We start from the raw sequence: 115,343 nt of genomic DNA, 5'->3' as shown, positions 1-115,343 counted from the left end.
TGGGTATAAGTAGGCCAGTATCCCGGCCGTAACCAGAAAGAAAAGCACGGGGCTAAAATACCTTTTGCGCTGCCCGCCAAAGTATCCTTCGTAAACACTTACCGGGTGGGTGAAGAGATCTTTTATTAACCGCAGGATGCCTTTATCAGTATGGGTAAAAACATGCCACACCTCATGAGAAAGCTCGTGTAGTGTTAAACGGTGTACGCCTGCTTTTTGCCCACATTCGTGGCAGTGTTTACCGGCGAGCATCGAGCCGCAATTGGCGCAATGGGTACGTATCTCGGGGGCTTTGTGATGCATTATTTAGGGGATAATACTAAGCTTTGTTCTTTTTAATCATGTCAAGTAATAATATTACAATACTTATGATGCCCGCCAGCATAAACCCAAACGCAGCACCTTGAAAGTATTCCCTGGCCTTAGAATGATAGATTAACGGTATTGCCATTGAAGCTGAAAAAAGCATCACAGCTATTACTATCATATATACGGTGCGCTTTACCTGACTTTTCATAAGTGCAAATTAACAGAAATAAGTTGTCTTATTTCCCCATATCCTTATCCCTTATCGCCTTAAACTCCGATCCTGGTTTCCAGCCGGGGAAGGTGGTTTCGTTGCTCAGCTTGTAGCCGAGCTTAAACATCAGCTCGGTGGTTTGGGCCATGCCTAAAGTGTTCATGGTATCGCTATAGCTGTCTGACGGTTGGTGGTAATGTTTCTCGTTATATTCTTTTAGTTTGGCTTTGCCCCAGGCTTCGTCATGCCCTATAGCATTGGCGCCATTGTGCAGGTCGAGCGCCGGTACGCCTACCTTGGCAAAATTAAAATGATCTGATCGGTAGTAACTGCCCGAGCTTGGTTTGGTATCGCCCACAACCGTCCATCCGTTTGGTTTGGTTAGTTCAACTATATAGTCGTCCAAATCATTCTGACCCTTGCCGGTGATAGAAAAATCGCTGGTTTCGCCAAAGTCAGATAAAGCATCCATGTTTAAATCTGCTACAGTTTTATTAAGCGGATAAACCGGGTGGGTGCCATAATATTCAGATCCTAATAAACCCTGTTCTTCGGCGGTAACGCTTAAGAAAACAATGGAGCGTTTTGGTTTCTCTTTTTGCTGGGTAAACAGTTTTGCAATACTTAATATAGAAGCGACACCGCTGGCATTGTCAACCGCGCCGTTGTAAATACTATCACCGGCAACTGGCTTGTTAATACCAAAGTGGTCCCAGTGAGCGCTATAAAGTATGTATTCATTAGGAGTGGTACTGCCCTTTAATGTAGCTATCACATTATGTGATGTTGAATATTTCAGGCTGTTTTTAATAGAAACCGATACAGTACTATTCAACGGAACGGCCTTAAAATCTTTTTTGCGGGCATAGGCACGCATATCCTCAGTTACACCGGCATCGGCCAGTAATTTTTTAGCTGTTTCTTCATTTATCCAGCCTTCAAACTGGCAGCGGTTCATGTGCTTATCGGCCTGTTGTAAATATAATTTTGAACCTGTGAAACTGTTCTGTATCACCTGCCAGCCGTAGCTTGCCGGTTCGGTTTGGTGTACTATGATCACACCTGCGGCACCCTGGCGGGCAGCTTCTTCGTACTTGTAGGTCCACCGGCCATAGTAGGTCATGGTATCGCCCTTGAAGAATTTTTCGGGCGCCCGGAAACCCGGATCATTTACCAGTACAACAACCGTTTTGCCTTTAACATCAAGGTTGGCATAATCGTTCCATTTATATTCGGGTGCAACAATACCGTATCCCGCAAAAACAAGCGGTGAATTTTTTAACTCAACAGTAGGTACCTCGCGGCGGGTGGCTGCCACAAAATTAACCCCGGCTTCCATTTTCAGGCTGGTTTTACCGCTGATCTGCATGGTTGGCACATTGGCAAGCTTTATCTCTACCATCGGCACATCCTGATAATAGCTGCCATTGTTGCCCGGCTCTAATCCCATCTTTTTAAACTGCGCGGCTATGTAGGCAATGGTTTTCTCTTCGCCAACGCTAAACGGTTTGCGGCCCAACAGCGAATCATTTGCCAATACAGCAATATGTTGTTTAATATCTGCAGCCAAAGCTGTATCTGTAGCGGTTTCCTTTTTAGAGTTACCGGCACAACCGGATAAAAAAGCAGCTATACCTGCAAAAGCTAAAATGCCAGGGGCGTTTAATTTCATGGTGTGAGGGTTTTGTGTACCAAATATATAAAAGGTGGGGAATATTTGAGTGTAACTTATTTGTGCTGGTGCTTGTTGCCTTGCCTCAATTAAACTTAATTGAAATGTGGCATGCTTTAATCGTTGGGTGAGCTATTTTAATATATAATATAATTATTTCTACTTAGGCAACCTATCAGGAGATTCACAAGTAGTATTTATATAAACCGAATTTAAATACTTAGCCCTATGAAAACAAAAAGAATACCCTTTCTACTAACAGTAGTTATCATTGCGTTTACATTTTTAAATGTATCATGTAAAAAAAATAAAAATGATGCACCTATGCCTGATCCCGTTGTAACGGGTGTACAGCTTACCAACAATACCAAGTTTGGTACTATTATAACGGACAACTTAGGGCAATCGCTTTACTTTTTTGCAGATGATGTAGATGGTACTTCGGCATGCAACGGCCAATGCCTAACGTTTTGGCCTATATTTTACAAGGATAACCTTACCATTGGAGCCGGAGCCAATGCAGCGGATTTTGGTGTAATAACCAGGGCCGACGGTTTAAAGCAAAATACTTTTAGGGGATGGCCTTTATACTACTTTAAAAATGACGCGAGCGCAGGCGATACCAATGGCGATGGGGTGGATAGCACCTGGTTTATAGGTAAAACCGACTATACAGTTATGATGGGCCATAAACAATTAGTAGGAGAGGATGGGGCGCAATACAAAAGCAACGGTACAGCTGGTACAGAAATTTCCCGGTACATTACCGACCCGGGAGGCCGTACCTTGTACCTGTTTACCCGCGATACTTATAAAACAAATAAATTCTCAACAAACGATCCGGCTCATGACGGTAATTGGCCTATAGACAGTGTTAAGGCTATTGCCAGTATCCCCTCTATCCTTGATAAAACACAGTTTGAGCTGATAACGGTTTTTGGTACTACCCAGTTGGTTTACAAAGGGCGCCCTTTGTATCATTTTGGTAAAGATGCCAGGTTGCGTGGCAACACAAAAGGTGTAAGTTTCCCTACGCCGGGCCTTGCCATATGGAAAATAATTAATAGCACTACAGCACCGCTTACCCAATAGGGCTGCACATTAAGCGAATCTGTGCTGGTAAACCCTCTTCCCGTTAACGGGAAGAGGGTTTTGGCATTATATTAGGTGTCTTTGCAGTGATAAATTTAACCACAAAGAATACAAAGTATTTATAAAGAGTTTAATCACAAAGGGCACAAAGTGTTTCTAATTAGCATCAATATAAATCTCCGTGATCTTTGTGGTTTCTCCCTTTTTGTGTTCTCTGTGGTTTAAAAATTAACCACAAAGCGTTTCTAAATTACCATCAATATAAATCTCCGTGATCTTTGTGTTTTCTCTTTGTGCCCTTTGTGGTTAACTAACAATTAACCCACCGTCATATTCACATAACCACTGCATTTTTAATATAAAATTCCGTATTTTTGCAACCTCTAAAAATCGAGGCGAACATATTGATGTACAAGGAATATAAACAGTTAAATCTGTCGCAAACAGGCAAGGAAGTGCTGGATTTCTGGAAGCAGAACAGCATATTTGAAAAAAGTATCAGCAGCCGGCCGGCAACCAAACCGTATACATTTTACGAAGGTCCGCCGAGCGCTAATGGTATGCCGGGTATTCACCATGTTATGGGCCGGTCTATTAAAGATATTTTTTGCCGTTACAAAACACTAAAAGGTTTCCAGGTTAAACGTAAAGGCGGCTGGGATACCCATGGCCTGCCTATTGAGCTGGCTGTTGAAAAATCTTTAGGCATCACTAAAGACGATATTGGTAAAAAGATCTCTGTTAAAGAATATAACGACGCCTGCCGCAAGGAGGTAATGCGTTATACTGATGTTTGGAATGATCTTACCGAAAAAATGGGCTACTGGGTTGACCTTGAAAACCCGTACGTTACCTACGAAAACGAATATATTGAGAGCCTTTGGTGGATACTGAAGGAATTTTATAATAAAGACCTTTTGTACAAGGGTTATACCGTACAGCCTTATTCGCCAAAATCAGGTACAGGCCTAAGCTCGCATGAGCTGAACCAGCCGGGCACTTACAAAATGGTTAAGGATACTACCATAACCGCCCAGTTTAAAGTTAAACGGGATAATGATTCTGAATTTTTATTCGAAAACATTAACTCTCCGCTGTATATATTAGCATGGACAACCACCCCGTGGACCTTGCCGGCAAACTGCGCGTTAGCAGTGGGCGAAAAGATAAGCTATGCTAAAATCAGCAGCTTTAACCCTTATACCTATGAACCGGTTACTGTAATATTAGCACAGGACCTGGTTGGTAAATTCTTTAAAGCCGAGGGTGAGAACGCTTCTTTTGAAGATTACAAAGGTGGTGATAAGATCATCCCATGGGAACGTAAAGGAACATACAAAGGTACCGAGCTTTTAGGCTTGCACTACGAGCAGCTAATGCCTTACGTAACCAATGCCGATCTGGAAAAGAACGCTTTCCGTGTTATCCCGGCAGACTTTGTGACTACAGATGATGGTACAGGTATAGTACATACTGCATCTGTTTTTGGTGCGGATGACTTTAGAGCATGTAAGGAAAATAACGTGCCATCGGTAATGGTACTGGACGAGGCAGGCAAAGAAGTTCCGTTGGTGAACAAACAGGGCCGTTTTGTTGATGAGGTTACCGATTTTGCAGGCCGTTACGTTAAAGAAGAATATTATAGCGATGCCGAACGCGCGGAAGCAGGTTTTAAACCTACTGATGTGCTTATCTCTATTAAATTAAAAACAGAGAACAAGGCATTCGACGTTAAAAAATACGAGCACAGTTACCCGCACTCCTGGAGAAGCGATGAGCCGATACTATACTATCCGTTGGATAGCTGGTTTATCCGTACCACCGCGGTAAAGGATAAGCTGGTTGCGCTAAATAAAACCATCAACTGGAAACCGGAATCGACAGGTACCGGCCGTTTTGGGAACTGGCTGGAAAACCTGGTAGACTGGAACCTTTCGCGTTCACGCTACTGGGGTACGCCTTTGCCTATCTGGCGCGAGGAGGATGGTATTGAAGAGAAATGTATTGGCTCAATAGCTGAACTGAATGCCGAGATTGAAAAATCAATAGCCGCAGGTTTTATGCCCGAAGGCTTTAAGCTGGAAGATATGCACCGCCCTTATGTGGATGATGTAATATTAACATCTGCAGCAGGTAATAAAATGTTCCGCGAACCCGATCTGATAGACGTTTGGTTTGATAGCGGTGCTATGCCATATGCGCAATGGCATTTCCCTTTTGAAAATAAAGAAGAATTCCAGAATTCATACCCTGCAGATTTTATTGCCGAAGGTGTTGACCAAACCCGCGGCTGGTTCTTTACCCTGCATGCCATTGCGGTGATGCTGAGCGAAGCCAGCGACGAGGTAAAGGCGGTGAACCAATTGGTAGGTAACGAGGGCGTGGCGTTTAGGAACGTGGTATCAAACGGACTTGTGCTGGATAAGAACGGTAATAAAATGTCTAAACGTTTAGGCAATGGTATTGATCCGTTTGAAACCATTAACCAGTTTGGTGCTGATGCTGCCCGCTGGTACATGATAAGCAATGCAGCTCCCTGGGATAACCTTAAATTTAATATTGAAGGATTAGACGAGGTTCGTCGTAAGTTCTTTGGTACGCTGTACAATACGTACTCTTTCTTTGTGCTGTATGCCAATATTGATAAGTTTAAATACAAAGAAGCAGAGATAGCCCTTAATGAACGCCCTGAGCTTGACCGTTGGATAATATCGTTATTAAACACGCTGAGTAAAGAGGTAGATGCTTTTTATGCTGATTTTGAGCCTACCAAAGCTGCCCGTGCCATACAGGAGTTTGTTGACGCGCATTTTAGCAACTGGTATATCAGGTTAAGTCGCCGCCGTTTCTGGAGGTCTGATAACTCAGATGATAAACTATCGGCTTACCAAACGCTTTATACTTGTTTGATCACCATCAGCAAATTAATGTCGCCTATTGCGCCATTCTTTGCAGAGCGTTTATATACCGATTTAAACAGTGTTACCGGTAAAGAGGAATTTGAATCGGTACACCTGGCTTATTATCCGGAGTATCACAACGACCTGGTAGATACCGCTCTTGAAGAGCGTATGCAAATGGCGCAGGATATCTCATCGCTGGTACTATCATTGCGTAAAAAAGTAGCTATTAACGTTAGGCAGCCATTAAGCAAAATATTGTTGCCAATACTTGATAAGAAATTTAAGGCACAGGTAGAAAAAGTTAAAGAGCTGATCCTATCTGAAACAAACATTAAAGACATTGAATATATAACCGATACCGCCGGTTTTGTCAAAAAGAAAATAAAGCCAAACTTTAAAGCCCTGGGTGCAAAAGTAGGTAAGGATATGAAGGCGGTGGCCGAAGCTATAAACAATTTTACACAGGATGATATTGCCGAACTGGATGCAAATGGCAGTATATTATTACCCGCAATGGGGTATACAATTTTGACAGCCGATGTTGAAATTATTGCCGAAGATGTTCCGGGATGGCAAGTTGCAAATTTAGGAAAACTAACTGTGGCTTTAGATGTTACCCTAACCAACGAATTAAAACAGGAAGGACTATCCCGCGAATTGATAAACCGTATACAGAATTTGCGTAAAGCAAAAGAATTTGAAGTAACCGACAGGATAAATGTAAGTGTTACAAATGCGCCGTTTATCAGCGAAGCGGTGAAAAATAATTTATCCTATATTTGCGCCGAAATTTTGGCTGATAGCATAGTGCTTGATAATCAGTTAAATGAAGGCGAGAAAGCTGTTATTGATGAAAATGAAATTTTGATTGCTATAAGTAAAAGTTAAATGGAAAACGAAAAAACAAGGTATTCTGATTCAGAATTAAAAGAATTTAAAGACCTATTATTAGAAAAACTGCGCAGCTCAAAAGAAGAGCTGAACGCTTTGGCTACCTCATTAAGTTCACCAAATGCAAACGGAACTGATGATACTGCCGGTACTTACAAAACATTGGAAGATGGATCTGCGACGTTGGAGAAAGAACAAATAAACCAACTGGCTGCCCGTCAGAAAAAGTTTATTGAGCAACTGGAAGCTGCATTAGTGCGCATTGAGAACAAAACTTATGGTATTTGCCGCGAAACCGGTAAATTGATACCTAAAGAGCGTTTACGTGCCGTACCGCATACAACCTTAACAATGGAAGCTAAATTAAAGCAATAATAAATGAAGGCGGCTTATACAAAACCTTTTTTAACTGCTGCATTTATTATTCTACTTGACCAGGTTATTAAGATCTGGGTAAAAACACACATGCAACTGGGCGAAGAAATTCGCCTGCTGGGCAACCGGGGCATGTTACATTATACCGAAAACAACGGCATGGCCTTTGGCATGGAACTGGGTGGCGATTTAGGCAAGCTGGTTCTAACGCTTTTCCGTATTGTTGCTGTTTGCGGTATTGGGTATGGTTTGGTGCATTTAATAAAGCATAAGTATCATCGTGGTTTAACTATGATGGTTGCTTTAATACTTGCAGGTGCGGTAGGGAATATTATTGATTCGGCTTTTTACGGTGTTATATATAACTACGCGCCGCTGTTTCACGGCCGTGTGGTAGATATGTTTTACTTCCCGTTATTATCGGGTCATTTCCCGGCATGGATGCCTATATGGGGTGGCGAAGAATATATCTTTTTCCGCCCGGTGTTTAACCTGGCCGATTCCGCCATATCAGTAGGTGTAATTATGATATTGCTTAACCAAAAGCACTACTTTAAACATGAAGTAGTAGAGGAAAGCAACCCAAATAATGAAATGGTAGAGGAGTAAAACCTCATTTCTTAAGAATATATTAAAGCCCCGACCTGTTCGGGGCTTTTTTTGTGGTGTTACACCACGGAGTGTAACGTAAGTACAATGCTGATTCCCTCCCCCGGGAGGGCAGGGCGGGGTTGAACACTATCCCAGGGTAGTTTGCCAAACTTGCCACAGGTTAGGCAGGCTAAAAAGAAGCGACAGGTTGTGCGATTCCCCTCTTGAGAGGGGTGGAGGGGTGTGTCCTTTGCATGCGAATAACACACCCCTGCAGCCGCACTATCAACGCTCCCCCTCTCAAGAGGGGAATTTTGTTAGCAATACCATTTTACCGACACCTACCAAACCCCTCCCTGCCACCGCGCAATCCGCCGCACCCCTCCCAAGGGAGGGAATTAAAAACCACTTCGGATTGACTTTAGGCGGGCAATCCAATATTTATTAAAAAATATTAAACTGTTATAACATAGCTTTGGTACTTATTATCAACTTATTAAAACACCTATTGCGTTTAGGGGTTATAAATTTATCTGCTACAATTGTTTCAAATTAAACTATCGGCACGTAATTATATCTATACAGCATATATTAAATACTTATGAAAAAATTATTCGTTATAGCCGCGTTACTTGCATCAACCTTTGGCGCATTTGCACAAACCGCTGATCTGCGCCGCAAAATTGAAGTTACCGGCATAGCCGAGCAGGAAGTTACCCCCGATATTATAAATGTTACCATCTCATTAAAAGAATATTTAAATGGTAAGAATAAGGTTACTATCAGCCAGTTAGAAAAGCAGCTGGAAAAAGCGGTTGCCGAAGCAGGTATAGCTAAAGAAGATTTTACAGTGAACAATTTGTCGTCATGGAACTACGTTACCGAAAAAAAGAAAAACCCTGATTTTTTGGCGAGCAAACAGTATGGTATAAAGTTTCGCGATCTGAACAAGTTTGATCAGATCTTGAGTAAGGTTGATGCTAAAGGCATCCAGTCTACCAATATTGATAGTTATGATTATTCGAAGCTTAACTCGTTGAAGAATGAGCTTAAATTAAAAGCTTTACTAGCAGCAAGGGAAAAAGCCACATTTTTAGTGAATGGTTTAGGTGATAAGCTGGGTGGTGTAATAAACATTGTTGAGAATGATAACAGTAGTTTCCCATCACCAAGAAACGTAATGTACATGGCTAAGGCTGCGAATGCCGATATAGCGCCGGAATCTGACATCGATTTTAAAAAGATAAAACTGAGCTTTCAGATCCAGGCCATCTTTGAGATAAAGTAATTTAAACAGAAAAATAAATTGAACGGCAAGCTTAATAAGCTTGCCGTTTTTGTTTTATACAAACATTTAAATTACCGCCCTGTTAATATTAAACTACAAAAATCATACAGCTATGAAGGGTTTGAAATATTTTGCAGTAATAGCATTAATAAGCGGGTCGTTTGCAGCCTGCGATAGCAACAGAAGCAATGCAACGCTTGGCGGCACCGCAGATACCAGCGCAAAGGCGGGGACAGGGAAGGATGCTGAAACTATGAAAAGCGACTCCGCAAAAAAGGATACAACTTATAAAGGTAATGCCGACCCGACCGGCCGTGGTGCCAGCGATAGCGTTAAGGCCAAACCTATTCATTAACAGGTAAATAAATGTGATTTTGCTTGAAAAAGGGCTTGATATAATAAAATATACTTTTTATTTTTACGTTCCCCAATTCGTTTAAGCATGATACGTAGCAGATCCAAGAAGGTGCTTTTGATAGCACCAAAATTTTTCCCCGACCTGATATTGGCCGGATATGACAATGTAAAACATGTATCTGCTACAACAACTATCTTTCCTAATATTCATGCACTAAAACCCGATGTGATTTTTTTTGATCATGCACACATGGGTGATGACCTGGAGAAAACTTTGCGCCGGCTGCAAACCAACGCTTTTTACAGGAATATTAAAATATGTCTTTACAAAAAGGTTGAAAGTATTACTGCAGATAGCCTGCTGAAAGTTTTAGGGGTTGACCATATTATATATAGTCACGATTTGCAAAAAACCTCTAAAAGCAGCACAACATTAAATGCTATAAACAATATGCTTGATGCTTCAATAATTAGATTGGTAGCGGGAATTGCCAATTAACTTCGGTATACATTATTACGCCGCGCTTTTGTTGGTTCATTAGTTAAATATCTTTCAGCTCTTTAGCGTTTATCAGTCTAACATACTTCAACAATCATTTTACATAGTGGTAACACTTTTACAATAAATTGCTGTTAAACTTGCATGCTTTTACAGGTGTTCAATTAATTAACACCGGTAATGGTTTAAAAGCGTATCAAATTAAAATGAAAATAGGAATAGTTTGTTATCCCACCTTTGGCGGAAGCGGGGTTGTTGCCACAGAATTAGGTAAAGCTCTTGCAGATCGTGGCCACCAGGTTCATTTTGTTACTTATAATCAGCCTGCCCGGCTCGATTTTTTTTCTGAGAACCTTTTTTATCATGAGGTAGCTGTTTCAAACTATCCATTATTTGATTACCCGCCCTATGAGCTTGCGCTGGCAAGCAGGCTGGTTGATGTTGTACGTTTCGAAAAACTGGATGTACTGCACGTGCATTACGCTATCCCGCATGCTTCGGCAGCATTTATGGCCAAGCAGATATTATTGACCTATGGTATCAGCATCCCGGTAATAACTACTTTGCATGGTACTGATATTACCCTGGTAGGGCAGGACAGGACCTACAAACCGGTAGTAACGTTCTCCATCAATAAATCTGACGGTGTAACCGCAGTATCTGAACATTTAAAACAAGACACCTATAAATATTTTAAGATAGAAAAGGATATTAAAGTAATCCCCAACTTTATTGACTTAACCCGCTTTAATTTAAAGGCAAAAGATCACTTTAAAAAAGCGATTGCCCCTAACGGCGAAAAAGTACTGGTACATACCTCCAACTTCAGAAAGGTTAAACGTACCGAAGACGTGATAAAGATATTTGCCCAGGTGCTGGAAAAAATTCCTTCTAAACTATTAATGGTAGGTGATGGCCCCGAGCGCTCTGGCTGCGAAAAATTGAGCCGTGACCTGGGTATTGCCGAGCATGTGCGTTTTTTGGGCAAGCAGGATGCAATAGAAGAGATACTATCTGTTTCTGATTTGTTTTTGATGCCGTCACAATCAGAAAGCTTTGGTTTGGCAGCTTTAGAGGCTATGGCTTGCAAAGTTCCTGTAATTAGTACAAATGCAGGCGGTTTGCCCGAATTGAATATAGAAGGCGTAACCGGTTTCTTAAAAGATGTTGAGGATGTAGACGGTATGGCCGAAAGATCCATCTATATCTTAGAGGACGAAGCCCGGCTGAACCAGTTTAAGGAGAACGCCCTTGCCCGCGCCAAACAGTTTGAGCTTTCGAGCATACTGCCACAGTATGAGAACTATTATAAAGAAGTGATAAAAAAAAGCAAACAGGAGCAGATATAAATATTATTTTATAACACTTTGGCTTGATTTGTGTTATTATAGCTAAATAATATATAACCCAATCATGAAAAAAATAGTTCAAACAATTTTTGCTGTTTTAGCCCTTACCTTTGTTTTTTCGGCTTGCTCGTCAACAAAAAATACAGTTTCATCAACATCAACTGTATCACGCGGTAAATTTGTAGGTACCTGGAATTTAACCAATGTTAGTTATGATGGCCTTGTACCCAACGCTGTACAAAATGTATTTGACCAGGCGCCGCCAAACGCGTTTGTAGGTAGCGTGTGGAAGCTTACCAATAGTGGTAATGGTGTTTATACACTATCAGGTGGTGCATCACAAACCATATTTTGGTCGGTATATAACGAGGGTGGTAGTACACAGTTCCAGTTCAAGAAACTGTATGAAGGCGATAAAGCCAAAAATGTACAGGAAGGTTACCGTTTAGTTATTGCCAGCATTAATGATGCCAGCATGACGTTGCAATCGCCTGTTGCTGTAGGCAACGGTACAGGTTATATTATTTATAACTTTACTAAAGGACAGTAATAAGTTTAAAGCAGAAAGTTAAAAGTAAAAAGCCGAATGTCAGTTAATGACATTCGGCTTTCTTATTTGTAAATAAACGGTTATATCTGAACTTTCAACCTTTAACTTTACACTTTTAACGCTCTCTGCTCTACCGTGCCGATGCAAATTTTAAGCAAACAGGGTTGCCAATTTCAATTTTATAATAAGTATCAGTTAACTTGCCGGTGTTCTTATCAATCCGTAAGGTTATTATACTATCAGTGTTTTGGTTAGCTACCAGTAGGAAGCTTCCTGTTGGGTCAATAACAAAATTACGCGGGCCTTTTCCGTTTGATGATTTACGGTCAACAAAGGTTAGCATGCCTGTTTCCTGGTTTATTGAAAATATTGAAATATCATTAGCGTCGCCACGGTTTGATGCATATAAGAACCTGCCATCAGGCGATACATGAATATCTGCCGCCCCTGTTATTCCCGTAAAACCATCAGGCAATAAAGTAACGGTTTGTTTTTGCTTTAACTTGCCATTGTTGTAATCAAACGCGATAACGCTGCTACCCATCTCGGTGATAAGATATAAGGTTTTTTTATCTGATGAAAAATCTATATGACGTGGGCCGGCGCCCGGTGCAACGCTTACAAAAGGAGGGTTAGCCGGGGTTATAGGGTTTGATTTACTTGCTTTGTACCGGGTGATATTTAATTTGTCAGTTCCCAGATCGGTATATAATACATACTTCTCATCCGGCGATAAAACGGCGGTATGTACATGTGCTTTTTCCTGCCTGTCTTTATTAGGGCCATGGCCGGCGTCACGGATAGTTTGTACAGCAGGTGCTATAGAGCCATCAGCATTTAAAGGCAATACTGCAATGTTACCACCCGAGTAATTAGCAACAAACAGGCTTTTCTGTGCTTTATCAACCGATACATAACATGGATCAGCACCCAGGGTTGATACCTTATTAATAAAAGTTAAAGCGCCTGTTTTGGGTTCAAAAGCAAATGAGCTCACTTCGCCCTGTGTGCCCTCATTAACCGCGTAAACAAACTTGTTATTACTTGATACACATAAATACGATGGGTTACTAACGCCGGTTATCTGGTTCAAATAAGCCAGTTTACCGGTTTCGGCATAAAAACGATATACAGATATGCCCTTGCTGTTACCGCTGGTATAAGTTCCCACAACAAGATCAAAGGTTTTTGGTGTCATGTCTTTTTTCTGTGCAAAAATTAGCCCGGGAATAAACATCACAGCAGCTAACAGTAAGTTTTTCATAATATAATTATTGGTTTACAGCGCAAGTTAACAAATATGTACGAACCCCGAATTCGCAGAATTTAATAATTTACGGCATATCAGGCTTAATTTCCTTTATCCTTCTCTCCTTGATCTTTCGTATAAAGAATACAACCCATCAGCATTTCAAATTACAACCCAAAAGCTTTTATGGTCAAAACACTGTAAGCATTTCAACCCTTACAACATTTATAACATTTTTAACTAATTTTGTATCTATGATCGATTTGCCTGTAGTGCCAGCGAGTCAGCCGCAACGTAAGCCAGATTGGCTTAGAGTTAGGCTACCTGTAGGGAAAGAATACGCCCACGTGCGTGGTTTGGTTGATGAGCATAAGCTGCATACCATTTGTGAAAGCGGTAATTGCCCAAATATGGGTGAGTGCTGGGGAGCCGGTACAGCAACTTTTATGATATTGGGGAACATTTGTACCCGCTCATGCTCTTTTTGCGCCGTTGCAACAGGCCGCCCTTTGGCTGTTGATACAGACGAGCCTAACCGTGTAGCTAACTCAGTTAGGCTAATGCAGGTAAAACATTGCGTTATTACCTCGGTAGACCGTGATGACCTGAAAGATGGCGGTTCAACTATATGGGCCGAAACTATTAATGCCATACGGAGAGAAAGCCCTGATACCACACTGGAAACTTTATTGCCCGATTTTAGGGGGATATGGGATAATCTTGACCGCGTGCTTGAAACCCGCCCTGAAGTAGTATCACATAATTTAGAGACCGTACGCCGCCTAACCCGCGAAGTACGTATACAAGCTAAATACGACCGCAGTTTAGAAGCTTTGAAAAGAACATCGGCAACCGGTTTGCGCACAAAATCAGGCATTATGCTTGGTCTTGGCGAACGGGAAGAAGATGTTTTAGAAGCAATGGATGACCTGCTGGAAGCCGGTGTACATATATTAACACTGGGCCAGTACCTGCAGCCAACCCGTAACCACCATCCGGTAATTGACTGGATCCATCCAGATCAGTTTGCCAGCTATAAAGAATGGGGATTGAAAAAAGGATTCAGATATGTTGAAAGCGGGCCGCTGGTACGGTCATCATACCATGCCGAGAAGCATTTATTTGAAATGTAACTAATCCTCTTTATCTTCACCAACGTTGGCCAGAAAACGCAAAATATTATTATCTGAGGAAGAGTTGGTGCTTTCGCTGCGCAATCATGAAAAGGTAGCGATTGAAGCATTATACGATATGTACTCGGCTTCGTTATTTGGTGTTATTTCCGGAATTATACCTGACACAGCCATTGCTGAAGATGTTTTACAGGAAACTTTTGTAAAAATATGGCATTCTTTTTCACAGTATAGCAGCGAAAAAGGCCGCCTGTTTACCTGGATGCTTAATATTGCCCGTAATCTGGCTATTGATAAAGTACGATCTAAAGATTTTAAGAATCAAAACAAAAACCAGGAGCTTGAAAATAACGTAACTTTTATAGACGAGCAAAGGAGTACAGTTTATAAACCCGAGCTATTGGGAATCAAGGAATTAGTAGCTACTCTAAAACCTGAGCAAAAAACTATTCTGGATCTGATTTATTTTAAAGGTTATACCCACGTGGAAGCCGCTGAAGAACTTGGCATACCACTTGGAACTATTAAAACGCGATTAAGAATGGCCATACTACAACTCAGAAAACATTTCAATTAAAAGTGGAAAACATTAAGGCATATATCGAATCAGGAATATTGGAACTTTACGTTTTGGGGGATTTGTCTCCGGAAGAAAAGTTACAGGTTGAAGAGATGGCTGCTAAGCACACTGCTGTGAAGGCAGAAATTGACCAGATCGAGCAGTCGTTAGAGTTTTATGCCGAAGAATATGCTATTGAACCTACTGAAGCAGTTCGGGGTAAAGTTTTAAACGGGTTACTTGTTAATTTAGGTGACGACAGAACTTTTACCAAACCCCGAAAACATTCTGATGAAGAAGTTTTTGAGAACGAAACAGATAATGTTTTGCCTTTGCAAGTAAGGCAAAACAAATTTTATAAGTATGCTTTTGCTGCCTGCCTTACTTTATTACTGATGACCGTTTATGGTATGGTTAATTTATACAGTAAACTGCAGGAATCAACCACCCAACTTACCGTTATGCAGTTGGATAAGGAAAAAATTGCAAACCAGGTAAATGTAATGGATACGCAGCTGGATATGTACCGCGATACATCTTACAGGATCTTAAGGTTAAAAGGTATGGCTAAAGCGCCGCATTCTGCCATGACACTGGCCTGGAGCCCTGCTACTAAAAAGGTGGTTGTAGATATGCATAGCATGAAATTGCCTGTACATGATAAGCAACATCAGTACCAGTTATGGGCACTTGTAGGTGGTAAGCCTGTTAGTATGGGCGTATTTGATATGAATGCTGATACTGCAAAAAGTGTAAAAGAAATGAAACTAACGGCCGCTGCCGATGCCTTTGCGGTAACACTGGAGCCAATGGGTGGTAGCATTAACCCAACGCTTGAGCAAATGGTTGTTATGGGAGTTGCTAAGTAATAATCAGAATAAAAGCACGTTAAATACCTGATATACATTCATTTTATTAACTAATAATTTTTTTTGTTAGTTAAAACCAAAATAAAAAAACATTGTTATTGTAACTATTATGTGTGCAGAACGTCATACATATACTTAGTTTGAAGTATTTTGTTCTTTATAAGATCAGTTAATAGTTAATTAAAACGGATGTATGATACTTGCATCCGTTTTTTTATGCCTTTAATTTTGCCATGGTTAATGGCAATTGGGCTATGATCTTAGTTGGTAGCACAACATGCATGCGGTTTGGCAAGGCCAATTCGTCGCCTGCTTTACCATGAATATATATGCCCAATATACAGGCATCCTGCGGAGAATACTTTTGAGCCAATAAAGAGGTAATAATACCCGTTAGCACATCGCCCATGCCACCGGTAGCCATGGCCGCATTGCTGGTAGAGTTAAAGTAGAGCCTCCCATTTGGTGTAGCGGTAATGGTATAATCGTTTTTAAGCACAATATTGATGTTGTATTCGGCGGCCTTTTCCCTGGCTGTATGCAGGCGCTGGCCCCAGTTAGCATGGCTGCCAAACAAGCGGTCAAATTCTTTCATATGCGGCGTTAAAATGCTGCCTTCCGGGATATTTTTAAGCAAAGTTTTATTTTCTGCCAATATATTTAAAGCATCGGCATCAATAACAACCGGTTTTTTATAATTATTAAATATTGCTTTCAGTAGTTCCAGAGCATCTGGCCCCTTTCCTAAACCCGGGCCAATGCCTATAGTGTTAAACTTATCCCAATCAATATCCGCAGCTTTATTTTCATCACGAACAATGGCCATCACTTCGGGCATGGAACTGTTTAGGGCAACCAGCCCGCTTCGCGGGATACATGCGGTAGTTAGTCCGGCTCCTGTATGCGCGCATGCGGAAGAAGATAATAATGCCGCTCCCATGGTTTCATCCTTGCCGGCTATGATTAAAGCATGCCCGTATGTGCCCTTATTACTAAATTTATGGCGGGTTTTTATCAGTTTGCGCGCGTCCTTTTCTTCTATAAAGAAGTATGGTGTATCAACTGAATTAATAAAATCTTCACTCAATCCAATTTTTACGGCTTCCCAGCAGGCAATGTATGGCGCAGAATCCGGCAGTAAAAAATTCAGTTTAGGCTGCTGAAAGGTAATTACCAGGTCGGCTTTAAGAATGGTAGCATCATTGGTTATTTCGCCATCGGTATAAAAGCCGGTAGGTACATCAACAGCAACTACAATTTTCTGCAGGCTGTTCAGGTATTCAACCCATATTTTATAATCGCCTGCAAGGGGTTTATTTAAGCCGCTGCCCAACATGGCATCAATAATTAACTCTGCCTTTTCTTCTGATGGTTTGCTGTTGGGTTTGATCTCGCTTATAACAATTTTGGTTTCTTTTAATATTTGCAAATTGACGTTAAAGTCATCACTTGCCTTGTCAGAAAAGCGGGTGATCTTAACAGCTATATTACAATACCCATGCCCGCATAAAATACGCGCGATAGCCAGCCCATCGCCGCCGTTATTACCCGTGCCGCAGTAAACCGCAATGGTTTGTTTTTTATCAGGAAAGTGATTGATAAACCAACCCACAAAGGCTTTTGATGCCCGCTCCATCAAATTAACAGATGAGATAGGCTCATTAGCTATGGTGTAAGCATCCGCTTCGCGAATTTGTGAGGCTATGAGTAAAGGCAGCATATAATCCTAAAGATAGGATTTATGTATTTTGTTTTGGAAGAAAGATTAATAGTGATATCTGCACTGTAATATTATCACAGCTTCGTTATCTATTTTATATACTAAGCGGTGGTCTAAAGTTATTCTTCTGGACCACCAATCCGCAATAGTATGCTTCAATGGTTCGGGTTTACCGCTACCTTCAAATGGCATTCTTTCAATTTCTTTTACTAAAGAGTTAATCTTTTTTAAAGTGGCTTTATCTGTGCTTTGCCAATATAAATAATCTTCCCATGCCTGGTCAAGGAAAATTATTTTCATTCTTCGATCAGGCTTCTTTCTTTACCTAAACCCTTCTCGTAATCTTCAATACCTTGCAATAACCTTAAAGCATTTTTTGGGCTTTTTACCAGATAGAAGGTTTCTTCCATACTTTCATAATCCGACTTAGAAAGTACCACAACATCCTCTCCATTTGCACTTGTAACAAAAAGTGGGGTATGGTTATTCCTTACCTTGTCCAGGTATGATTTTAATTGCTGCCTGAAATTTGTATATGTGGTAACCTGCATGATGAATAATTTTAATAAAGATAATAACTATAAAGCACATGTACAAGTTTCTGTACATGTGCTTTATTTTATCCGCATCTCTTTCTTTAAAAACTGACCGGTAAAGCTTTCTTTAACTTTGCATAAGCCCTCGGGTGTGCCACTAAAGAGTATTTTACCGCCACCCGAGCCACCTTCGGGGCCGAGGTCAATTACATGGTCAACAACCTTAATAACATCCAGGTTATGCTCAATTACTAACACGGTATTGCCTTTATCAACCAGTTGATATAGTACACCAAGCAATACGTTAATATCCTCGAAGTGTAAACCGGTGGTTGGTTCATCTAATATATAGAAAGTGTTACCGGTATCTTTTTTGGATAATTCTGTTGCCAACTTAACACGCTGTGCTTCACCACCTGATAGGGTGGTTGACGATTGCCCCAATGTGATATAGCCCAAACCAACATCAAAAAGTGTTTTTATTTTACGGTAGATGGCCGGGATGTGCTCAAAAAATGGTGTAGCATCTTCAATGCTCATATCAAGCACGTCACTGATGGATTTACCACGATAGCGTACTTCCAGCGTTTCGCGGTTGTACCTGCGGCCACCACACTCCTCGCATGGTACCTGCACATCAGGCAAAAAGTTCATTTCTATTACTTTCTGACCAGCGCCCTGGCAGGTTTCGCAACGGCCGCCTTTTACGTTGAACGAGAAACGGCCCGGTTTATAACCCCGGATGCGTGACTCCGGCAAGGCCACAAACAGGTTACGGATATCAGAGAACACCCCGGTATAAGTAGCCGGATTTGAGCGTGGTGTACGCCCAATTGGTGTTTGGTCTATCTCAATTACCTTATCAATATGCTCCAGCCCTTCAATTTTTTCATAAGGCAGTGGGTGTTTCTTCGCCCTAAAGAAGTGATGGTTAAGGATAGGATATAAGGTCTCGGTGATCAAACTTGATTTACCACTGCCCGATACCCCGGTTACCCCAATCAGTTTACCCAAAGGGAAATCAACAGATACCTTTTTCAGGTTATGGCCGGTCGCTTTTTTAAGGGTTAATATTTTACCATTGCCTTCCCGGCGTAGTTTTGGGATAGCAATTTCACGCTCGCCGTTTATGTATGATGTGGTGAGTGTATGGCAGGCCATTAGCTCGGCCGGTGTGCCTTGTGCCACAACCTCGCCGCCATGTACTCCTGCTGCGGGGCCCATGTCTATTACGTGGTCGGCTTCCAGTATCATGTCTTTATCGTGCTCAACAACTAAAACGGTGTTGCCAAGGTCGCGCAGGTTTTTTAGGGCGTTTATTAAACGTTCGTTATCACGCTGGTGAAGGCCTATACTTGGCTCATCCAAAATGTACATTACATTCATCAATTGCGAACCTATTTGTGTTGCCAGCCTGATACGTTGTGCCTCACCGCCTGATAATGTTTTGGCTGTTCGATCTAAAGTTAAGTAGCTCAGGCCTACATCCAGCAAAAAGCCAATGCGCGCACGGATCTCCTTCAATATTTCTTTGGCAATAACATTTTGGCGCTCGTTCAGTCTGTCTTCCAAATTGGTAAACCAGTCGCTCAGCGTGGTGATATCCATACAGGCCAGCTCGAAAATGTTTTTCGCATCCACCTTAAAGTGAAGCGATTCTTTTTTCAGGCGGGCACCATCACAAACCGGACAAGTACGCAGTACGCGATAGTTTTCCATATCGTCCATCCCCTCGTCATTGCGGCGTTCCTGCTGCTCTTCCAGCATCCGGATGATACCATCAAACGAGATCTGGTAACTTTGAACGTTCCACTTATTATACTCAACCGCAACGGTGATCATATCCGGCGAACCATTCAGGATAATATCTAACTGATCGCGCGTTAATTTTTCTATTGGGGTTGATAATGAAAACTCGTATTTTTTGGCCAGTGCTTTTAATACCTGGAAGATCCAGGTTTCGCGGTACTCACCAATTGGGGCAAGGCCGCCATTCAGGATGCTTAATTTGGGATTTGGCACAACAGATGCTTCGTCCACTTCAAATATATAGCCCAGTCCGTTACACTTTTCGCAGGCGCCATAAGGCGAGTTGAACGAAAAGGTATTTGGCTGTGGCTCGTCATAAGAGATACCCGATTCCGGGTCCATCAAAAACTTGCTGAAATAAGCTACGTTATTGTCCTTATCGGCAATACGGATAATGCCCTTTGATATTTTAAGCGCCGACTGTAATGAGGTGTATAAGCGCTTACTATCTGCTTCGCTTACCACCAGGCGATCAACCACAATATCAATATCGTGGATCTTATAACGGTCTACCTGCATTTTAGGTTCTACATCGGCAATGGCGCCATCAATATAAACCTTCAGGTAACCCTGCTTACGAATCTGCTCAAACAGCTCGCGGTAATGGCCTTTGCGGGCTTTTACCACGGGAGCTAATATGTTAACTGGTTGCCCGTCGAATTTTTCAAAAATGGTACGCAGGATCTGTTCTTCGCTCATGCGCTCCATTTTTTCACCTGTGGTGTAGGAGTAGGCATCGCCCGCGCGGGCAAAAAGCAAACGCATAAAATCGTAGATCTCGGTAATAGTACCAACGGTACTCCGCGGGTTTTTGCTGGTGGTTTTTTGCTCAATGGCTATAACCGGACTCAGCCCCGATACTTTGTCAACATCCGGGCGTTCCATGCCGCCCATAAACTGGCGGGAGTAAGCCGAAAATGTTTCCATATAACGGCGTTGTCCCTCGGCATAAATGGTATCAAATGCCAGTGACGATTTACCGCTGCCGCTTAACCCGGTTATAACAACCAGCTTATTACGCGGAAAAGAAACATCAATATTTTTTAAATTATGTACCCGGGCCCCATAAACTTCAACTTCACTTTGCTCGCCCAGGTCTAACGGTTTTTCATTCATATATGCTCCAGAAAACAAGGCAGATACAGCTTGGTTTGCTGTGGCCGCGTTAATACTAAAAAAGTTCGCAAATATACGTAAAAGGGGCGGTGTTTCATAGGGTTAGCACCGATGTGACTATACTGTTTGTGTAAAATTTTAAAGGGTATGTATGGGGTTGTGCAGCGATGTGGTAACTCGTAGCGTAAGGTTTACATTTTAAGATAGTAATCCTGTCATGCCGAACTTATTTCGGTATCTCTCCTGCAATTAGCTGACTTAATCCAAGAGTTAAGCATCATCACAATGCTATACCTTCAATTAAAATTATTTTTTCTACCGATTTATTTTTCATTTCCATGGAATCCAAGCGCCTCGGGTCGACTTTATAACCCTCAAAATCTGCCTTGCTTTCAAAGGTTACCAAATGGATCTCAGAAGGTAATTCCCGGCTGCTTTCAATAAACGCGCTTTCGGCAGGCCTGATACGATAAACAAGTTCACCGTTATGCTCCTTTAAAAGCGGCAACACCTCATCTTCAAAAGCATGAAACTCCTGCTCATGCCCCGGCTTTATAAAAATAAGCTGTGTGTAATAGATCATGAGTACAATTTAGGGAAATTCTCGTACTGGTTGAAGTTTCCAAATCGACTTAAAACAGAGCAAGAATTCTTCTTGCGTGGTTAGGCTTAAAACTTTAAGAATTGTAGGTCGAAGTTATGCTGGCGGGGGTAAGCAAACTAAATCAAATGTATGCAAGAATATTATTATCGAATTTTACTGATACATTTAACCACCTATTTATCACAACCATGCTCACCGAGAATAATGTAACAGACTTGCTAGCAAGTTATTTGGAGAATCAAGATTATAAAATTATTAATAAGATTACCTCTAAAGATAAAGGTATCGATCTTGTAGTGGAAACCCCAAAAGGGATTAGGCAGTATATTGAAGTGAAAGGTGAGACAAGTGGAAATGAAACCTCTAAACGGTTTAATTTACCATTTACAGGGAATCAAATTTGGACTCATGTTAGTGTTGCTATAATGAAAACTTTAATGCTAATGAATAAGCCTGAAAATAATGTTGTTGAGTTTGGAATGGCTTTTCCTTTTAATCATGAAATCTTACTGAAAAGCATAAAACCATCAATTGAGAAATTAGGTATTGTAGTGTACCTTATATCTAGAGAGGAAGTTAAAATCCTATAATTCAATAGTTCCCCTGATCCTTCGCTCTCGCTCAGGATGACAAGGGTGGTGAAAACCCTACCCCACAAAAAAAGCCAACCCAATGGGGTCGGCTTTTTTAAAGTGCTCCGTAATATATAATTACTTTAATTGCTCATTGCCAGTAAAGGCAGTGGCTCTGGTTTTTGTAAATAGCTATAAAAGGTTTTATAGCCGTATTTTGCGGGGTTATTAATAATTTCTTTCATGGCAACTATTTTGTACAGGTATGAACCGGTTTCGCGGTTCAGGCTCATGCGGAAATAATTGTCCTCGTTTTGCTTATTAATAGCACGCTCCAGCTTTATTGAACCGTTGTTATAAGCAGCGGCTGCTAATGTCCAGCTGTTAAATTCGCCGTACAGTTCCTTGATGTACTTGCAGGCTGCAATGGTTGATTTACGCACGTTCATGCGGTCGTCTTTTCCATGTCCTACCTTTAAACCATAGCTGCGCGCGGTGCCCGGCATAAATTGCCAGATGCCTTTAGCGCCCTTTGGCGATGTACCTTCGCATAACCCTGACTCTACCAATGGGATAAATTTAAAATCTTCAGGAATACCGTAGAATTTTAAGATAGGCTCAATGATAGGGAACAGCTTATTAGCTTTAGCATGTAAAACGTTCGATTGAATGTTTTTAAACCTATGGGTTGCTAAAGATTTTTTTAATTTAAAATTAACCCTTTTGTCATTTACAGGTAGGGCTTCGTTGGCAAAGCTATACTCAGTTTCTGTAGCCTCAGCGGGCTTCGTGAAAAGAAAACTTGAGCTGTTAATGGCTGCCTTTTTTTCAGCAATAACGGGTATTGTACTGAAAATGTTAAGACTGGAAATGATTGCCAGCACCAATATTACGGAGCACGTAATTAAGTGTTTTTTAGTCATTTCTTTTTTAATCATTAATTAAACATTTGGTATGATGTGCCGCAAAGATAAGCATATAAATCAGAATACCAAATACTTACGTTATGCTTAGTGTGCAATGCTGTTACACTAACCCTGAAAAACAGGCGTTTAAAGTTGTTTAAACACTGTTTTTGAACCCGATTAAAAACTTGCTTTTTTGGTTAAATTGTACTACTTTTGTGGCTCACGCTGCGAAAGCGCAAAACAAAAATTTATGGTATTTAAGAGACCAGCGGGTAGTCGCGACGACAGGCCAAAACAATCATCAGACCGCTCAAAAAGCGGGGGTGACAGATCAAAAAGATCAGCTTCCTCATCAGCAGGAAAATCATTTGGCCCGGGCGGCCGTACAGATAATAAAAAAACTTTCTCGGTAGATAAAAGATCATCATCAGCCGGTTATTCAAAACCAGAGGGCGGCAAACCTGCATCTGATGGCGACAGACCAAAGAAAAGCTATGGTGGTGCACCATCATCATTTAGTGGTGGCGAAAAGAAAGCTTTTGTACCTAAAGGCAGGCCATACACCGGCAGGCCGGCAGATAATGACAGGCCTAAACGCAGCATTGGCGATTCGCCATCAGGCGAGCGTAAAAGCTTTACCCCTAAAGACAGGCCATACAGCGGCAGAGCGGCATCGTCAGAAGGCGAAACCTACAGAAAGCCAAGCTTAGGCCCTGCATCATATGGCCCGCGTAAAAACCCGGTTGCAGGCGATAAGCCTTTTAACCGCAGGCCGGCCGGTACTGATGGGCCAAAGAAAAGCTTTGGCAGTGAAGGCGGCGAAAAAAGGCCATATGTATCACGTGATAAGAAATTTGGTGGTCGCAGCGGCGAAAAAACTTTCCCGAGCACATCTACAGGTTTCAGAAAACGCGAAGGTGACGAAAAGACAAGTGATGGGCCAAAAACCACTATGCGTGGGCGTAAAAACCCGGTAGCTAAGCCTAAAGATGATGGCCTGATAAGGCTTAACCGTTACATTGCCAATGCCGGTATATGCAGCAGGCGTAAAGCCGACGAGTTGATTGCTGCAGGTGTGGTATCTGTTAACGGCGAAGTAGTAAATGAATTAGGTTTTAAGGTTGACCCGATAAAAGACCTGGTTCGTTACAACGGCGAGGCTTTAAAGCGCGAGAAAATGGTTTACGTTTTATTAAACAAACCAAAAGACTATATAACTACTACTGATGACCCGCAGGAGCGCCGTACCGTTATGCACCTGGTTGAGAAAGCCAGCCGCGAACGGATATACCCTGTAGGCCGTTTAGACCGCAACACAACCGGTTTAATACTAATGACCAATGATGGTGACCTGGCCGATAAATTATCGCACCCACGCAACAGCATTGTTAAACTATACCTTGTTGAACTGAACAAAGCCCTTACACAAGGCGATTTGAATAAAATTGGTTTTGGTTTAGAACTGGAAGATGGCTTAATTAAGCCGGACAGTATATCATACGTTACGGGCGGTACTAAAAAGGAAATTGGGATCCAGATCCATAGCGGAAAGAACCGTATTGTACGCCGTATATTTGAATCGCTTGGGTATGATGTGGTAAAGCTTGACCGTTCGGTTTATGCTAACCTAACCAAGAAAGACCTGCCACGCGGCAGGTGGAGATACCTTGACGAAAAAGAAGTGATCCAGTTAAAACATTTAATTCACTAATAACCATCCTGAATCAGAATTTTCAGGATTAGAGAATTTTCAGAATAACTTATACAGAAAAGGCCCGATTATCGGGCCTTTTTGGTTGATATATTTATCGTTTTACTGCGTATATTTAGTTACTTATATTTAATATGAATGCAAAGCAAGAGTTTTTAAATGGAGTACTTGAAAATTTTGCCGGTTTAAGTAAAACAGATATTACTGTAAGCTTAAGTTTTTGGCAAACCAAACACATAAAAAAAGGCGACTTCTTTAACATGCAAAACTTTGTATGCACTGATCTTGCCTTGATTGTAAAGGGGGTTTTTAGAGTTTACTTCATTCACCCAAAAACCGAAGATGAAAGGAATATGTACTTTTTCTCAGAAAGCCAGTTCCTTGTATCATTCCGCAGTTTTATTACGCAATACCCCTGCTATTATTATATACAGGCTATGGAAGATGCCGAAATATTCTCTATAAGTTATACGAACCTGCAATATTTGTACAGTACACCTACGGGATGGGAAAAATTTGGAAGGTTAATAGCAGAGCTGTTTTTTAATTATTCCCAATCGCGTACAGAAGAATTTTTATTTAACACTCCCGAAGAGCGTTATCTGAAGATGATTAAAGAACATCCCAATATTATTGACCGGGTGCCGGCTTATCATATATCCTCCTATCTGGGTGTCAAAAACCCATCGTTAACACGCATTAAAAAACGGGTATTGCAGCAACAAACGCTGTTATAGCCGGGAGTGATTGTTAATAGTAGGCTTTAATGACAAAACGGGGCTTGGTTTTCACTTAAGTGAAAAATTATGTATTTGCGTATGAACACCTTTGTATCATTAAACAAATAAATTCAAAACCATGTCATCTAATCAAATTCAAAATCAAGCAATTAATAGTGCCCGCTCATTGCGTACGCTCTATTTTATCCGTGTTATATTTTCTGTAATATGGGTTACATTAGTGGCTTTGTTTGCAAAGTCATCTCCAACTATAGCCGGTATATTAGTAGTTATATATCCCGCCTGGGATGTGGTGGGTACAATCTTTGATATTCGCGCTAATCGTAATAACGGGCCATTAACACCGCAATACATTAACCTGGGTATAAGTGTTATCACTACAATTGCTGTTGCTGCTTCATTAAGTAAAGGTATCCCGCTTGTACTTATTGTATTTGGTATTTGGGCAGGGCTAACCGGTGCTATCCAATTAATATTAGGCCTGCGTCGTCGTCATGAATTAGGGGGCCAATGGCCAATGATCCTGAGCGGAGGTCAATCAATACTTGCCGGGGTTTCTTTTATAGTGATGTCAGGTTCGCCAACAATGGGTATTGTTAACCTTGCAGGCTATTCTGCCTTTGGCGCTTTTTATTACTTGCTTTCTGCTATTCGCCTTTCAAAAACCATCAATGCAGGTGATGGTACGCTGGCAAAAAATAATGTTAAGTAATGGCCATTATAATAATAAAGAAAAGGCCCGATAACCGGGCCTTTTCTTTATTATTATAATCTTTGCGGACTATTGTCCTTCGTCTTTTATCTTTTAATCCTTTGTCTCAAAGTATCTTTTGGCTTAAAAGATTAAGCAAGAACGCTTATCGCTTCATCAACTGAAATAGCTCCGTGCGATTGATCAAGCACACATTCACCATCTTTTATCAGTAATAACTGCGGCGACTCATGATGTACCTGAAAGTCATTTGCAACTTTAGCAGATAGTTCGCGGTATTTGATCAGATCAAGAAAGTAAAGGGGCATATCATCGGGTAGGTCTTCCCAATCAAGCTCAAAGCGCCTTTTAGCCATCATACTGATAGAGCAGCGTGTGCTGTGTTTAAAAATTAAAGTATAACCTTGTTGCTGTTTAATATTATCTATCTGATTAGCTGATTCCAGCGATATCCATTCCATAAAACAAAAGTAAGTGTATAAGCCTGTTTAAAAGTAAATACAATGTAAAACTCTTTTAAGTTTGGCTAAATTGTAAAAACTGAATTAATGGATTAGCGGCTCCTTGGGTAAGAACCGTAGGCAGGGCATAGTTTATTTGAGCATGCTGATATGCTGCCTAATGCTAAGGCTATAACTATTATGTATAATATCTTTTTCATTACTTGATCAACTTAATGTTTATACGTTATTTACTGCTTAAAGTTTCTGCCAATTTAGCCATTTTAATTGCAGTTACAGCAGCTTCATCGCCTTTATTACCATGTTTGCCGCCAGCCCTGTCAATTGCCTGTTGCTGATTATCAGTTGTTAATACACCAAATATAACAGGTTTTGAATATTTTAGGGCAACATTTGTTACACCATTTGCAACTGCATCACAAATAAAATCAAAATGGCGGGTTTCGCCCTGTATTACACAGCCCAGGCAAATAACGGCATCAAACTTTCCGGTCTTTAATAAAAGTTCGGCCCCGGTGGTTAATTCAAAGCTGCCCGGTACAGGGTACGAGTGGATATTTTTAGGCTTAGCGCCGTATTTGATAAGACTATTATAAGCACCCTGGTATAAGGCATTAGTGATCTCGGCATTCCACTCGGCTACTACAATGCCAAAGCTGTAACCCTTTGCAGAAGGTATTTCACCCGCGGTTGAAAAATCAGATAAGTTTTTTAATTGAGTAGCCATGGATTAGTTGTAGAAGTTGTAAACGTTAACAAAGGTTATAAAAGTTATAGAAAAAAGAAAGGGTTGAAAACATTGAGGCTCTTAAACCTTTACAACACTTTCAACCCCTTACAACTCTTTTAGCTATTTATTATTTTGCTTCGCTGCGGGCAATATATTCGTCGATATTTTGTGCTTCGGCGCTTTCAGGGTAATCTGTTTTTATTTTTTTGTAAGTATCCGCTGCAGATTTGTTATCGTTTTTAGCTTCGTATACTAAACCCAGTTTCTTTAAATATAAAGGCGTAAGGAATTTATTTTTTGCCTTGTCTGCAGCTTTCTTAAAGTAGGTTTCGGCTTTATCAAAGTCTTTCAATTCAACGTAAGCATCGCCAACGCTGCCTAAAGCTTCTGCCGCAATCATGGCATCATCGCCGCGGTAGCTGTTTAAGTTATCAATCGCTTTGCGGTATTCACCTTTGTTTAAATAGGCGGTACCTAAGTAAAAATAAGCAAGGTTTGCAACCTTGGTATTGCTGTAATCGCTTATTATTTTTTCTAACCCAGGGTAGCCGGCATCGCCTTTTATAGCTTTATCCCAGTCTTTTTTTGCCCAAAAATCTTGTGCTACATAAAACTGATTTGCAGCGCTAACTTCTCTTGGTGCAAGGTAAAGTTTTAAGTACGCAATGTATCCTATTACCATTACAACAATGGCTGCTGCTATAAATAACAAGCTTTTTTGGTTCTCTTGTACAAAACTACCGCCCTTTACAATTTCTTTTTTCTCTGTTGTAGTTTTTGTATTCACCTGGGTTGCTGACATCTGTATTTAAAAATTAAGTTTGCAAAAATACGGTTTTCAAAACTTTTAACAAATTAAATATTTGAGGTTTATTAAGTTGATTGTGATGGTAGTTGGCCGGTTTATTTGCCGGCGAATTAGAAAGTGTTTTTTACAGCCCGGAACGGATGTTTTTAATGGTTTAAAAATGGCCCATAAATGCGCCATAAAAGCATGTTTTTTTGTATGAAAATGTATAATTTCCGTATCTATTCGTATCTTTTTTCTTGTTTTTTGCAGATCGGGAAAATCATTTAACTAAATAAACTTAATCCAACTCAATCAACTTATTCTAACTAAATTTGCCATCCCAATATGTATCTGCAGCAATTATCTTTTATCAATTTTAAAAACTACTCCGAAGCCGAGCTAAGCCTTAGCGAGGGGGTAAATGCTTTTGTGGGCAATAACGGAGCAGGCAAAACCAATTTGCTTGATGCGGTGCATTACCTGTCATTATGTAAAAGTTATTTTAACCCTATTGATAGCCAGCAGATAAAACAAGGGGCCGATTTTTTTATGATCAACGGCGTTTTTGAAAAAAATGGCAATAAAGAGATTGTGGCCTGTGGGGTTAAGCGGAATCAAAAAAAGCAGTTTAAGCGAAATAAAAAAGATTACCAGCGCCTGGCAGATCATATTGGCTTACTGCCGTTGGTAATGATATCGCCGTATGATATCAGCATTATTATAGAAGGCAGTGAGGAACGCCGTAAATTTATTGACAACGTAATATCACAAACCGACCATAACTATCTTGACGAGCTGATTGCCTATAACAAGGTATTAGCCAACCGTAACGCATTATTAAAGCAAATTGCCGATACCGGCCGGTACGACCCAGACCTGTTATCTATTTTTGATGAACAGCTAACCACAAGCGGTACCCGCATTTTTGAAAAGCGCCGTGCTTTTATGGAAGTGTTTACAGAGATATTTAATAAGCACTACCAGTTTATTAGCGAGAATGCTGAACAGGTTGAACTGATATATGAATCGCAACTGTTACAGGATAGCCTTGCCGATCTGTTAAAGAAGAATCTTGAACGCGACCGCATCCTGGAACGCACCACGGCGGGGATCCATAAAGACGATCTGCAGTTTAATATACATGCCATGCCCATGAAAAAGTTTGGGTCGCAGGGGCAGCAAAAATCTTTCCTGATAGCACTTAAGTTGGCGCAGTATACCTTTCTTACGCAAAAAAAAGGTTTTAAGCCTTTACTGCTGCTTGACGATATTTTTGATAAACTGGATGATGGCCGTGTTACCAAGCTAATGCAAATGGTATCGAACAATGATTTTGGTCAGGTTTTTATAACCGATACCAGCATGGGCCGTGTTAAAAGTATTTTTAATGATATAAACGTTGATTTGAAACTATTTAAAGTTGCGGAGGGCAGTATAGATGCGTAAAACAAATGATAAATCGCTTAAGGAAGCCATTGAGCAAATGCTGAATGTTTATAAAATAAAGCGCCGGTATGATGAAACCGCCATTGTATCGCTATGGCCCGATCTGGTAGGTAAATCAGTAGCTAACCGCACTAAAGAATTGTTTATACGCGATAAGAAACTGTTCTTGCGTATAGAGTCATCGGTAATTAAAAATGAGTTGGTATTAATGCGGAACCAGATTATTCAAAAAATAAACGAGGATGCGAAAACTGAGCTGGTTGTAGAAATTGTGTTTCTGTAAACTACCTCTGTTTTGACAGATGCATACGTTTGGAAACATTACGAAAGGTATCATCCATAATTTCAGAGAAAGCTACTAAAAAGATACCGGGGAATATAAAAGCGAACTGTGCCTCGGGGTGATCCCTGAAAATATTCAATGAAACAAGTAATATCGTAACCATAATTACAGAGTAGATAAGGTACTTAATAAGTAGTTTCATTTGGTGGTAATTTATTGGAGGTGAACAATTAACGTAAACTTAAGTAGTTAAGATCGGGAATGCAAATAAAAAGGGAATCAAAAAAGCGAATGTGACAAATTCGTTACACCCGCTTTTTTATATCACACCCGTTATTAGAATCTTTCGAAAGCCGAGAAAAAGAAGTTTCCTTCAATATCAGCATTTTCATCTGAATCAGAACCGTGTATAGCATTCGCTTCAATTGAGTTTGCAAACAGGTTACGGATGGTGCCTGCATCAGCTTTAGCCGGGTCAGTAGCACCAATTAATGTACGGAAATCCGCAATAGCGTTGTCTTTTTCCAAAATAGCAGCAACAATAGGTCCTGATGACATAAATTCAACCAGGTCTTTATAAAAAGGGCGTGCGCTGTGTACAGCATAGAATTCGCCTGCTTTTTCGGCAGATAATTTAGTGTATTTGAATGCTACAAATTTAAAGCCCGCTTTACTTATCTGGTCTAAAATTGCACCAATGTGCCCGTTAGCAACCGCATCAGGCTTTATCATTGTAAATGTTCTGTTTGTTTTCATGATTGATTTATTGCAGTTTATTAATGGCGGGTATCCGTTTTTAATAATCCTGTTATATATTAAAATTTTGGCGCAAAAATAGCGTTTTACATCTGATATTTAAAGCATTTGCCATAAATATGCTATATGTATTTAATTAAATTACTTAGCTTTGCGGCTCTTTTAAAATTTGATGTTGGATTTAGCCTCGCTTACTGAACTTTTAGATCAGCCCCGAAAAATAGTTATAACTACCCATCATAAACCTGATGGTGATGCTATGGGTTCGTCATTAGGTTTGTACCATTACCTGATACAGCTTGGCCATCACGCAAAAGTGATTGCCCCTACAGATTATCCTGAATTTTTAAGCTGGATGCCCGGTAACGAAGATGTGATCATCTATACCGAAGCAACACAGCGATCTGCCGAGCTTATAGCCGAAGCAAACCTGATATTTTGCCTTGACTTTAACAATCTTAGCCGCATTAATGAAATGGGCGAGCTGGTAAGACAAAGCAGTGCCTATAAAGTGATGATTGATCATCACCTGGAGCCTGAAGATTTTGATGATTATCGCCATTGGAACATAAACGCGTGCGCAACCGCACAATTGGTTTATGATTTTATTGCCAATGTGCTGCATAAAAAGGAATTAGTAAATAAAGATGTAGCCACCTGTTTATATACAGGGATACTTACAGATTCGGCTTCGTTCCGTTTGCCTAACACTACATCAACCGTGCACCGCATAGTAGCGGAGCTGATTGATGCAGGTGCTGTTAACTGGAGAATACATGAGCTGATATACAATAGTTCGTCAGAAAACCGTTTACGTTTCTTAGGCCATTGTTTGGCCAACAGGTTAGAGATATTACCCGAATTTAACACGGCTATTATATCTGTAACCAAAGAGGACCTGGCTATATATGACGTAAATACCGGCGATACAGAAGGTATAGTTAACTACGCCCTGTCAATTGCCACCGTACGTTTGGCGGCATTTATTGTTGACAGGAAAGACAGGGTAAAACTATCATTACGATCAAAAGGAGAATTTCCGGCTAATGATATCTGCAAAAGATATTTTGAAGGCGGAGGCCATCGTAATGCAGCTGGCGGGCAGTCGGCAGATACACTTGAAGGAACAATCAATAAATTTAAATCAATATTACCCGAGTACAAAAAACTTTTAATACAGTAAAAAAACAAAATGAGAAAAAACTTGATGTTTATTGCACTTGCAACCATTGGACTGGCAAGCTGCAAAGGTGGGTTTAAAAAAGCCGACGGAGGATTACTATATAATATACATGTAGATAAACCGGGTGCTAATTTACAGCCCGGCGATTTTATCAGCCTTAACTTAACGTTGAAGAACGAAGCTGATTCAGTACTTGGAAGCACTTATGATATGGGCCATCCCGTAAACAATATCATGCAAAAAGCACAGCAAAAAGGCGATATATCTGCCGGATTGCTAATGTTAAGTGAAGGTGATAGCGCTACCATTAAATTAAGCATTGATACAATGTTTAAAAAAGGTGCCCCAAAACCTCCGGGCTTTAAAGGTAAATACCTTATTTATGAAGTTAAGGTAGAAAAAGTAATACCAAAAGGAACCCAGACAGAAGCGGTTTTCCAGGCTAAAGTTGCCGATTACTTTAAAGTACAGGCCGAAGCAGTTAAAAAAGCTGAGCCTGCTTTGATCCAGAAATTCCTGAAGGACAAAAATTTAGCTCCAACTAAAACAGCATCTGGTTTAATGTATGTAATGACCAAACCCGGCAATGGCCCAATGCCTGTTGTTGGCGATACAGCTGTAGTTAACTACACCGGTAAATTATTAAACGGTAAATTTTTTGATAGCAGCTTAAAAGAAGAAGCTATTAAAGCAAAACAACAAATGGACCCAAGGCGCCAGTTTGCTCCAATACGCATAGCTGTTGGCGAAGGCAAAGTAATTAAAGGCTGGGACGAAGGTTTGTTGTTGTTAAACAAAGGCGCTAAAGCAACTTTTGTTATACCATCAAACTTAGGATGGGGCGAGCAAGGTTTTCCACCTGCAATTGGCCCATACACACCGGTTACATTTGAAGTAGAATTGGTTGACATTGTTCATCCAAACCCTAATGCTCCAAAAACGACAGCACCGGCAATAAGATAATTTAAAAATCTATATCAGCCTTCCGGATAATACCCGGAAGGCTTTTTTTTGTAATATGAAAAATACTTTTTTAACAATATTATCTCTTGGTTTATTTACACTTGCAGCAAGTGCCCAGGGAACTTTACAGCGCACTGCCAATGGTTTGCAATACCAGATATTTACCCCAAATACCGGCGAAAAAATAAAGCAGAATGATGTAATAACCTTTCACGCTGTTCAAAAAACAGATAAGGATTCTGTTCTGTTTAGTACCTATTTGCAAGGCCAGCCGGTTAAGGCACAAGTACACCCATCAACCAATATTGGCGATCTGATGGATATATTTCCATTGCTGGCACTCAATGACAGCGCAATGATCAAAGTGCCAATTGATTCCATTTTTAAGGGTCACGAAGAGTCACGCCCGCCCTTCCTGGTTAAAGGGGGGAACCTTACGTTTCTCATAAAAATTCTAAGGATCCAATCACTGGATGAAGCAATTGCCGAAAGGAACGCCGGATTGGAAAAGATAAAGACCGCTGAAAAGGCAGGCGCTGATGCCTACATCAAAGAACATAAACTGGCCACCCAAACTACACCATCTGGTTTAAGATATGTAATTACAAAACCGGGTACCAAGCCAAAACCACTTGCCGGCGATACCCTGCTGGTAAATTACGCAGGCTACACACTTGATGGTAAAGTTTTTGACAGCTGTATAGAGTCTGTTGCCAAAGCAGCGGGTTTACAACAGCCCGGCCGTACCTACGGGCCTATTAAGTTCCCTGTTGGCAAACAGAAAGTTATTGCGGGTTGGGATGAGGCTTTACTGTTAATGAACGAAGGTTCAAAGGCTACTTTAGTTGTTCCGTCGCAATTAGCTTATGGCGACCAAGGCAGCGGCGAAACTATACCGCCATTTAGTACTTTGGTATTTGATGTTGAAATGGTTAAGGTAAACCGTGCAAAACATGCTCCTGTAAAAGCGGGCGTTAAGGCACCGGTAAAGGCGCCGCTTAAAAAGAAGGTTGCAACCAAAAAGAAAGTTTAATTTTCTTAGCTACTGCTAAAATTAAATAGCCTTTATAGTTAAATTAAAATATAAGACTGATTAACCATCAGTCTTTTTTATTTTTGCGCCATGGTGTTAACCGATACACATACCCATTTGTATTATCAAACTGATAATACCCTGCGGGCAGATCTGATGCAGCGTTGCCTGGATAATAAAATAGACCGCCTGTTTTTACCAAATGTAGATGCTGCCTCTATCCCGCTGATGTTTGATCTGCTGGATGCTTACCCTGACAATTGCTACCCTATGCTGGGGCTGCACCCTTGCTCGGTTAAGGCTGATTGGGAGCATGAACTGATGCTGATGCAGCCTGCCTTACATAAACATGCTATCTACGCCATTGGCGAAATTGGTATTGACCTTTATTGGGACAAAACTTTTTTAACCGAGCAGATCCAGGCTTTTAAACTGCAGATAAAATGGGCTAAGCAAATGAATTTGCCTATAGTGATACATTGCCGCGATGCTTTTGATGAAGTTTACAAGGTTTTACAGGATGAAAAGGACGAAAAATTGCGTGGCATTTTCCATTGTTTTACCGGAACGCGTGAACAGGCCGAAAAAATTATTGATCTGGGCTTTTATTTGGGAATAGGCGGAGTTGTTACCTACAAAAACGCCGGACTTGATAAAATTTTACCGCAAATTGATCTTAAGCATATCGTATTAGAAACGGATTCTCCGTACCTTTCGCCCGTTCCGTACCGGGGTAAACCAAATGAAAGCTCTTATTTGACATATATTGCCCAAAAGGTAGCGGAACTGTATCAAACCTCTATAGAAAATGTGGCCAACATCACCACCGAAAATTCAATAAAGGTATTTGGTGTATAAATTAAACCGAATGTTTATAGTAAAAATAATTTCATGAGCCAGATACTGATCATCTATACCGGTGGGACAATAGGTATGATGAGCGATCCTGTTACCAAAGTATTAGTACCTATCAATTTTGAGCAGATTATGGATAATGTGCCCGAATTGGAGAAACTAAATTGTAAAATTAAGGTACACTCGTTCGATCAGATCATTGATTCATCAAACATGAACCCTGCCGTTTGGAGCGAACTGGCTGCCTTAATTGAAGCTAACTACGATACTGTTGATGGCTTTGTAATACTGCACGGCTCTGATACCATGGCCTTTACAGCATCGGCATTAAGCTTTATGCTGCAAAATTTGAATAAGCCCGTAATTTTCACAGGCTCGCAATTGCCCATAAGCGCGGTACGCACCGATGCTAAAGAAAACCTGATGACGGCCATTGAAATTGCCAAGGCCAAAAAGAACGATAAATCGCGCGTGCCGGAGGTTTGTATCTATTTTGATTATAAGCTTTTCCGTGGTAACCGTTCGTTTAAATACAATTCATCCAAATTCGAAGCTTTCCGTTCGCCAAATTATCCAATACTGGCAGAGTCTGGGGTGCACTTGCGCTTCAGCATAAATGATATCCGCGAACCGGGAGAAGGCCCGCTGAAAATACACAATAACCTGGTGAGTGATGTAGCGGTGCTAAAACTGTATCCGGGTATTAGTCCTAAGGTAGTCGAAACCATTTTAGGCGCCGATGTGCGTGGTATTGTAATGGAAACTTTTGGCGCTGGTAATACCACAACAGATCAGTGGTTTATTGATTTGCTGAAGAACGCTATTGACAGTGGTAAGGTGATACTTGATATTTCGCAATGTAAAGTAGGCACAGTTGAATTGGGCCGTTATGAAACCAGCAAGCAGCTAAAAGATATTGGCGTTGCCACCGGTTTTGATATGACCTATGAGGCGGCTGTTACCAAAATGATGTACCTGCTTGGCGAAATAGATGACCCTAAAGAAGTAAAACGCTGTTTGGAAAAAGACCTGCGCGGCGAATTAACGGAGTCGTAGAACGATTGTCATGCCGAATTTATTTCGGCATCTCACATGCAAGATAGCTGGTGGGTTTATTACTTGTCCCGAGGGATCCTGAAATAAATTCAGGATGACATAAGTTTAAAATATCCGCTGCTTTATCACATTCATAAAACCTTCCCTGAATTTTTCACTTACGGGAATCTGTTTGCTGCCAATGTAAATATGGTTATCCTGAATTTTGTTAAGCAGCTTGGTATTTACTATGTACGAGTTATGTACGCGTATAAAAGGCGACGGTAACTGCTCTTCAATGTCTTTTAAACGGCGATAGATCAGTAATTCTTCGTTGCCGGTAACCAGCCGCACATATTCCTTTTCGCCCTCAAAATACAATACTTCGTCCAGTAATACCTTGCGTAGTGTCTTCCCCGATTTTACAAAAAAGTAGTCGTCATCGGCTTTGCTTTCGGCTTTTTCGGTAATTATTGACTTGTCAAAACTGGCCTCAATTTTTTGGGTAGCGGCCAAAAAACGTTTAAGTGTTATAGGCTTTAATAAATAATCAATAGTTTGAAACGCGTAGCTATCTGCCGCATGTTCACTATAGGCAGTTGTAAAAACAATTTTGGTTTCCTTTGGCAATAAGCCGGCAAGTTCCATACCGGTGAGGTGGGGCATATTAATATCAAGGAAAATAAAATCTACCGGATGCTTCTTTAAAAAATCTATCGCTTCCAATGCGTTATAGCATTTGCCCAAAAGCTGCCATTGGGTAGTTTGGCCTATTAATACTTCAAGCAGGTTTACCGCGTTGGGCTCATCGTCAATTATAATGCACTTTAAATTCATGCCAGTGGTATATTTAATGAAGCCATGTATACATCGACCTTGTTTTGAACCTGCAAATCAAAATCAGTTTTATACAGTAATACCAAACGTTGGCGCAAATTGGCAATTCCAAACCCGGTTGATGGCGTATTTAACGGTTTATCAGGAACGGTATTTTCAGTCGTAAATATCAGTCGCCCATCTTTCTGCACCAGTGAGATATTAATTTTATTGCTGCTGCTGGTTTTATCAATACCATGCTTAAAAATATTCTCTACGAAGGTCATGAGCAGCATAGGAGGGATACTTAACGCCGTTTCGCACTCTTTTGTAAAGGTGATATCAATATCATACCTGATCCGGATCTTTTCAAGCGCGATGTAGTTCTCTAAGAATTGAATTTCGGTAGCTAATGATACCACCTGCCTGGGGCTTTCATCAACAAAATACCGCATAATGTCACTTAGGCGCTCTATTAAACCCGCGGTGCGCGGCGCTTCAAGGTAGGCTTCATAATAAATATTGTTAAGTGTATTGAACAGAAAATGCGGCTGCACCTGCGATTTGAGCAGGTTTAATTCGGCTTGTGTTTTTTGCACCAAAATTTCTTCGGTTTGTTGCTTTAAGGTAAAATAAGCCAGCGCAATTCTGAAAATAAAGCTGAGCATAAATATCAATACTCCTGCAATTACAAAACTAACAATTGCCTGTGATTTCATTGGAGCAGGATGGCCCATAGCAAAAAACCTATTGTATATATACATGGATATATAAGCCTTTAATCCACCTGTAACAAGTAACAGCCCAATTACTGCTGTTACATAAGTGGCAATGCGTCCCTTTTGATATAGCTGAGGGAAAAGCCACAGGATGTTTCCGTAAATAATTGCGGCATAAAATAATGTGTTAACAAACGCAAATACCGTCGATTGCCCCAACCCATCCATTGGCAGCAGAGAAAACAGCACAATAAAGAATACAAACACCCACACCATCCATTGTAACTGGGCGGTGGTAGGTTTGCGGTTGAACAATTGCATGCTTAAAAGTACAAAGCTTTTTTATAGTAAGCTATGAGTTTAAACAATGGCCGCTATTAATTCAATAAATGATCGTAATTATTCAATGACGTGGCTAAATAGCTGGTTTTTATATGCTGTTGAATTGTGGCGGCAGATGGTTAAATATAGTAAGCATATGGTTGAAACAATTTCTTGTGGCCTTAAATAACCAACAAATTTGCTTTCAATAAATAAGGCTTAAACCATTAAAATATATCACAAATGAAAACATTTTCTCCCGCAAGCTGGCTGCTGTATACAGGCATGGCTATATTGCTTTTACTATCACAATCAAATAGTGTATCGGCACAGGCAGATACCATAAGGCTTAAAGATAAGCGCCTTAACACGGCTACCCTTAAACCGGGCATGCGCCAATACCTGGTGTATTTTCAGATGCCGAAAAGCCCGAAAACTTTAAGGTTTTGGTTATGGCTGCGCGATACAAAGATTGAAACCCGCAACGGCGAAAAGGTTTTTGCTACCAGCCAGCACTGGTATGGCAGCGATAGTATGAGCTACCGCAGGGCATATTCGGTGAATAGGGTAAACGATTTTTCGCCCGTATACCATTCAGAAACGGTTGCCGGTAAAAACAAAGCGTTCAACTGGAATGCCGGCAAAATTGTAAGCGCCGACACTGCTGCGGCAAATACGCTAAAAAATTTCTCACTTGATTTTACTACTCCCAACTTTAACTGGAACCTGGATATTGAAACTTTTGAGATGCTGCCACTGGCTGCCGGTAAAACCTTTGCTATTAATTTTTATGATGCAGGCTTGGGCAAACCTGATTATATTATTTATAAAGTTATTGGTAGTGAAGTGATCACCACGCTGGATAACCAAAAGGTAGATTGCTGGAAACTGTTTAATGAAAGTGAGTATAAAGGTCAGAAGGCTACAGAAACATTCTGGATCAGTAAAAAAGGGCACGAATTTTTAAAGGAAGAAGATACTTTCCCCGGTGGTTTCCGCTACAAGGTGAAGATGCCCGGTGCAGCGGCAGATCTGATGCCGAGGTTTGTACAGAAATAATACATGCAAAACATAATAGTATAGATATGAATATTGTTAAAATTTGGTTGTTTACAACATGTGCCATTGTCGGTTTGAGTAATTACGTATATAGTTCACATCGCTGTAAAGCTTCAATACTTATAAAAAGCGATACCATTATCTTATATCCCGGTTCAAAGTCAATCAATTACAAAAAGATAAAGCCTTTTAAAACAGAGTATGATTTTAACAGAGTACAAAAGGGTGTTGAAAAGAGCTATGGTACCTACACAGATTCGGTTCAGTATAAAACCCTAAACGGGAAACGGCTGCTATTGCGCATTTCTACATTCCCGGCAAAGCAACTTATAGATAGTGCATACTATGACGCCAATACATTAAATGCCCTGAGTAACAAAGAATCGTCATCTGCAGAAAAGTGGTCTCTAAATTTTTCAAAAAGTAATGTTACCGGTATCCACACAATAAAAGATTCAACCGTTAATATCAATGAGGAAATAAATAGCATTTTTTTTGATGGATACCTCAACGACTTTATTTTAAAGTATGTTGATCTGAACCAAAATGCAACCTATAAAGTGCCAATATATGCCTACGGAATTCATGGGTTAACCTGGATAATTTATTCGGTTAACGGTACCCGTCAATTTATAAAGAAGAATGGCGAAAGGGTTGATGCAGCAATAGTTAAAGTGTCATTGGCCAATATGAAATTTAACAATACCTTTTATATTAATAAAGAGAATAAGGAAACCATAGAAATGGCATTTTATAACCCGGCAAATGAAATTTATTTTTTAAAAAAGAATAAGGCATATACATTTTAATAATAACTATTTAACAATGGCTTTGGTAATGTACTGCATTATCAAAGCCATTTGACTTAATTAATTGCAACAGGAAATATAAATCATTTAAACGTATAGGGGTAACCCTAACCTTCATTGTATTAGGTGTATAAAAGCAATACACAATACAATGATAACAGCTTTACTCATATGGTTATTTAAAAAATATGCCATGCCGGCGTTAAACCGCCATAGAAATACCGGGATCCTTAAGTTTATAATTCCCACCAAAAATGCAGCGGCTTTAATTTTAATGCTGGTAATTACCAAACCTCTATTTGCCCAGCCTGCGCAGGAACAAATTACCAAATACAATGTACTGCACAGCGGGAAGGTTGTAGGCCATATGGATCTCTACCAGAAGCGCACAGGCGATGACGTTTATCTTAAAATGATCTCCGCGGTAAAAATGCGGTTCATTTTTAGCATCCGGGTAGATTGTAATGAAGAGTCGTTTTTTCAGAATGGCAAGCTGGTAAGTTCGCACGTGCAGCGTAAAGTAAATGGCAAAGAGAAAGCCAACCGGATTACCAAATGTGCCGGTGATGGTTACCAGACAATAGCCGAAGGCAAAAGCGGAAAGGTTGATCAAAAAGAGATCAGCAATAATCTGATGCTGTTGTATTGCCACGAGCCTGCCGATAATATGGAGGTATATTCTGATAATTTTCAGAGATTTTTAAAAGTAAAGCAAACCGGTGATCATATATACCGTATTGATTTGCCCGATGGTAACTACAATTACTACTCATACACCAACGGTATTTGCAGTAAGGTTGATATTCACCACTCGTTATATACCATTCAAATACAACTGGCCTAAATTTGTTGTAAACAAGGGTATAACATTGACTGCAAAAGCACCTATATTTATCGCATATTTTCACCCTTTAAAAGTGGAATACAGCGATACTACGATCATAACTTTATTGAAGCAGGGCAGTGAGAAGGTATTTGAAACGGTATTTAAAGATCATTTTAAAAACCTGCATGCCTATGCCTATACTTTTTTAAAGGATGATGAACTGGCCGAAGAAGTGGTGCAAAATGTATTCTGCCGTATTTGGGAAAAGCGCGATCAGTTAAAGCCTGAAGGCTCGGTCAAAGCTTATTTATACAGGTCTGTACATAACGAAAGCTTGAATTATCTGAAACATCAAAAGGTAAAAGCATCGTTCCGGGTGTATTATGCCGATGAAATGGAAAATGCGTCAAATCTATCGTCAGAAAAAGTAATGGTGAATGAATTGGAAAAGCATATCCACCAGGCCATAAATGAGCTGCCTCAACAATGCCGCATTATATTTCAGTTGAGCAGGTTTGAGCACTTGAAATATCAGCAAATTGCCGACCAAATGGGGCTATCCATAAAAACCATAGAGAACCAAATGGGCAAGGCATTAAAGTTGATGCGTGTTAAACTGGCTGAATTTTTAACCATAATGTTATTTTTATTAATTAGCAGATGAGTAATAACAATACCCATATAAACGATGATCTGCTGGTAAAATACCTGGTTAGCGAAGCTACGCCTGCCGAATGCACACAGATAGAAGAATGGATAAATGTCACAGAAGAGAACCGGGTGCATTACGAGCAGCTAAAAAAGATATGGGAAAGCAGTTTGCTGGTTGCCGGTACCCGCGATGTTAATGCCGATGCTGCATTTGACAGGCTACAGAACCGCATAAAAAGTACAGGAGATATAAAGGAAGCAGAGATAAAACCTATAAAGACTAAGACCAATTGGCTGGCTGTAGCAGCATCGTTTATTGTGATATGTGCTATAAGCTACTTTGGCGTTAGTTATTTGGGTAAACCTACTATTGTAAACCTGCAAAGTAACAATAGGGTGCTAACAGATACCTTGCCCGATGGGTCGATAATAACACTGAACACTTTATCGAAATTATCTTACCTCAAAAACTTTAAGGGCAATACCCGGGCAGTTAACCTGGATGGAGAGGCCTTTTTTAAAGTGACCCCCGATAAAACAAAACCATTTATAATTAAGGTGAACGATGTAACGGTTAGGGTGGTTGGCACGTCATTCAATATAAAAAGCAGGAATGGCAAAACACAGGTAATTGTTGAGACCGGAATTGTGAATGTTAGCAAAGCAAGGAACAGCCTTAACCTAAATCCCGGAGAGAAAACGGATGTGCTAAATAATAGCGACCGCTTTACTAAATCAAGGGTAAATAACAAGCTATACAGTTACTACATTAATAAAATGCTGATATGCGATCAAACGCCTTTAAGTGAACTGGTAGATGCTTTGAACGAGATATATGGCGTGCACATTGTGATTGCCAGGCCATCGTTAAACAAAATGCCTATTACCACTGTGTTTAAAGCCAAGTCGCTTGAGCAGGTGCTGGATGTAATTGGCATGACACTTAATATTACAGTTGAGCAGAGAGGGAGCCAGATCATTCTGAGATAATACACCTATTTATGCAATCTACCTATCCACGGCTGTTGATTTTTTTAATATTCATGCTTTTAGTGGTAGGGAATAGTAATTCATTTGCCCAGGTCACGCTTGCCCGCAATATTTCTATCCATGTAAAAAACCAGCGCTTAGGTACAGTGCTTAAAACAATGGAAGATAGGGGGAAGTTCTTTTTCTCTTACAACAGCAATATTCTTAAAGTTGATAGCCTGGTTAGCTTAGACGCCGAGAACTGGACGATCAAAGAAGTGCTTGACCATATGTTGATGAGGCGTTTTGAATATAAGGATGCACATGATTTTATCATTCTGAGATATGCGCCGCTGCAATTAAATTTAATTACCGAAAAGGCTGTTACCGAGGATAAGGAATACGTGATCAGTGGATTTATTGCAGATGAAAATACGGGCAAAAGACTTTTAAATGCAAGCGTTTATGAAAAGGGCCTGCTGCAATCTACGCTCACCGATCAGAACGGCCATTTTGAACTGCGCCTTAAAAATGAAGGTGCACAAGTACAATTAACCATTAGCAAAGAGTTGTACAAAGATACTACTATCACCTTTTTAAACGATGTTCATGTTAGTCCGGACCGCAACATATTCTCCTATATTGCCAATGATGATTATGAAGGGTTGGAGAATACCTCTTTAGGGCGTTTGCTCCTTTCAACCAGGCAGCAAATACAGGCCGCTAACCTGCGCGGATTAATAGCACAGGCACCTTTCCAGGCATCGGTTATACCTAACGTGGGCACCCACGGGCAGTTTAACGGGCAGATAGTAAATACAGTATCCTTAAACGCGATTGGCGGCTACAATGCCGGCGTAGATGGCTTTGAATTAGGGCTTATTTTTAATTTGGATAAGGGGGATGTACGGAGCGTACAAATTGCCGGTATATTCAATATTGTAGGTGGTACGGTTAGTGGGGTGCAATTTGGCAGCTTATATAATAATGTGCTGGGCAATGTGAGGGGCGTACAACTGGCTCTGTTACATAATACTATAAAAAAGAACTTAAACGGAGTGCAATTGAGCCTTTACAATCATACCCGTGGCGAAGTTTCCGGTATGCAGATAGGACCGGTAGGAAACATTGCGAATAAAAATGTAAGCGGCCTGCAAATAGCCGGGCTGGCAAATATTGCCCATCAAAAATTCAGCGGGATACAAATTGGGATGTTCAATTATGCTAAAAATCTCCGCGGGGTGCAGTTAGGACTGGTAAATATTGCCGATAGTTCATCTGGACTTAGTTTGGGGCTCATCAACTATGTACATAACGGATACAACAAAGTAACACTATCAGCAAACGAAACGCTGAATGCTAACCTTTCTTTAAAATCGGGCAGCTCGAATTTTTATACTATTTATACCGGCGGCATGCGGCTAAATCCTGATAGCAAAATATATGGTTTCGGGATGGGTTTAGGATCTGTTTTGGATATTAGCAAGGGATTAGCTTTTAATACCGAACTTAGTACCCGTTATCTCTATGAAGGCACCTGGCGCTACGCCAACCTGCTTAACCGGCTTGATGCCAACTTCAATATTAAGCTTGGTAAAAAGGTATCTATCATAGCTGGCCCATCATTAAACCTGTACTATACCGAACAGGGCAATGCTATTAAAGGTTATGCCTTGGCCCAAAACCTGCAGCACAATTTTAGTGCAAGCCGCAATACTTATTGGTGGGTAGGGTGGAATGTTGGTTTGAATTTCTTTTAATGTCTCTTTCTATTCTAACCCATCCAGATCCCCTAAACGGATAATATTGTGGTTCAACAATATCCTTACCAAATTATCTGTAGAAAAATCCCCCGTCAGGTCAAAACAGGTACGCTGATGATTGATCTTTATACTGCAGCAATCGTCTTGAAACTCAAATATCATCCCGCCAAAAATGCCCGAATCTACGGCAACCGTATCTGTATTTATCAGCTTGAAAGTATTGCTGGTTTTATTAAAAAAACTGCAGAGCGCTTTAATATGCCTATATGCAAAAAGTGAGCGTACCATTAGCTTTTCAGTATGGTTTTTAATTGGCCTTTAACAATCATATCCTTAACAAACCCGGGTAAGATACTGTTTAACAATACCATCAATTTATTTAGCGCACCGGGTACTATTTCTTTTTTGCCTTTCAGCAAACCATCAATAGCAATGCGGGCAACGTCTTCAGCTTCTAAAATGGTAGCCTTAGATATGCCCTTGAGTGTATTGTTCAGCACCAGTAGTTCTGGTTTGGTATTTATCCCTCCCGGACTAAGCAGACTAATCCGAACGTTTGACCCTGACAGTTCCATTTGCAGGCATTTAGTAAAATACCTAATGAACGATTTGGTAGCACCATAAACCTGTTTCTTTGGTACAACAAACAGGCCGCCCAAACTGCCCACATTTAGTATGTAGGAAGTAACCGCGCTATCGGCTTGCTCTAAAAATAGGCGGGTAAGCAGCACTGGTGTTATTACATTCAACTCAATTTGTGTTTTGTAAAAACCAATACCCTTATCCTCAAACCACGACCAATTTCCCAATCCCGCGTTGTTTATAAGCAAATGCGCCGTCATGTTTCGTTTCTTCATATAACCGAATATCATCGGGTAACTTTCTGTGCAGGTCAGGTCCATTTCTAAATGATCTGCCCTTACGTTAAAATTCTTACGGATATAACTGGTTAAGTCGGCCAAGCCTGAACCAGGCAGCGCAATCAGTAATAAATTAATATTCCGTTTAGCCAGTTCAATGGCGAATGATTTGCCCAGCCCTTCACTGGCACCGGTTATTATGGCTGTTAGTTGCTGCATGTTAGTTGGCGCTTAAATAGTTTACTGTTCTTTGCATGCCATCGGCAAAAGGTGTTATCTGGTAACCTAATTGCAGGGCAGCTTTTTGGCTGCTGTATTTTTGGTCGAACTTTAAACGGTCTGCAAACTCAGGTAAAAAGAATGGCGGCAACCCGGTTAATTTTGTTTTCAGCCATTCAAACCGACTGTAAAACTTAATAGCTTTTTGAGGTACACGCAGCATGCTCCAATACTTGCCCGATACCTGGTGCAGCGTGATAAAGAACTCGTTAAAGCTGATATCTTCCCCACCCAGGATATAGCGATTGCCAGTAATGCCCTTATCCATTGCGGCAATATGGCCGTTTACTACATCATCTAAAAAAGCATAGTTAGCTACCTGTGAACCATCGCCGGGAATAATACGCCACTTGCCCCTCAAATAACCATAAACCATTTTACCTACGGTATTGCTGTCGGTCACCGGGCCTTCCCCAAACACACGGGATGGGTTTACAGTAACTACATTTAGCCCTTTTTTTACAAACTGGTTAACCTCCAGTTCGGCCAGGTACTTGGTGCGTTCATAAGCTATCGGGAAGCCAACAATGCGCGGCTCATTCTCGGTTAAAGGAAATTTTAAAGTTGGTCCCCAAACGCCACAGGTAGATGTATATACTGTTTTTTGTACGCCCAAATTTGCGGCTGCTTCCAACACATTACGGGTACCGGTAACATTAGTTTGCTGGAAATCGTTTTCGTCCCTGCACCACATTTTGGCCAGCGCGGCGGTATGGTATACCTGGGTGCAGCCCTGCATAGCGTTGTGCAGGCTGGAAGTATCCAGTATGTCGCCTTTTACAGGTTCAATATTTTTATGTTTGGGTAAGTAAGGGTGGTTGGTATCGCGGCACAATGCTTTTACATCATAGCCGTTATTAGCAAGGGTTAAAGTAAGCTGCCGGCCAATAAACCCGGTGGAGCCTGTAACTAATATTTTCATAACCTTAGTACAATAAAGTTTAACTTTACCCCTACATGGTATAACACATTTTTATAATTCGCGCATTAATATAGAATGGATAATATTTGCCTGGTTGAAGATGAAGACAAAGTTTCATCGTTTATAAAAAAAGGCCTTAACGAGCATAATTACGAAGTAGATATTGCCGACAACGGCGAGGCCGCCCTTGACATGATATTGCAGAAGGACTATAACCTGGTGATACTGGATGTAATGCTGCCCGGCATGAGTGGTATTGAACTTTGTCGCCAACTGCGCAAGCATCAGCCACAGTTGCCCGTTTTAATGCTGAGCGCGTTAGGTACTATTGATGATAAAGTGAACGGCCTGCACTCCGGCTCTGATGATTATTTGGTAAAGCCCTTCCATTTTAACGAGCTGCTTGCCCGGATAGAGGCACTGCTCCGCCGGAAGAAATTGGCAGATGGCGATAGTCATATTTTAAGTTTTGGCGGCCTTAAACTTAACACCTGGGACAAGACCGCGGAGCGCGAAGGCAAGCAAATTTTGCTTACAGCCAAAGAGTATAGCCTGCTGGAACTGTTTATTAAAAACCCAGCCAAGCTGCTATCACGCGAGTATATAATGGAACGCGTTTGGGGGATAAACTTTGATACAGGCACCAACATGGTTGATGTTTATGTAAACTATCTGCGCAACAAAATTCAAAAAGGGTTTGAAAAAAAGCTGATCCACACGGTTATTGGCATGGGCTATATTTTAAAGGACTAAGCAATCCATGAAGATCAAAACCCGCCTTTCCCTTTATTTTACGCTGATAAGCTCAGGGGCGCTGCTGTTGGTTTTGGTGGCTGTTTATGTAGCCGTCTTTTCTTTTTTTACTGCTGATTTTTATAATCGTTTAACAGATCGTACTAACCTGGCATCACAGCTATATTTAAAGGCTGATGAACTGGCTGCCGATTCCATGCTGCAGATACAGCAAAAGTACCTGGAGAAATTACCTGATGAGGTGATCCGGATCTATGACGATAATAATTTGTCGGCTTTTGATATGAAGCACAATGTCTATTGGACCCAAGATGTCATAAATCAGGTTCGTAAAGATGGGTACTTGCAATATGAAGAAGGTAACCGAAAAGTAGTAGGCAGGTCATATAAGGATAATCAGGGTAACTATGTGATATTGGCTTCGGCAGTAGATGTTAATACCTCCCGCAGGTTGGTTATGCTGGGCAAGCTCACGGGGATCTTATTCATTATTTTTGGTACCGGTCTATTCTTCGCCGGGCGAATGTTTGCCCAAAAAGCGCTTTCGCCGGTGGATAAGATCATTGCCGAGATAAGAAATATACGGTCGAGCAACCTGCATTTGCGGGTAGGGCAGGTAAAAAGTAAAGATGAGATCTATGAGCTGATAGATAACTTTAACCGCCTGCTGGCACATTTACAAAACGCCTTTGAATTACAGCAAACCTTTGTGGCCAACGCATCGCATGAGCTGCGCACACCACTAACCAGCATTATGGGCGAGGTAGAAGTGGCCCTTGATAAAGACCGCGACCAACAGGAATATAAACGGGTTTTACGCTCAATAGCTAATGACGGTGGCCGGCTCCAGGAAACCATCACCAGCTTGATGGAGTTGGCACAGGTAGATCTGAACTATACCCAGGCTATACTTACCCCGGTAAGGGTTGATGAATTGATATGGGAGTTGGAAGAGCACTGGGCAAATAAAAAAGGGCCGGGTATGCTAAAAATACAATTGGCTAACCTGCCCGAAGATGAAGAGATGCTAGCCATTCCTGCTCACAAATCAATGCTATACATAGCCCTGAATAATATTATTGATAATGCCTTTAAATATTCGGCGCCGTACCCGGTAGTTCTGAATTTTGAAGCGACTACCAACCATATAAAAATAACCGTTACAGATGAAGGCCCGGGCATCAGCAAAGAAGATCTGGAAAAGATCTTTCGGCCATTTTACCGTGCAAACCGGGATAGGTCAATAGCAGGCAGTGGTATTGGTTTGTACATTACCAGTAAGATCATTGAACTGTTTAAAGGTACCATTCGGGTAAATTCGGCAAGCGGACAAGGTAGTACATTCATAGTAGAATTTTTAAAAGACAATCCGATAGCCTCACCTAAATCCTCTCCAAAGGAGAGGACTTAACAACTATGCAACCCACATCTCATTACCCTCTCCTTTGGAGAGGGCAGGGTGAGGCTCTAAATTCTAATGCTATTCTAATTTCGTTTTAATGCGCCTCTAATACGGGTACAATAGTTTTGGTCTATCAAATTACTATTGCACTCATGTTAATCAGATATATCCGTTTTTTAGCCTTTTTCGCCCTGATATTTATGGGGGCACAAGGCGCATATGCGCAAACAGATACGCTTAAGATCACTTTTAAGGAAGCCGAAAAAGCTTTTTTAGATAAGAACCTTGATCTGCTTGCCTCAAAGTATAATGTAGATGCTTCAAAGGCTTTGGTGCAGCAAGCCAAACTTTGGGACAATCCTATTTTAAGCACCGACCAAAACATTACTGATGCCAACAAAAAATTCTTTGACCACAGCAATGGTAGCGGACAAGTATTTGTACAGATAAGTCAGCTTATAAAAACTGCCGGTAAGCGCGGCAAACAAATACAGATAGCTAATGATGGCGTGCAAATTCAACAGGCGCAGTTTAATGATCTGCTGCGAAACCTGCACTATAACCTATTGCTTGATTTTTCGCAGGTGGCTAATTTGTTAGATCAGCGTAAGGTTTATCAAACAGAAATAACATCGGCAACCAATATGGTTAACGCCATTGAAAAATCTTACCAGGCGGGTAACAACTCGCTAAAAGATGTTATCCGGTTAAAGGCATTGAATTTTGGTTTACAGAATGATTTGGTTGAGATAGACCGCCAGATAAATGACCTGCAAAGCGAATTGAAAACCTTGTTGGCTGCTAACCAAACACAATTTATATCCCCTCAAATTACTTTTAATAATACCGATACTACGCTAAACGCCGCCGCCCTGGCAGAGCAGGCAAAAACCTTTCGGGGTGATTATTTGGCTAACCGTTACCTGCTTGATCAAAACGTTCACAGCCTTGCCCTGCAAAAAGCAATGGCCGTGCCCGATGTTACCATTGGGAGCGCTTATGACCAGCATAGCAGCTATGCCAATAACTATGTAGGCTTACAAATAAGCTTGCCGCTGCCACTATTCAACCGCAACCAGGGTAATATTAAAAATGCGAAACTAATGGCCCAAAGCCAGGAGTACACCGTTCAAAGTAACGAAATGCAATTAAAGAATGACGTGTATTCGGCGGTGGACCAATACAGGCTGAGCCAGCAATTGCTAAGCACTAACGAAACTGATTTTTATAATAAATATGATCAGTTATATAAAAGTATGCAGAAGAGTTTTCAGCAAAAGCAGGTGGGTTTACAGGAGTTTATTGACTTTTTTGACTCATACCGCGAAACCAAACTAAAAATATTACAACAGCAGCTTAACCTGCAAAAAGCCATTGCCGACCTCAACTTCGCGGTAGGTACAACGGTAGTAACCCCATTATAACAGCACTATATCAGCACAGCATAAAGCAATGAAAAAGGAAATATTATATATAGCAATTGGTTTTATAGGTCTTGCATCCTGCCAGGAGAAAAAAACGGGAACGATGGAAACTAAACAGGTTTGCATAAGCGATTCCCTGTCAAAAATGATAAAAATTGATACCGCCAAAACCACCCAAATGAAAGATGAGCTCGCACTATCCGGCGAGGTATCGTTTGATGAGAATAAGGTAGTAAAGGTGTTCCCTTTTACCAGCGGCCAGGTAATGGAAGTAAAGGTATCGTTGGGCGATAAAGTAACAAAAGGCCAGACCCTTGCGGTATTACGCAGTGCCGATGTTGCAGGTAACTATACCGACCTCTCCTCTACCAAAGCCGATCTGGCCATTAGCAAACGCCAGTTAGAGCAAGCCGAATACCTTTACAAGAATGGTATATCAAGCGAGCGCGATTATACCGAGGCTAAAGAAAATTATAACAAAGCTGTAGCCGCAAATAGCAAAGTCCGCGACCAGATTGCTATTAATGGCGGAGGTAACACCAATGCCAGCGGCTCGCTTGTTATTAAAGCGCCGGGCGATGGTTATATAGTAGAAAAGAATATTACAGCAGGCAACTTTATCCGCCCGGATAACAGCAGCAGCCTGTTCACCATATCAAACATGAAAGATGTTTGGATTTGGGCAAACGTATTTGAAACAGACATAGCCAAGATAAAAAAAGGCTATGACGCAAGAATAACTACGCTGGCTTATCCTGATAAGGTTTTCAATGGCAAAGTTGATGAAATAAGCTCGGTACTTGACCCGGATAACAAGGTAATGAAAGTGCGCATCGCTTTAAGTAATAAAGATATGCTGTTAAAGCCGGAGATGTTCACTAACGTACTTATCACTAACAAAGAAGGTTCAAGCTCGGTGGCTATCCCATCATCGGCAGTGATATTTGATAGCAGCAAAAACTTTGTGGTTGTATACAACAGCAAATGCAATTTAAAAGTAAGTGAGGTAAGCATAATTAAAACGGTTGATGACATTACCTATATAGCCTCGGGTTTAAAACCGGGGGATAAAGTGGTTTCGAAAAGTCAGCTACTGCTTTATAACGCTTTAACAGAAGATTAATTGAATCAAGACATTTAGAGTCAAGAATCAAGACAAAAAAATAACAACAGGTAAATGCATATAGTCAAATCAGGCTCTTAGGGAATCTCTTGATTCTTGGCTCTTGATTCTTGACTCTTCAAAAAAACAAATGAACAAGCTAATTAAAAATATCATACACTTCTCGCTCCGGCACCGGGCGATGGTGTTCTTTATGACTGCGGTGCTGGCTGTATTGGGCGTCTGGAGCTATTTGAATACCCCTATAGAAACGTTCCCAGACGTTACCAATACGCAAATAATTGTAATTGCACAGTGGCCCGGCCGCAGTGCCGAAGAGGTGGAGAAAATGATAACCATCCCTATGGAGACTGTTTTAAACTCCGTTCAAAAAAAGGTAAATCTGCGTACCACATCTTCATTCGGCCTATCATACCTGCGTATTATTTTTGATGATGATGTGGATGATGCCTTTGCACGCCAGCAAGTATTAAGCCGGCTGCAAAATGCCGACCTGCCTGATGGTGTTAAGCCAGAAGTAGAACCGCCATACGGCCCAACCGGAGAGATCTATCGTTATACATTAAAAAGCAAAACCAAATCTATCCACGAGTTAACCGCTATACAGGATTGGGTGCTTGATCGCCAGTTTAAATCAATACAGGGTGTTGCCGATGTAAACAGTTTTGGCGGTGAGGAAAAAACTTATGAAGTAAGTGTTAACCCATCCCTGCTGCAAAAGTACGGGTTAACCTCGCTTGATGTTTTCAATGCCATTAACCGTAGTAATATAAACGTGGGTGGCGATGTTATTGAAAAGAATGACCAGGCATTTGTGGTGCGTGGTATTGGATTGATCAATAATATCAGCGAGATAGAGAACATCATCATAAAAAATGTAAACAACGTACCTATACTGGCACGTAACGTTGCCGATATTAAGGAAAGTGGTTTGCCCCGTTTAGGCCAGGTGAGTCGCGATAGGCAAAAGGACGTAATTGAAGGTATTATAGTAATGCGCAAGGGCGAGAACCCTGCCGAGGTATTACAGAAAATTAGGGATAAGGTTACCGACTTGAATGATAACATACTACCAAAGGATGTTAAGATAGATACCTTTTATGACCGTACCAACCTGATGGATTTTTGTACCGAAACGGTTATCCATAACTTGTTAGAAGGTATAGTGCTGGTAACCGTGATCGTATTCCTGTTCATGGCCGATTGGCGGACAACTTTAACTGTAGCCATCATTATTCCGCTGGCACTGCTGTTTGCCTTTATTTGTATGCGCATTAAGGGTATGACGGCCAACCTGCTATCAATGGGGGCGGTAGATTTCGGGATCATCATAGATGGCGCGGTGGTAATGGTTGAAGGGATCTTTGTGGCCCTTGATCATAAAGCACAGGAAGTAGGCATGCAAAAATTTAACGGACTGGCAAAGCTGGGCCTGTTTAAAAACGTTGGTGCCGAAATGGGAAAAGCCATCTTCTTTTCTAAACTTATCATCATTACTTGTTTGATACCCATTTTCGCTTTCCAAAAGGTGGAGGGTAAAATGTTTTCGCCATTGGCTTATACATTGGGTTTTGCTTTACTGGGCGCGCTGCTGTTCACGCTTACACTGGTGCCTGCACTGTCAAGCATCCTGTTAAGAAAGAACGTTAAAGAAAAGCATAACCCTGTAGTTATCTTCTTTGAGAATGGTATCCGCAAGATGTTTGGCTTTACCTACAAAAATCAAAAATGGAGCTTAATAGTAGCGTTCAGCTTTATGGCGCTTACCTTCTTCTCGGCTAAATTCTTAGGTACAGAATTCTTGCCTGATTTGAACGAGGGCGCCCTTTGGGTAGAAGCCGAGTTACCAATGAGCGTATCATTAAAGCAGGCGGAGAACATCAACCAAAAGATGATGCAGATACTGGAGAAATTCCCCGAGGTAAAACAAACGCTGGCACAGGTTGGCCGCACCAATGACGGTACCGACCCTAAGGGTTTCTTCAACGTACAGATCCAGGTGGATCTTAAGAGAAAGAATGAATGGCCAAGCGGCTTGAGCGAAGAGCAATTAATAGACCAGATGGATCAGCAGCTGCGCAAATTGCCAGGTATTGTGTTCAACTATTCGCAGCCTATCCGCGATAATGTGGATGAAGCTGTGGCTGGTGTAAACGCGAGTATGGCGGTAAAAATATTTGGTCCGGATTTTAACGAACTGGACAAAAAAGCCGATGCGGTGATGAAGGTGCTGAAAGATGTTAAAGGTGTCGACGATTTAGGCGTATTGCGCAACTTAGGTCAGCCGGAGTTTAGGATAGAGCTTGATCAGCGTAAAATGGCCTTATATGGTGTTGCCACTGCCGATGCTAACTCGGTTATTGAAATGGCTATTGGCGGTAAAGCTGCAACTCAGTTATATGAGGGTGAACGTAAATTTGATATCAGGATCCGTTACCAGCAGCAATACCGCGATACCGAAGATAAGATCAAGAACCTGATGGTGCCAACGCTTAACGGCTCTAAAATATCCATACAGGAGATATCAACCATAAAAGAACTAACTGGTCCGGCGTTTATCTTCAGGGATAATAATACCCGTTACATAGCCGTGAAGTTCTCGGTTCGTGGCCGCGATTTGGGTAGTACCATTGCCGAGGCGCAGCAAAAAGTTAATGCCGCGGTAAAGCTTGACCACGGTTATGCATTTACCTGGAACGGAGAATTTGAGAACCAGATCCGTGCATCAAAAACCCTGTCGCATGTGGTGCCTATTTGCTTGCTGGTTATCTTTTTAATACTGTATATGATGTTTGGTAATGCAAAAGATGCCCTGCTGGTTATCATGAACGTACCATTCGCGCTTATAGGCGGTATCCTGGCACTACACCTTACCGGTATCAACTTCAGTATATCGGCGGGCATTGGTTTTATTGCATTGTTTGGTGTTTGTATTCAAAACGGGGTGATCCTGATATCAGTATTCCGCAAGAACCTGGAAGAAGGCAAGCATTTGGACGATGCTATATTAAGCGGTGTAATATCACGTGTGCGCCCGGTAGTGATGACCGCCCTGATGGCTGCCATTGGTTTAATGCCGGCTGCAATATCAACAGGTATCGGGTCAGAAACTCAGAAACCTTTGGCTATAGTGGTGATAGGCGGTTTAGTTACTTCAACCATACTCACCCTGCTTATTTTACCGGTTATATATGCTATAGTTTACAAGTTTATCCACAAAAGGGAGAACCGTAAATTATTAAAAAATATAGGTGCAATTAATGCATAACGAAAGGTGCCGCATGTTTTAGTGTGCGTGCGGTAAGGGGAGAGTGTTGTTTACAACACCTCCCTTTTTTATGTTTTGATATTGCCGGTAAACTTCAAGGAGTTTTGCACATAACACAACGTGCAGGTTCAGGCTTAGGTTTTGTACAAGCTTTAATTTTGATCCATATTCCAAAAAACACTAAGGCGAGAAGAAAACACGCTAATTGTGCCACCGCTATCCAAAAGCTTTTGTTTAAGGTTTTAAGATACCCTATAGAAATAAGAAAAATCAATACTACAGCGATAACTATCGAGATAGCAAAAAAAAGAATTGCCAATTGCAATGGGCCAATTAACTTCTCAGCGCCATTTTCCACCGCTTTTTGAAATACAATAGTACAACCTGTAGCAGCAGCAAAATTAATGGTGATAAGCCACTTGCTCCATTCTGTTAAAAGTTGAAATTTTTCATTGTGCTGCGGTTGTTGCGGTTCTTCCATTGTAATTGCTTGTTGGTTAAGGTAGTACAAGATAATATTTAATAATTCAATTACGGCTTACCCAACAACATAAATAAAGTTCAGTTTTAATTCCGAAACATACTTTATACATCCATGTTATTTAAATAATCAAACCCAACAACATGAGCATTACATTAGAACAGGCAGAGAAACTGTCAGAAGCCGCGAAAGAGAAAGCAAGGGCAATCAACGTCCCCATGAATATAGCTATTGTAGATGAAGGTGCTAACCTGGTATCATTCCACCGGATGAACAACGCCTGGCTGGGGTCAATAGATATTTCTATTAAAAAAGCCAAAACCGCTCGCTTCTTTGATATGAACTCCGGCGAAATAGGTAAACTTTCGCAGCCCGGTGGCCCATTGTATAACATTGAACACTCTAACGGCGGATTAATAACTTTCCCGGGCGGTGTGGTACTTAAAGATGCCGATGGTAAGATAATCGGTGCTATTGGCGTATCCGGAGGTTCTGTTGATCAGGACCATGAAGTTGCATCCGCAGGGGCCGATGCCTTGTAAATTATAAAATACTCCTCAAAAAAGTCCCCGGAATGGAGTTTCGGGGACTTTATTTTATACTATCTCAAATATTGCCATTAAATGATGAAATAATAAATACCAAGTGGTATATTTGTTTTATGAATAAGGCAACCTCAAAAGCAGAACGTACAAAAAACTTCATTATTGAAAGTACTGCAGAGATCTTTAACAAAAAAGGCTTTGCCGGTACTTCACTATCTGACCTTACAGAAGCCACCGGGCTTACTAAGGGAAGTATCTATGGTAATTTTGAGAATAAAGAAGAAGTAGCATTAGCAGTATTTGATTATAACTATGCCCGGATAGCAAAATTGACTATTGAGCAGGTAGAAAAAGCCGCAACTTACCATGATAAGTTAATGGTTTACGCAAAGGTTTATAAAAACATTACCAGGAGCCCTATAAACCGTGGCGGGTGCCCAATATTAAATACCGCCATTGAAGCAGACGATACCAACGGCCTATTGAAGGAAAGGGCGGCTAAAGCTGTACTTAAATGGCAAAACAGCTTAAACCGGTTAATTGAGCAGGGAATAAAAGCAGGTGAGTTTAGGGAAGATGTTGATGTTAAGCAAACAGCAGTATCAATAATTGCGCTGATTGAAGGCGGGGTGATGATAGCCCGTATTACCAATGACCATACCAGTATGGATAATGTTGTAAAAACCATTGAACTGCTTATCAAGCAAATACAAAAATAATTTTTTTTGACTTAATATATACCAATCGGTATATATTGAATAATCAGACACAAATAAAATATCATTTAACTGGAATATCTATCAATAAAAATATACCAATTGGTATAGTGCAACATGAGCCCTTTAAAACGACAAATACTTTTAATAACTGTTATTGCCGCTGCAATAATGGAACTGATTGATACCTCTATTGTAAACGTAGCGCTCAATTATATGAGTGGTAACCTTGGTGCAACCCTGGAAGATACCTCATGGGTAATAACATCTTATGCAATTGCCAATGTTATTATTATACCCATGACCAGTTTTTTAGCCGTTAACCTGGGTAGGCGAAATTATTATATAGGATCAATCATTTTATTTACGGTTTGTTCCTTTTTATGCGGTAATGCTACCGGTATATGGGAACTGGTAGCCTTCAGGTTTTTGCAGGGATTAGGCGGTGGTGCTTTGCTTTCCGTTTCGGCAACCGTAGTATTTGAGCTCTTCCCTAAAGAAAAGCAGGCAACCGCAAGCGCGTTGTTTGGAATAGGTATTTTCATTGGGCCCACTATTGGCCCAACTTTGGGAGGTTATATCACCGAAAACTACTCATGGCCCTGGATATTTTATATCAACATCCCAATAGGTATAGCAGCAGCGGTTTCCTGTTTCTTTTTGCTATATGAACCTGCCATCAAACAAAAGCTTCAAAAAATAGACTGGGTAGGGATTTTTCTCTTAATTATTGGGATAGGCTCCTTACAAACAGTGTTGGAAAGAGGCGAGACTGATGATTGGTTTGCTGCCGGGTATATTGTTTTCCTTTCAGTTTTGGCACTCATATCGCTTGTCGCATTTGTGATATGGGAATTAACTACGCCAAACCCGGTGGTTAACTTGCGCATACTACGGTTCAGATCGTTAAGCATTGCCGCCGTGCTCACTTTTATAACCGGGATGGGTATGTATACCTCTATCTATCTTACGCCTGTGGTTGCGCAACGCTTATTGGGTTTTACACCTACACAATCAGGGCTTTTACTTTTACCGGGTTCAATTATAGCAGTATTAGCACTTATCTTAACCGGTAAGTTATTGCAGAAAGGTGTTTCACCGGCCTTGATAGTATTGCTGGGTTTTTTCTGTTTTATTTATTTCAATTGGTCAATGTCGCGCATAAACCTGGAGACGCCGGCATTTGATATCAGTGTAAATTTAATATTCCGTGCCATAGGCATGGCGCTTTTAACAGTTCCGTTAGGGACACTTGCCGTATCCTCTTTAGAGGCTAAAGATATGCCGCAAGGCACTGCCCTAAATAATATGATGCGGCAGTTGGGCGGTTCATTTGGTATCTCCATCATCAATACTTATGTGGCACGGAGGGTAGCATCACACCGTATGGATCTGATAACGCATATTACACCAGATAACCCGCTTACTGCAGACCGGATAAGTACTTATACAGGCTTGTTCCAGCAAAAAGGTTTCAGCTTGTTAGATGCTAAATTAAAAGCCATGCAACTGATAGAAAAAGTGGTAGTAAAACAATCTTCATTCTCCAGTTATCTGGATGCTTATTTCCTTATCGGGTTATTTTTTGCGGTGGTGCTGCCTTTGTTATTATTTGTTGCTAAGCGCGATAAGACTAAACCTGTGGTTGTGGCCTCATCAGATCATTGATCGTGGTAATTGTCTGTTCCGGTTCACACCGGCAAATAGTTTCAGGGTTTAGGTAGAACTTGAGTTCATTGACACGCCAACTAATGTTAACAAAAGGCAAACTACCGAGCATACAGTACGGATGTTGTGTAAAAGTAGCCAGGGCTGCTCAAATTTTATTCTTTGATTAGCAATTTCATTTACAGACGCGGTTTGCAAATTAAAATTATCCAGTGCATTATTCAAGGGCACGTTACCAAAAATAGTTACCCCAAATACACCAATCGCATATACCACGGCTGCAATCAGCAACAATAAAAATTTGCCTTGTAATGGTAACGGATAATGTAAATATGCACTTAACGGAAGCAATATTAATGTTCCCATAAAACTTGCAAAAAAAAGCGGGTTTTGAATAGTCCTGTTGATGGATTGCATGGCAGCTATGTACTCCCTGTCGGGCAGGCGGCCCAAACCAATATTTACGGAGCAGCTGTAAGCATAAAACAACCCGGCTATTAAAGCCGTGGTTGTTGCGGCTAATAATAAAATTATATTGGTCATAGTTATGTTATTCATATATCCATATGTCAATTACCTTGTAAAGATATGATGCTTGTTGTTCTTTTACAATGGAATTGGCCACCAATCATAATGCGACCGGCATTTTAAAATATATTAGGATTTACCGTGTAGAAATTTTTAAATTTGATATCATTGTAAACCTGATTTTTCTAAACTAGTTATGCCTGAAGTAAATTCATTTAATGATAATTCATTTAATGAGGAGCGGTTGTTATTAAGCAAAACCTCGTCAGGAGATGAGTTGGCATTTCGCAGAATATTTGACAGGTATCGAAAAAAGGTATATAGTTATGCTTTAAAGATCATAAAATCCAGGGAGCAGGCAGAAGAAATACTCCTGGATGTATTTTTAAAAATATGGCAGCATAAAAACCTGGCAGAGATTGAAAACCTGGAATGTTATCTCAGAACCATTACCCGCAACCTTGCTATTACAGCCTTGCGCAGGCATAACCTGGAATTGATGATAAACCAGGAATTGTGTAACGATTGGAAAGAAGCGGATAACCTCACAGAAGAAACTATTTCGGTAAATGAAACCGCTCATATCTTTAACAAAGCTCTTGATCTGCTAACTCCTCAGCAAAAATTGGTGTACACGCTTTGCCGTGTCGAAGGATTAAAATACAGCGAAGCGGCAGAGCGCCTGGCTATTTCTCCGCTTACGGTTAAAACTCATATGCAGCATGCCTTACGCTCTTTACGCGCTTATATAGATATTCACAGCAACGCCGGTATTGTTGTTATTTTGCTGCATATCGCGGTTCATCATAACTGCCTGGGCTAACTGTTATTTTTTTATTTAATGATACGCTTTATGCACTTTTGATGATCAACAAGAGATTGAAGCTCGGCCACCTTTATACTGATCAACCATTTTTCCGTCACTGTTTTAAGTAACGAAGCGCAACACATCCTGATTGAAAAATCTTTGACTCCACAAGTTTTAATTCTAATTTCTCCTGTAGGCTAATTCCTTCTAACATCCGCCTCCCTTCTCCTGTAACTATAGGTTGGAAAACAAAACAGTATTCATCAACCAAACCAAGTTCTATCAGTTGTGAAGAAAGACTTACACCACTAAGCAAAATATTCTTGCCTTGTTCCTGTTTCAATTTCAATATTTCGTCTTGAGGGTTTGTCCGAACAATTCTCGTGTTTTTATCTTCAACCCTGTCTAACGTTCGGGAGAAAACAAGTTTGCCTATGGAGTCAAATATTCGGGCAAATTCGTTCGCTACTTTGCCCATAGACTGTTTTTTTGCAACATCAGGCCAAAAAGGAACCATCAATTCGTAAGTTTTACGCCCATATACAAGTAGGTCAACATCTCGCATAAGGTCTGTAAAATATTCATGTATTTCTTCATAGCCAACTGATTTGGTGTGGTCACAGCAACCATCCAGGCTCATGTTGATGGCGTAGATTACCTTTCTCATTGGATTGATTTTAGTTTTGATTTTCTTAAAATTAGTGATTTTTTTAATGTTAAGTAGTCTCATTAAAAAGGAACTTACACTAACATAAAATTATTTTTGCCGCCTATACTCCGAACGTGTTTCCCAAGCGTCTATGTATTTAGAAAGCAGGCATATCCTATGCCTGCAACCCTAACCAATTATGACTAATACAAGATTGCTGTATCTGTACCAACGATATATTGATGATCAATGCACCGCCGCGGAATTGCGGGAGTTAAAATCATTACTAAAAGATCCGGCACTGGAGGCAGATCTTCAGCAGATGTTAGATCATACGTGGGATGAGCTTTCAAATGACCCATCATTGGTTGATGTTTCTGAGCAAAGAAGCCTTCAGATCTACCAGCAGATTGTTGAGCAGGCGCAATACCAAAAAAAGAATCAGTACTGGTGGCTTAAAATAGCAGCATCTATCCTATTGTTAGTTTCGGTAAGCTTACTATGGTATACTTCACAAAAGCAACCCGCCCTTACAGCGCAACTGGAAAAGCCAAAAACACCGGATATTATGCCTGGCGACAATAACGCTGTGTTAACCCTGGCCAACGGCAGCAAAGTAATTCTGAATAGCGCGCAAAATGGGCAAATTGCCAGGCAGGAAGGTACAACGATCCAAAAAGTAAAAGATGGTCAGCTGGTTTATGCCACCGCTGTAAATACCAACGCACAGGAAGGGTTGCAATGGAATACCATTACAATACCAAAGGGAGGGCAGTATGGCCTGGTGTTGGCAGATGGCACACGTGTTTACTTAAATTCAGCCTCATCGCTCACTTATCCAACAGCATTCAGCGGCACCAGCCGGGAAGTTTCACTTAAGGGAGAAGCTTATTTTGAAGTGGCCAAAAATGCGAAAATGCCTTTTAAAGTGAATGTGAATGACCGGCAACAGGTAGAAGTATTAGGTACTCATTTTAATATTGAGGCTTATAGTGATGACCGTGTTATACATACCACTTTATTAGAAGGTTCAGTAAAATTACTTTACCGCGATAAGCAGACCATACTGAAACCAGGGCAAATGGCTGTTAATGATATAGGCGCATCCTCCCTGCTAATTAAACCCGCAGATAGCGATGAAGTAATGGCCTGGAGAAACGGGATGTTTATTTTTAATAATGAAAATATTACCAGTCTCATGAAACGGATTTCCCGATGGTATGATATTGATGTGGTTTTTAAGGGGAATATGAAAGATATCAGCTTTGTAGGAAATTATTCCCGCAACAAAAGCTTAGCTAATTTACTCAGGAACATCGAATCAACCGAAAGGGTCCATTTTTTAATAGAAGGAAGGAGGGTAACCGTTATCGCCCAATAAATACTTAATTTCTATCCAAAAACCGGGAGTGTTGCAACCACCCCCGGCTATGTTAGCTCCAGGCTAATATGGATAACAAGCCAATTGATATAGACAACCAATTATTTATTAATCCTAAACAAATGTATAAAAATTTTACTGCACACAAGTGTAGGAATAGAACCTGCTATACGCTTAAATTCCTGCTGATTATGAAGCTCTCAATTGTTATTTTGATGGTCACCTGCTTGCAGGTTAGCGCATCAAGTTACGCTCAGGAAGTGAGTATTAATGTTAAAGATGCCTCTATTAAGCAGGTGTTTTATCAGTTAACCAAACAAACTGGTTACAACTTTATTTGTGATGCCGACCTGATTAAGGAGATTGATCATGTTTCGCTGAGCGTTAATAAAGCGCCTTTAAAAAATGTGCTCAAAGAGTGCTTTGCTAATTTGTCTGTAGATATTCTTTTTAATAATGATAACACCGTAGTGATCAGGAAAAAAGTTATTGCAGAAAAGGTCAATCCCCAAAAAGTAAGTATCGTTATTATCGGTAAGGTCACTGATGATAAGAACCAGCCTTTACCGGGTGTAACGGTTAAAATAAAAAACACACAAAATGCCGCGGTAAGCAATGTGGATGGCAGTTATAAAATAACGGTGCCCGACGAGAATACCATACTTGTATTCAGCTCTATTGGTTTCCAAACCCAGGAAATTAAAGTTGCTGATAAAACAGTTATCAATGTAGCATTGGTTGAACAATATACCACATTGAACGAAACCGTAGTTATTGGCTATGCCACACAATCCCGGCGGGACCTGACCGGCGCGGTTTCATCAGTTAGCGCTGCTCAATTAAAAGATATCCCCGTTAATTCTGCCTTACAAGCATTGGAAGGCCGCCTTGCAGGTGTAAACATCAGCACAACTGAAGGAGGGCCAAACGCTGCCGTAACCATTAAAATAAGAGGCGGCGGCTCTATTACACAGGATAACACACCGCTATATATTGTGGATGGTGTACAGATAGAAGATGCCCTGAATAAAATATCACCCCAGGATATTGAAGCTGTTGATGTTTTAAAAGATGCAGCTTCAACCGCTATTTATGGTGCAAGGGGCGCTAACGGAGTTGTTATTATCACTACCAAAGGTGGTAAGGCTATGAAAACTGTTGTGGCCTACAATTATTTTGTAGGGGTTAACAAACTGGCCAATAAATTCGGCGTAATGAACCCCAAAGAATTTATTGAATACAACTGGGAAAAGACAAGAGGCACCACAGCAGACAGCGTTAGTTTTACAACGCAATATGGTAACTCATGGGCTGGTTTGGATGTGATTAGAAATAAACCAAATGTAGACTGGCAACAATTAACATTTGGCAGTAGTGCACTTACACAAACCCATAATGCCAGTATTACCGGCGGCGATAAAGCCACCACTTTTAATGTTAGCTATACCAACAATAATGAGAAGAGTATTATGATCAATTCGGCCTACAACCGTAACCTTGTTAACATGCGTTTTGATCATATCATTTCAGATCAGTTAAAGGTAGGGGTAAGCATTGGTTATAATAATCAAGGCATTGATGGGAGCGGAACAAGTGCTTCAGGCAACGTTACCAACAACCGCTTGCGAAACTCGGTCAAATACCGCCCATTCCTGCTTAATTCTACCGATCCGAATGATGCCCAGGATGCAGCTTATTTTGCTTTAACTAATTCAACAGGCTATTATCTCATTGATCCTATTGAATTTGCCAATGCTTCTTACAGGCATAACAATGCCAGAAATACTACTATAAGCGGCTATCTTAATTATACCCTTAATGATTTCTTGTCCATTCGGGCTACAGGTGGTATCAATAAAACCGATGGTAAACTTGATGTGTTTGATGATTTTAATACTTATAATGCCATCAGCAACAGTGCCGGGCAACCTATTGTAAATATTACAAACAGCAGTACATCTTCTATAAATGAAAATACCGTACTAACGTTCTCTAACCGTTCCTTCAAATCTGCATTCCATAAAAATAACGCGATCAATGTGCTTTTAGGGCAAGAAAATTATGAGGTCTCTGCAATAACACAAACCGATCAGATCCGTTATTTCCCCATTGGTATTACACCTGAAAAAGCTTTTTCACAGCTAAGCCTGGGAACCTCCACACCGCTTTACCCAACCGCCGGTGATTCAAAAAGCCGGATCACATCTTATTTTTCAAGGGTAAATTATGGTTATAAGGGCAAATATTTAGTAACTTTTAATGTAAGGGCAGATGGTTCTTCAAAATTTGCGCCGGGGCATCAATGGGGTTACTTTCCATCGGGTTCAGCCGCCTGGCGTATCTCTGACGAAAGCTTCTTTAAGAAAACAGATTTTGTTTCTGATATAAAGCTTCGCGTTAGCTATGGTTTGGCTGGTAACAACCGCATTAATGACTTTCTTTATACTTCCTTATACCGGTCAAATGCAACACCTTACAGCCTGAATAATACCCTTTATCCCGGTTATGCCATTAACAGTTTGGCCAATCCCAATTTGAAATGGGAATCTACGCTTTCACGCAATGCCGGTTTAGATATTAATTTTTTTAACAGCCGTTTGCAGGTAAGTATTGATGCTTATATGAATGATACCCGCGATTTGTTGATCAACGTGCCTGTTGCAGCTAATTCTGGCTTCACCACGCAATTACAAAACGTTGGCAGCGTGCAAAACCGCGGTTTAGAATTACAACTGAGTTCTGTAATTTTTGCTAAAAAGGACATGAGGTGGAATGTTAATTTCAATATCTCTACCAATCATAATGAAGTTACTAAACTGTCTAAAGTGTCAAACCAGTATTTCGCCAGTTCTGGCTGGGGTGCCGGTAATGAATACCTTGTGAAGGTAGGCCAACCGGTGGGTACCATTTGGGGATATGTAGCCGATGGGATGTATACCTTAAATGATTTTAATTACAACCCAACTAACCACGCCTATATTTTAAAACCTGGCGTAGCCGATAACAGCGCTTCAGTAGGTACACCGGCCCCGGGTACTAAAAAATTAAAAGACCTGAATGGCGATGGCTTAGTGAATATTAATGACCAAACCATCATAGGGAATGCACAACCAAAATTTACAGGTGGCATAAATAACCAGTTTGTTTATAAAAACTTTGACCTGAGCATATTTGTAAATTTTGTGCTTGGCAATAAAATATTAAACGGCGATAAGGTTGAATTCAGTAATGCCTATGCGGGTAGTTACTCCAACTTAACATCTATCATGAACAACCGCTGGCGCACTATTGATGCCAACGGTGTTTTGCAGCAATATGCCATTACTGTAGGAGGTAAAGCAGTGCCTGCAGGTGCACCGCCTGAAGTGCTGGCAGCTTTAAATAAGGATGCCACAATATGGCAGCCTATTAAAGGTGGAAACTACCTGGAACTGGATTCATGGGCAGTAGAAAATGGTTCTTTTCTGAGGATCAATAATATCACCTTAGGCTATAATATGCCCCTTAAAACATTGCTTAAATTCAAGAGCACCAGCTTGCGCATATATGGTACGGTTAATAACGTAGCTGTGTTGACAGGTTATTCCGGAATGGATCCTGAAGTGAGTACCAAGAATTCCAACTATGTTACCCCTGGTGTTGATTCCTCGCCTTATCCACGCAGCCGGACATTTATTATAGGTGCAAATGTTAAATTTTAAAAATATTCAGAATATGAAAATTCAAATAAGATACTGGTTATTTTTATTAACCGGATTGCTTTTAACAGGACTATCACTTAATTCCTGTCAAAAATATTTAAGCCTGAGCCCAAATTCTGCCTTTGACGAAAACTATGTTTTTGGCAGTGTTTCTGATGCGACAAAAGCTGTACTGGGCACCTATGCTACGCTTGCGGGCGACCGCGGTTACGGTGGCAGGCTTCAATATTACTTTTCTAACGATTGTGATGAATCATATTGCAATGCCAGTAATACCAATATTATTGGTGGTGATAACGGCGCTAAAGCACTTAGCCGCTACAATGCTTTGGCTACCAATACTGAACTTGATGCCGAGTGGAATATATTTTATGCCGGCGTTGATCGTGCAAACCATTGCATTAAAGGCATTCCCAAAATGGATTTGTATACCAATGGTTCGGCTGGTGAAAAAGCCAGTTTGCAAAGGTTATATGGTGAAGCGCTTACTTTAAGGGCGCAGTTTTATTTTGATCTGATTAAGTGCTGGGGCGATGTGCCGGCTCCTTATATTCCGTCTACAGATCAGCCCGATCTAAGCCTGCCGGCAACAAACCGCGATTCTATTTACGATCATATCCTGAATGATCTGGCAACAGCGGGCAGCTTACTGCCATGGCGCGGTGACCCCGGTGTAGCCGCTGATGAGCGGATCACCAAAGGCGCAGCCAAAGCGTTAAGGGCCAGGATAGCACTTTTTAGGGGTGGTTACTCACTGCGTGCAGCTTCCAGAAAAATGGAAAGATCTGCTGATTATAAGAAATATTATAAAATTGCCCTTGACGAGTGCAGCGAAATTATGGCATCGGGTAAACACGGGCTTAACCCCAGCTTCCAATCTGTGTTTAAGGATAATTTTGATGCTCATAAGATAGACCCCAGTGGAGAATCACTTTTCCAGGTAGGGCTTTCCGGCGGAACCGGTGTTTCAGATGGCAGGATCGGTTATATTGATGGTACCCGCGTTAACTCCAATGGCTCCGGGTCAGATTTTGCCCTGCCTACCTATTTTTACAAATTCGATAGTAATGATCTGCGTAAAGATGTAACTATAGCAACTTATGCCATTAACGGCTCAGGTTATTATATTGGCTATGCCACTTCTTTCGGGCCTTTTGTTATGGCAAAATTCCGCCGCGACTGGCATACTAACCCGGTAAACCTGCCTACTAATACTTCGGCTTATGCTGGTATTAGCTGGCCGATGATCCGTTACTCTGATGTGCTGTTAATGTTTGCCGAAGCAGATAATGAAATTAACCAGGGACCCAGCCAGGCCGCAATTAACGCATTTAAATCAGTACGCCTGAGAGGTTTTGGCGGCGATGCCAGTAAAATGGGAACTATACCAACAGATTATCTGGGCTTTTTTACGGCTATTACCAACGAAAGAATGTTTGAATTTGGTGGTGAAGGTTTAAGGAAATGGGATCTGATCAGATGGAACCTGATCAATAGCATTTTTGCAGAAACCCGCGCAAATTTGGCCAAATACAGGTTGCTGCAAGCGCCTTATAATAATTGCCCGGCCAAAATGTACTTCCTTAATAATTCGGCTACCGGGATTGTTTATTCTTCAAGCTATTATCAGCCCTCTGTGGCAACAGCCCCGGCAGGGTATACCAGCGTAAACTGGGCAGCAGCTTTTTCAGCAGCCTTTACTACAGATTGGGCAGGTAGTTTTGTACCAAATCAACGCGAGATCTTACCTTATGGTCCTTCTACGCTAAGCAGTAACCCAAACCTTCATCAGGGATATGGTTATTAAAATAAATAACAAAAAACAAGAGTTGGTAGCACGCTGCCGGCTCTTGTTTAAATCGATCTTCATTTTGTTGCTGATGTTTTTTATCAGCCAGCATGCAATTGCGCAGCGGTTTAATATTTTGGATTATGGTGCTGTAAATGATACATCGAGGTTAAGTACTGTTGCAATTAATAAAGCTGTTCAGGCCTGTTTTAAAGCGGGCGGTGGTACTGTTGTTATTCCACCCGGCAATTTTAAAAGTGGTACTATCACTTTAAAAGACAATGTAGAGCTATCCCTTGAACGGGGCGCAGTTTTATATGGCAGTACTAATCATCAGGACTTTCCGCGCCAGCAACAACCAAAATACCGTTCTCAAAAAGATCCGGGTGGTTGGTATGCGCTGATCTATGCGGAGGGTGCAGATAATATTGGCATTAGCGGCTTTGGTACTATAAACGGACAGGGCGCAAAGCAGTTTTCCAGATATAGCCCCAGCCAGCATGTTATTGATGATCAGGATGGAAGGCCCCGCAATATATTATTCATCTCCTGCAAAAATATTTCGGTACAAGATATCACCATGCAAAACTCGGGCGTATGGAACCAGCACTACCTTAATTGCGAAGATGTGATGGTTAATAACATCCGTGTTTATAATCATAGCAATAAAAATAATGATGGTATTGACATTGATGGCTGCCGGCGTTTTGTTTTGTCAAACAGCATCCTTGATTCTGATGATGACTGTATTACTTTAAAAAGTACCGGCGCGGCCCCTTGCGAAGATATTACCATTAATAATTGTATAGCCAGCAGTTTTTGCAACGCCATTAAATGCGGTACAGAATCAACAGGAGGTTTTAAAAATATAGTGATCTCTAACTGTGTGGTAAAGCCCTCCCGCTGTTTAACGGTACCTGTGTTTAAAACCCCGCGGATAGGGCAAACCGGTATCGCACTTGAAATAGTTGATGGGGGAGTAATGGATGGCGTTACCGTAAGTAATATAGTTATTGAAGGTACGGAATGCCCAATTTTTGTGAGGTTAGGTAACAGGGCCCGCAAGCATATTAAGGAAGCACCGGAGCCGCCTTTTGGAAAAATGCGTAATATTTCAATAACCAATGTAACCGCCTACAATACGGGAAATTTCTGTTCTTCTATTACAGGTGTGCCGGGCGTTAAAATAGAAAGCATCGAGTTGAGCAATATCCGCCTTATCAATAAAGGCGGGTTAAAAGAGGGAGAATACCGAAGCGATCTTACCAAAGTAACCGAAAAGGAAAAAGACTATCCAGACCCTACCGAATGGGGTAATTTACCCAGCTATGGTTTATTTATCAGGCATGTAAATGATATTTCGTTATCAAATATCACACTCGGTTCTTTAAACAAAGATATAAGGGTACCCATATTAGCCGATGATGCGGATCACTTATTCATCAGTAATTTAAAGGCTGAGGCCGGGGTAGAAAAACAGGTTCAGTTAAATAATGTAAAAAGCTATAAAAGGCTTTAGTACCCAATTCTTATTTAATATCAATGACAAATTTAAGATACAGGTTTCTTGTATTGGCGGCTATACTATTGCTTATTGGGCGTGTAAATGCCCAATCAGTCCCGGTGCAAAACCTGGTGACAAATCCCGGTTTTGAAGAAGGTGCAAGCCCCTGGCAATTGGACAACTGGATGAAAAATGAGGTGTCTGCTGAGAGGGATGACAAGAATCCACACAGCGGGCATTGGTCTATGAAAGTTCAATTGATTAAAGTGCTCAATTCACCAATGGTGATGTATAATTTCCCTCGCCTGGCAATACGGCCCAAATCGGCTATACAAGTTAAGTTTTGGGCCCGGGGCGTTAGCAATGGTGCAAACCTTACTGTTATGGTTCGCAAGGAAATTGAACCTCGCAACACTTATCTGCGAACAGAGATGAACCTGACTGATGAGTGGCAGGAGCATACTTATACCATACAGTTGCCTGAAGATGCCAGGCCCGATGCTACCTCGCTTCGTTTTGTATTGAACCAAACAGGAGTTTTTTGGATAGATGATATATCAGTAATAGAATTGCCTGCTATGGACAATGGCCCTGTGCCCACGGTAAATGCCATCCGGAATCCATCTTTTGAAGTGGGTACTGATGGTTGGACAGCCACCTTTCGTAAAAGAGAATTTGGTACACAATCACAGGAATCAGGCAATGGGGCCCCCGCTCCGGACGATGCCCGGTTGGAAACAGAAACCGCATCCAATGCACCAGATGGCAGGCGTTTCTTAACCTTTAAAATAGATAAGGGCTGCCGTAATGTACTAACCAGCGCGTACTTTCCTGCGCGCTATGGGCATCCCGGGAAATTACGTTTTTCTTTACGGGCAGATAGCGTGCATACTTTTGACGCGGGCATTGGTGGAGGTATAAACTCGGCTACATCTATACAAACACAAACGGTAAAGACCACAGCGGGATGGAAGAAATACAGCTTGCCTTTTACCCTCAAACCGGCGCAGGATGGCGTCTATTTTGTCATCTTTAAAATGAATGAACCAGGGCGATATAATATTGATGCGGTTTCATTTGTGGAAGATGATCAGACTGGCACACTACCGGATCCGCCCGCTGCAGCCATACAATCCTTGCCTAACGGGCCGATAGCTAATCTGTTCGGCCAAAAAGACCATGCCTCGTTTAAACTGGTGATAGCCGGGGTGCAGCCCAATATTTCAAAAACCTATCAAGTAGCTGTCGTAAACTACCTGGAACAAAAAATTGCCACTTATCCTGTTAAGGTTTCTTTAAACAATGATGGCTATGGCGAAAAGATATTTGATGTTCCTGTTAAAACATTCGGTGCTTTCCGTATTGAAGCCCGCCCGGCCAACAACCCGGAGCTACTGGCCGAACAGATCTATAGTGTCTTACCACCGCTGCCATCGCCGGCAGACCGGCCGGATTCTTATTTTGGTGGACATGTAGATTTTACTCCTTATAACCTGGAGATTGCCCGTAAAGGTGGCTTTCGTTGGATAAGGATGTGGCCACCGCTGGCAGCCACCTGGATAGCTGCCGAACCTAAACCCGGTGTATGGAACTTTCAAACGGCCGATGTAAAGCGTGCTGCACAGCAGGGCTTCCAGATTAGTGGAATATTTGGCACTACTCCCGATTTTAAAGCCGACCTCGATCCAAAAAGTTCTATTGGCAACCGCTGGTCGCACAGTTATCCTCCCAATAATATTAACGAATGGAAAGAATATATTGCCAGGTGCTACACTGCTTTTTACCCATACGTTAAAACCTGGGAAATTTGGAACGAACCCGACGGCGGATATTTGCAGGTAAAGCCCGAGCTTAAGAAAGTTGATGTTTATACCAGGCTTTTGAAAGCCGCCCGGCAGGTACTGGATTCTATTGGTAAACCGGTAACCTTAATGGGGCCGGCCGTAGCTGCTATAAACGCATCGTTAGGGTGGGAAGTGCTGCAGGCAGGCGGCGGGAAGGATATGGATGCTTTTTCTTTTCATTTTTACAGTCTGGCTGCCGGTGGTGATAACCCGGATGACGCATTTGTATTACCGCTGCTGCAAAAATTCAGGACCTATAAGAATAAGTCAGGTGAGCCGATGCCTTTGTGGCATACAGAAGGCGGCATGTATTTACAGGGTTCGCGCAGCTGGCTTGCTACTTATCGCATCCCTGCATCATCACCTGCCAATAAACCAAGCGGGGCGGCAGCAATGGTAAGGGCCGCGCTTTTCTTTAAAGCTATGGGGGTAAAGCGGTACTTTGATTTTGAACTATACACTTCTGCTGCCGGGCGCGAAATTAACAGCGATTTAACCGCCGGATTTATTGAAGCCACTGGTATCCCCGGCCCTGGCATAGCAGCGCATGCAGCAATGGTAGCGCTTACCGAAGATGCCACACCTGCAGGGTTTGAAGACCTGAAAACCGGTTCAGCGCAACTTAAGGTGGCGCATTTCAAAAAAGATAAGGGGATACTTAATGTTTACTGGTCTAACCTGCCGCTATCTCTTAAACAGGTGGTGCGCTTAAAACCGGGAGACCGGGTGCTGGACATGATGGGTAACCCCGTTGCTCCCGAGGTGGCCCTTATAGGAGCGTTTCCTTTATATGTGATTAGTTCAGGAAAAAATTAAAATTATATCGTCGCTTTCAGTTCGGTTTTTGCTTGCAAGATGAACCCATAAAATTAAAAAGATGCTTTTGAATAAATTAATATTAACAACAGGCTTGCTTTATTGCAGTGTGGTACTTAGTCACGCTCAATCACAAAAACAACCGGTTGATTACGTAAATAACAACATTGGTGTATTGGATGGCATGGATGCATCCAATTGTGTAATTGGCCCTCAATTACCGTTCGGCTCTATCAATCCCAGCCCACAAACAAAGAAAGGCGGTAATGATGGCTATAATCCAAACGAGGATATCAGGGGTTTTGGTCAGATACAGATGAGCGGCTCAGGCTGGGGCTCCAACGGACAGATATTTCTTTCACCGCAAATTGGCCTGGCTGTTGGCGAAACGGAGCATGATTCACCAAAGGCGAATGAAAAAGCATCCCCCTATGAATACGGCGTCACGCTATCGAGGTATCATATTCGCACAGAGGTAACGACTTCATGGCACAGTGCAATTTATAAATTTACGTTCCCAAAATCAGACAGCGCCCATATTCTGCTGGACCTTACCCATAATATCCCCATGGATATCCGGCCCCAAATTGGCGGCTCTGTATCTCAGGGTACAGTAACGATTGATGCCGGTGATAACAGGTATATAACCGGGGATGGCATTTACCGGGGCGGTTTTGGAGAAGGCGATTACCACATCTGGTTTGCTGCAATGGTGAGTAAAAAACCTGTTCAATCGGGCACATGGCTAAATGGCGCTGTTTCTATGGGGTCAACCACGCAGCGTTTACTTAAAAAGGAGGACAGGGTAGGCGCGGTTCTTGGTTTTTCTACTACGGAGAACGAGGAGGTGTATTTAAAAATTGCTGTTTCTTACAAAAGCATTGAGCAGGCAAAAGCATGGTTGAATACAGAAATAAAAGATTTTAATTATGACCAGGTAAAGGAAACAGCGAAGGCTGCCTGGAACACCACTTTAAAAAAGATAGAAGTAGAAGGCGGCACTGAAAAAGACAAAACCCTTTTTTATACAGCCCTGTATCATGCCCAGCTAATGCCGCGTAACCGGACAAACGACACCAGGAATTTTGGCAAGGATGTTCCTGTATGGGATGACCATTCTGCCGTTTGGGATACCTGGAGAACAGTATACCCTTTGCATGCATTGATTACGCCGCGAATGGTAAGTGGCACTGTTAACTCTTTTATTGCAAGGTTCAAAAAAAATGGGGTAGTAAGGGACGCTTTTGTTAATGGTAATGAAATGAATATGGAGCAGGGCGGCAATAATATAGATAATATTATTGCGGAAGCTTATCTAAAAGAGGTAAAAGGAGTAAATTGGGAGGAAGCTTACAGCGTATTAAAGCATAATGCGGACAACGAGCGCCTGGGAAGTTTTATGTGGCGTAAGCAAGACAGTGCTAATAACACATATATGAAAATCGGGTGGATTCCGCCGGGCATGATGAATTGCTCTATGACCCTGGAATATGCTTACAACGATTATTGTATTGCGCTTGTTGCAAAGGGATTAGGTAAAACAGCTGACTATAAGAAATACCTTAACCGCAGCCACCAATGGGTTAACCTTTGGAATAAGGATGCGGAAAGCGATGGTTTTAAGGGCTTTATTATGCCCCGCGAATTAAACGGCGAGTTTGTGCAAACAGACCTGAAGAAGTACCCCGGTTCATGGAAAAATTATTTTTATGAAGGTTCCAGCTGGACCTACTCCTGGTTTATGCCGCACGATTTTAATAAGCTGGTAGAACTGAATGGCGGCAAGGACGCCTTTGCGAAAAAACTGGAATATGGTTTTAAAAATAACCTGATAGATTATGGTAATGAGCCCGCTTTTTTAGCAGTGCAAGGGTTTCAGTATGCCGGCAGGCCAGACCTGAGCAGTTACTGGGTGCGGAAACTGGTGAGGGACAGGTTTACAGAAAAAGGCGGCCCCGGGAACGATGATAGCGGGGCAATGAGTGCATGGTACATTTTCTCATCTATGGGCTTTTTCCCAAATGCAGGGCAGGATATTTATTATTTGACAGGGCCATTGTTTAGCCGTGTTATGATGCACATGGGTAACGGAAAAACCTTGGTTATTACAGCGCCAAATGCATCCGAAAAGAATATTTACATGCGGGGTGTAACCATCAACGGTAAAAAATTGACAGGCACTATCATCACTTATCAGGATATTAAAAATGGTGGAATAATCAATTTTGATATGAGCGATACCCCACTAATAACTACAAAATAAACCATCAGGCAATGATTTTAAAACGACTTATATTTTTTTGTTTAATAAGCCTGACTTTGGCAGGTAAGCTACAGGCCCAGTCGGCTAAATGGAAGTTAAAAGACTTTGCCATTGATTTGAATAAATTAGTGACCCTGCCAAGCCAGCTTTGGGTGGGTAGCGGCTATACCACGGTTAGCCCTGTATTAGGTTCTGTAATGGGTACAGCAGATGTAATGTCTCCACCTATTTCTGGCAGGAATTTCTCTTTTAAAGCGTTGTTTGTGGCCAACGGCGATACAATCAGAGATCAGTTTGTGTGGGGAAGCAAACCCAATAACGTGCTTTACACTGGTGGCAACTGGCAGCCCGACCAGATCATTCGCCGGGGGATTTACCACAGAATGCATGCGGGTGGGATGCTCTCATTTGAGATTATCTCGCATTTAATCCCTTTTGCGGATAAATCGGGATTTATGATCCGTTACGAGGTTATCAACAAAGGAGATCAAAAGTTAACGCTTACGTTAGTTCCATTGGTTAACCCGGGCAAGCCGTCCTTTATCGCGCTAAATAAATGGGGGTTCACTCCACCGGCCTGGGGATATTCACCTGCTCCATTTGGGTTTTCGCCCCCGGCAGATACTATAAAGGTGAAAAAAACCGGCAACAATGAATGGGCTACAGAACAGATCAAGCTAAAATTTTTCCAGGAAGGAAATAAACTGATAATAGATCCTGCTAAAAAAGGGACTGGTTATGTGGGTGTGGTATTTGCTGACAAGGCAGCCACTCTGCCTGAAAAAAGCGATTTTTTAGCTTGGGAAAACAATACCAACAAGATATGGGCAAATCGCCTGCAATGGGCACTTGGCAAAATCCCCACTTTAAAAACCACTAATTCGGCACTGGAGAATTACTATAAAAGATCAATAATCTCCGGCCTGGTATGCATATGGGAAAAGCCTGATTTTAAATTAAACCCAACCGTGGTAACCAGTGGTCTGGATGGCGGCTCAATGACAACCTATCTTTGGGATGTGGCAGGTTATGCACCCAACCTGATGACTCTGATGATGGGTGATAAAATATTGAACATCACCCGTAATATGACGGACATTGATCTGGAACAGTATAACGCTTTTACCCCGGATGGAGCCGGCTCAGGCGTGCGCTATGCCTATAGCACAGTTAGTTTTGCCACCCTTGTTTATGCCATAGCCTGCCAGGATAAAATTTATCCGGATTTGTTTGAACAGGTGAAAAGACTGGTGTTAAAAGATGAAGAGCGGCCTATGGTTAACGGTATTGTTGACTATGGCGAACAAAAGAACTTATTGGAGATGCGGGGCATGGGTTATGAACACATGGTGCCAAGCCCTAATTCTGAACGGGTATGGAATTTTCGCAAATTAGCCGAGATGGGCCAGAGAATCGGTTATGATCCCGCAGTGATTGACCAATGGAAGAAAAAATCAACCAGCATTGCAGAAAATATCCGAAAGGAACTATGGGATAATAAGGCAGGCTGGTTTTATTGTAAATACCCCAATGGGCATAAAGAACTGGTTTACTCCATCCAGGTATTTGATATGCTAAGGTCCGGCGTTTGCACTCCCTATATGAAGCAAAAGATGATGGAGCAACTGGTAGAACATAAATTTTTATTCCCATACGGTGTTAGCAGTATCTCTAAGGCAGATTCTCTGCACTACGAAGTAACAGATACTGATTGGGGTGGTGGTGGCGCATATACAGGCGATGTGGCACAGCTGGCACTCGATCTTTATCATGAGCACGTTCCGGGCAAAGCCTGGGATGTTTTGCAAAGACAATTCTGGCTGGGAGAATTGTGGCCGTATTTTCCGCAGGAGCATTTTTGCGATCGCCCGGCATCACCTGTTTTTAAACGTGCAAATATCGTAGCCGGCCTTACCGGTGCCGAAGCTATTTTATATGGGCTTATTGGACTGGATCCCCGGCTTGACGGTAGTTTATGGATCAATCCACAAGCCCCATCCAAAGATAAAATAACAATTAAAGGGTATGGTTTTAGAAAACATTTGATCAATGTTGTCACCAATCAATCTTTTTTAAGGGTAGAAGCAGACGGTAAGCTGATTTACGAGGGCAAGCCCAAATTGCTTAAAGTTTTATAGTTAAACAATGGTTTGGTTGGCTTCCCGGTAAGCGATTGGGGTTTGGTTAAAAGTGGCTTTAAATGTTTTGTAAAAATGCCCAAGGTTGCCAAATCCGCAATCGTTACAAATGGCTTTTATAGGTGTATTTGTCATGGATAGCTGTCGTGCTGCAAAATCCATTCTTAACCCGGTTATAAATTCAGAAAGTGTTTGTTGGTAACAGGCGCGGGTTACCCGGTTTATATGGTCAGCGTTTTTTCCGCAAAGGGTGGCGAATCCCATTATACCTTGTTTAAACCATTCTGGAGTAACATACTCCCTGGCAGCTTTTTGCAACCAGGCGGGTATCTGCGGGTTCAGATCTAAATCTTTATTAGTATCAGTTAAGTTAAAAATGAAAAGTAATAAGGCATCCAGATAAAATTTGGATTTTTTGTTTTTCCAGGTCTCTTCTGCCTTTTGAGACAGGCGCCTTACCTGTGTCTTATCAAGCAGGGTTGCGTAGGGCAGTGAATCCGGTGTCCAAAAATAATCATTGGTCTCCAGGAAATAGCGGTTTCTGAAATAGGCAAGTGTTTCTGCAGGGAAAGCCAGGTTCATAATGGTTAGGCCATGGCCATTAGAAGTAAAAGTATGCTCATCGTCCGGCCTGATCATAACCAGGCTACCGGCGCCTAAAGGCAATTGCTGCCCATTAATAATATGCAGGCCTTTTCCGCTTTCAATCCAAAAGATCTCAGCATAATCATGATTATGCTGAGACAGGTCATCGCGGGAATGGATAGTCACCCTTGCTATATGGAGGGCGTCCTCATCTCCCATGAATTGCCGTAAAAGAAACCGTTTACTCATATACCAAATTTAGCAAACCTATTTCAAGTAAATTAAAGGATTGTTTCCCTGGTTATCGCCCCGGCAATGATATATTTTTTTGTTTAGGTTATTAGGATGTTCACGGTTAAAAACCATGTCGGTATTAAAATAGCGCATCGTATAACCCGTCCTTCTGGTTTGGCTGGTATTGGCGTTGGCACCATGAATTATCCTTGAATCATGTAATGAAAACCTGTTTTTCTTTAGCTCGAACCATACCACATCATTTTCATTAATTAGGCTGTTTTTGATCTGGAAATTGAATATTTTATGGTCAGTGCCCATATTTTCATACTCCGAGAAACCATTGTGATGTGTGCCTGGTAAAACACCCATGCAGCCATTTTCTGTAGTGGCTTCATCAATGGCCAGCCAGATAGTTACAATGCCGTCAAAATTGTTAAAACGGCCCTCCCAGTAGGCACTATCTTCGTGCCAGGGTGTTTTTTGACCTGTTTTTGGTTCTTTACAAATAAAACCGCTGCTCCAAAGTCCAACATTTGGCCCTATAACTGCTGATACTACATCAATAACCTCATCGGCCAGTAAAAAATCAAATAAACGGTCGTCAGTTAAGTGGGGCGCATTCAGTTCATCCGGCCTCAAATTGCCCCGGTTTGCCAAATGCTCTTCAAAAATTTCAAACAAGCGTTCAAACTTTGCTTCATCAAATAAAGGTATGTTAGGCAGTAAATAACCGTTTTCATGATACAGGGTAACTTGGTCCGGCGTAAGGAGCGAATTGTTTTTAGTAATCATATATTTAGTTTTTGATGGTTTTTTATAAGAATATATTATTTCTCCAACAGAGAAATATATTGTTAACAAAAATAAACTAATGCTTATGCTATTTGCGCTATAAAGCTTTACCCTTAAAGCTGTTTTTAATACGCTATAACGATAATTGTGTTATTACTTTGGATAATGTAATTAATGCAACCACCACATCAACAAAACAGGAATATGTACCTATGATAGATATTTTTCACATTTAAGCTTATTAAGTTGGGCTTATTATGTAGCGATAATGTGTATCAGTTTTTACATTCTTAATATTACATTTAATCTGTAAGAAATTAATTTACGATCAATAGTTCTTCCTTTTTATTGCCGATACTTTTTTAACACTAAAATGCTTATGAAAAAAAGTATACTGGCATTGCTTATTTTACTTTTTGTGACAGGTTGCCGTAAAGACAAACAACCGGACAAAGAAAAAGACGACGAGTTTGTTGCAACAACTTTTGTCATACCCAATCAAGCCATTGTCATCAACCCTTCTGGTAACGCGCCGCTTTCTGCACTTTTAACATTTACAAGCGCATTATCAGGGCATACCGAGATTGTAGTAAAGGGGAAAAACGGTGAACCTTCTGATATTAAACAGGTTTTTGAAGATAGTGGTACATCGCACGCCATACCGATAATAGGTTTATATCCCAATTTTGAGAACACTGTAGAAGTAACAGTGGTTAATGATAATGGTGATAAAGCAAAAAGTAGCATAAAAATCACTACCGGGCCGTTACCTGCTAATGTACCCAACTATATTCATGTTGATGTAGCAGACTATGCAAACATGGAAAGCGGTGTTAATTTAGTGAGCGGTTTTAGTGGGTATCCTAATGGCCCGCTTGCGCCTTATATAGTGGATAATTATGGCGATATAAGATGGATACTTGATTTTTCTAATAACACGGAACTAAATAAGCTATTTTATGACGATGGTATATCCAGAATAAAGAATGGTAATTATCTTTTTGCAGATCAAATTTCCGGAAAAATATATGAAGTAGATATTTTAGGTAAAATAATTAACAGGTGGGAATTAGGAGGTTATACCTTTCATCATGAAGTGCTTGAAAAGCCTGATGGCAATTTTTTGGTAACTGTTAATAAACCGGGCAGTACAAATACTAAGGGCGTGCCAACTATCGAAGATTATATTATAGAGATAAACCGTACCAGCGGCCAAATTACAAATACCTGGGATTTAAAAGAATCTCTTGATGAATACCGCACAGCTTTCACAACCAACAGCGAGGATTGGATGCACGTAAACGCGGTTACTTATGATGCAAAAGATAATACCATTATTGTTTCCGGCAGGCATCAGGCGGTTGTTAAACTTAACTACGCTAATCAGGTAAAGTGGATACTGGCCCCGCATAGAGGATGGGGCAAGAATCGCCGGGGCGAAGACCTGAACAAATTTCTGCTTAAGCCTATTGATGGGGCAGGGAACCCTATTACCGATGCCGCTGTAATTGAAGGCACGGTTAATCATCCATCTTTTGAATGGAACTGGTATCAGCACTCACCTATTTTTACACCCAGTGGTAACCTAATGTTATTTGATAATGGCGATTCGCGTAATTATAATGTCTCGGCAGCTACGCATTATAGCAGGGCGGTGGAATATAAAATTGATGAAACCAGCATGACCATTCAGCAAGTATGGGATTATGGCAAAGACCGCAAAGAAGAAGCATATTCCCGTATAGTTTCATCGGTTAAATATCTAAAAAATAAAGACCATATACTTTTTTCGCCGGGTTTCCAGGTACCCAATGCCACAGGTATGGGGGGCAAAGTTATTGAGGTAGACCGTGCATCCAAAAATGTAATTTTTCAGTTGAGTATAAGCTCACCAAATGGATTTGGTTTTCACCGTGTTGAAAGGTTGGAATTATACCCCAACGGAAAGCCCTATCAATGAAAATAATTGATTTGCGCCTATCTGGGTTGCCAGGTGTTAGCATCCAGGTAAATAGGTTCTGAGCAGCTACCTATCATTCTTTATTAACAGGTAACGGAGCAGCCGGGAACGTAACGTTTGTTAACAGAAAATTTCAGGTTTAAAAATGACTAATTCAAGATCAACTTAGTCCACTTAACCTATTTAGTGGTTGGACGCAGCCTTGTGTAAGTATACTTTTGACCAACAATTTAAAATTAAAACAATGGAAAATAACCAAATCGGAGATTCAGCAGTGAATACCCAAATTGAAAAAGTACTGTACACAGCTAAGACGCATACTACAGGTGGCCGGGATGGCGGTTCTTCCCGCAGCTCAGATGGTCGCCTGGAGATTAAGCTTTCTGTTCCGGGCACCCCGGGCATCGGTACTAATCCCGAGCAGCTGTTTGCCGCAGGCTGGTCTGCTTGTTTTATTGGCGCAATGAAGATTGCGGCCAGCAAAATGAAGGTCTCTTTCCCTGCAGACGCGGCTGTTGATGCCGAAGTGGATTTATGCAATACAGATGGTGCTTACTTCCTGCAAGCTCGTCTTAACGTCAGCCTGCCGGGTTTGGATCGCGAAGTTGCCCGATCCCTAACAGATACCGCTCACCAAACTTGCCCTTACTCCAAATCCACACGAGGCAATGTAGCTGTAGCTATTAACCTGATCTAAGTCAAGTCTTTGCATAAATAGCCTGCCCGTATTTATCGGGCAGGCTATTCTATAATTATTAATTAAAGCGAGATAAAATGTCAGAAGACCCCAAGTAAATTTTATTCTTAATCAAAAAGCATCAATATTCCCCTGAGTACAAACATTCAATGTTTGATAATATAATATTTGCTTAACTTCAAAAACCTTTTCACCAATTAGCTTAGCCAAAATTTTTACAATGAACTGGTTCAATAAAATAAGTAACCTAACAATATTATTGTTGCTTACCGTAACAATAGCGTCTGCCCAGCAAAAAGTAAAGAAGGCTTTGTTTATAATAGCCGATGGTATTCCTGCAGATGTTATAGAAAAAGTATCGACCCCTAATCTTGATATAATAGCAAAACAAGGTACGTATTTACGTGCCCATGTAGGTGGTGATAAAGATACCTATAGCCAAACGCCAACAATTTCGGCCGTGGGTTATAATAGCCTGTTAACCGGTACCTGGGTAAACAAACACAATGTTTGGGATAATGATATTAAAGATCCTAATTATAATTATCCTACCATATTCCGGTTGCTTAAAAACCAATACCCAAATAAAAAAACAGCGGTATTTTCAAGCTGGTTGGATAATCGTACAAAACTGGTGGGCGATAATTTAGCTGCAACCAATTATGTGAAAGTTGATTACCATGCGGATGGTTACGAACTGGATACCATAAACTTTAAGCACGATAAAGAAGGCGTTTACATGCATCGTATTGATGAAAAGGTTGTTGAACAGGCATCAACTTTAATAAAAACAAAAGCGCCAGACTTATCATGGGTTTATTTGGAGTATACGGATGATATGGGACATCAGTACGGCGATAGCCCGCAATATTACACCGCTATTGAAATGATGGATAAGCAGGTAGGTAAAATATGGGAAGCCATACAATACCGCCAAAAAAAATTTAATGAAGAGTGGCTGATATTTATCACTACAGACCATGGCCGCGATGAGAGAACGGGTAAGGGGCATGGCGGGCAATCTGTAAGGCAACGTTCTACCTGGATGGTGACCAATGCAAAAGGATTTAACAGCTATGAAAAATATTACTATCCCGGCATTGTTGATATTATGCCATCTATAGCCCGGTTCATGAACATCACTATCCCTGTAAATTATAAACGGGAGATAGATGGGGTGCCTCTTACAGGACCGGTTTCTGTAGCTGAGCCTAAAGTTAACCTGGTGCAGGGCGCCATTGATGTAAGCTGGAAGGCTTTGAATAAGGATGAAAAAGTGAAAATATGGGTATCGGCTACTAATAACGTTAAAGAAGGTAAGCCCGATAATTATAAGCTTTTAGCTGAAGCGCCTGCCGGAACTGAACACGCGCTGGTTTCGGTTAAAGATATGCCATCTACCTTCTACAAGGTTTGTATAGAAGGGAAGTACAATACCGTAAATAAATGGATAGTGCCCGAAATTAAAAAGCAATAATATAAGAGTAGTATTTTAAAAACGTGCTGCTATTATTTGTTCACAAAGGCCAAAAGATAAGGTCATGCCGTTGCCGCCTAAGCCGTTAATGATGGTTATACCCGGTCCGGCATCTACTACCAGCTCGGTTTGCCCGGTAGTCATTTTAGCATAAGTACCGTTCCATGTTTGTATTACACGGGTATCTTTTAAGCTGGTAAAGGTCTGCAGATATTTTAAGATCATCTGGTTAATGAAATCTTTATCAAACGGATCATGTACCAAACCGTATTCATGCGAGTCGCCAACGGTAAGTTCGCCGGTTGGGTTTTGCGATACCATAACATGGATACCCCATTTAAGATATTCAGCATATTGCTCTTCGTACCGCTTGCGTAAAGCAGGCTGGGCTAGTGCCGATTGAAAGCCGGGGTAATGGATCATGCTTAAGCTGCCGCACAGCGCCGGGCCAATACGCCAGTTGTTGGGTTGTGCAGCTAAGCGCATCATCTGTAGCTTGCATTTGGTAATATTTAGCGAAGCAAATAGCTCCGGGTAAAGTGTTTCAAACTCTACACCGGTACAAATAAATATTTCATCAGCCTGCCATTTCTGGTTGCCTGATATTGCCATTGACTCCTTTAAATGGCTTATGGCAGTGTTCCAATAAAAGGTTACATCGTGTTTTTCTGCTAAATATTGGGCAATATTGCCTATGGCCTCACGTGCTTCAACTATCATTTCAGTGCCGCTCCATAAAGCCCCTTTTAAACCATTGGGGTTAACACCTTCTGATTTTTGCAAGGTTTGTTCAGGCGTAAGCAAGGCACAATCGCGTTGCGTTTTGTTTATCTCCGCATATTGTTCTATTACCTGCAGCTCATCATCATTATAAGCTAAATGCAGCGAGCCAACCTCATCATGCCAGATGCCGGCTTCAACACAACATTGTTTCCAAATGCTACGCGATAGCATTGCGCGCTCAAATAAAGGCCCTGTAGGTTGCCCAATTGGCCAAACCATCCCAAAGTTGCGGATGGATGCACCAACGGCTCTTTCGTTACGCTCAAATACGGTTACTTTATAGCCTCTTATGGCAAGGGCACGGGCAGTAGCCAGTCCAACAATGCCCGCGCCAATTACTATGGCCGATGGTTTACTCATACAGTAGAAAGTTTAAATTCCGGTTCCTGTGCGGATTTCCTGCGGGCAGATTGCAGGAAATAAATTAATGATAAAACACCGCAGATACCACCAACAATGGCCACTATTATAACACCTTCTTTAAAGAAGGCTCCCCAACTGATATTTGGCCTGCCTAATTCTTTTATCAATAAAATGCTTACACTGCCTAAATAGCCCATAGAATCGGCAATGTACATTACAAAGCCAACATTACTTTTGTAATGAAAGGTGGCTATCATCCGCTCAAAAAATATAGCGTTATAAGGTACGTAACCCAGGTAAAGGCCCAGCCCTGCCATGGTCATCCAGCTAATAGGACCAATCATTTTTAACGAAAACATTACAGTTGATACACCTACCAGCACACAGCCGCCAATAATAAGCAGGTGTATAATACTGAATGCCCTTAGGTTTTTTTTGATGAGGATAAGCAGGCTCATGGCAACCAGTACTATAATAGATATTTGAGTGTCAATTTTTGTATAAATGTTCCTGTCTTTTATACCCAGGCTGCTCCATATCTCCACCTCAAAATTATCACGGATGTCGCGCATTATGGTTAACAGTACATAAATTATGAGCGTTAGTATAATACCTGGTAAAAAGCGAATGATAAATTGCTTTCTCTCCTGCGCGTTCATGGGTGCTCGCTCGGTACGCAGCAGTTTGTCCTGGGGCGTTTGGGGCGGCATCATCTCCAATAAAAATACAAAAAGGATAAGTGGAATGGCAAACAATGCTCCCGTTAAAAAAGGCATATTATATTCGCTGATGTGATATACATGTATCAGCGTTTGCCCTATAGTTTTAACAAAGCCCGAGCCGAATATTAAACTGATAGACAGCACCGCTGCCATAAATTCTGTTGACCGGCGCCCCTCCAGGTAACCGAAAACCAAGCCCCATATCAGTCCCAGTGGAAAGCCGTTGATGAACAAAAAAACAATATTATAGGGTGCAGGTACAATGGCAAAACCCAACAGGGCCAGCCACGAAATGCCTACCAGCGTTAAAATAGTTAAGCCACGTTTGTTTCCTTTAACTTCGGCAATAAAGCGGATACCGTAAAACTTGCTGAGCGTATAACCTACAATTTGCGCAATAACCAGCCATACCTTATAATCAACGTGCAGGTATTGCTGCCCGGGGTAGGTGCCGGCGGCAAAGGCCTTACGAAACGCATACATGGAAGTGTATGCCCCAAATGCCGAGAAAGCAGCCAGAACAGAAATAAGCGCATAAGGCCATTTGGCTACCTGTGCTTTCAGTTTATAGGTTAGCTGCATTTGTAATTAGTGAATGATATTTATCACCCCGGCTATATCATCAATTATATGAGTTGGATGATAAGGTTCCAGTTCTTCACGGGTAAAGGCCCCCGTGGTAACCGCTATTACATATTTACAACCGGCATTCTGGCCTTCACGAATATCTACTTCTGTATCGCCAACCTTGGCTACTTCTTTTGCATCAGTTACGCCCGCAAGCTTCATTAAATGATGAATCATGGCAGGATCAGGCCGGCCGTTCTCCACTTCGTCAGATCCTATTAAAAAATCAAATACTCCCTTTTCGCACCATTGTAAACGCTCTATAATGGTTTCTGCTATGTTCTTTGAAAAACCGGTGTTTATACCAATTTTGATACCCATGCCGCGCAATGCTGCCATGGTTGCCTCTGCATGTGGTAAAGCTTCTAATACAGGTGCTTTTTGATAGTAGCTTATCATCAGGCTTACAAATTCCTTATGAATATTATCAATTAATTCTGGGGTGATCTTAGTAGCATCCTGCTCATGCAGGTGCAGCATTTTGGTTATAGCAACACGTTTTTCATAGCCCATTAAAGGGTTTATGGCTTCGGCAGCTACCAGGTAGCCGTGTTTTTCAAGCGCTGAACGGAAGGTATCGGTTACTTTATTTTCGTCTTTGACGGTGGTACCGGCCATGTCAAAAACAACAAGTTTAATAGGCATTACTAAATCAATTTCTGTTTAGCAATGGTAAACTATGTTTATTAATAATAAACTAAATCTATATTAAGATATGTTTAAGTTTAATCCTGATCTTCAAAAAAATAGATAACCAGCATTGAAGCTTTTTCCATTCCCCTGTTTCTTGGGGTGTGAGGTAAGCGGCCATCAAATAGCATGGAGTCGCCCTGGTTTAGTGTGTAGGTATCTGCACCAAGCTGATATTCTATGCTGCCATTGAGAATGTATTTATACTCATAAGCTTCGGTTTGCACTTGTGGGCGATACGCATTGGGCTCTAATTCAAGTATCACAATATCAACCGTTGAATTTTTAATTGACTGAGTAAATATTCGCTGGTAATGAAAGCCTTCGGCATCTTCTTTTTCAAAATGATGATATTCTGATCGCCTGCGGATGATAAGCGGGAATTTATTGCCCGAGGAATGAATGTCTTTAAAAAACATATTCATATCTATTTCCAACGCCTTAATAATGTCAATCAGTACAATAAGGGAGGGTATAGTACGGCTATTCTCTATTTGTGAAATTAGCCCTTTGCTTACATTGGCACGTGAGGCCAGTTCCTGTACGGTTATGTTTTTTTCACGGCGGCGGTCCTTTATACGGTTACTGATCTGTATCAGTATATCATCTTCCATTATCAGTTAACATTTGTTGAAGACCCGAAAATTAGAGAATAAATTTAAACACGACAAGGCATTTAGGTTAATTTAACATGCTACAGATTAGATGATACAAATTTAATTTTACGGTAATATTAATACGCTTTATTTGGCTAATATCAATTATGCCGCAAACTGTACATACCCCCGAAGAAATTGCAGATGAAGTTTTTGCTTTATACGAGCAGCACGGCAATGAGGATTATATAGGCGAACCCGTATCTCAATTGGAGCACATGTCTCAGGCTGCTGCCCTGGCCGAGGCTGAAGGGTATGACAATGAAGTGATACTGGCTGCTTTCTTTCATGATATAGGGCACTTGTGCGTAAGTGCCGTAAGTATGGATGGTATGGGCAATGCAGACCACGAAAAACTGGGCGCTGATTATTTATTGGAGCGGGGGTTTTCGGTACGTTTGGCTAAACTGGTAAACGGCCATGTAATTGCCAAACGATATTTAACTTACAAAAACGCTGAATATTTTGAAAAACTTTCTCCGGCAAGCCGCATAACACTAAATTTTCAGGGTGGGGTGATGACTGCCGGAGAAGCAATGGAATTTGAACAAGATCCGGATGCCGAACTTATTGTTAGAATGCGTTACTGGGATGATGAAGCTAAATTGATTGATGTCCCGGTTAACAATGTGGCTCATTTAAAGGAGCTAACAGTAAAGCATCTTAAACGCAAATTATAGCAATTTCTAGCGCAGTGTTAACTTCTTTTTATTACTATGTATTTATTTTGTTACTATTTCTCTTCCCGCTTAATTTTAAATAAACAAAGGTTTAAAGTTTACTTAACCTAAACTTAGTTTACAAATAATAAACAAGGTTTAGTATTGCTAAATAATCTTCACAAAAATTATTTAGCACGAATGAAACATTTTTACCCCAATTTAAAAAGGCTCGCACTCATTATTATGTGCTGCCTCTCGCCCCTTATTTTGTTTGCTCAAACAAAAATTACAGGTACCGTTAATGACGAGACAAAACAACCCCTGCCGGGAGTAAGCGTAATGTTAAAAGGCACCAATATGGGTACAACCACTGATGCTTATGGTCGCTTTATTATCACCGCGAGCCCAGGCCAGGTGCTTGAATTTAAGTTCTTAGGTTTTAGTACTCAGGAAGCGGTTGTTGGTAGCGGCACATCAATGATAGTGAACCTTGTTGGCGATAACAAAACACTTAATGAGGTTGTGGTAACCGCGTTGGGTGTAAAAAAAGAAACCCGCCGTGTTGGTTACGCAGTATCAACTGTTAAAGGTGAAGATCTGACTCTCGCACGTGACCCTAACCCTATTACCGGCTTAGTTGGTAAAGTAGCGGGTTTATCAGTAGGTCCGTCTGCCGAATTATTAGGAGCGCCTAATGTGGCTATACGTGGTAATACGATATCCTTATATGTGGTTGATGGTTTTCCTATCAATACCGATACTTATAACATCAGCCCTGATGATATTGAAACTTATACTGTATTAAAGGGCCCTGCAGCAGCAGCCTTATATGGTAATCGTGCATCATATGGGGCCATTTTAATTACCACTAAAAAAGGTAATAAAAGTAAAAAGGGCTTAACCATTGATATCAATAGCAGTACGGTTCTTAATAAAGGCTTTTTAGCTTTCCCGCGGGTGCAGCACTCTTACGGTGCAGGAGAGAATACTTTTTATCAGTTTGTTGATGGTAAAGGTGGTGCACCGGGCGGTGTAGATGCAGATTACGATATCTGGGGCCCATATTTTAACGGCCAGCTTATACCGCAATATGATAGCCCTGTTATTAACGGCGTGCGCCAGGCAACTCCTTACACTGCACGGGGTGCCAATAATCTTAATAACTTTTTGCGAACAGGTTACCAAACTAACAACAACGTAGCTTTAACTGCAAATGGCGATAATTATACGGTACGTTTTTCTGCCTCGCAGCAGCATCAAAACAGTTACATCCCTGAACAGTATTTAGATATTGCCAATGCTAATATTTATGCGTCGTTCAATCCAAACCCACGTTGGAAATTTGAAGGTAACGTTAATTTTAACCGCCAAACCACAGATAATTTCCCCGATGTGCAGTATGGCCCTAACAGCTTAATATACAACTTAGCTATTTGGACAGGTGCCGACTGGGATGTTAATGCGCCTGATATTAAAGCCATTTGGCAGCCTGGTAAAGAAGGCATCCAACAGCAATTTGCCGAGTATACCCGTTACCATAACCCATGGTTTATGGTAAAGGAATGGACACGCGGGCACTACAAGACCAATACCACCGGATACCTTTTAGCTAATTATAAGATCAATAATAACCTGAATGCAACCGTGCGTTCACAGATTGATACCTATAACATTTTGCGCACAGAAAAGATGCCTTTTTCTGCGCATCCTTACGGCCGTGAAGGAAACGAGGGCGATTACCGCGAAGACAGGCGAGACCTATTTGATAACAATACCGAAGTAATGTTAAATTACGATTATACCATTAAGAAATTTTTGAACCTTTCTGGTTTAGTAGGTGGGAACATGCGTAACATGTCATACAATTCAAACTGGGTATCTACAGATTATTTGAACGTACCTGAAGTTTATTCCTTCAGTAACTCTAAAAACCCTGTACAGGCCACCAGCTTTAACTCAGATATGCGGGTGTTAAGTGCCTACTACTCATTAGATGTGAGCTTTGGTAAATATGCTACAATTTCGAGCACCGGCCGTATCGATAAATCATCGGCCTTCCAGGTGCCTACTACTTATTATTACCCAAGCTTATCAGTAGCTACCGTAGTATCTGATTATATTAAGATGCCGGAGTTCATCAGCTTCTTAAAAGGTAGGGCTTCGTTCTCAAATATCCGTTCAGATGCTACCGCCACCACAATTGGCCCGGCCCCGTTTAGCTCAATCACTGTATTCGGTGGCAGCACAGGCGCATCATTATTTAATAATCCTTTGGGTTATGGTACTACTTATAACTCTCCATATAACGGCCCCGATTATTCTTTAAATACTTCTTATGCAACCAGCAAACCATATAACAGCCAAACTGCTGGTTACGCATCAGATTATTTATATCAAAACGGTATAAAAACCTCAACCCGCGTTAACTACGAAGAGGGCTTTGATATCAAATTCCTGCAAAATCGTTTAGGCTTTAGCGGTACGGCGTTCCAATATATTGATGGCCCCCGCATTTTGCCTAACGCCATATCAACCTCAACGGGTTATACCATCGAATACCTTAATGCGCTTAAAACCAAAAAAACAGGTTACGAAGGTTCATTAAGCGGAGCCGTGTTCCAAAACCCTAAAGGCTTTAGCTGGAATATTTTAACCAACATAGCAACTTATAAGGAAATTTATAAAGAGTTGCCTGCAGGCCAAAGTACGTATGCAACCTTTTTTAAAGCGGGCGACCGTACAGATAAATTATACGGAAGCGCATTTGTTAGAACACAAGATGGAAAGATCATTAATGATGCAGCTGGTAAACCATTAGTAAACCCGGTAGCCCAGTTTTTGGGTAATGAAACTGCTAAATTCAGCTGGAGTATTTACAACAAGTTCCAGTATAAAAGCTTAAGTCTGGGTGTTCAGTTTGATGGTTCTGTTGGTGGTGTTATTGTGGATTATATGCACAATAAAACTATGCGTGGCGGTGCTAATGCTGAAACTGCAGAAGGTGCACTGGGCACAGCGCGTTATCAGGATTGGTCAAACTTTGGCAAAGCAGGTTATAACGGTGCTTACGTAGGCGAAGGGGTTGTAATATCAAACGGTGCTTCTATCAATTACGATTCAAACACAGGTGCGGTACTTAATTACAGCGCTTTGCAATACGCGCCAAATACACAGGTTGCATTTGTGCAGGATTACGTAAGTAAATATTACAACGTAGACGAAGCCAACCTAATGAGCAAAACCTTTACAAAATTACGTGAGGTAACGCTTGGCTTTGACTTCCCTAAAGAAATGCTTGCAAAAACCTTTATTCAAAAAGCATCGGTATCAATTTATGGCCGCAACTTATTGTATTTCTATAAAGATAAACGCTTTAAGGATGTTGACCTTGACCAATACAATTATGCCGCTGCCTCAACGGGTCTGCAATCGCCAACCGTACGCAGCTTTGGCCTTAACCTAAACGTATCATTCTAACGCTGACAAGCAGTATAATCATGAAAAAGATATTTAAAATATATGTGTTACCATTAGCAATGCTATTGTCTGTAACCGGTTGTAAAAAGAGTTTTGATGAACTCACCCAAAATAACAATAAACCCAATAGTGTACCTGCATCGTTATTGTTTAACGGTGTGTTAAACAGCCTGCCCGATCTGCCGGATGGCCAAAAAGAAATATATAGCCAGTATTACCTGTATAACTATGATTATTATGGTAACAACCGTTATGATTTTGGCGGCGGTGATGATTACTACACTACCTTAAAAAATGTGTTAGCAATGGAGCAGCAAGCGGCTGCCACAGGCGGCGGTGCCGTAAACCCTTATGAGGCTTTGGGTAAGTTCTTTAAAGCATACTTTTTTAGTAAGATGAGTTTGGAGATGGGCGATATCCCTATGACCCAGGCTTTAAAAGGGCTTGATGGTTTAGAGCCGGTTTATGATAGCCAAAAAACAGTAATGCAGCAATCACTGGCCTGGCTGGAAAGCGCAAATACTGATCTTGACCAAATGGTGAAAAACCCTAGTGGTTTTGGTACAGGCGCCGGTGCAACCTTAACTAATGATATTTACTTTAACAACGATCTTAGCAAATGGCAAAAAGCGGTTAATGCTTTAAGAATACGTTTATTATTACAGTTAAGTAAAAAAACTACAGATACTGATTTGAATGTTATTACACAATTTGCAAGTATTATTGGCAATCCTGCCAAATACCCGTTAATGGCAAGCTCTGCCGATAACTTGCAGTATACCTTTGTGGCGCCAAATAATTACTATCCGCAAAACCCAAACAATTTTGGGCAAAGTGGTTCAAGGAAAAATTCTTCCGCTACTTATATAGGTTTACTTACACAGTTAAAGGATCCAAGGGTATATGTTACTGCCGAGCCATCACGTGACCGGGTTGACAATCTTAAGCAAAGCCCTACTGATTTTGCTTCGTTTGTTGGTGCCGATGCCGGGCTTGACTTAGGCGTAATGTATAATAATGCCGGTTTACAGAAGTACTCGTTCATTAACCGTAAGCACTTTTTCTCTACCTACACAGGCGAACCAAGCATTATATTAGGTTACCCGGAACTTATGCTGAACATAGCCGAAGGTATTAGCCGCGGCTGGGCAACAGGTAACGCCGAAACCTATTATATAGCAGGTATTAAAGCGTCAATGGCATCTTATGGTATCCCTGAGGCAGGCACATTTATCGCTTATTTTTACCGCCCCGGTTCAACGGATGTTACCGGTTCATCAAACTACGATACCTTTACCATCCCGGCCGATTTTAACACTTACTATAACCAGGCTACTGTAAAATACACAGCAGGGACAGCCGGTACTAACCGCATATTGCAGCAAAAGTATCTTGCTTTGTTCAGGCACTCGGGTTTAGAGTCGTACTTTACCTATCGCCGTACAGGCATCCCGGTATTTACTACCGGCCCTGGTACAGGTAACGGCAGCCGTATAGCACAACGCTTTAAATATCCGTCGGCAGAGCGTACATCAAATGCTAAAAATTATCAATCAGCACTTGACAGCCAGTTTGGAGGTAATGATGATATTAACGGTATAATGTGGATACTGAAACAATAAATTAATTATAAAAGCAGGGCCGTTTACGGCCCTGCTTTGTTTTAAAGAATACCTATGAAAAAGTTATTGCTGATAATTGTTTGTGCATTATTTATTACACACACCTTTGCACAGGCGCACAAAACAAAAAATTTAATAATTGTAACGCTTGATGGCATGCGCTGGCAGGAAGTATTTCGCGGTGCCGATTCGGCAATGATCAATTCCAGCTATACCACAGATAAGGAGGAGGTACGTAAAAAATATTGGGTGGCATCAATAGAGGAGCGCCGCAAAATACTGTTCCCATTTTTATGGTCGGTGGTTAGTAAACAGGGTCAACTTTATGGTAACCGCGATATGGGCAATAAAGATGAGCTTGCTAACCCTTACCATTTTTCGTACCCGGGCTACAATGAAATATTTACCGGCTTCCCCGATGTAAGAATGAACACCAATGACCCCATCACTAACCCAAACATGAATGTGCTGGAATATATAAACAAGCAAAAGGGTTTTGAGGGAAAAGTGATAGCATTTTCATCATGGGAGAGGTTTCCACAGATATTAAATGTGAGCAGATCGGGTTTGCCGGTTTATTCTGGCTATGCCGATTTGAAAAACACAGATGCAAATGCGCGTTTAAAATATTTGAACGAGTTGCAGCATAATGTACCTGCATATCTGGGAGATTCTACCCGTTTGGATTTTATAACTTATGAATTTAGCAAGGAATACATCAAGCAGTATAAACCACGTGTATTGTATATGGCTTTTGATGAACCCGACGATATGGCGCATGCCGGTAATTATAAGTTTTACCTGGACAGGGCAAAGCAGGAAGATGGTTACATACAAGAATTATGGAATATGATTCAAAGCGACCCATTCTATAAAAACAACACCACCCTTTTAATAACCTGCGACCACGGAAGAGGAGATGTACCTATGGATAAATGGCGCGATCATGGCGCTGATGTAAAAGGATCTGAAAATACCTGGTTTGCAGTAATAGGGCCGGATACACCACCAACAGGAGAAATAAAAACACCAACTGTTACCTATCACAAACAACTGGCACAATCCATGGCACAGTTACTTGGATTTGATTTTAAAGCTAATGCCGGCCATGAAGTTGGTGATGCCATTAAAACAGTCATAAAGTAGTTCGTAACAAATAAACATACCAGAAAAATAACCTGCATATCTGATACTTAACCATGCTTAGAAGATCAGCCTTAAAAAATATAGGTGGCCTGTTATTGGCACCTGCCATTACCCTTGGTCACAGCCCTGAAAATCAAAAACCTGTATTACGTATCGCTCATATTACAGATGTGCACCTTAAAAACAAGTTTGATGCACCTGCAAAATTCGTAAAGTGCCTGCACCATCTGCAACAACAAAACCCAAAGCCCGACCTGATATTAAACGGCGGCGACATTGTTTTTGATATGAATAAAGAGAACATCAGCACCATAAATGACCAATGGAAGCTGATGAACAGTATAATGAAAGCTGAATGTAATATACCTGTGCAGTACTGCCTGGGTAACCACGATATTTGGTGGAACGAGAATAATAAAGGGCAGGCTATTTACGGCAAACAATATGCTATGGATCAGCTTAAGTTGTCAAAGCCTTATTACAGTTTCACAAAAAACGGGTGGAAATTTATTTTGCTGGATAGTGTGCACTTGGATATTGACGGCACCTGGTATATTGGTAAGTTAGGAGATGAGCAGTTTACCTGGCTTGCTAATGAATTGCAAAACACCGATCCTAAAATGCCTGTACTGGTAATGTCACATATACCTATCCTTACAGCCACGCTAATGATTGAGGATGATATTATAAATAAATGGCAAATGCTGGGCGGCGATATGCATACCGATACATCAAAAATTATAAAGTTATTTTACAAGCATCCTAATGTTAAATTGTGTTTAAGCGGGCACATTCACCTTAGGGATAAAGTTGTATATAACAACGTTACTTATATATGTGATGGCGCTGTTAGTGGTGCCTGGTGGGAGGGTAACCGCAGGGAAACGCAGCCCGGATATGGTGTTATAGACTTGTATGCTGATGGATCATTTGATGAAAGATATGTTAATTACTTAGCTTAGTTATGGTGGCGTGAGTAATTAAAATTTGGGGTCAAAGTTGAAGCAGATCGGATTTGACAAGCCAACCATATTGCCGCTTAAGGCTGCCGCTCCCGGAACTTCCGGATAGGCTGTAGGCGGGCCTTCCACCACCACGCGGTAATAGGTCCGGCCCGATGTTTTAGATGTATCAGTAAATTCTACTGATGGCGGATACCACGCGCTGATTAACGCGTGATTACCGTACATTGCAAAACAGTAGGCAGGTCGCCAAAATTTGGGCCTTTCCAATCTGTTTCATCACCATTAAGAATACGAAGGGGTATAAATACACCATTCTGGTACCTGCCTTCCTCTACCTTTAAATATTGCCATGCCTTACCTGCCTGGCTGCCGGAAGGGGCAAAGGCCATATGGCAATTGGTACCTATCAGCACAAATTTGTTTTCACCCAGTTTTACAATCATGGCTTTCCCATTTGGGGCAGTATTTTTTGTTGTACCGCCCCGGCCTGCGCCAAAAGTTACGGTTGCTTTCCATTGGCCTAAGTCAACGGTTTGGTCTGCCTGGTCTTCATGTTCTACTACAGCTTTTATTTTGCCTTCAAAACCCCATTGCGCCAGTTCGGGCATCATGGTTTTGATCAGGGCGTATGAGGTTGCGTAGGGCATATAACGATCTTTGCTTTCTGCAGATTCAGGATCTTCTGCATTGCGATCTATCCCAAATGGCGAAAAACCAATACCGCCACGGGCAATAACATCATACATGTATTTGGCATTTTCTTTATTGAAACCGGCTTCGGGTACAAAAAGCGTGTTATCGGGCCTATCGTACAGTTCTAATACCTTTAATACCTTTTCGCTGCCAGATAGGTAAATGTCAGGTGCCAGTACATCAATGGCTGGTGCCGCAACCTTCCAGATGGGGATCACGTTATCTGTAGGGCCTCCGCTTTCATAGCTTGATGCTTTGGGGTTGGTCAGCGGGTCGCGCAGGGCTGCATTTACATACAGCGGTAAAGGATAAACTGCCTTACCGGCAGCCGCAACCTTTCCAATGAAGCGGGCTATTGACCATGCCTGGAAGTACTCGTCGGCTCTGTCGCCAAATACTTTTTGCCATGTACCATTGGTAACAACGTTTACGTTCATGGCTTTAAGCAGTTCTGGTTTCAACAGCTCGAGTGGTACCTGTCCCTCAAATAATTTTTGAGCAAGCGGGGAATAGTCTCTTATCGTATCCCATGAGCCGGGTTCATTCTCGACCTGAACCATAATTACCGTATGCTGCGGGTCTGCCTTTTTAAGGTAACCCATCACTTTGGTAAAGGCGTTAATATCGGCATTTAGGGTAGCTTCAATATGAGGCGAAGGGGAGTCGATCGGTTTACCATCGCGGTTTTGTATGTTGGGGTATTTGGCAGCTTCCTGTTTCATCCACTGGGGCATGTAATGATTGCTGCCGTTTTTCCAGGTAGCAAACCATAACAATACCAGCCTAACCCGGCGCACCCTTGCCTGGGCAAGCAGTGTATCAATTAGCGAAAAATCAAACTTGCCTTGTTGCGCTTCAACTTGTTCCCAGTAAATGGGTACTTCAAGCGTGTTGGCGTGCATCTGTTTAATAGCGGTCCAAACACCGGGCATCATGCCGGGCCACGCGCTCGAGTTATGCGCCTGCCCGCCCAAAATGAAGAAAGGTTTACCATCAACCAGCAGTTGGTGACGGCCATTTTTTTCGATAATACGTGGGAGTGGGTTATTATTGGATTGTGCAAAAATGCTAAGCTGTGCAAACAACATTGCAAAGCATATAATTACTGTCTTCATTACGGTTATTTTGGTTGCACTAAATTAATAGAGATTGGTTGATTTTGTAGGATTGTGAAAAATAAAGTTTGAGGTGTTTTTACAAAGTGTATATATCACACTTACCTATACAGAATAGTTACATATTATCCATCGCAATACTATTTTTCGGTTTAGGCGTTTTTATATTATTTATTTAAACGCCTTTAACAATACTGTATTAGTTATGCTAAAACGAATTATTATTGATTTTAAAAAGTCGGTTGAACTTAAAAGGAGAATTAAATTTAGACACAAAACGTTTTGGAAAGATGAGATCGCGGAGGAAATAAGGAACGTTAAGATGAGTGCAAAGGACAGCCTACAAAAATGGCAGGACATTATTCATTGGCAACGCAAGCTTAGCAATAAGTTAAATGCTCGTGAATTTGCCAGGATGCATGGTTGCCGGGTGCCAGACTTATATTGGAAGGGCAGAGACATCCATAATATCAATTTCTCAGGATTGCCATCCAACTTTGTTATCCGCCCGACAGTGGGCCATAGTTCAAAACTTGTATTTGTAATGGCTAACGGAACAAACCTATTTGATAACAAACAGTACTCACCCCTTCAAATTACACAGTTATTAAGTGAAGCTTTATCAGAAAATGAGAATCTCGAATTTTTAATTGAAGAGTTTTTAAAAAACGAAAACGGACAATACGGTATACTTACAGATTACAAATTTTTTTGCTTCAATGGCGAAATTGCCACCATTATGGTAATAAATCGTCTGAGCCCTAACAGTGGCTTTGCTTCCTTCTATGACGAACATTGGAATGAAATGGAAACAGTGCAGATGAACTATCCCCAGGCTGAAACGCAAAAAGCACCCTTATGCTTAGCTGATATGGTAAGCTGCGTAAAGAAATTAAGTAAAGCATACGGCATATTTGTGCGAATTGATTTTTACGCAACTTATAAAGGCTGTGTTTTTGGCGAATTTACCCCTACGCCTTCAATGGGAACTAAATTTACCCGTTATGGAAAAGAACAATTGCTAAATTATTGGGACACTTACTGTAAGGGATTAATATAACAGCCAAAGGAATGGTTACGCGTGTTTTATTTTATTGAGGAGATAATGAAGGATCAGGGCAAGGAGCGTCCAATAGAAAGCAAACCCGACGAGGAAAAATGGAGGCGGCGTATCGGGGTCCTGATGCAAAAATTTAATAAAAGGCAATAGCGGGCCTACCAAAATAATTTTGACAGGGGATAGAATAGTGGATACGGTTGATTGCCAGGCTACTTGTGGTGGCGATCCCAGTAAAGATTCGGGTGGCTGGTTCAAAAGCCATGTGGTGCCAAAAAGAAAAGCAAACGCGGAAATAAGGAAGATAATAACAAATTTGATCATTGAAATTTTCATATTCTTTTACGGTTAAGTTTATTGTTTTATAGATTTGGATAAGTCACCTGCTATTTAAACCAGGTAGCGGGCTAATTTTCCTTTGTGAATATCCTTTCACCCCCAAGCCGCTTCATGATCATCTGTTTTTTGTCGGCGTCAAATTCAAAAGTTACCCCGTTGGTGCCCTGGATCTGGAATTTATTCTGGGCCGTAGGCTCGAGCGGGGCTGCGGATTCCCGGGGTGGCTTAATATAAAGCGTTGTGCCAGTCCTGGTGATCGTGAATTTTACAGGAGCTCCGGCGATCGAATAAACCCCCACATATTTATCCAGTACGTCGGTACTGACAGCCCATGTTTCGAAGGCGGGAATCTCAAATGGCTTATTGTAATAAATATCGGTAATGCCCCTCATAATATCTGCCACCGGGCAAACCTTTGCGTTCGTAGTATAAGCGAGCGCCAGCTTTTCTTCTGGCAAATAAGCCAGCCACGCGCCATAGTTATCGGCCCCGCCGGTATGCCCATAAAAGGTCCTGTCTGCAAACAGAAAAGGCTCCATTCCTGATCCCTCGCCATCGGTTATGGTTTTCATAACAGCAAGGTGCTCGCGGGCGATGAGTTTCAGGTTAAACAACATCTGGATGAACTTAACCATGTCGTCCGGTGTCGAAATGATCGAACCTCCGCCGAAAAGAATACTTGGGTGGGTCTCGGGTTGCTGTTTCCAGCCGCCGGTATACCGGTAAGTAAGGCTTTCATTTTTATTCACATCGATATTTCCGGTCGCCACATAAGTATCCTTCAGCCCAATCTTTGAGGTTATTCTATCTTTCAATGCTTTTTCATAAGGTTTGCTATCCAGCTTTTCTATAATAAGACCTAAAATGGTATAGCCGGAATTGCTGTAATGATGCTTTGTGCCCGGCTCAAAATCAGGCGTACCTTTGCAAATAATCGCGAGTAATTCATCTTTAGTTATCGGGTTTGTCTTCGCCGCGGGCCGCAATTTTTCATCTAAGATTGCATCATGGATACCGCTGCGATGCGCGAGGATCTGTGCGATGGTAATTTTCCCGGCATTGGGTATCTGTGGGAAGAATTTACTGAGGGTATCAGCCAATCTTAATTTTTTTTCCTCAACAAGCTGATAGATCATCACAGTTGTATACATTTTGGTGACCGAACCAATCCGGTACCTGCTTGCTGTGGTCAGTGGTATCTTTCCGGTTTCGCTGATCTGGCCATATCCGATAGACCGGGTATAAAGCACCTTGCCGTCTTTAGCGATAACCAGCGTACCCATCGCCTGATTTTTTTCTGCAAGGCGGTCAAAATACTGATCGAGTTTTACTTTATAAGGCAGCTGTGCAAAGGCCAAATTACTGAACATTAAAAGGAAAAGTGCCGTCGTTATTCCTGTAAATCTCAAAATTGCTGACGGATATTGGTCCCTTGATTGCCTTGGTTTTTCGATTGCTTTAGTTTTCATGGTTATTAAAATGGTATACAAATATAATAAAGTACTTTTAAATACAAAGTACTTTTTAAATATTATATTGTCTACTTCGATTTTTAGGCGAGCTTAATAAACTTATATGCAATAATTTGATTGAACTTAGAACATCCGTTTTAGTGTCAAGTATGATTTTATAAAACTCCAGTCCTTTTTAACAATAGATTATTCTTTTACCTGTTTTTTGCGCAAATCACCCCCCTGTTTTGTCGTGATCATACCTACAATATCATGGGCCGTTTGCAGATATTTGTGATAGAAGGAAACACAGTCACTTTTTAAAAACGATTGCTATGCGAAAATTAAAATTACAGGTACAAATGACCATTGATGGTTTTGTAGCCGGGCCTGATGGCCAATTGGATTGGATGTGGATTCCCGGCGAACGGGATGAAGCTATGTTCCAGCGTGTAATTGAACTGGCCGACAGCTGCGATACCATTTTGCTGGGACGCAAGATGACCCGCGGATTCATTGATCACTGGGAAAATGTGGTCGACAACCAGCCCGACAGCCCGGAACAATCTTTGGCGCAACGAATGGTAAATATGCGCAAGATTGTTTTTAGCCGCACACAAACCAACATCACGGGCAGAAATTTAGAAGTGGAAAACGGAGACCTGGCTACTGCAATACAGGCGCTGAAAAATGAAACAGGCAAGGACATTATTGTTTATGGCGGCGCCGCTTTTGTAAGCGCGCTGATTAGCCAGAATCTTATTGATGAGTATTTTATTTTCAGGAACCCGGTTGCAATCGGGAGCGGACTTTCAATTTTTAAGGATGAAAAAATCCTGAAATTAGATAGTTCAACCGTTTACAAAAGTGGGAAAATAGTCAATAAATACCTGCCGGGATAGGCTGGGGTTTAAGGTGCACCATTCAGCCCGGATTTACCCGGCCGCTCTATTTATATTCGTTTCAGTCAATTGTTGAGGTAGGCTAATAGTCATCTTCCTTCCGCTAAACAAATATTTATTTGGGTTTTGGAAGTTAAATTATTATTCTTTAGGTTTATACCACCTATTATAATACCTCTTACTTGAAAAAGATCTTTGCGATAATGATGCTTGCTGTGCTCGTGTTTAACATGGGTGGGTATATGTTATTGTTTCAATATTTTATAAATGAATCTGACCAGTTTGCCAACGAGCAAATAAGCAAGGGTTACTACAAAACCGATGAATTGGTAGAGATCAGGATACCTGTACGCATGCCTTATGTGCAAGAGCAACGCCAATATGAAAACATCTCCGGCCAGATCCAGTTAAGAGGCAACTGCTACAACTACGTGGCCCTTAAAATGACCAGGGATACCATGTATGTGAAGTGTATACCAAATTACGTTAAAACCAAACTGGTAAATGATAATGTTATTACCGCAAAAGAGGTAAGTGACACTCCGCTTTCCAAAAAGAACCAGCTGCCGCTTGTTAAAAAAACAGGCCTAGATAACGATTATAATTACACTGTTACTTTATTTGACCTTTCGGTACCTGCAAAAGCAATCCGTTCACAGCTTGTTTATATAGCTCCAAAAACATTGCATACTTACCTGTCATTGCCGGCCCAACCACCTGAGGCCCGGGTATAATCCAATCTTATAATTCACGGGAATGTATTTTGGCGCGGCTATAAGCCTGTGCCTTAACTTACATGCTTTTTCCATTGCTTATTACCATAGGCGGCAAATTGCTGTAAACATTCCTGTATCCTATCAGTCGAGCTTATATAAATAAAACATTTACCTATTGAAAAACAATATTATTATGAAACTAAAGATCGCGCTTGCCCTTGTGGTTTTCGTTGCGCTGGGGTTTACTTTAGTTATACGTAAGCAACCATCTTCTCATACAGATATGATTGCGATACTGAAAACTATCAAGCAGAAAAATACCAATATCTTAAATCCGTTTAACGCTGAACCTAAAATAGCGTATCTGGATTCATTTGTAAAAGCTACACCCGGCTCCGAAGACCGGGAACTGCTCTCAACAAAAGGTTCGCTGCTGTTAGAAGCCGGTAAGGAAGCGGAAGCCGTAAAGCTGTACGAGAAAATCATGAACGAGATGGATTTTATGACTACCGACGAGGTGTTGGATAATGCAGCTATTGCTTATATGCGCTTAGGCGAAAGAAGTAATTGTATGCTAAACCATAACGGATCGTCCTGCATCTTCCCTATAAAGGACAATGGAGTGCATATTATTAAAACAGGATCAAAGAAAGCCATAGAAACCTACAAGACCCTTTTAAAGATAAATCCCAACGACCTGGAATCGCGGTGGCTGATCAATATCGCTTACATGACGTTGGGCGAATACCCACAGAATGTGCCTCTTGAGCTTCTGATCCCCGGGCTTAATGAGACCAATGTAACCGACGTAAAGCCTTTTAAAGATATAGCCAAAAGTTTAGGCCTCAACGTTAACGGCAGGGCAGGTGGTGTAGTTGTTGACGATTTTAACAACGATGGATATCTGGATATTATAACTTCTGCATGGGACCTGAGCGATCCAATGCATTACTTTGAAAACAACAGGAACGGTACGTTTAGCGACGTTACCGAGCGGAGTAATTTAAAGGGTATTACGGGCGGGTTAAACATTCAGCAAACGGATTATAACAACGATGGGAACATTGATCTGTTTGTACTGCGCGGCGCATGGCTTGATAAAGGTTTTGGCGACCAGCCCAGCTCTTTGCTGCGCAATAATGGTGACGGAACTTTTACAGATGTTACCAAAGAGAGCGGCCTGTTGTTTTTTCACCCCACGCAGGCTGCCACCTGGGCCGATTTTAATAATGACGGTTGGCTGGATGTTTTTATAGGCACAGAAAGTTCAAATTATGATGTTAATAACTCATCATCTTATTGCATGCTTTACATCAATAAACACGACGGTACTTTTACTAATGTTGCAAAGGCTGCGCATTGTGATATAAGCGCTTTTGTAAAAGGTGCTACTTCGGCCGATTATGATAACGATGGTTGGGTGGATGTTTTTTTATCTACCATGAACGGCAAAAAATACTTGCTTAAAAACATGGGTAAAAAAGGAGGCGCAATTGATTTTGAGGATGTAACCGAACAAGCAGGTATAGCTAAAAACACCGAACGTACCTTTACTACATGGTTTTATGATTATAACAACGATGGCTGGCAGGACATAATAGTATGCGATTATAAGTTTAACCATGCGCTGTCATATTACAGCGCTGCAGAAGCCATGGGAAAACCCGTACCTAACGCGGGTAACGTGTTTTTATATAGGAACGACCATAACGGCAAATTTACCGATGTAACAAAAGAGGCCGGCCTTGATAAGGTAGTTTACAGTATGGGAGCTAATTTCGGAGATATTGATAACGATGGTTACCTGGATATGTATTTTGGTACAGGTAACCCCGATTTTAAATCGTTAATACCTAATAAATTTTTCAAAAACATTGAGGGCAAAAAGTTTACTGATATCACCACGGCATCGCGTATGGGTAACCTGCAAAAGGGGCATGGTGTTGCTTTTGCCGACCTGAAAAACGATGGCAAGCAGGATATATTTGTTGAAATGGGCGGTGCTTACATCGGCGACTCGTACACCAGCTCATTATATTTAAACCCTAACAATAATAACAACAATTGGATAAGCCTTAAGCTGGAAGGTGTAAAAGCTAACAAAGCAGCAATTGGCAGCCATATAAAATTAACGTTTACCGAGAATGGATTAAAAAGATCTGTTTATAAGGATGTTAATTCGGGCGGGAGTTTTGGGTCATCTCCATTAAAACAGGAGATGGGTATTGGAAAAGCAATAGTTATTGACGAAATTGAAATAAAATGGGCAGGAAGCAATGCTGTACAGCGTTTTAAAAATATAAAGCCCAACCAATTCCTGCATATAACAGAGGGCAATAACAAGTATCAAATTAATAAATTGGCTAAATTAACCTTTATTGATAAACAAGACCCGCTTTGTATGCCAATGACTGCAAAACTTAATTAAAATAAGTACATTTAAATATCTAATAACCAAACAACTAAAACATGAAAAAAATAATGATGTTATGCGGCCTTATCATAGGTTTCGCGACGGCGGTGAGCGCTCAAACTGCTGCCGTTTCTTCGGAGAAAGCAAAAGAACTGCAAAAACAATTAAAACTTACCGATAAACAAACAGCCAGGATATCGGCTATCTACCAGCAATCATCACAAAAATTTGAAAAGATCAAAAAGGATGAACATGGTGATAACGCTAAAATGATGGTTGCCATAAAACCATTGCGTACCGAAACCATACAAAAAATAAAAGCAGAGCTAACACCGGTTCAAAAAGCTAAATATGATAAGCTGTTGACCAATAAAGTTAAACCAGGCGGCCTTGCATGGGGCGAGGGCTGGAGTTCACCTGCATCAGAATAAGTAACCAATTTAAAGTAGTAACATAGCAAAACACGTTATGTTACTACTTGCTATAACCCTTATAGTTTACAGCAATGCCAATTTTGTTGTAAATTTTAACTATTGTAACCTGTATTATGATCACTATGCATAATGAATCTGCGCCTGTGGTAAAAGATCTGTATGTTAAAAATACTGTGAGTAAAAGCCTTACTGTGTCGTACCTTTTTTGGGGTGGTATTATCTTATTATTATTGCCTGGTTTGGTTCATGCGTACTTACTGATGCCTTTCCCCGGAAGCCAGAATTTAAACGCCATTACCGTATCCTATTATCTTGAAAAGATAGTAACACCCTTGCGTATTTTAGGTGGGTTGTTAATTGTTTGCTATGTGATTTTTTATTTCAGCAGAGATTCCCGCCGTCGCAAGATAGTAAAGGCCTCTGTTTTAGGACTCGGCCTTATCAGTTTTTATTTTACCGATTTTAAATTCCAGGCGGAGAGGATGTTTGAGGAGCCACAAACTATTAAATTCGCTAATTTTATAAATAACAGCGTGCCCGAAAGCACAGTGATCATAGGTGTGGTAAGCAATGGCGTGGCCAAAGCTTACCCATTAAATTATTTGGGTTATCATCATAAAATACAGGATAACGTGGGCAACCAGCCCGTGTTAGTTACCTATTGCACCATGTGCCGAAGCGGCAGGGTGTATAATCCGGTATTTAATGGTGTAAGGCAAAATTTCAGATTAGTAGGGGCAAGACATTATAACGCCGTAATTGAAGACGAAACTACAAAAACATGGTGGTACCAGGCTGATGGTAAGGCGGCTGTTGGCCAGCTAAAAGGCAGCCAGTTGCAAGAGATCCCTTATGAACAGTCTACCTTGGCTGCGTGGATCAGTAAACATCCCGGCTCGCTCATATTACAACCAGATCATCACTACCTCAACAATTACAATGAACTGAAGAACTACGACAGGCAGCAAGCTGTAGATAAAGATAGCACACTGAAAAACAAAGATTCCCTTATGCGAAAAAGCTGGGTGGTTGGCCTTGTTATAAACGGGCAGGCTAAAGCTTACGATTGGAGACGATTGTTTAAGAAGCGGTTTGTAAATGATAATTTTAACCAAACCAACCTGTTATTAACCTTAGAAAAAGATAGCCTTACTTATCATAGTTTTGATAGATCTGTAAACGGAAAAGTATTACACTTTAACCTGGATAAATCCGGGCAGCTAACCGATCTCGAAACCGCTTCATTATGGGATTGGGACGGCTTATCAACGTCAGGCGCCCTTAAGGGGAACAGATTAAACAAGGTGCAATCATACCAGGAGTATTGGCATTCATGGAAGTATTTCCACCCAAATACCCTGTTTTGGAAAGACCTTTGATGGAGCGGAGGGCTTTTAACCTTTTTTGATAACCGCCTGGTCGACATCTTTAATGGAGCACCACAAATTTTCCTGTAGGCACGCTTTTTTGATTCTGCCGTGAAATTGTAACCTGACAATAGTATTCCGGTCTAATCATTAAAAGCGAATAAATGAAAACGTCAAGATCGACAACAGGGATGCTGACTATAGCATATGGATTTGCAACTGCTCTTCTTTTAACATCAGTACAATTTGCCTTTGCCCAAAGCGATCTGCCCGTTGTGCGGGCTTCTTCCAAAACCGTCAGTATCAGGGACGGAAAACACTTCAAAAAACACTACTGGGCTATTATGCCTGAAAAGAAACCGGACTATTACTATGCGGAGATTCCGCAAAAAAACAATACCATTACCTTCATTACAGATCTGGATTCTATTTCATTCGATGTCGCCTTCGGAAAGGAGTATGATTTCATCATTTTGCTGAACGGAAAGGATAGTTGTTTTACCCGCATTTCGGCCAGGTACAAAAATTTTAATGCTTCCACACGGAAAAATGCCGGCGCTAGGCCAGATACCATCCCATTTACCCTGGGCGACAATCATAAAATATATGTTAATGCAAAACTAAATGGCTCGGACGTTACCAATATACAGCTTGATCTGGGCGCAGGAGGAACAATCATCAATAAAACTTCCGTTAAGAAAGTAAAAATGAACTTTGATGAGAAAGTTAACCTTGCCAATTCTGATGGTGTGAACCAGGTGCAGTCGGCCAGTAAGAATCTTCTGCAAATCGGAAATTTGGTTTGGGACAGCGTGGCCATCGCTGTTGCCAGTAATATGAAGGATCACGAAGACCTTATCATCGGTAATTCCCTGTTCAAAGACAAAATATTGGAAATCAACTACGACAAGAAAGTATTAGTCGTCCATGACGCCTTTCCCCCTCAAATAGCCTCTTATTCTCGTCACGACGTTATCCTTGATGGCGGCGTTATACCGTACATAGCGGTAAATCTCACCATCCGCAACAAAACACAAACAGGTTGGGTCATGTTTGACACAGGCGCCCGTACCTCCATTTTAAATAGCGCTGACGCACCCATGGCTTACCGGGTAGCGAGTGAATTGGCAGGTATGATTGGTTTGGATGAGGCGATTACGCCAAAGTTGAGCATCGGCAATTACCAACTTTCAGGATTTGAATATAAGACACGAGGTATGGGCGGAGAAGGGCTGAACATGATCCTGGGCAATGATTTGCTAAAAAGGTTTAACCTGGTACTCGACAATAAAAATGGTTATTTGTATATGCAGCCCAATTCGCTTACAAATACGCCTTACGAAAAACGTGATGAATATTATGTGGTTAGGATAGTGACAGGATTAGTCCTTCTTTTGGCCGGGATAGTAGTATATATAAAAACAAGGAAAAAATAAAGTCCCGTTCTTGATTTCTCTACGTTCTTTTTCACCGCTGCTTCTTTCAGTTTTCCAAAACATTAAAACCTTATTTATGTAACCCAATGGCTACCCGAAGATAAAATGCTGTTACAGTCGGACGTGGATGAAAAATTTAAAGATAAAATAGAGATAAACAATATTTTACACCAAATTTTGTAATCAATTAAGAAGGCTGCCTGCTTGTAAAACCACCTCAAATTTAGGTAACTTTCCGTCCAAAGAATAAACCCGTGCTACGCAGTAAACACTCGGTGAAACACCGTCATAAAATTTGTGAGCTTAAAAACCATAATTACATCGTCTAATCGTTAATAGCCTTATGAGCAGCCTTATCAATCGTTATCCGTTTAAAAAATTACGTATAAACAGACATTTTAGTTTTATATTCCTAATTCCGGTCTTCTTTCTGAACAGCTTGATCTGTGCTGGGCAGAACAGGTTAGTAGCATCAGATAACCCGCTTATTTCCCGGCTGGATTCGCTGGTCGACAAAAGCGTTCAGCGGTATTTTCAGGATAAAAGAGCTGTCGGGCTTTCAATAGCCTTTGTGCAGAACGGCAAACCACATTTTTACGATTACGGGGAGACAAAGGCCGATAACGGGCAGCTTCCCAATAACAGGACCATTTATGAGATCGGTTCAATGACTAAATCATTTACCGGTATTATTCTGGCCAGGGCCATATTGGATAAGAAGATCAACCTGGAAGATGATATCAGGAAATATCTTAAAGGTTCTTTTCCCAACTTAAGTTATAAAGGTACGCCCATACGAATTAAGGACCTGGCTAACCACACCTCAAGAATTACACGGATATTTCCGAACATGTGGGAACGGCCCAGCTATGATTCACTTAATCCCCTGTTCAATTACTCCAGGCAGCTTTTATATGAAGGCTTACATAAAATGAAGATGGATACGCTTCCCGGCAAAATTTATTCTTACTCCAATATGGCGGTTGCTTTACTGGGTACGATACTGGAAGATGTTTACGGGCAGGACTACTTTTCGCTGGTGTCAAAAAACATCCTGAAGCCATACCAGATGAGGGATACCCGGATCGACATCGGATCACTTCCGTCAGGCCGGATCGCGTGGCCGCATAACCCGCAAAGGCAACCGGTGCCGCTTTGGGATTTAGGAGAAGTACCTGCAATGGGCGCTTTAAGATCTACCACCGCTGATCTGGTCAATTATATCAACGCCAACAACGCCGAGACGAATCAGGCCATTAAGCTTTCCCATCAACGAACTTTCGGCGCCGATCAGGAGGGCATGGGTATGAATTGGTTTATTCACAGCAGCCCGGGCGGCTACCATATATTGGAGCACGGCGGTGGTACGGGCGGTTCCCGCAGTTCACTGGATTGTTTCCCACAGCTTAACGCAGGGTTGGTGATCCTGACCAATAGCCTGGCTAACCGGAATGACCTGGAAAAGGAACTGGTCGCTATGCTGGCGGCACAGTCCAAAGGTTCAAAATAGTGCAGATAACTTGAATGTATACTTTACATAGGCTTAGTAATTTCCCAACATTAAAACCTTATTTATGTAACCTTTAGCCTATGGTAGGTGTTATCACCCCACCATTGAAACAAAGAAGCCTGCAAATTTTGATTTGCAGGCTTCTTGCGTTCTAATAGGATCTTGCGGAGTGAGTGGGAATTTCAAAAACAACTTTTACGGACACTTTCCGCCTTTTATCACCCTAAAATATCTTGTAAATAAAGCTGATTTCACCCTGTTTTGCTCTTTATATTTAATGGAGATTTGATAAAGCCAATAACCAACGCAATTCGTTTAACCGGCATTGTTCTTTATCAATAAAACTGTACTTTCTTAACTTATAGTATATAAAATATAATTAATTGTTCCCCAACATAATGCGGATTATAAAATTATATTTAAACAAATTGCTATAAAACAAAAAAGCATAGCTGCCAAGCTTTGTGTAGATGATTTGTGAGGGAAATAAAATAAAGCTGGTTGTTAGGCCCAATGTTTCCTGATGATCCAACGATCATGAGGATGTAAAACAACCGATATCCTTAAACCTTCATAATTATCACAATGCCAACAGAACTAACTGCCGACCCGGCATACACATCACCAGCCGACTACATTGCAAGTAGCTGGTTAACCGACGATATATATAAGGAGGTGAAAGCACAGGGCTTCCCCGGCTATATGTGCTATTCGTTTATGCAAACGGCGCGTACTACCAATAGCGTAATTTTAAGTCGCCTTCCGGGTGGTGTCGGGCTCGATCTTATTGAAAAAGGTTATGATCTTAAAGGGTTCCATATCAAGGCAAAATCGTGCAACTGGGGGCCGATGGCAGGTTTTATTTGCCAGTTACCGGTGTTTAATAAATTGGGTATAGGCAAGGCCGATTATAACGCCAAAGAGGTGGTACACTATCTTAAACACCTGGCAAGTTTTTCTGATTCGAAAAAAATCATAGAGGAGGCTACGGCCCGCAGGGATAAACAAATAGCGGCTATAACGGTTGATGAACCTGCAAAAGGAAAAGAGATTGCCAGGTTTAACTCCCTGTGTGACCAGATCGTGGTGGAAACTTTATTAGCTGCAAAAGAAAAGGAAGAAACGGGGGGCGAGTGGTCTGGCGAGAACGCTATTCAAACCAAATACCCTTTTATTGCCTTGAAACGGGAGTTTGATATGGCTAACCTTAAAAAGATACGCGGGATAGAACACTTTTTGGAAATTGATAAAGACACCATTTACGGCGTTGCACAAAATGTAACTAACGAAAGCGGCGGAACAAACAGGCCAACAGTTATTACCGAATTTTTGCTAAAGCGGGATGCTGCCGATGCTACACTTTGGAACATATACCACGGCAGGATAAAATATAAAAACTCCGATGACCCTGCGGTTGCCTTTGATAAAAACTTTGCCGGCGAGATTCTTAAAGATAAATTCGATAAAGAGTTTGTAGACGAGAATGAGGTATTATTAGGAAAGATCTTTGCTTTTGAAAAAGGAAATGAACTGAAGTTTAATAAAAGTGAAGATCTGGCCAAGTTCCGTTATTCAGTGGGCGGAAAAGAAATTTTCCCACCCCCAGCTACCAGCCATACTTTTTATGTTGTACAGGGCTTTGTAAACCCTTACCCGCCATTTAAATTACCTGTACCCGATAAGCCTGCGGGAAAAGACGAATATTATAAAAATGCCGTCTCGGGCGATTACGACCTTTTTGCCAACTGGCCAAAAATGAGCATAAACCAGGACGAGCTTACCAGGCAGTCAGAGTTTGCGTCTGGCGAATATAACCGTCTCGGGGGCAAAATTTTCACCACCTATGTTGGTAACCGCAACAATTTTGGGATAGAATTTGTGCCCGGCTTTGATGAACTTAACGCCAAGGCCGGTGTAAGTAAATTAAAGGAAAGCGCCGAATTTGGTAATATGAACAGCCTTTGCCACACCATATCAGGCGTGCTTAACAGTAATGCAGCTTATTTTTTAAATGTATTTAACGGTGTAATTTCTAACGCCAACAAAGGGTTTCACAGCGATGAAGGTGGGCGGCCCGGCATTATGGAGATAGAATTCCCAATAGCTGTTTTTCTGCCTAAAAAAATGGAATCTGCCGCATTAAACAATGCTGCTGATGACGCCGGCAAGGTGACGCCTACCCTGCACCGGTCGGTAAAATATCTTGGCGGCGGGCTCATAAAATCGGCAGAAGAGTTGGTAATGCTTATCATAGAGTGCATGGATGCAGATTTTAGGGTATTTATGCATTATAAGTGGATGGTGCACTTGCTTTATAACACCATCGAATCATCTGCAAACGCTGTAGTGAAACTAAATGACACCATTACAAAAAACCTGGAGGCTATCCGCAAATTTGATGACAAATTCGACCGGGCGAAGAGTTTAAAAGAATTTACTGCTATTGACGCCAACCGGGCCGTAATTGATAAATATATGGTGCCCAGTACCCCCCTTTATGTAGAAAACCTAAAGAAGATTTTAAAATGTGATAACGATGAGAGTGATTTGTTCAATCAAATTATCGATCTGTTCTTCGGCTTTAACTTTTTATCCAACATGTTATCGTTTGATAAGCGGATGAAACTGGAGAAACTAATGAATGAAACTAAAGTTAAACCGGCCACACCAGTTACACCTGCATAATGGCAACCATGAAAATCAACGAAATTTCTGAGGAGTTTGGCAAAAAGCTAAACGCCCACATGGTTGGCTACATTGGCGGTATCATCCCCGGTGTGCTTGATGCCGAATACACCGGCGATAACGGCGTGTTTAAATTAGAAATTGCCGATACTACTTTCCTGAATGCTAAGGGCAGTTTAACCGCCTATATTTTTAAGGATGGCGATGATGCGGTTTTTCTTCTCATACCCAAGGTAGAGGATAAAAAGTTTTCGGAGTACTTTCCGCAGATGGTGCCTAAATCGCCTTGGTTATCCGAGCCACTAAAATTGGGGTTCCCCAATTTGCCTGCAATAAAGGTTACCAGTATAAAGTGGTATTATATGTATGCCACAGGCGATGACAGCATTAAAAAACTATGGACCAAAATAGGTACCACCATAGCCGACGATGGGCTTTTAGCAAAACTGCTCGCCGTATCCCGCGAGGATGAATCGGTTAACGGGACCGATGGATGGCGCGGCGGGCTTTTCTATACCGGAGAACTGCCAAACATCCCCGAATCAGGCATGATCCCTGAGTTTGCCAAATCGGCCTGGGCCTTTATAAAAGATAAAGTGGTTGCGCAGGGCTGCATATACCGTACGCCCCTTTTGCCAAACCTTAACCTGCATATCCCTATACTAAACGCCCAAAAACCTTTTGATGATGAGGCGATAGAAGCCATTGAACTGAGCATTGTTTTCAGCTCGCCACTGATGGCGGTTAAACAGGTACAGCCGGCTGCAAATGATAAAAAGAAACAAGCCACCAAACAAAAACGAGAGTTAGGACTGGCCGGTGCGCTGGTTTTTAAAAATAAAAAAGAATTGCGCATAACCGGGCATTGGGCGCTGGACGATGATGCCTTTTTTATAAAGGTAGATTGCGCGTTAGACGATTTAACGAGCTACCTGGATAAATCGGGCCTTGTTGAGGAGGTAAAAATAGCCAAGCTTGAAGCAGGCGTAACTTTCAAGATCTCCAAATCCGAAAAAAGCCTCGAATCGATAACGTTTGATGCAGGTATCTCAAACCTGCCTATTATAGATAAAATCCTAACTATTGATAATGCCAGCCTCACCAGCACTATTTTGCACCCAGGCAAAATAAATATGGTTTCGGCTAAATTTGGGGGCACGGTACGATTGGGCAGCGGCAAAGTGCAGCTTAAATGCAACGGCCAATATCCTAAAGGCGAATACAACCTTTACCTGGACCCCGCGCCTGAAAAACAGGTTTATCTTACCGATATAGTAAACATTTTTGATAGCAGCACCGGTTTTGAAAGCAATAAGGCGATAACAAAATTAGCAGGCAAGTACGATTCTGGTAATAAGCAATTTTCCCTGGAGATGACCATTGCCGATGGCGCCCGGTTAAATATGGATACCGATGCTGCGGCGCCGGTAGGGTTCGTCCTTAACAATCTTAATGTTGGCATTTATGGCAAAGGCAATTACATATTTAAGTTAAATGCCAATTTTTCCTACTTCATCAATTCCGGGCGCGAGCTCAATTTTGTAGGCAGTGCCGAATATGATAAAGGCTGGCGACTGGCGGCTGGCTACAAAGGTGCCGTAAAGCTCAAAGAAATTATCGATTCGTTTAAACTGGGCATAGCCCCTACCGAATTGAACGCGGTAGAATTTAAACGGCTTGATTTTGTATACGATAAGCACAACGATACTAAAATAAACATAAAGGGTTTCGCCGGCGACATCTCGGTAACTATTTACGGCCAAACCGTAGATATGCTGCTGAAAGTGCAAAAAATAAACAGCACAACCTATTTCTCGGGCGAGTTCTCTACCAAAATTGAAAATAATTTAACCTGGTTCAATGTTGAGTTCATTAAAACAACCGAAGGGTATAAGTTAGGCCTGCAGCTCATTTTTGTTGTGGCCGGCGTTAAGGTTTATTTACAGGCCACACGCGATAAAACAGGTACGGGTAAAGATGCACTCGCCAATAATTTATTTAGCGGTGGTACAAGCGGCTTATCGGTTTCATTGAACGATTTGCTGGAGGAGTATTTCCCTAAAACACCTTTCGGCAGCCTGCTTCCCGAAGGTTTTTTACCGGAGCTTATCCTGAACGATATTTATGTAAGCTACGATGGCGCAACAAAGCAAACCGATATTATTGGCATAGCCAGTGTGGCCGGTAAGGATATCAGGATCTTTATACAGCGCACTTTCGATACCAATAAGAATGCAATTTATGTTTTTGGTATAGATACCGAAGTAGATTGCCTCGATCAGTTGCCATTGGTTGGCGAAGAACTGAAAGAGGTAAGCTTTAGCAATGTTGGCTTTGTTTATGCAACGGCCGCCGGCGATTATCTGCTGCCATTACTAAGCGTACCCGAAGAAGAAGGTGAAATGCCTGCGATAGAATTCCCGGAGGAAGCAACCCAATATGGTATTGGTATTACCCTGGGCGGCAGCATTAATTTACCTACACAAGATGAGCCTATTGTTATCACCCTGCCGGTAACGCCGCAAACAGAGCAATACCTGCTGTTGGGTGCCGATAACGTTTACGCCTTAACCGAAGGCCCTAAATCCTTTAACCCGGCGGTGAAATGGTTAAATGTTAATAAAAAGATGGGTCCGTTGGCGCTAAACAAACTTGGGTTTAAGTTTGAAGGCGGCCGGTTGTCACTCCTTATCAGCGGTGCCGTATCGCTGGCCAATCTTTCGGTAAGTGTGGAAGGTCTTGGGCTTTCGTTCTCGCCGTCCAGGCTTATCCACGGGCAATATATCGAGCCTCAGTTCAACCTTGACGGGCTGGGCCTGGCGCTGAAAAAGGAACCGCTGGAAATAAGCGGCATGCTGCTGCGCGCACCAAACCAAAAGGGAGAAGCCCTGTCGTTTTACGGCGGAGCGCAAATCTCTACCTCGGGCTTCAGCATAAAGGGTATCGGCGCTTATGCAACGCTGGACGACAAATCAACCTCGCTGTTTATTTATGGTTTATACAACGGCCCGATAGGCGGTCCCTCATTCTTCTTTGTAACCGGCATAGCCGCAGGCTTTGGTTATAACAGAACCATACGTATACCCAAGCTGGAGGAAGTAAAGAATTTCCCGCTGGTATCCATGGCCCTTAGCCCGCCAAAAGAGCAGAAAAGCCTAACCGCGATCCTGACCGACCTGATCACCAACCAATGGATCCCGTCATCACCAGGCGATTACTGGCTGGCGCTGGGTATCAAGTTCACGTCGTTTAATATCATCGAGTCGTTTGTACTGGTAACTGCAAAATTTGGCAACAAGCTGGAGTTTGCTATTATGGGGCTCTCGCTGTTAAAATGGCCAAGCAAAGGCACGCCGATAGTTTACATCGAGCTGGCTCTGCTGGCAAAATTCGGCCCGGATAGCGATGTGATCGCGGTTACCGGTATGCTTACCAATAACTCTTACATCCTTAATAAAAATTGTAAACTAACGGGCGGTTTCGCCTTTTATACCTGGATATCGGGCAAGAACGAAGGTGATTTTGTGATTACTATGGGAGGGTACAGGGCCGGTTACGACAAACCTGCGCATTACCCAACTGTTGACAGGCTTGCACTAAACTGGAAATTCAGCGATGAACTGTCCATAACGGGCGAAATGTACTTTGCCCTTACGCCGAAAGAAATTATGGCAGGCGGCAAATGGGATATCGCCTTTAATTTGTCCTTCCTGTCGGCACGCGTTATTATTTGGGCGGATATGATGGTGAAATGGGCGCCGTTTGAATATTACATGTCGGCTGGTATCATTGTACGTATCGAGGCTAACATAAAGGTGCTCTTTATCCATATCCACTTTAAATTACAAATGGGTTGCGTTGTGCAAATATGGGGCCCGCCGTTTGGAGGCGAAATTTATGTGGATTGGAGCATCTTCTCATTCACCATTGGCTTTGGCGGCGGTGCACCTAAAGAGCTTAAACCATTGGTTTGGAATGCCGTTGGCCAAAATAGCGATACCGCAGGCTTCCAGGAATCATTTGTGCCTAAAAAGGACGGGGCACCGTGTTTTATTGATGCGCGCATTGTAAGCGGCATAGTAAATCAAACCGATGTACCAATGGAGCAGGCAACAACTTCCGCCGGGTTGGGTGCCACAGGAGAGAAAGCGCCTGATAAAACCTATGTTAACGGTTATGATATAGTTATCGCTATAGATTCATTCTTTCCGTTAGTTGCCGTTAACACACCTGATGTTAAGACAAACAAGCGGTTAAAAGCAGGTGAAGAACCTGTGTTTAAAGAATTGAGCGGCGACACTTTAATGGAAGTAGCAGGTGCAGATGTACCACAAACGCTAAAAGACAGCAATAAAAGCATTGGCATAAAACCAATGGCAGTTACTAAGCTGGAAGCAAAGATGCGTGTTTGGGTAAAGCGCGGTGATGAAGTGATCACCAAAAATATAACCGTTATAGGCAGTGCAAAAGGCGTAAACGATGCCTTATGGGGTAAAAAGAATGTGGATGGCCCGGATGTGATACCAAATGCCCTTACGGGGGTTAAACTGCACGCCGTAGAAGAGTTTGATCCGTTGATGATAGGATTAGCGCTTGATGGCAGGTATGAAATAAAAGATCCGGCTAAAACCCTTTATGGCCTGGTGCGGAAGAAACCCGAAACGCTGGTTGATGACCGGGCTAAGGAGATAAGGAATATTTTACGCGGAAACCCCGGTGCGCAACAGGTGAATATGCTAAAAAGCATTGGCTTTAACCTGCAAACGCCGGATGAGATAATATTTGATAACGACTTATACAATACGCCTGATTATTTGGCTTCAATTGGGCAAGAACTGCCTGCAAACATAATGTAATATGCTAAGTAGTAACGATAAAATAGACAAGGGTACGTTAAAACTGCAAAGTTTTTCGCGGCCACCGTTAACAGCAGGCACCTACACGGTAAACGCCGGTATGGAGGTGAACAGTACCGGCGAACAAAAGGTGCCGGCAAACTTTAACAACATAGGGCTTAGTTTTACCATAACGGCACCGCGCTTTTCGCTGGAAACTGCACTTATTCATAGCGTTTTTCCGCTTGCAGGTTCAAAGGGTGCATATGAGGCCGCTATGCCACATATCATCCTCAACCGTAAAACCCTGCCCTGGGAGTGTGCCGTTACCAATAAAGATGGCGATTGCAGGCCGTGGCTTTATGTGCTGTTGTTAAATGAACAAGAACTGACAAAAGATGCAGTTAAAGAAATAAAACTCAAAGAAGTAATGAACCCTACCGCCGGGGTTAGCCTGCCGGATATTAAACTTACCGACGAGGAAAAATTAAAAGATGATAAAATTAAGGTGCTGGAGATCCCCGCAGCGTTATTTAAATCTATAGCTCCGCTTAAAGATGAATTGGATTACCTGGCCCATACCCGCCAGGTGGATGCAACAGACAGGTATAATAAAGATAAAGAGCAAAAGAAAGATAACAACGCCGGATGGTTATCGGTACTGGCGGGTAACAGGCTGCCAACCGTTGGTGACCTGAATACAGCATTCCTGGTTTCGCTGGAGGGTTACGGCAGCTTTATTGATAACACCCGCACTATTGCTACCGGCAACGTTAGGTTGGTGGTGATGAAGCAATGGGCGTTTAAGGTGCAGGGCGCATCGTTTTCAAACCTGTTAGATCAGCTGAACGGTAACGCGCAGGACTTTAAAATGGAAATTAAAAATCCGGCGGATAAACCCCTATCTACCGGTATCATAAATGCCGTTAAATTTGGCTATACTATGGTTAATCATGGCCGGCGCGATGGTAAGCAGGCGGCCTCGTGGTACCGTGGCCCTTTGGTGCCTGTGAAGATCTCCGTGCCGGCAGTACATGCTTATAAATCTGCCGATAATGCCTTAAGGCTTGATAAAGACACCGCGGCGTTTGATATTTCATATGCTGCCGCCTGGCAGTTAGGCCGGTTTTTGGCCCTGGAAAATCCCGGTTTTTTTGGCGGGATAAGCAATTGGAAAAATACTTTTAAACAGGAGAAGCCAATTTCGATAGCCAGGGATCTGATAACCAAACCAAGGATTGTTGATAGAGAAGAATTGCCCCCAATTATTAATCTGCAAGATCTTGAACCAACTATCAAAGAGATAGAAAGCGATGAAGTGCTTACCGATTATGTTATAGAACTATGGAACCGAAGCAAAAAATAACCATGAACGATATCAGTACATTTAACCTGTTTGAGATGGTTAATAAGGAGCTAAGCAGCACAACTGCCGACCCTGCTGCACATATGCCTGCGCTGCCCGAAGATGTTGGCGAGTTTTTAGGTAAACTAAGCATATTGCAGGGTGTACCGGTGCACTACCTTATTCCAAACGAGCGTTTTTTGCAGCTTAGCGATGTTGAAATTGTTGTTGATAAACACAATAATATTTTAAAAGAAGGAGCAGCCGCCAACGGCGCCGGTGCAAAAAAAATAATCGTTGAACGCGGCGCACTAAAACTATTTTATTTGGATCCTGAATGGATACAATGCCTGTTAAACGGCGCCCTTAGCATAGCCGATGATGACGATAAAAAACTGCTTAGCAAAGCTATGACGGGCGAATATGCTGCACTGGTGCACTACAACCAGGTAAAAGACCAGGTAAAAAACCAAATAAACGGGCGCTATACACCGAAAGAATACGAACAAGAACTTACAAAACGCCTTGCCGAGCGAAACCTGGTGTACGACAACCCGGCACCAACTAATGCCCAAAAAGACTGGGCCTACACAGGTTTTATAATCCGGTCGTCGGTAATATCCAGTTGGACCGGGGTAGAGGTAATAGCAAGCGGCACCATTCGTGAAATAACAAACCAGGCACTGCGTGTAGTGCGGGTAGATAAACTTGCCGATAACACGGTGCTTTGCATATGCGAAGGCACAATTACCGATGTAGAAATAACACAGCCCGCCGAAACTATTTACCTGGATACAAGGCAATTAAACTTGCCCGGCATACCACAGCGCGGCAACGGTGTTTTAGATATTAACAAAATAGTTAACCCTACACCTCATTTGCTTAATTCGGCAATGAAAAACTCAGCTGCTTTAACCGAAAAATTGTTA

98 protein-coding genes (2 of these 98 only partly in view) are annotated in these 115,343 nt (G+C 41.5%); 65 read left to right on the top strand and 33 right to left on the bottom strand.

The window, feature by feature from the left end:
- The 3 genes in view from WC743_RS08610 to WC743_RS08600 are tightly spaced (at most 28 nt apart) and all read right to left on the bottom strand, a layout consistent with a single transcriptional unit that may run on beyond the window.
- A protein-coding gene (locus tag WC743_RS08610; RefSeq protein WP_373011511.1) for a DUF3667 domain-containing protein crosses the window boundary here: on the bottom strand, nt 1-303 show its beginning. The gene continues 480 nt to the left of window position 1, outside the view; 303 of the gene's 783 nt are visible here — the first part of the coding sequence; it begins with the start codon at nt 301-303; its stop codon lies off the left edge, out of view.
- 16 nt (nt 304-319) lie between these two features.
- The gene (locus WC743_RS08605) at nt 320-517 is read right to left on the bottom strand and encodes a hypothetical protein (RefSeq protein WP_373011510.1); all 198 of its coding nucleotides are present in this window, start codon (nt 515-517) and stop codon (nt 320-322) included.
- Between the two features lie 28 nt (nt 518-545).
- On the bottom strand, nt 546-2,192 hold the full coding sequence (locus WC743_RS08600) for a M28 family metallopeptidase (RefSeq protein WP_373011509.1): 1,647 nt from the start codon (nt 2,190-2,192) through the stop codon (nt 546-548).
- Between the two features lie 228 nt (nt 2,193-2,420).
- Here WC743_RS08600 and WC743_RS08595 point away from each other — a divergent pair, with 228 nt between their 5' ends.
- The 9 genes from WC743_RS08595 (at nt 2,421) to WC743_RS08555 (ending at nt 12,087) form a co-directional block, all read left to right on the top strand.
- Nucleotides 2,421-3,284, top strand: a complete 864-nt coding sequence (locus WC743_RS08595) for a hypothetical protein (protein WP_373011508.1) — start codon at nt 2,421-2,423, stop codon at nt 3,282-3,284.
- A gap of 407 nt (nt 3,285-3,691) precedes the next feature.
- Nucleotides 3,692-7,075: an isoleucine--tRNA ligase gene (gene ileS / locus WC743_RS08590; protein WP_373011507.1), complete on the top strand. Its 3,384-nt coding sequence runs from the start codon at nt 3,692-3,694 to the stop codon at nt 7,073-7,075.
- On the top strand, nt 7,076-7,453 hold the full coding sequence (locus WC743_RS08585) for a TraR/DksA C4-type zinc finger protein (RefSeq protein WP_067055645.1): 378 nt from the start codon (nt 7,076-7,078) through the stop codon (nt 7,451-7,453). It begins immediately after the preceding gene.
- A 3-nt stretch (nt 7,454-7,456) separates the two neighbouring features.
- On the top strand, nt 7,457-8,062 hold the full coding sequence (locus tag WC743_RS08580) for a lipoprotein signal peptidase (RefSeq protein WP_373011506.1): 606 nt from the start codon (nt 7,457-7,459) through the stop codon (nt 8,060-8,062).
- Nucleotides 8,063-8,645: 583 nt separating this feature from the next.
- Nucleotides 8,646-9,332: an SIMPL domain-containing protein gene (locus WC743_RS08575; RefSeq protein ID WP_373011505.1), complete on the top strand. Its 687-nt coding sequence runs from the start codon at nt 8,646-8,648 to the stop codon at nt 9,330-9,332.
- Nucleotides 9,333-9,444: 112 nt separating this feature from the next.
- Nucleotides 9,445-9,687, top strand: a complete 243-nt coding sequence (locus WC743_RS08570; RefSeq protein ID WP_373011504.1) for a hypothetical protein — start codon at nt 9,445-9,447, stop codon at nt 9,685-9,687.
- A gap of 87 nt (nt 9,688-9,774) precedes the next feature.
- Nucleotides 9,775-10,188 (top strand): hypothetical protein, encoded by a 414-nt coding sequence (locus tag WC743_RS08565; RefSeq protein ID WP_373011503.1) that lies wholly within the window; start codon nt 9,775-9,777, stop codon nt 10,186-10,188.
- Nucleotides 10,189-10,394: 206 nt separating this feature from the next.
- Entirely contained in the window at nt 10,395-11,537 is a 1,143-nt protein-coding gene (bshA, locus tag WC743_RS08560; protein WP_373011502.1) for an N-acetyl-alpha-D-glucosaminyl L-malate synthase BshA, read from the top strand.
- A 64-nt stretch (nt 11,538-11,601) separates the two neighbouring features.
- The gene (locus WC743_RS08555; RefSeq protein WP_373011501.1) at nt 11,602-12,087 is read left to right on the top strand and encodes a hypothetical protein; all 486 of its coding nucleotides are present in this window, start codon (nt 11,602-11,604) and stop codon (nt 12,085-12,087) included.
- A gap of 130 nt (nt 12,088-12,217) precedes the next feature.
- Here the strand turns inward: WC743_RS08555 and WC743_RS08550 are convergent, their stop codons facing one another.
- Nucleotides 12,218-13,351 carry a lactonase family protein gene (locus WC743_RS08550; protein WP_373011500.1) on the bottom strand — a complete coding sequence of 378 codons (1,134 nt, stop codon included), beginning with the start codon at nt 13,349-13,351 and terminating at the stop codon, nt 12,218-12,220.
- Nucleotides 13,352-13,590: 239 nt separating this feature from the next.
- On the opposite strand from WC743_RS08550, the gene lipA reads away from it, so the two are divergent.
- The 3 genes from lipA to WC743_RS08535 are packed head-to-tail and all read left to right on the top strand — an operon-like array spanning nt 13,591 to nt 15,897.
- A complete protein-coding gene (gene lipA / locus WC743_RS08545; RefSeq protein WP_373011499.1) occupies nt 13,591-14,469 on the top strand; it encodes a lipoyl synthase in 879 nt (292 codons plus the stop codon).
- Between the two features lie 25 nt (nt 14,470-14,494).
- The gene (locus tag WC743_RS08540) at nt 14,495-15,046 is read left to right on the top strand and encodes an RNA polymerase sigma factor (protein ID WP_373011498.1); all 552 of its coding nucleotides are present in this window, start codon (nt 14,495-14,497) and stop codon (nt 15,044-15,046) included.
- Between the two features lie 2 nt (nt 15,047-15,048).
- Nucleotides 15,049-15,897, top strand: coding sequence for an anti-sigma factor domain-containing protein (locus WC743_RS08535; RefSeq protein WP_373011497.1), 849 nt, complete (start codon nt 15,049-15,051; stop codon nt 15,895-15,897).
- Nucleotides 15,898-16,111: 214 nt separating this feature from the next.
- Here WC743_RS08535 and WC743_RS08530 read toward each other — a convergent pair whose 3' ends face one another.
- The 5 genes from WC743_RS08530 to WC743_RS08510 all read right to left on the bottom strand — a co-directional run bounded on the left by WC743_RS08530 (nt 16,112) and on the right by WC743_RS08510 (nt 21,661).
- Nucleotides 16,112-17,617, bottom strand: a complete 1,506-nt coding sequence (locus tag WC743_RS08530; RefSeq protein ID WP_373011496.1) for an NAD(P)H-hydrate dehydratase — start codon at nt 17,615-17,617, stop codon at nt 16,112-16,114.
- 45 nt (nt 17,618-17,662) lie between these two features.
- A complete protein-coding gene (locus WC743_RS08525) occupies nt 17,663-17,917 on the bottom strand; it encodes a Txe/YoeB family addiction module toxin (protein WP_373011495.1) in 255 nt (84 codons plus the stop codon).
- Complete coding sequence (locus tag WC743_RS08520) at nt 17,914-18,168, bottom strand: type II toxin-antitoxin system Phd/YefM family antitoxin (RefSeq protein WP_373011494.1); 255 nt, start codon at nt 18,166-18,168, stop codon at nt 17,914-17,916. Before WC743_RS08520 ends, WC743_RS08525 begins: the two co-directional genes overlap by 4 nt.
- 63 nt (nt 18,169-18,231) lie before the next feature.
- Entirely contained in the window at nt 18,232-21,078 is a 2,847-nt protein-coding gene (uvrA, locus tag WC743_RS08515; RefSeq protein WP_373011493.1) for an excinuclease ABC subunit UvrA, read from the bottom strand.
- Between the two features lie 280 nt (nt 21,079-21,358).
- Nucleotides 21,359-21,661, bottom strand: a complete 303-nt coding sequence (locus WC743_RS08510; protein WP_373011491.1) for a hypothetical protein — start codon at nt 21,659-21,661, stop codon at nt 21,359-21,361.
- Between the two features lie 146 nt (nt 21,662-21,807).
- On the opposite strand from WC743_RS08510, the gene WC743_RS08505 reads away from it, so the two are divergent.
- Entirely contained in the window at nt 21,808-22,272 is a 465-nt protein-coding gene (locus WC743_RS08505) for a hypothetical protein (RefSeq protein WP_373011490.1), read from the top strand.
- A gap of 125 nt (nt 22,273-22,397) precedes the next feature.
- Here WC743_RS08505 and WC743_RS08500 read toward each other — a convergent pair whose 3' ends face one another.
- Nucleotides 22,398-23,192: a lytic transglycosylase domain-containing protein gene (locus WC743_RS08500; RefSeq protein ID WP_373011489.1), complete on the bottom strand. Its 795-nt coding sequence runs from the start codon at nt 23,190-23,192 to the stop codon at nt 22,398-22,400.
- Nucleotides 23,193-23,412: 220 nt separating this feature from the next.
- Here WC743_RS08500 and WC743_RS08495 point away from each other — a divergent pair, with 220 nt between their 5' ends.
- From WC743_RS08495 to WC743_RS08485, 3 genes are all read left to right on the top strand, one after another.
- Nucleotides 23,413-24,873, top strand: a complete 1,461-nt coding sequence (locus tag WC743_RS08495) for a pseudouridine synthase (protein WP_373011487.1) — start codon at nt 23,413-23,415, stop codon at nt 24,871-24,873.
- Between the two features lie 134 nt (nt 24,874-25,007).
- A complete protein-coding gene (locus WC743_RS08490) occupies nt 25,008-25,610 on the top strand; it encodes a Crp/Fnr family transcriptional regulator (protein WP_373011486.1) in 603 nt (200 codons plus the stop codon).
- 121 nt (nt 25,611-25,731) lie between these two features.
- Nucleotides 25,732-26,325, top strand: coding sequence for a hypothetical protein (locus tag WC743_RS08485; RefSeq protein WP_373011484.1), 594 nt, complete (start codon nt 25,732-25,734; stop codon nt 26,323-26,325).
- A 131-nt stretch (nt 26,326-26,456) separates the two neighbouring features.
- Here WC743_RS08485 and ytxJ read toward each other — a convergent pair whose 3' ends face one another.
- From ytxJ to WC743_RS08470, 3 genes are all read right to left on the bottom strand, one after another.
- Nucleotides 26,457-26,786, bottom strand: a complete 330-nt coding sequence (gene ytxJ, locus WC743_RS08480) for a bacillithiol system redox-active protein YtxJ (RefSeq protein WP_373011483.1) — start codon at nt 26,784-26,786, stop codon at nt 26,457-26,459.
- Between the two features lie 226 nt (nt 26,787-27,012).
- Nucleotides 27,013-27,513, bottom strand: a complete 501-nt coding sequence (gene ribH / locus WC743_RS08475; RefSeq protein ID WP_373011482.1) for a 6,7-dimethyl-8-ribityllumazine synthase — start codon at nt 27,511-27,513, stop codon at nt 27,013-27,015.
- A 130-nt stretch (nt 27,514-27,643) separates the two neighbouring features.
- The gene (locus WC743_RS08470) at nt 27,644-28,318 is read right to left on the bottom strand and encodes a tol-pal system YbgF family protein (RefSeq protein ID WP_373011481.1); all 675 of its coding nucleotides are present in this window, start codon (nt 28,316-28,318) and stop codon (nt 27,644-27,646) included.
- A 333-nt stretch (nt 28,319-28,651) separates the two neighbouring features.
- Between WC743_RS08470 and WC743_RS08465 the strand changes: the two genes are divergently transcribed.
- Both WC743_RS08465 and WC743_RS08460 read left to right on the top strand, forming a co-directional pair.
- Entirely contained in the window at nt 28,652-29,752 is a 1,101-nt protein-coding gene (locus WC743_RS08465) for a DNA replication/repair protein RecF (protein WP_373011480.1), read from the top strand.
- Nucleotides 29,745-30,035 (top strand): DUF721 domain-containing protein, encoded by a 291-nt coding sequence (locus tag WC743_RS08460; protein WP_373011479.1) that lies wholly within the window; start codon nt 29,745-29,747, stop codon nt 30,033-30,035. Before WC743_RS08465 ends, WC743_RS08460 begins: the two co-directional genes overlap by 8 nt.
- Nucleotide 30,036: 1 nt before the next feature.
- On the opposite strand, the gene WC743_RS08455 is transcribed toward WC743_RS08460, so the two are convergent.
- Nucleotides 30,037-30,237, bottom strand: a complete 201-nt coding sequence (locus tag WC743_RS08455; protein WP_373011478.1) for a hypothetical protein — start codon at nt 30,235-30,237, stop codon at nt 30,037-30,039.
- Between the two features lie 134 nt (nt 30,238-30,371).
- Nucleotides 30,372-30,791, bottom strand: coding sequence for a nucleoside-diphosphate kinase (locus WC743_RS08450; protein WP_373011477.1), 420 nt, complete (start codon nt 30,789-30,791; stop codon nt 30,372-30,374).
- A 172-nt stretch (nt 30,792-30,963) separates the two neighbouring features.
- On the opposite strand from WC743_RS08450, the gene WC743_RS08445 reads away from it, so the two are divergent.
- The 5 genes from WC743_RS08445 (at nt 30,964) to WC743_RS08425 (ending at nt 35,881) form a co-directional block, all read left to right on the top strand.
- A complete protein-coding gene (locus WC743_RS08445) occupies nt 30,964-31,974 on the top strand; it encodes a bifunctional oligoribonuclease/PAP phosphatase NrnA (RefSeq protein ID WP_373011476.1) in 1,011 nt (336 codons plus the stop codon).
- A 9-nt stretch (nt 31,975-31,983) separates the two neighbouring features.
- A complete protein-coding gene (locus WC743_RS08440; RefSeq protein WP_373011475.1) occupies nt 31,984-32,937 on the top strand; it encodes an FKBP-type peptidyl-prolyl cis-trans isomerase in 954 nt (317 codons plus the stop codon).
- 55 nt (nt 32,938-32,992) lie between these two features.
- Complete coding sequence (locus WC743_RS08435; RefSeq protein WP_373011474.1) at nt 32,993-33,970, top strand: FKBP-type peptidyl-prolyl cis-trans isomerase; 978 nt, start codon at nt 32,993-32,995, stop codon at nt 33,968-33,970.
- A gap of 90 nt (nt 33,971-34,060) precedes the next feature.
- Nucleotides 34,061-34,828, top strand: coding sequence for a TatD family hydrolase (locus tag WC743_RS08430; RefSeq protein ID WP_373011473.1), 768 nt, complete (start codon nt 34,061-34,063; stop codon nt 34,826-34,828).
- Between the two features lie 33 nt (nt 34,829-34,861).
- On the top strand, nt 34,862-35,881 hold the full coding sequence (locus WC743_RS08425; RefSeq protein ID WP_373011472.1) for an asparaginase: 1,020 nt from the start codon (nt 34,862-34,864) through the stop codon (nt 35,879-35,881).
- A 105-nt stretch (nt 35,882-35,986) separates the two neighbouring features.
- On the opposite strand, the gene WC743_RS08420 is transcribed toward WC743_RS08425, so the two are convergent.
- Nucleotides 35,987-36,697 carry a LytR/AlgR family response regulator transcription factor gene (locus WC743_RS08420; protein WP_373011471.1) on the bottom strand — a complete coding sequence of 237 codons (711 nt, stop codon included), beginning with the start codon at nt 36,695-36,697 and terminating at the stop codon, nt 35,987-35,989.
- Complete coding sequence (locus tag WC743_RS08415; RefSeq protein ID WP_373011470.1) at nt 36,694-37,716, bottom strand: sensor histidine kinase; 1,023 nt, start codon at nt 37,714-37,716, stop codon at nt 36,694-36,696. The genes WC743_RS08420 and WC743_RS08415 overlap by 4 nt, the downstream gene beginning before the upstream one ends.
- 243 nt (nt 37,717-37,959) lie before the next feature.
- Between WC743_RS08415 and WC743_RS08410 the strand changes: the two genes are divergently transcribed.
- The 6 genes from WC743_RS08410 to WC743_RS08385 all read left to right on the top strand — a co-directional run bounded on the left by WC743_RS08410 (nt 37,960) and on the right by WC743_RS08385 (nt 43,790).
- Entirely contained in the window at nt 37,960-38,775 is an 816-nt protein-coding gene (locus WC743_RS08410; protein ID WP_373011469.1) for a hypothetical protein, read from the top strand.
- Between the two features lie 26 nt (nt 38,776-38,801).
- Nucleotides 38,802-39,584: a hypothetical protein gene (locus WC743_RS08405; RefSeq protein ID WP_373011468.1), complete on the top strand. Its 783-nt coding sequence runs from the start codon at nt 38,802-38,804 to the stop codon at nt 39,582-39,584.
- A 151-nt stretch (nt 39,585-39,735) separates the two neighbouring features.
- Nucleotides 39,736-40,428 (top strand): DUF6134 family protein, encoded by a 693-nt coding sequence (locus tag WC743_RS08400; RefSeq protein ID WP_373011467.1) that lies wholly within the window; start codon nt 39,736-39,738, stop codon nt 40,426-40,428.
- A gap of 25 nt (nt 40,429-40,453) precedes the next feature.
- Nucleotides 40,454-41,074, top strand: coding sequence for an RNA polymerase sigma-70 factor (locus tag WC743_RS08395; RefSeq protein ID WP_373011466.1), 621 nt, complete (start codon nt 40,454-40,456; stop codon nt 41,072-41,074).
- Nucleotides 41,071-42,051: a FecR family protein gene (locus WC743_RS08390; protein ID WP_373011465.1), complete on the top strand. Its 981-nt coding sequence runs from the start codon at nt 41,071-41,073 to the stop codon at nt 42,049-42,051. Before WC743_RS08395 ends, WC743_RS08390 begins: the two co-directional genes overlap by 4 nt.
- 53 nt (nt 42,052-42,104) lie before the next feature.
- Nucleotides 42,105-43,790, top strand: coding sequence for an LA_2272 family surface repeat-containing protein (locus WC743_RS08385; RefSeq protein ID WP_373011464.1), 1,686 nt, complete (start codon nt 42,105-42,107; stop codon nt 43,788-43,790).
- Between the two features lie 9 nt (nt 43,791-43,799).
- Here the strand turns inward: WC743_RS08385 and WC743_RS08380 are convergent, their stop codons facing one another.
- From WC743_RS08380 to WC743_RS08370, 3 genes are read right to left on the bottom strand one after another with little or no spacing between them, the layout of a single operon-like run.
- Complete coding sequence (locus WC743_RS08380; RefSeq protein ID WP_373011463.1) at nt 43,800-44,081, bottom strand: hypothetical protein; 282 nt, start codon at nt 44,079-44,081, stop codon at nt 43,800-43,802.
- Nucleotides 44,081-44,872, bottom strand: coding sequence for an SDR family NAD(P)-dependent oxidoreductase (locus tag WC743_RS08375; protein ID WP_373011462.1), 792 nt, complete (start codon nt 44,870-44,872; stop codon nt 44,081-44,083). The genes WC743_RS08380 and WC743_RS08375 overlap by 1 nt, the downstream gene beginning before the upstream one ends.
- A gap of 1 nt (nt 44,873) precedes the next feature.
- The gene (locus WC743_RS08370) at nt 44,874-45,854 is read right to left on the bottom strand and encodes an NAD-dependent epimerase/dehydratase family protein (RefSeq protein WP_373011461.1); all 981 of its coding nucleotides are present in this window, start codon (nt 45,852-45,854) and stop codon (nt 44,874-44,876) included.
- 75 nt (nt 45,855-45,929) lie between these two features.
- On the opposite strand from WC743_RS08370, the gene WC743_RS08365 reads away from it, so the two are divergent.
- The 5 genes from WC743_RS08365 to WC743_RS08345 all read left to right on the top strand — a co-directional run bounded on the left by WC743_RS08365 (nt 45,930) and on the right by WC743_RS08345 (nt 53,824).
- Nucleotides 45,930-46,607 carry a response regulator transcription factor gene (locus tag WC743_RS08365; protein WP_373011460.1) on the top strand — a complete coding sequence of 226 codons (678 nt, stop codon included), beginning with the start codon at nt 45,930-45,932 and terminating at the stop codon, nt 46,605-46,607.
- Nucleotides 46,608-46,614: 7 nt separating this feature from the next.
- The gene (locus tag WC743_RS08360) at nt 46,615-48,018 is read left to right on the top strand and encodes an ATP-binding protein (RefSeq protein ID WP_373011459.1); all 1,404 of its coding nucleotides are present in this window, start codon (nt 46,615-46,617) and stop codon (nt 48,016-48,018) included.
- 143 nt (nt 48,019-48,161) lie between these two features.
- Nucleotides 48,162-49,433 (top strand): TolC family protein, encoded by a 1,272-nt coding sequence (locus WC743_RS08355; protein WP_373011458.1) that lies wholly within the window; start codon nt 48,162-48,164, stop codon nt 49,431-49,433.
- A gap of 28 nt (nt 49,434-49,461) precedes the next feature.
- Entirely contained in the window at nt 49,462-50,556 is a 1,095-nt protein-coding gene (locus WC743_RS08350) for an efflux RND transporter periplasmic adaptor subunit (protein ID WP_373011457.1), read from the top strand.
- Nucleotides 50,557-50,686: 130 nt separating this feature from the next.
- Nucleotides 50,687-53,824 carry an efflux RND transporter permease subunit gene (locus WC743_RS08345; RefSeq protein ID WP_373011456.1) on the top strand — a complete coding sequence of 1,046 codons (3,138 nt, stop codon included), beginning with the start codon at nt 50,687-50,689 and terminating at the stop codon, nt 53,822-53,824.
- A gap of 94 nt (nt 53,825-53,918) precedes the next feature.
- Here the strand turns inward: WC743_RS08345 and WC743_RS08340 are convergent, their stop codons facing one another.
- Nucleotides 53,919-54,305 (bottom strand): hypothetical protein, encoded by a 387-nt coding sequence (locus WC743_RS08340; protein WP_373011455.1) that lies wholly within the window; start codon nt 54,303-54,305, stop codon nt 53,919-53,921.
- 143 nt (nt 54,306-54,448) lie between these two features.
- Here WC743_RS08340 and WC743_RS08335 point away from each other — a divergent pair, with 143 nt between their 5' ends.
- The 3 genes from WC743_RS08335 (at nt 54,449) to WC743_RS08325 (ending at nt 57,234) form a co-directional block, all read left to right on the top strand.
- Nucleotides 54,449-54,847: a heme-binding protein gene (locus tag WC743_RS08335; protein ID WP_373011454.1), complete on the top strand. Its 399-nt coding sequence runs from the start codon at nt 54,449-54,451 to the stop codon at nt 54,845-54,847.
- A 119-nt stretch (nt 54,848-54,966) separates the two neighbouring features.
- Complete coding sequence (locus WC743_RS08330) at nt 54,967-55,569, top strand: TetR family transcriptional regulator C-terminal domain-containing protein (RefSeq protein WP_373011453.1); 603 nt, start codon at nt 54,967-54,969, stop codon at nt 55,567-55,569.
- A 114-nt stretch (nt 55,570-55,683) separates the two neighbouring features.
- Nucleotides 55,684-57,234, top strand: coding sequence for a DHA2 family efflux MFS transporter permease subunit (locus WC743_RS08325; protein ID WP_373011452.1), 1,551 nt, complete (start codon nt 55,684-55,686; stop codon nt 57,232-57,234).
- A 48-nt stretch (nt 57,235-57,282) separates the two neighbouring features.
- Here WC743_RS08325 and WC743_RS08320 read toward each other — a convergent pair whose 3' ends face one another.
- Nucleotides 57,283-57,777, bottom strand: a complete 495-nt coding sequence (locus WC743_RS08320) for a DUF1772 domain-containing protein (RefSeq protein ID WP_373011451.1) — start codon at nt 57,775-57,777, stop codon at nt 57,283-57,285.
- Between the two features lie 181 nt (nt 57,778-57,958).
- On the opposite strand from WC743_RS08320, the gene WC743_RS08315 reads away from it, so the two are divergent.
- Nucleotides 57,959-58,585 (top strand): RNA polymerase sigma factor, encoded by a 627-nt coding sequence (locus WC743_RS08315; RefSeq protein ID WP_373011450.1) that lies wholly within the window; start codon nt 57,959-57,961, stop codon nt 58,583-58,585.
- A gap of 97 nt (nt 58,586-58,682) precedes the next feature.
- Here WC743_RS08315 and WC743_RS08310 read toward each other — a convergent pair whose 3' ends face one another.
- A complete protein-coding gene (locus tag WC743_RS08310; RefSeq protein WP_373011449.1) occupies nt 58,683-59,237 on the bottom strand; it encodes a dihydrofolate reductase family protein in 555 nt (184 codons plus the stop codon).
- A gap of 181 nt (nt 59,238-59,418) precedes the next feature.
- Here WC743_RS08310 and WC743_RS08305 point away from each other — a divergent pair, with 181 nt between their 5' ends.
- The 7 genes from WC743_RS08305 (at nt 59,419) to WC743_RS08275 (ending at nt 74,655) form a co-directional block, all read left to right on the top strand.
- A complete protein-coding gene (locus tag WC743_RS08305) occupies nt 59,419-60,600 on the top strand; it encodes a FecR domain-containing protein (protein ID WP_373011448.1) in 1,182 nt (393 codons plus the stop codon).
- Between the two features lie 191 nt (nt 60,601-60,791).
- Nucleotides 60,792-64,301, top strand: coding sequence for a SusC/RagA family TonB-linked outer membrane protein (locus WC743_RS08300; protein WP_373011447.1), 3,510 nt, complete (start codon nt 60,792-60,794; stop codon nt 64,299-64,301).
- A 13-nt stretch (nt 64,302-64,314) separates the two neighbouring features.
- Nucleotides 64,315-66,108 (top strand): RagB/SusD family nutrient uptake outer membrane protein, encoded by a 1,794-nt coding sequence (locus tag WC743_RS08295; RefSeq protein ID WP_373011446.1) that lies wholly within the window; start codon nt 64,315-64,317, stop codon nt 66,106-66,108.
- Nucleotides 66,098-67,609 (top strand): glycoside hydrolase family 28 protein, encoded by a 1,512-nt coding sequence (locus WC743_RS08290; RefSeq protein ID WP_373011445.1) that lies wholly within the window; start codon nt 66,098-66,100, stop codon nt 67,607-67,609. Before WC743_RS08295 ends, WC743_RS08290 begins: the two co-directional genes overlap by 11 nt.
- Before the next feature lie 23 nt (nt 67,610-67,632).
- Complete coding sequence (locus tag WC743_RS08285) at nt 67,633-70,254, top strand: carbohydrate binding domain-containing protein (protein WP_373011444.1); 2,622 nt, start codon at nt 67,633-67,635, stop codon at nt 70,252-70,254.
- Nucleotides 70,255-70,315: 61 nt separating this feature from the next.
- Nucleotides 70,316-72,517 (top strand): GH92 family glycosyl hydrolase, encoded by a 2,202-nt coding sequence (locus tag WC743_RS08280; RefSeq protein WP_373011443.1) that lies wholly within the window; start codon nt 70,316-70,318, stop codon nt 72,515-72,517.
- Nucleotides 72,518-72,528: 11 nt separating this feature from the next.
- Nucleotides 72,529-74,655 carry a hypothetical protein gene (locus WC743_RS08275; protein ID WP_373011442.1) on the top strand — a complete coding sequence of 709 codons (2,127 nt, stop codon included), beginning with the start codon at nt 72,529-72,531 and terminating at the stop codon, nt 74,653-74,655.
- Here WC743_RS08275 and WC743_RS08270 read toward each other — a convergent pair whose 3' ends face one another.
- Together WC743_RS08270 and WC743_RS08265 are read right to left on the bottom strand one after the other, a co-directional pair.
- Nucleotides 74,656-75,489, bottom strand: a complete 834-nt coding sequence (locus tag WC743_RS08270; RefSeq protein ID WP_373011440.1) for an AraC family transcriptional regulator — start codon at nt 75,487-75,489, stop codon at nt 74,656-74,658. It lies immediately after the preceding gene.
- A gap of 18 nt (nt 75,490-75,507) precedes the next feature.
- Nucleotides 75,508-76,269 carry a phytanoyl-CoA dioxygenase family protein gene (locus tag WC743_RS08265; RefSeq protein WP_373011438.1) on the bottom strand — a complete coding sequence of 254 codons (762 nt, stop codon included), beginning with the start codon at nt 76,267-76,269 and terminating at the stop codon, nt 75,508-75,510.
- A gap of 379 nt (nt 76,270-76,648) precedes the next feature.
- On the opposite strand from WC743_RS08265, the gene WC743_RS08260 reads away from it, so the two are divergent.
- The 3 genes from WC743_RS08260 to WC743_RS08250 all read left to right on the top strand — a co-directional run bounded on the left by WC743_RS08260 (nt 76,649) and on the right by WC743_RS08250 (nt 80,403).
- On the top strand, nt 76,649-78,229 hold the full coding sequence (locus WC743_RS08260; RefSeq protein ID WP_373011437.1) for an aryl-sulfate sulfotransferase: 1,581 nt from the start codon (nt 76,649-76,651) through the stop codon (nt 78,227-78,229).
- A 244-nt stretch (nt 78,230-78,473) separates the two neighbouring features.
- Nucleotides 78,474-78,926 (top strand): organic hydroperoxide resistance protein, encoded by a 453-nt coding sequence (locus WC743_RS08255; protein ID WP_373011436.1) that lies wholly within the window; start codon nt 78,474-78,476, stop codon nt 78,924-78,926.
- A 220-nt stretch (nt 78,927-79,146) separates the two neighbouring features.
- Nucleotides 79,147-80,403, top strand: coding sequence for an alkaline phosphatase family protein (locus tag WC743_RS08250; RefSeq protein ID WP_373011435.1), 1,257 nt, complete (start codon nt 79,147-79,149; stop codon nt 80,401-80,403).
- A 15-nt stretch (nt 80,404-80,418) separates the two neighbouring features.
- On the opposite strand, the gene WC743_RS08245 is transcribed toward WC743_RS08250, so the two are convergent.
- The 4 genes from WC743_RS08245 to WC743_RS08230 all read right to left on the bottom strand — a co-directional run bounded on the left by WC743_RS08245 (nt 80,419) and on the right by WC743_RS08230 (nt 84,202).
- A complete protein-coding gene (locus tag WC743_RS08245) occupies nt 80,419-81,546 on the bottom strand; it encodes a TIGR03364 family FAD-dependent oxidoreductase (protein WP_373011434.1) in 1,128 nt (375 codons plus the stop codon).
- Entirely contained in the window at nt 81,543-82,853 is a 1,311-nt protein-coding gene (locus WC743_RS08240; RefSeq protein WP_373011432.1) for a DUF5690 family protein, read from the bottom strand. Before WC743_RS08240 ends, WC743_RS08245 begins: the two co-directional genes overlap by 4 nt.
- A 6-nt stretch (nt 82,854-82,859) precedes the next feature.
- On the bottom strand, nt 82,860-83,543 hold the full coding sequence (locus WC743_RS08235) for an HAD-IA family hydrolase (RefSeq protein WP_373011431.1): 684 nt from the start codon (nt 83,541-83,543) through the stop codon (nt 82,860-82,862).
- Nucleotides 83,544-83,623: 80 nt separating this feature from the next.
- Nucleotides 83,624-84,202, bottom strand: a complete 579-nt coding sequence (locus WC743_RS08230; RefSeq protein WP_373011430.1) for a helix-turn-helix domain-containing protein — start codon at nt 84,200-84,202, stop codon at nt 83,624-83,626.
- 149 nt (nt 84,203-84,351) lie between these two features.
- Between WC743_RS08230 and WC743_RS08225 the strand changes: the two genes are divergently transcribed.
- The 5 genes from WC743_RS08225 (at nt 84,352) to WC743_RS08205 (ending at nt 92,113) form a co-directional block, all read left to right on the top strand.
- Entirely contained in the window at nt 84,352-84,924 is a 573-nt protein-coding gene (locus tag WC743_RS08225; RefSeq protein ID WP_373011429.1) for an HD domain-containing protein, read from the top strand.
- 180 nt (nt 84,925-85,104) lie between these two features.
- Nucleotides 85,105-88,383, top strand: coding sequence for a SusC/RagA family TonB-linked outer membrane protein (locus WC743_RS08220; protein ID WP_373011428.1), 3,279 nt, complete (start codon nt 85,105-85,107; stop codon nt 88,381-88,383).
- A 20-nt stretch (nt 88,384-88,403) separates the two neighbouring features.
- On the top strand, nt 88,404-90,005 hold the full coding sequence (locus WC743_RS08215; RefSeq protein WP_373011427.1) for a SusD/RagB family nutrient-binding outer membrane lipoprotein: 1,602 nt from the start codon (nt 88,404-88,406) through the stop codon (nt 90,003-90,005).
- Nucleotides 90,006-90,059: 54 nt separating this feature from the next.
- Entirely contained in the window at nt 90,060-91,151 is a 1,092-nt protein-coding gene (locus WC743_RS08210) for an alkaline phosphatase family protein (protein WP_373011426.1), read from the top strand.
- A gap of 53 nt (nt 91,152-91,204) precedes the next feature.
- The gene (locus WC743_RS08205; protein ID WP_373011425.1) at nt 91,205-92,113 is read left to right on the top strand and encodes a metallophosphoesterase; all 909 of its coding nucleotides are present in this window, start codon (nt 91,205-91,207) and stop codon (nt 92,111-92,113) included.
- Between the two features lie 18 nt (nt 92,114-92,131).
- Here the strand turns inward: WC743_RS08205 and WC743_RS08200 are convergent, their stop codons facing one another.
- Both WC743_RS08200 and WC743_RS08195 read right to left on the bottom strand, forming a co-directional pair.
- Nucleotides 92,132-92,341 carry a hypothetical protein gene (locus WC743_RS08200; protein ID WP_373011424.1) on the bottom strand — a complete coding sequence of 70 codons (210 nt, stop codon included), beginning with the start codon at nt 92,339-92,341 and terminating at the stop codon, nt 92,132-92,134.
- Nucleotides 92,320-93,924 (bottom strand): DUF5597 domain-containing protein, encoded by a 1,605-nt coding sequence (locus tag WC743_RS08195; RefSeq protein WP_373011423.1) that lies wholly within the window; start codon nt 93,922-93,924, stop codon nt 92,320-92,322. The genes WC743_RS08200 and WC743_RS08195 overlap by 22 nt, the downstream gene beginning before the upstream one ends.
- 205 nt (nt 93,925-94,129) lie before the next feature.
- Between WC743_RS08195 and WC743_RS08190 the strand changes: the two genes are divergently transcribed.
- Nucleotides 94,130-94,984: an ATP-grasp fold amidoligase family protein gene (locus WC743_RS08190; RefSeq protein WP_373011421.1), complete on the top strand. Its 855-nt coding sequence runs from the start codon at nt 94,130-94,132 to the stop codon at nt 94,982-94,984.
- 15 nt (nt 94,985-94,999) lie between these two features.
- On the opposite strand, the gene WC743_RS08185 is transcribed toward WC743_RS08190, so the two are convergent.
- Both WC743_RS08185 and WC743_RS08180 read right to left on the bottom strand, forming a co-directional pair.
- Nucleotides 95,000-95,317 (bottom strand): hypothetical protein, encoded by a 318-nt coding sequence (locus WC743_RS08185; protein WP_373011420.1) that lies wholly within the window; start codon nt 95,315-95,317, stop codon nt 95,000-95,002.
- Nucleotides 95,318-95,388: 71 nt separating this feature from the next.
- Entirely contained in the window at nt 95,389-96,789 is a 1,401-nt protein-coding gene (locus tag WC743_RS08180) for a serine hydrolase domain-containing protein (RefSeq protein WP_373011419.1), read from the bottom strand.
- A 317-nt stretch (nt 96,790-97,106) separates the two neighbouring features.
- Between WC743_RS08180 and WC743_RS08175 the strand changes: the two genes are divergently transcribed.
- The 11 genes from WC743_RS08175 to WC743_RS08125 all read left to right on the top strand — a co-directional run.
- Nucleotides 97,107-97,673: a dihydrofolate reductase family protein gene (locus WC743_RS08175; protein WP_373011418.1), complete on the top strand. Its 567-nt coding sequence runs from the start codon at nt 97,107-97,109 to the stop codon at nt 97,671-97,673.
- Between the two features lie 182 nt (nt 97,674-97,855).
- Entirely contained in the window at nt 97,856-98,407 is a 552-nt protein-coding gene (locus tag WC743_RS08170) for a hypothetical protein (protein WP_373011417.1), read from the top strand.
- Nucleotides 98,408-98,582: 175 nt separating this feature from the next.
- Entirely contained in the window at nt 98,583-100,817 is a 2,235-nt protein-coding gene (locus WC743_RS08165) for an FG-GAP-like repeat-containing protein (RefSeq protein ID WP_373011416.1), read from the top strand.
- A 41-nt stretch (nt 100,818-100,858) separates the two neighbouring features.
- Nucleotides 100,859-101,233, top strand: coding sequence for a hypothetical protein (locus WC743_RS08160; protein WP_373011415.1), 375 nt, complete (start codon nt 100,859-100,861; stop codon nt 101,231-101,233).
- A 116-nt stretch (nt 101,234-101,349) separates the two neighbouring features.
- On the top strand, nt 101,350-102,615 hold the full coding sequence (locus tag WC743_RS08155; RefSeq protein ID WP_373011414.1) for a DUF3179 domain-containing (seleno)protein: 1,266 nt from the start codon (nt 101,350-101,352) through the stop codon (nt 102,613-102,615).
- A gap of 152 nt (nt 102,616-102,767) precedes the next feature.
- Nucleotides 102,768-104,039 (top strand): retroviral-like aspartic protease family protein, encoded by a 1,272-nt coding sequence (locus WC743_RS08150; protein ID WP_373011413.1) that lies wholly within the window; start codon nt 102,768-102,770, stop codon nt 104,037-104,039.
- Nucleotides 104,040-104,478: 439 nt separating this feature from the next.
- Complete coding sequence (locus WC743_RS08145) at nt 104,479-105,549, top strand: serine hydrolase domain-containing protein (protein WP_373011412.1); 1,071 nt, start codon at nt 104,479-104,481, stop codon at nt 105,547-105,549.
- A 585-nt stretch (nt 105,550-106,134) separates the two neighbouring features.
- Nucleotides 106,135-108,234 (top strand): anthrax toxin-like adenylyl cyclase domain-containing protein, encoded by a 2,100-nt coding sequence (locus WC743_RS08140; protein ID WP_373011411.1) that lies wholly within the window; start codon nt 106,135-106,137, stop codon nt 108,232-108,234.
- 8 nt (nt 108,235-108,242) lie between these two features.
- A complete protein-coding gene (locus tag WC743_RS08135) occupies nt 108,243-113,090 on the top strand; it encodes a DUF6603 domain-containing protein (protein ID WP_373011409.1) in 4,848 nt (1,615 codons plus the stop codon).
- A 1-nt stretch (nt 113,091) separates the two neighbouring features.
- Entirely contained in the window at nt 113,092-114,435 is a 1,344-nt protein-coding gene (locus WC743_RS08130) for a hypothetical protein (RefSeq protein ID WP_373011408.1), read from the top strand.
- Nucleotides 114,414-115,343: the 5' portion of a hypothetical protein gene (locus WC743_RS08125; RefSeq protein WP_373011407.1), read on the top strand. The gene runs 45 nt beyond the window's last position; 930 of the gene's 975 nt are visible here — the first part of the coding sequence; it begins with the start codon at nt 114,414-114,416; the stop codon falls past the right edge of the window. The genes WC743_RS08130 and WC743_RS08125 overlap by 22 nt, the downstream gene beginning before the upstream one ends.

This window comes from Mucilaginibacter sp. (assembly GCF_041660805.1).
Lineage (GTDB): Bacteria > Bacteroidota > Bacteroidia > Sphingobacteriales > Sphingobacteriaceae > Mucilaginibacter.
Note: the sequence above shows the minus strand (reverse complement) of the source record. Positions and strands in the feature narration are given on the sequence as shown.

What these genes read in the sequence shown, in the direction of transcription:
- WC743_RS08230 (WP_373011430.1), bottom strand. Translation starts at nt 84,202, where the DNA reads ATGGAAGATGATATACTGATACAGATCAGTAACCGTATAAAGGACCGC.
- ribH (WP_373011482.1), bottom strand. Translation starts at nt 27,513, where the DNA reads ATGGCTACTCAATTAAAAAACTTATCTGATTTTTCAACCGCGGGTGAA.
- WC743_RS08285 (WP_373011444.1), top strand. Translation starts at nt 67,633, where the DNA reads ATGACAAATTTAAGATACAGGTTTCTTGTATTGGCGGCTATACTATTG.
- WC743_RS08570 (WP_373011504.1), top strand. Translation starts at nt 9,445, where the DNA reads ATGAAGGGTTTGAAATATTTTGCAGTAATAGCATTAATAAGCGGGTCG.
- WC743_RS08225 (WP_373011429.1), top strand. Translation starts at nt 84,352, where the DNA reads ATGCCGCAAACTGTACATACCCCCGAAGAAATTGCAGATGAAGTTTTT.
- WC743_RS08140 (WP_373011411.1), top strand. Translation starts at nt 106,135, where the DNA reads ATGCCAACAGAACTAACTGCCGACCCGGCATACACATCACCAGCCGAC.
- WC743_RS08605 (WP_373011510.1), bottom strand. Translation starts at nt 517, where the DNA reads ATGAAAAGTCAGGTAAAGCGCACCGTATATATGATAGTAATAGCTGTG.
- WC743_RS08375 (WP_373011462.1), bottom strand. Translation starts at nt 44,872, where the DNA reads ATGCAGCAACTAACAGCCATAATAACCGGTGCCAGTGAAGGGCTGGGC.
- WC743_RS08180 (WP_373011419.1), bottom strand. Translation starts at nt 96,789, where the DNA reads ATGAAAACTAAAGCAATCGAAAAACCAAGGCAATCAAGGGACCAATAT.
- WC743_RS08485 (WP_373011484.1), top strand. Translation starts at nt 25,732, where the DNA reads ATGTCATCTAATCAAATTCAAAATCAAGCAATTAATAGTGCCCGCTCA.
- WC743_RS08405 (WP_373011468.1), top strand. Translation starts at nt 38,802, where the DNA reads ATGAATATTGTTAAAATTTGGTTGTTTACAACATGTGCCATTGTCGGT.
- WC743_RS08265 (WP_373011438.1), bottom strand. Translation starts at nt 76,269, where the DNA reads ATGATTACTAAAAACAATTCGCTCCTTACGCCGGACCAAGTTACCCTG.
- WC743_RS08320 (WP_373011451.1), bottom strand. Translation starts at nt 57,777, where the DNA reads ATGACCAATATAATTTTATTATTAGCCGCAACAACCACGGCTTTAATA.
- WC743_RS08185 (WP_373011420.1), bottom strand. Translation starts at nt 95,317, where the DNA reads ATGAAAATTTCAATGATCAAATTTGTTATTATCTTCCTTATTTCCGCG.
- WC743_RS08455 (WP_373011478.1), bottom strand. Translation starts at nt 30,237, where the DNA reads ATGAAACTACTTATTAAGTACCTTATCTACTCTGTAATTATGGTTACG.
- WC743_RS08445 (WP_373011476.1), top strand. Translation starts at nt 30,964, where the DNA reads ATGTTGGATTTAGCCTCGCTTACTGAACTTTTAGATCAGCCCCGAAAA.
- WC743_RS08315 (WP_373011450.1), top strand. Translation starts at nt 57,959, where the DNA reads ATGCCTGAAGTAAATTCATTTAATGATAATTCATTTAATGAGGAGCGG.
- WC743_RS08435 (WP_373011474.1), top strand. Translation starts at nt 32,993, where the DNA reads ATGAAAAATACTTTTTTAACAATATTATCTCTTGGTTTATTTACACTT.
- WC743_RS08300 (WP_373011447.1), top strand. Translation starts at nt 60,792, where the DNA reads ATGAAGCTCTCAATTGTTATTTTGATGGTCACCTGCTTGCAGGTTAGC.
- WC743_RS08150 (WP_373011413.1), top strand. Translation starts at nt 102,768, where the DNA reads ATGAAAACGTCAAGATCGACAACAGGGATGCTGACTATAGCATATGGA.
- WC743_RS08270 (WP_373011440.1), bottom strand. Translation starts at nt 75,489, where the DNA reads ATGAGTAAACGGTTTCTTTTACGGCAATTCATGGGAGATGAGGACGCC.
- WC743_RS08575 (WP_373011505.1), top strand. Translation starts at nt 8,646, where the DNA reads ATGAAAAAATTATTCGTTATAGCCGCGTTACTTGCATCAACCTTTGGC.
- WC743_RS08400 (WP_373011467.1), top strand. Translation starts at nt 39,736, where the DNA reads ATGATAACAGCTTTACTCATATGGTTATTTAAAAAATATGCCATGCCG.
- WC743_RS08500 (WP_373011489.1), bottom strand. Translation starts at nt 23,192, where the DNA reads ATGATTAAAAAAGAAATGACTAAAAAACACTTAATTACGTGCTCCGTA.
- bshA (WP_373011502.1), top strand. Translation starts at nt 10,395, where the DNA reads ATGAAAATAGGAATAGTTTGTTATCCCACCTTTGGCGGAAGCGGGGTT.
- WC743_RS08460 (WP_373011479.1), top strand. Translation starts at nt 29,745, where the DNA reads ATGCGTAAAACAAATGATAAATCGCTTAAGGAAGCCATTGAGCAAATG.
- WC743_RS08160 (WP_373011415.1), top strand. Translation starts at nt 100,859, where the DNA reads ATGAAAAAAATAATGATGTTATGCGGCCTTATCATAGGTTTCGCGACG.
- WC743_RS08360 (WP_373011459.1), top strand. Translation starts at nt 46,615, where the DNA reads ATGAAGATCAAAACCCGCCTTTCCCTTTATTTTACGCTGATAAGCTCA.
- WC743_RS08280 (WP_373011443.1), top strand. Translation starts at nt 70,316, where the DNA reads ATGCTTTTGAATAAATTAATATTAACAACAGGCTTGCTTTATTGCAGT.
- WC743_RS08305 (WP_373011448.1), top strand. Translation starts at nt 59,419, where the DNA reads ATGACTAATACAAGATTGCTGTATCTGTACCAACGATATATTGATGAT.
- ytxJ (WP_373011483.1), bottom strand. Translation starts at nt 26,786, where the DNA reads ATGGAATGGATATCGCTGGAATCAGCTAATCAGATAGATAATATTAAA.
- WC743_RS08250 (WP_373011435.1), top strand. Translation starts at nt 79,147, where the DNA reads ATGAACTGGTTCAATAAAATAAGTAACCTAACAATATTATTGTTGCTT.
- WC743_RS08520 (WP_373011494.1), bottom strand. Translation starts at nt 18,168, where the DNA reads ATGCAGGTTACCACATATACAAATTTCAGGCAGCAATTAAAATCATAC.
- WC743_RS08260 (WP_373011437.1), top strand. Translation starts at nt 76,649, where the DNA reads ATGAAAAAAAGTATACTGGCATTGCTTATTTTACTTTTTGTGACAGGT.
- WC743_RS08440 (WP_373011475.1), top strand. Translation starts at nt 31,984, where the DNA reads ATGAGAAAAAACTTGATGTTTATTGCACTTGCAACCATTGGACTGGCA.
- WC743_RS08580 (WP_373011506.1), top strand. Translation starts at nt 7,457, where the DNA reads ATGAAGGCGGCTTATACAAAACCTTTTTTAACTGCTGCATTTATTATT.
- WC743_RS08450 (WP_373011477.1), bottom strand. Translation starts at nt 30,791, where the DNA reads ATGAAAACAAACAGAACATTTACAATGATAAAGCCTGATGCGGTTGCT.
- WC743_RS08175 (WP_373011418.1), top strand. Translation starts at nt 97,107, where the DNA reads ATGCGAAAATTAAAATTACAGGTACAAATGACCATTGATGGTTTTGTA.
- WC743_RS08565 (WP_373011503.1), top strand. Translation starts at nt 9,775, where the DNA reads ATGATACGTAGCAGATCCAAGAAGGTGCTTTTGATAGCACCAAAATTT.
- lipA (WP_373011499.1), top strand. Translation starts at nt 13,591, where the DNA reads ATGATCGATTTGCCTGTAGTGCCAGCGAGTCAGCCGCAACGTAAGCCA.
- WC743_RS08240 (WP_373011432.1), bottom strand. Translation starts at nt 82,853, where the DNA reads ATGCAGCTAACCTATAAACTGAAAGCACAGGTAGCCAAATGGCCTTAT.
- WC743_RS08310 (WP_373011449.1), bottom strand. Translation starts at nt 59,237, where the DNA reads ATGAGAAAGGTAATCTACGCCATCAACATGAGCCTGGATGGTTGCTGT.
- WC743_RS08555 (WP_373011501.1), top strand. Translation starts at nt 11,602, where the DNA reads ATGAAAAAAATAGTTCAAACAATTTTTGCTGTTTTAGCCCTTACCTTT.
- WC743_RS08370 (WP_373011461.1), bottom strand. Translation starts at nt 45,854, where the DNA reads ATGAAAATATTAGTTACAGGCTCCACCGGGTTTATTGGCCGGCAGCTT.
- WC743_RS08210 (WP_373011426.1), top strand. Translation starts at nt 90,060, where the DNA reads ATGAAAAAGTTATTGCTGATAATTGTTTGTGCATTATTTATTACACAC.
- WC743_RS08330 (WP_373011453.1), top strand. Translation starts at nt 54,967, where the DNA reads ATGAATAAGGCAACCTCAAAAGCAGAACGTACAAAAAACTTCATTATT.
- WC743_RS08470 (WP_373011481.1), bottom strand. Translation starts at nt 28,318, where the DNA reads ATGTCAGCAACCCAGGTGAATACAAAAACTACAACAGAGAAAAAAGAA.
- WC743_RS08530 (WP_373011496.1), bottom strand. Translation starts at nt 17,617, where the DNA reads ATGCTGCCTTTACTCATAGCCTCACAAATTCGCGAAGCGGATGCTTAC.
- WC743_RS08595 (WP_373011508.1), top strand. Translation starts at nt 2,421, where the DNA reads ATGAAAACAAAAAGAATACCCTTTCTACTAACAGTAGTTATCATTGCG.
- WC743_RS08255 (WP_373011436.1), top strand. Translation starts at nt 78,474, where the DNA reads ATGGAAAATAACCAAATCGGAGATTCAGCAGTGAATACCCAAATTGAA.
- WC743_RS08295 (WP_373011446.1), top strand. Translation starts at nt 64,315, where the DNA reads ATGAAAATTCAAATAAGATACTGGTTATTTTTATTAACCGGATTGCTT.
- WC743_RS08600 (WP_373011509.1), bottom strand. Translation starts at nt 2,192, where the DNA reads ATGAAATTAAACGCCCCTGGCATTTTAGCTTTTGCAGGTATAGCTGCT.
- WC743_RS08200 (WP_373011424.1), bottom strand. Translation starts at nt 92,341, where the DNA reads ATGTACGGTAATCACGCGTTAATCAGCGCGTGGTATCCGCCATCAGTA.
- WC743_RS08510 (WP_373011491.1), bottom strand. Translation starts at nt 21,661, where the DNA reads ATGATCTATTACACACAGCTTATTTTTATAAAGCCGGGGCATGAGCAG.
- WC743_RS08365 (WP_373011460.1), top strand. Translation starts at nt 45,930, where the DNA reads ATGGATAATATTTGCCTGGTTGAAGATGAAGACAAAGTTTCATCGTTT.
- WC743_RS08290 (WP_373011445.1), top strand. Translation starts at nt 66,098, where the DNA reads ATGGTTATTAAAATAAATAACAAAAAACAAGAGTTGGTAGCACGCTGC.
- WC743_RS08525 (WP_373011495.1), bottom strand. Translation starts at nt 17,917, where the DNA reads ATGAAAATAATTTTCCTTGACCAGGCATGGGAAGATTATTTATATTGG.
- WC743_RS08220 (WP_373011428.1), top strand. Translation starts at nt 85,105, where the DNA reads ATGAAACATTTTTACCCCAATTTAAAAAGGCTCGCACTCATTATTATG.
- WC743_RS08385 (WP_373011464.1), top strand. Translation starts at nt 42,105, where the DNA reads ATGCTTTTAGTGGTAGGGAATAGTAATTCATTTGCCCAGGTCACGCTT.
- uvrA (WP_373011493.1), bottom strand. Translation starts at nt 21,078, where the DNA reads ATGAATGAAAAACCGTTAGACCTGGGCGAGCAAAGTGAAGTTGAAGTT.
- WC743_RS08425 (WP_373011472.1), top strand. Translation starts at nt 34,862, where the DNA reads ATGAGCCAGATACTGATCATCTATACCGGTGGGACAATAGGTATGATG.
- WC743_RS08415 (WP_373011470.1), bottom strand. Translation starts at nt 37,716, where the DNA reads ATGCAATTGTTCAACCGCAAACCTACCACCGCCCAGTTACAATGGATG.
- ileS (WP_373011507.1), top strand. Translation starts at nt 3,692, where the DNA reads ATGTACAAGGAATATAAACAGTTAAATCTGTCGCAAACAGGCAAGGAA.
- WC743_RS08245 (WP_373011434.1), bottom strand. Translation starts at nt 81,546, where the DNA reads ATGAGTAAACCATCGGCCATAGTAATTGGCGCGGGCATTGTTGGACTG.
- WC743_RS08165 (WP_373011416.1), top strand. Translation starts at nt 98,583, where the DNA reads ATGAAACTAAAGATCGCGCTTGCCCTTGTGGTTTTCGTTGCGCTGGGG.
- WC743_RS08465 (WP_373011480.1), top strand. Translation starts at nt 28,652, where the DNA reads ATGTATCTGCAGCAATTATCTTTTATCAATTTTAAAAACTACTCCGAA.
- WC743_RS08195 (WP_373011423.1), bottom strand. Translation starts at nt 93,924, where the DNA reads ATGAAGACAGTAATTATATGCTTTGCAATGTTGTTTGCACAGCTTAGC.
- WC743_RS08585 (WP_067055645.1), top strand. Translation starts at nt 7,076, where the DNA reads ATGGAAAACGAAAAAACAAGGTATTCTGATTCAGAATTAAAAGAATTT.
- WC743_RS08190 (WP_373011421.1), top strand. Translation starts at nt 94,130, where the DNA reads ATGCTAAAACGAATTATTATTGATTTTAAAAAGTCGGTTGAACTTAAA.
- WC743_RS08155 (WP_373011414.1), top strand. Translation starts at nt 101,350, where the DNA reads ATGATCACTATGCATAATGAATCTGCGCCTGTGGTAAAAGATCTGTAT.
- WC743_RS08205 (WP_373011425.1), top strand. Translation starts at nt 91,205, where the DNA reads ATGCTTAGAAGATCAGCCTTAAAAAATATAGGTGGCCTGTTATTGGCA.
- WC743_RS08135 (WP_373011409.1), top strand. Translation starts at nt 108,243, where the DNA reads ATGAAAATCAACGAAATTTCTGAGGAGTTTGGCAAAAAGCTAAACGCC.
- WC743_RS08505 (WP_373011490.1), top strand. Translation starts at nt 21,808, where the DNA reads ATGTATGCAAGAATATTATTATCGAATTTTACTGATACATTTAACCAC.
- WC743_RS08490 (WP_373011486.1), top strand. Translation starts at nt 25,008, where the DNA reads ATGAATGCAAAGCAAGAGTTTTTAAATGGAGTACTTGAAAATTTTGCC.
- WC743_RS08355 (WP_373011458.1), top strand. Translation starts at nt 48,162, where the DNA reads ATGTTAATCAGATATATCCGTTTTTTAGCCTTTTTCGCCCTGATATTT.
- WC743_RS08215 (WP_373011427.1), top strand. Translation starts at nt 88,404, where the DNA reads ATGAAAAAGATATTTAAAATATATGTGTTACCATTAGCAATGCTATTG.
- WC743_RS08130 (WP_373011408.1), top strand. Translation starts at nt 113,092, where the DNA reads ATGCTAAGTAGTAACGATAAAATAGACAAGGGTACGTTAAAACTGCAA.
- WC743_RS08410 (WP_373011469.1), top strand. Translation starts at nt 37,960, where the DNA reads ATGAAAACATTTTCTCCCGCAAGCTGGCTGCTGTATACAGGCATGGCT.
- WC743_RS08275 (WP_373011442.1), top strand. Translation starts at nt 72,529, where the DNA reads ATGATTTTAAAACGACTTATATTTTTTTGTTTAATAAGCCTGACTTTG.
- WC743_RS08550 (WP_373011500.1), bottom strand. Translation starts at nt 13,351, where the DNA reads ATGAAAAACTTACTGTTAGCTGCTGTGATGTTTATTCCCGGGCTAATT.
- WC743_RS08335 (WP_373011454.1), top strand. Translation starts at nt 54,449, where the DNA reads ATGAGCATTACATTAGAACAGGCAGAGAAACTGTCAGAAGCCGCGAAA.
- WC743_RS08325 (WP_373011452.1), top strand. Translation starts at nt 55,684, where the DNA reads ATGAGCCCTTTAAAACGACAAATACTTTTAATAACTGTTATTGCCGCT.
- WC743_RS08350 (WP_373011457.1), top strand. Translation starts at nt 49,462, where the DNA reads ATGAAAAAGGAAATATTATATATAGCAATTGGTTTTATAGGTCTTGCA.
- WC743_RS08340 (WP_373011455.1), bottom strand. Translation starts at nt 54,305, where the DNA reads ATGGAAGAACCGCAACAACCGCAGCACAATGAAAAATTTCAACTTTTA.
- WC743_RS08390 (WP_373011465.1), top strand. Translation starts at nt 41,071, where the DNA reads ATGAGTAATAACAATACCCATATAAACGATGATCTGCTGGTAAAATAC.
- WC743_RS08420 (WP_373011471.1), bottom strand. Translation starts at nt 36,697, where the DNA reads ATGAATTTAAAGTGCATTATAATTGACGATGAGCCCAACGCGGTAAAC.
- WC743_RS08495 (WP_373011487.1), top strand. Translation starts at nt 23,413, where the DNA reads ATGGTATTTAAGAGACCAGCGGGTAGTCGCGACGACAGGCCAAAACAA.
- WC743_RS08235 (WP_373011431.1), bottom strand. Translation starts at nt 83,543, where the DNA reads ATGCCTATTAAACTTGTTGTTTTTGACATGGCCGGTACCACCGTCAAA.
- WC743_RS08380 (WP_373011463.1), bottom strand. Translation starts at nt 44,081, where the DNA reads ATGGTACGCTCACTTTTTGCATATAGGCATATTAAAGCGCTCTGCAGT.
- WC743_RS08430 (WP_373011473.1), top strand. Translation starts at nt 34,061, where the DNA reads ATGGTGTTAACCGATACACATACCCATTTGTATTATCAAACTGATAAT.
- WC743_RS08345 (WP_373011456.1), top strand. Translation starts at nt 50,687, where the DNA reads ATGAACAAGCTAATTAAAAATATCATACACTTCTCGCTCCGGCACCGG.